General features: G+C 44.8%; 118 protein-coding genes and 2 tRNA genes (2 of these 120 only partly in view). 96 read left to right on the forward strand and 24 right to left on the reverse strand.

Going from position 1 to position 114,217, the window contains the following annotated elements:
* The 17 genes from EZE20_RS01495 to EZE20_RS01570 all read left to right on the forward strand — a co-directional run.
* Window positions 1–999 carry the 3' portion of an amidohydrolase family protein gene (locus EZE20_RS01495; protein ID WP_132113732.1) on the forward strand. It extends 615 nt beyond the left edge of the window, so the window shows 999 of its 1,614 coding nt (coding positions 616–1,614); its start codon lies off the left edge, out of view; the stop codon is at window positions 997–999.
* Between the two features lie 55 nt (window positions 1,000–1,054).
* On the forward strand, window positions 1,055–2,491 hold the full coding sequence (locus tag EZE20_RS01500; RefSeq protein WP_132113734.1) for an McrB family protein: 1,437 nt from the start codon (window positions 1,055–1,057) through the stop codon (window positions 2,489–2,491).
* Window positions 2,488–3,861 (forward strand): McrC family protein, encoded by a 1,374-nt coding sequence (locus EZE20_RS01505; protein WP_132113736.1) that lies wholly within the window; start codon window positions 2,488–2,490, stop codon window positions 3,859–3,861. The genes EZE20_RS01500 and EZE20_RS01505 overlap by 4 nt, the downstream gene beginning before the upstream one ends.
* A gap of 174 nt (window positions 3,862–4,035) precedes the next feature.
* Window positions 4,036–4,944: a DUF72 domain-containing protein gene (locus tag EZE20_RS01510; protein WP_132113738.1), complete on the forward strand. Its 909-nt coding sequence runs from the start codon at window positions 4,036–4,038 to the stop codon at window positions 4,942–4,944.
* A gap of 288 nt (window positions 4,945–5,232) precedes the next feature.
* Complete coding sequence (hisH, locus tag EZE20_RS01515; RefSeq protein ID WP_132113740.1) at window positions 5,233–5,820, forward strand: imidazole glycerol phosphate synthase subunit HisH; 588 nt, start codon at window positions 5,233–5,235, stop codon at window positions 5,818–5,820.
* Between the two features lie 4 nt (window positions 5,821–5,824).
* The gene (hisA, locus tag EZE20_RS01520; RefSeq protein ID WP_132113742.1) at window positions 5,825–6,544 is read left to right on the forward strand and encodes a 1-(5-phosphoribosyl)-5-[(5-phosphoribosylamino)methylideneamino]imidazole-4-carboxamide isomerase; all 720 of its coding nucleotides are present in this window, start codon (window positions 5,825–5,827) and stop codon (window positions 6,542–6,544) included.
* Window positions 6,544–7,332, forward strand: coding sequence for an imidazole glycerol phosphate synthase subunit HisF (gene hisF, locus EZE20_RS01525; protein WP_132113744.1), 789 nt, complete (start codon window positions 6,544–6,546; stop codon window positions 7,330–7,332). Before hisA ends, hisF begins: the two co-directional genes overlap by 1 nt.
* A gap of 252 nt (window positions 7,333–7,584) precedes the next feature.
* On the forward strand, window positions 7,585–8,184 hold the full coding sequence (gene hisIE, locus EZE20_RS01530; protein WP_132113746.1) for a bifunctional phosphoribosyl-AMP cyclohydrolase/phosphoribosyl-ATP diphosphatase HisIE: 600 nt from the start codon (window positions 7,585–7,587) through the stop codon (window positions 8,182–8,184).
* Between the two features lie 14 nt (window positions 8,185–8,198).
* The gene (locus EZE20_RS01535; RefSeq protein WP_132113748.1) at window positions 8,199–8,534 is read left to right on the forward strand and encodes a phage holin family protein; all 336 of its coding nucleotides are present in this window, start codon (window positions 8,199–8,201) and stop codon (window positions 8,532–8,534) included.
* Between the two features lie 75 nt (window positions 8,535–8,609).
* Window positions 8,610–8,957, forward strand: a complete 348-nt coding sequence (locus EZE20_RS01540) for a phage holin family protein (protein ID WP_132113750.1) — start codon at window positions 8,610–8,612, stop codon at window positions 8,955–8,957.
* A gap of 89 nt (window positions 8,958–9,046) precedes the next feature.
* Complete coding sequence (locus EZE20_RS01545; protein ID WP_132113752.1) at window positions 9,047–9,442, forward strand: hypothetical protein; 396 nt, start codon at window positions 9,047–9,049, stop codon at window positions 9,440–9,442.
* Window positions 9,423–10,199 carry a geranylgeranylglyceryl/heptaprenylglyceryl phosphate synthase gene (locus tag EZE20_RS01550; protein ID WP_132114179.1) on the forward strand — a complete coding sequence of 259 codons (777 nt, stop codon included), beginning with the start codon at window positions 9,423–9,425 and terminating at the stop codon, window positions 10,197–10,199. The genes EZE20_RS01545 and EZE20_RS01550 overlap by 20 nt, the downstream gene beginning before the upstream one ends.
* A 160-nt stretch (window positions 10,200–10,359) precedes the next feature.
* Window positions 10,360–10,536, forward strand: a complete 177-nt coding sequence (locus EZE20_RS23900) for a PG1828 family lipoprotein (protein ID WP_165933381.1) — start codon at window positions 10,360–10,362, stop codon at window positions 10,534–10,536.
* Window positions 10,537–10,607: 71 nt separating this feature from the next.
* Window positions 10,608–11,222, forward strand: coding sequence for a SprT-like domain-containing protein (locus EZE20_RS01555; protein ID WP_132113754.1), 615 nt, complete (start codon window positions 10,608–10,610; stop codon window positions 11,220–11,222).
* Window positions 11,194–14,610, forward strand: coding sequence for a type IX secretion system sortase PorU (porU, locus tag EZE20_RS01560; RefSeq protein WP_132113756.1), 3,417 nt, complete (start codon window positions 11,194–11,196; stop codon window positions 14,608–14,610). The genes EZE20_RS01555 and porU overlap by 29 nt, the downstream gene beginning before the upstream one ends.
* 106 nt (window positions 14,611–14,716) lie before the next feature.
* Entirely contained in the window at window positions 14,717–15,928 is a 1,212-nt protein-coding gene (gene porV / locus EZE20_RS01565; RefSeq protein ID WP_132113758.1) for a type IX secretion system outer membrane channel protein PorV, read from the forward strand.
* Between the two features lie 65 nt (window positions 15,929–15,993).
* Window positions 15,994–17,283 (forward strand): M16 family metallopeptidase, encoded by a 1,290-nt coding sequence (locus EZE20_RS01570; RefSeq protein ID WP_132113760.1) that lies wholly within the window; start codon window positions 15,994–15,996, stop codon window positions 17,281–17,283.
* Between the two features lie 74 nt (window positions 17,284–17,357).
* Here EZE20_RS01570 and EZE20_RS01575 read toward each other — a convergent pair whose 3' ends face one another.
* Window positions 17,358–18,077 carry an MIP/aquaporin family protein gene (locus tag EZE20_RS01575; protein ID WP_132113762.1) on the reverse strand — a complete coding sequence of 240 codons (720 nt, stop codon included), beginning with the start codon at window positions 18,075–18,077 and terminating at the stop codon, window positions 17,358–17,360.
* A gap of 160 nt (window positions 18,078–18,237) precedes the next feature.
* On the opposite strand from EZE20_RS01575, the gene purB reads away from it, so the two are divergent.
* A complete protein-coding gene (gene purB / locus EZE20_RS01580) occupies window positions 18,238–19,593 on the forward strand; it encodes an adenylosuccinate lyase (RefSeq protein WP_132113764.1) in 1,356 nt (451 codons plus the stop codon).
* 13 nt (window positions 19,594–19,606) lie between these two features.
* On the opposite strand, the gene proC is transcribed toward purB, so the two are convergent.
* The 3 genes from proC to gatB form a co-directional block, all read right to left on the reverse strand.
* Window positions 19,607–20,410: a pyrroline-5-carboxylate reductase gene (gene proC / locus EZE20_RS01585; RefSeq protein WP_132113766.1), complete on the reverse strand. Its 804-nt coding sequence runs from the start codon at window positions 20,408–20,410 to the stop codon at window positions 19,607–19,609.
* A gap of 119 nt (window positions 20,411–20,529) precedes the next feature.
* On the reverse strand, window positions 20,530–21,675 hold the full coding sequence (locus EZE20_RS01590) for a TlpA disulfide reductase family protein (protein ID WP_132113768.1): 1,146 nt from the start codon (window positions 21,673–21,675) through the stop codon (window positions 20,530–20,532).
* 33 nt (window positions 21,676–21,708) lie between these two features.
* Window positions 21,709–23,202, reverse strand: a complete 1,494-nt coding sequence (gene gatB / locus EZE20_RS01595; RefSeq protein WP_132113770.1) for an Asp-tRNA(Asn)/Glu-tRNA(Gln) amidotransferase subunit GatB — start codon at window positions 23,200–23,202, stop codon at window positions 21,709–21,711.
* A 179-nt stretch (window positions 23,203–23,381) separates the two neighbouring features.
* Here gatB and EZE20_RS01600 point away from each other — a divergent pair, with 179 nt between their 5' ends.
* From EZE20_RS01600 to EZE20_RS01620, 5 genes are all read left to right on the forward strand, one after another.
* Window positions 23,382–23,693, forward strand: a complete 312-nt coding sequence (locus EZE20_RS01600) for a DUF6922 domain-containing protein (RefSeq protein ID WP_132113772.1) — start codon at window positions 23,382–23,384, stop codon at window positions 23,691–23,693.
* 247 nt (window positions 23,694–23,940) lie between these two features.
* Window positions 23,941–24,795, forward strand: a complete 855-nt coding sequence (locus EZE20_RS01605; RefSeq protein ID WP_132113774.1) for an ABC transporter ATP-binding protein — start codon at window positions 23,941–23,943, stop codon at window positions 24,793–24,795.
* Window positions 24,796–24,804: 9 nt separating this feature from the next.
* Entirely contained in the window at window positions 24,805–25,602 is a 798-nt protein-coding gene (locus tag EZE20_RS01610) for a hypothetical protein (protein WP_132113776.1), read from the forward strand.
* Between the two features lie 12 nt (window positions 25,603–25,614).
* Entirely contained in the window at window positions 25,615–25,995 is a 381-nt protein-coding gene (locus EZE20_RS01615; RefSeq protein ID WP_132113778.1) for a GntR family transcriptional regulator, read from the forward strand.
* A 12-nt stretch (window positions 25,996–26,007) separates the two neighbouring features.
* The gene (locus EZE20_RS01620) at window positions 26,008–26,694 is read left to right on the forward strand and encodes a hypothetical protein (protein ID WP_132113780.1); all 687 of its coding nucleotides are present in this window, start codon (window positions 26,008–26,010) and stop codon (window positions 26,692–26,694) included.
* 90 nt (window positions 26,695–26,784) lie between these two features.
* Here the strand turns inward: EZE20_RS01620 and EZE20_RS01625 are convergent, their stop codons facing one another.
* From EZE20_RS01625 to EZE20_RS01635, 3 genes are read right to left on the reverse strand one after another with little or no spacing between them, the layout of a single operon-like run.
* The gene (locus tag EZE20_RS01625; RefSeq protein ID WP_132113782.1) at window positions 26,785–28,179 is read right to left on the reverse strand and encodes an NAD(P)(+) transhydrogenase (Re/Si-specific) subunit beta; all 1,395 of its coding nucleotides are present in this window, start codon (window positions 28,177–28,179) and stop codon (window positions 26,785–26,787) included.
* 38 nt (window positions 28,180–28,217) lie between these two features.
* Complete coding sequence (locus EZE20_RS01630; RefSeq protein WP_132113784.1) at window positions 28,218–28,499, reverse strand: NAD(P) transhydrogenase subunit alpha; 282 nt, start codon at window positions 28,497–28,499, stop codon at window positions 28,218–28,220.
* Window positions 28,500–28,545: 46 nt separating this feature from the next.
* Entirely contained in the window at window positions 28,546–29,685 is a 1,140-nt protein-coding gene (locus EZE20_RS01635) for a Re/Si-specific NAD(P)(+) transhydrogenase subunit alpha (protein ID WP_132113786.1), read from the reverse strand.
* A 267-nt stretch (window positions 29,686–29,952) separates the two neighbouring features.
* Here EZE20_RS01635 and EZE20_RS01640 point away from each other — a divergent pair, with 267 nt between their 5' ends.
* Together EZE20_RS01640 and EZE20_RS01645 are read left to right on the forward strand one after the other, a co-directional pair.
* A complete protein-coding gene (locus EZE20_RS01640; protein ID WP_132113788.1) occupies window positions 29,953–31,842 on the forward strand; it encodes a tetratricopeptide repeat protein in 1,890 nt (629 codons plus the stop codon).
* 69 nt (window positions 31,843–31,911) lie between these two features.
* Window positions 31,912–33,342, forward strand: a complete 1,431-nt coding sequence (locus EZE20_RS01645) for a phospholipase D-like domain-containing protein (protein WP_132113790.1) — start codon at window positions 31,912–31,914, stop codon at window positions 33,340–33,342.
* A gap of 19 nt (window positions 33,343–33,361) precedes the next feature.
* Here EZE20_RS01645 and EZE20_RS01650 read toward each other — a convergent pair whose 3' ends face one another.
* The 4 genes from EZE20_RS01650 to EZE20_RS01665 all read right to left on the reverse strand — a co-directional run bounded on the left by EZE20_RS01650 (window position 33,362) and on the right by EZE20_RS01665 (window position 37,608).
* A complete protein-coding gene (locus EZE20_RS01650) occupies window positions 33,362–34,213 on the reverse strand; it encodes a phytoene/squalene synthase family protein (protein WP_132113792.1) in 852 nt (283 codons plus the stop codon).
* A 105-nt stretch (window positions 34,214–34,318) separates the two neighbouring features.
* The gene (locus EZE20_RS01655) at window positions 34,319–35,803 is read right to left on the reverse strand and encodes a phytoene desaturase family protein (RefSeq protein WP_132113794.1); all 1,485 of its coding nucleotides are present in this window, start codon (window positions 35,801–35,803) and stop codon (window positions 34,319–34,321) included.
* A gap of 142 nt (window positions 35,804–35,945) precedes the next feature.
* The gene (locus tag EZE20_RS01660; protein ID WP_132113796.1) at window positions 35,946–36,458 is read right to left on the reverse strand and encodes an RNA polymerase sigma factor; all 513 of its coding nucleotides are present in this window, start codon (window positions 36,456–36,458) and stop codon (window positions 35,946–35,948) included.
* Window positions 36,459–36,741: 283 nt separating this feature from the next.
* A complete protein-coding gene (locus EZE20_RS01665) occupies window positions 36,742–37,608 on the reverse strand; it encodes an NAD-dependent epimerase/dehydratase family protein (protein ID WP_132113798.1) in 867 nt (288 codons plus the stop codon).
* A gap of 65 nt (window positions 37,609–37,673) precedes the next feature.
* Here EZE20_RS01665 and EZE20_RS01670 point away from each other — a divergent pair, with 65 nt between their 5' ends.
* The 3 genes from EZE20_RS01670 to EZE20_RS01680 are packed head-to-tail and all read left to right on the forward strand — an operon-like array spanning window position 37,674 to window position 42,423.
* Window positions 37,674–38,756 (forward strand): gliding motility protein GldB-related protein, encoded by a 1,083-nt coding sequence (locus EZE20_RS01670; RefSeq protein ID WP_132113800.1) that lies wholly within the window; start codon window positions 37,674–37,676, stop codon window positions 38,754–38,756.
* Between the two features lie 33 nt (window positions 38,757–38,789).
* Window positions 38,790–40,616: an ABC transporter ATP-binding protein gene (locus EZE20_RS01675; RefSeq protein ID WP_132113802.1), complete on the forward strand. Its 1,827-nt coding sequence runs from the start codon at window positions 38,790–38,792 to the stop codon at window positions 40,614–40,616.
* Window positions 40,594–42,423, forward strand: a complete 1,830-nt coding sequence (locus EZE20_RS01680; RefSeq protein WP_228713494.1) for a MutS-related protein — start codon at window positions 40,594–40,596, stop codon at window positions 42,421–42,423. Before EZE20_RS01675 ends, EZE20_RS01680 begins: the two co-directional genes overlap by 23 nt.
* A 90-nt stretch (window positions 42,424–42,513) precedes the next feature.
* On the opposite strand, the gene EZE20_RS01685 is transcribed toward EZE20_RS01680, so the two are convergent.
* The 3 genes from EZE20_RS01685 to EZE20_RS01695 form a co-directional block, all read right to left on the reverse strand.
* Window positions 42,514–42,882 carry an immunoglobulin domain-containing family protein gene (locus EZE20_RS01685; protein WP_132113804.1) on the reverse strand — a complete coding sequence of 123 codons (369 nt, stop codon included), beginning with the start codon at window positions 42,880–42,882 and terminating at the stop codon, window positions 42,514–42,516.
* Window positions 42,883–43,125: 243 nt separating this feature from the next.
* A complete protein-coding gene (locus tag EZE20_RS01690; protein WP_132113806.1) occupies window positions 43,126–43,428 on the reverse strand; it encodes a DUF3817 domain-containing protein in 303 nt (100 codons plus the stop codon).
* A gap of 187 nt (window positions 43,429–43,615) precedes the next feature.
* Window positions 43,616–44,578, reverse strand: coding sequence for a nucleoside hydrolase (locus tag EZE20_RS01695; RefSeq protein ID WP_132113808.1), 963 nt, complete (start codon window positions 44,576–44,578; stop codon window positions 43,616–43,618).
* A gap of 313 nt (window positions 44,579–44,891) precedes the next feature.
* On the opposite strand from EZE20_RS01695, the gene EZE20_RS01700 reads away from it, so the two are divergent.
* Entirely contained in the window at window positions 44,892–45,809 is a 918-nt protein-coding gene (locus EZE20_RS01700; protein ID WP_132113810.1) for a restriction endonuclease, read from the forward strand.
* Between the two features lie 257 nt (window positions 45,810–46,066).
* Here EZE20_RS01700 and EZE20_RS01705 read toward each other — a convergent pair whose 3' ends face one another.
* Window positions 46,067–46,495 (reverse strand): helix-turn-helix domain-containing protein, encoded by a 429-nt coding sequence (locus EZE20_RS01705; RefSeq protein ID WP_132113812.1) that lies wholly within the window; start codon window positions 46,493–46,495, stop codon window positions 46,067–46,069.
* A 591-nt stretch (window positions 46,496–47,086) separates the two neighbouring features.
* On the opposite strand from EZE20_RS01705, the gene EZE20_RS01710 reads away from it, so the two are divergent.
* Window positions 47,087–47,341 (forward strand): hypothetical protein, encoded by a 255-nt coding sequence (locus EZE20_RS01710; protein ID WP_132113814.1) that lies wholly within the window; start codon window positions 47,087–47,089, stop codon window positions 47,339–47,341.
* A gap of 91 nt (window positions 47,342–47,432) precedes the next feature.
* Window positions 47,433–47,969: a hypothetical protein gene (locus EZE20_RS01715; protein ID WP_132113816.1), complete on the forward strand. Its 537-nt coding sequence runs from the start codon at window positions 47,433–47,435 to the stop codon at window positions 47,967–47,969.
* Here EZE20_RS01715 and EZE20_RS01720 read toward each other — a convergent pair.
* Window positions 47,944–48,477, reverse strand: a complete 534-nt coding sequence (locus EZE20_RS01720; protein ID WP_132113818.1) for a hypothetical protein — start codon at window positions 48,475–48,477, stop codon at window positions 47,944–47,946. The two genes, EZE20_RS01715 and EZE20_RS01720, sit on opposite strands and share 26 nt — an antisense overlap.
* Window positions 48,478–48,668: 191 nt before the next feature.
* Between EZE20_RS01720 and EZE20_RS01725 the strand changes: the two genes are divergently transcribed.
* The 22 genes from EZE20_RS01725 to EZE20_RS01825 all read left to right on the forward strand — a co-directional run bounded on the left by EZE20_RS01725 (window position 48,669) and on the right by EZE20_RS01825 (window position 63,847).
* Window positions 48,669–48,989 carry a hypothetical protein gene (locus EZE20_RS01725; RefSeq protein WP_132113820.1) on the forward strand — a complete coding sequence of 107 codons (321 nt, stop codon included), beginning with the start codon at window positions 48,669–48,671 and terminating at the stop codon, window positions 48,987–48,989.
* Window positions 48,982–49,263 (forward strand): hypothetical protein, encoded by a 282-nt coding sequence (locus tag EZE20_RS01730; protein WP_132113822.1) that lies wholly within the window; start codon window positions 48,982–48,984, stop codon window positions 49,261–49,263. The genes EZE20_RS01725 and EZE20_RS01730 overlap by 8 nt, the downstream gene beginning before the upstream one ends.
* The gene (locus EZE20_RS23905; RefSeq protein WP_165933382.1) at window positions 49,238–49,402 is read left to right on the forward strand and encodes a hypothetical protein; all 165 of its coding nucleotides are present in this window, start codon (window positions 49,238–49,240) and stop codon (window positions 49,400–49,402) included. The genes EZE20_RS01730 and EZE20_RS23905 overlap by 26 nt, the downstream gene beginning before the upstream one ends.
* 304 nt (window positions 49,403–49,706) lie before the next feature.
* Window positions 49,707–51,170, forward strand: coding sequence for a hypothetical protein (locus EZE20_RS01735; RefSeq protein WP_132113824.1), 1,464 nt, complete (start codon window positions 49,707–49,709; stop codon window positions 51,168–51,170).
* A gap of 26 nt (window positions 51,171–51,196) precedes the next feature.
* On the forward strand, window positions 51,197–51,544 hold the full coding sequence (locus EZE20_RS01740) for a hypothetical protein (protein WP_132113826.1): 348 nt from the start codon (window positions 51,197–51,199) through the stop codon (window positions 51,542–51,544).
* A gap of 4 nt (window positions 51,545–51,548) precedes the next feature.
* Window positions 51,549–51,890: a hypothetical protein gene (locus EZE20_RS01745; protein WP_132113828.1), complete on the forward strand. Its 342-nt coding sequence runs from the start codon at window positions 51,549–51,551 to the stop codon at window positions 51,888–51,890.
* 138 nt (window positions 51,891–52,028) lie between these two features.
* Complete coding sequence (locus EZE20_RS01750) at window positions 52,029–52,592, forward strand: hypothetical protein (RefSeq protein ID WP_132113830.1); 564 nt, start codon at window positions 52,029–52,031, stop codon at window positions 52,590–52,592.
* A 47-nt stretch (window positions 52,593–52,639) separates the two neighbouring features.
* On the forward strand, window positions 52,640–54,424 hold the full coding sequence (locus EZE20_RS01755) for an NACHT domain-containing protein (RefSeq protein ID WP_132113832.1): 1,785 nt from the start codon (window positions 52,640–52,642) through the stop codon (window positions 54,422–54,424).
* A gap of 301 nt (window positions 54,425–54,725) precedes the next feature.
* A complete protein-coding gene (locus tag EZE20_RS01760; RefSeq protein ID WP_132113834.1) occupies window positions 54,726–55,214 on the forward strand; it encodes a hypothetical protein in 489 nt (162 codons plus the stop codon).
* 56 nt (window positions 55,215–55,270) lie between these two features.
* A complete protein-coding gene (locus tag EZE20_RS01765; protein ID WP_132113836.1) occupies window positions 55,271–55,834 on the forward strand; it encodes a hypothetical protein in 564 nt (187 codons plus the stop codon).
* Between the two features lie 11 nt (window positions 55,835–55,845).
* Window positions 55,846–57,414, forward strand: coding sequence for a hypothetical protein (locus EZE20_RS01770; RefSeq protein WP_132113838.1), 1,569 nt, complete (start codon window positions 55,846–55,848; stop codon window positions 57,412–57,414).
* A complete protein-coding gene (locus EZE20_RS01775) occupies window positions 57,414–57,830 on the forward strand; it encodes a hypothetical protein (RefSeq protein WP_132113840.1) in 417 nt (138 codons plus the stop codon). Before EZE20_RS01770 ends, EZE20_RS01775 begins: the two co-directional genes overlap by 1 nt.
* Complete coding sequence (locus tag EZE20_RS01780; RefSeq protein ID WP_132113843.1) at window positions 57,827–58,201, forward strand: DUF1353 domain-containing protein; 375 nt, start codon at window positions 57,827–57,829, stop codon at window positions 58,199–58,201. The genes EZE20_RS01775 and EZE20_RS01780 overlap by 4 nt, the downstream gene beginning before the upstream one ends.
* Before the next feature lie 278 nt (window positions 58,202–58,479).
* The gene (locus EZE20_RS01785) at window positions 58,480–59,358 is read left to right on the forward strand and encodes a S49 family peptidase (protein ID WP_132113845.1); all 879 of its coding nucleotides are present in this window, start codon (window positions 58,480–58,482) and stop codon (window positions 59,356–59,358) included.
* A gap of 28 nt (window positions 59,359–59,386) precedes the next feature.
* On the forward strand, window positions 59,387–59,863 hold the full coding sequence (locus tag EZE20_RS01790) for a hypothetical protein (RefSeq protein WP_132113847.1): 477 nt from the start codon (window positions 59,387–59,389) through the stop codon (window positions 59,861–59,863).
* 42 nt (window positions 59,864–59,905) lie between these two features.
* Entirely contained in the window at window positions 59,906–60,907 is a 1,002-nt protein-coding gene (locus tag EZE20_RS01795; RefSeq protein WP_132113849.1) for a hypothetical protein, read from the forward strand.
* Between the two features lie 51 nt (window positions 60,908–60,958).
* Window positions 60,959–61,534, forward strand: a complete 576-nt coding sequence (locus tag EZE20_RS01800; RefSeq protein WP_132113851.1) for a hypothetical protein — start codon at window positions 60,959–60,961, stop codon at window positions 61,532–61,534.
* 13 nt (window positions 61,535–61,547) lie between these two features.
* The gene (locus EZE20_RS01805) at window positions 61,548–61,745 is read left to right on the forward strand and encodes a hypothetical protein (RefSeq protein WP_132113853.1); all 198 of its coding nucleotides are present in this window, start codon (window positions 61,548–61,550) and stop codon (window positions 61,743–61,745) included.
* Entirely contained in the window at window positions 61,726–62,118 is a 393-nt protein-coding gene (locus EZE20_RS01810) for a hypothetical protein (RefSeq protein ID WP_132113855.1), read from the forward strand. The genes EZE20_RS01805 and EZE20_RS01810 overlap by 20 nt, the downstream gene beginning before the upstream one ends.
* A 245-nt stretch (window positions 62,119–62,363) precedes the next feature.
* A complete protein-coding gene (locus EZE20_RS01815; RefSeq protein WP_132113857.1) occupies window positions 62,364–62,591 on the forward strand; it encodes a hypothetical protein in 228 nt (75 codons plus the stop codon).
* Window positions 62,563–63,192, forward strand: a complete 630-nt coding sequence (locus EZE20_RS01820; RefSeq protein ID WP_132113859.1) for a hypothetical protein — start codon at window positions 62,563–62,565, stop codon at window positions 63,190–63,192. The genes EZE20_RS01815 and EZE20_RS01820 overlap by 29 nt, the downstream gene beginning before the upstream one ends.
* 34 nt (window positions 63,193–63,226) lie before the next feature.
* A complete protein-coding gene (locus tag EZE20_RS01825) occupies window positions 63,227–63,847 on the forward strand; it encodes a ParB N-terminal domain-containing protein (protein ID WP_132113861.1) in 621 nt (206 codons plus the stop codon).
* A gap of 4 nt (window positions 63,848–63,851) precedes the next feature.
* Here EZE20_RS01825 and EZE20_RS01830 read toward each other — a convergent pair whose 3' ends face one another.
* On the reverse strand, window positions 63,852–64,589 hold the full coding sequence (locus tag EZE20_RS01830; RefSeq protein WP_132113863.1) for a DUF4145 domain-containing protein: 738 nt from the start codon (window positions 64,587–64,589) through the stop codon (window positions 63,852–63,854).
* 13 nt (window positions 64,590–64,602) lie between these two features.
* On the opposite strand from EZE20_RS01830, the gene EZE20_RS01835 reads away from it, so the two are divergent.
* From EZE20_RS01835 to EZE20_RS01945, 25 genes are all read left to right on the forward strand, one after another.
* Complete coding sequence (locus EZE20_RS01835; RefSeq protein ID WP_132113865.1) at window positions 64,603–65,343, forward strand: GREB1-related protein; 741 nt, start codon at window positions 64,603–64,605, stop codon at window positions 65,341–65,343.
* 285 nt (window positions 65,344–65,628) lie between these two features.
* On the forward strand, window positions 65,629–66,063 hold the full coding sequence (locus EZE20_RS01840; protein WP_132113867.1) for a JAB domain-containing protein: 435 nt from the start codon (window positions 65,629–65,631) through the stop codon (window positions 66,061–66,063).
* Window positions 66,064–66,244: 181 nt separating this feature from the next.
* The gene (locus EZE20_RS01845) at window positions 66,245–66,661 is read left to right on the forward strand and encodes a hypothetical protein (protein ID WP_132113869.1); all 417 of its coding nucleotides are present in this window, start codon (window positions 66,245–66,247) and stop codon (window positions 66,659–66,661) included.
* Between the two features lie 190 nt (window positions 66,662–66,851).
* On the forward strand, window positions 66,852–67,694 hold the full coding sequence (locus EZE20_RS01850; RefSeq protein WP_228713495.1) for a hypothetical protein: 843 nt from the start codon (window positions 66,852–66,854) through the stop codon (window positions 67,692–67,694).
* Window positions 67,695–67,750: 56 nt separating this feature from the next.
* Window positions 67,751–68,551 (forward strand): N-6 DNA methylase, encoded by an 801-nt coding sequence (locus EZE20_RS01855; RefSeq protein ID WP_132113871.1) that lies wholly within the window; start codon window positions 67,751–67,753, stop codon window positions 68,549–68,551.
* A gap of 143 nt (window positions 68,552–68,694) precedes the next feature.
* A complete protein-coding gene (locus EZE20_RS23910) occupies window positions 68,695–68,871 on the forward strand; it encodes a hypothetical protein (protein ID WP_165933383.1) in 177 nt (58 codons plus the stop codon).
* Window positions 68,868–69,032 (forward strand): hypothetical protein, encoded by a 165-nt coding sequence (locus EZE20_RS23915; RefSeq protein ID WP_165933384.1) that lies wholly within the window; start codon window positions 68,868–68,870, stop codon window positions 69,030–69,032. The genes EZE20_RS23910 and EZE20_RS23915 overlap by 4 nt, the downstream gene beginning before the upstream one ends.
* Window positions 69,033–69,150: 118 nt before the next feature.
* A complete protein-coding gene (locus tag EZE20_RS01860) occupies window positions 69,151–69,720 on the forward strand; it encodes an AAA family ATPase (protein WP_132113873.1) in 570 nt (189 codons plus the stop codon).
* Between the two features lie 127 nt (window positions 69,721–69,847).
* Window positions 69,848–71,557: a hypothetical protein gene (locus EZE20_RS01865; protein WP_132113875.1), complete on the forward strand. Its 1,710-nt coding sequence runs from the start codon at window positions 69,848–69,850 to the stop codon at window positions 71,555–71,557.
* A gap of 70 nt (window positions 71,558–71,627) precedes the next feature.
* Window positions 71,628–72,170, forward strand: coding sequence for a hypothetical protein (locus EZE20_RS01870; protein WP_132113877.1), 543 nt, complete (start codon window positions 71,628–71,630; stop codon window positions 72,168–72,170).
* Window positions 72,148–73,737, forward strand: a complete 1,590-nt coding sequence (locus EZE20_RS01875; RefSeq protein WP_132113879.1) for a terminase large subunit domain-containing protein — start codon at window positions 72,148–72,150, stop codon at window positions 73,735–73,737. The genes EZE20_RS01870 and EZE20_RS01875 overlap by 23 nt, the downstream gene beginning before the upstream one ends.
* A 200-nt stretch (window positions 73,738–73,937) precedes the next feature.
* Window positions 73,938–74,246, forward strand: a complete 309-nt coding sequence (locus EZE20_RS01880) for a hypothetical protein (RefSeq protein WP_132113881.1) — start codon at window positions 73,938–73,940, stop codon at window positions 74,244–74,246.
* Window positions 74,246–75,625 (forward strand): hypothetical protein, encoded by a 1,380-nt coding sequence (locus tag EZE20_RS01885; RefSeq protein WP_132113882.1) that lies wholly within the window; start codon window positions 74,246–74,248, stop codon window positions 75,623–75,625. The genes EZE20_RS01880 and EZE20_RS01885 overlap by 1 nt, the downstream gene beginning before the upstream one ends.
* Window positions 75,603–76,595, forward strand: a complete 993-nt coding sequence (locus tag EZE20_RS01890) for a DUF6712 family protein (RefSeq protein ID WP_132113884.1) — start codon at window positions 75,603–75,605, stop codon at window positions 76,593–76,595. The genes EZE20_RS01885 and EZE20_RS01890 overlap by 23 nt, the downstream gene beginning before the upstream one ends.
* Before the next feature lies 1 nt (window position 76,596).
* Window positions 76,597–78,570, forward strand: a complete 1,974-nt coding sequence (locus tag EZE20_RS01895) for a DUF5977 domain-containing protein (protein WP_132113886.1) — start codon at window positions 76,597–76,599, stop codon at window positions 78,568–78,570.
* Entirely contained in the window at window positions 78,567–79,379 is an 813-nt protein-coding gene (locus EZE20_RS01900; protein ID WP_132113888.1) for a hypothetical protein, read from the forward strand. The genes EZE20_RS01895 and EZE20_RS01900 overlap by 4 nt, the downstream gene beginning before the upstream one ends.
* Window positions 79,372–79,896, forward strand: coding sequence for a hypothetical protein (locus tag EZE20_RS01905; protein WP_132113890.1), 525 nt, complete (start codon window positions 79,372–79,374; stop codon window positions 79,894–79,896). The genes EZE20_RS01900 and EZE20_RS01905 overlap by 8 nt, the downstream gene beginning before the upstream one ends.
* On the forward strand, window positions 79,896–80,519 hold the full coding sequence (locus EZE20_RS01910; RefSeq protein WP_132113892.1) for a hypothetical protein: 624 nt from the start codon (window positions 79,896–79,898) through the stop codon (window positions 80,517–80,519). Before EZE20_RS01905 ends, EZE20_RS01910 begins: the two co-directional genes overlap by 1 nt.
* 60 nt (window positions 80,520–80,579) lie before the next feature.
* Window positions 80,580–82,181 (forward strand): AAA family ATPase, encoded by a 1,602-nt coding sequence (locus EZE20_RS01915; protein ID WP_132113894.1) that lies wholly within the window; start codon window positions 80,580–80,582, stop codon window positions 82,179–82,181.
* Between the two features lie 104 nt (window positions 82,182–82,285).
* Window positions 82,286–86,239: a phage tail tape measure protein gene (locus EZE20_RS01920; protein ID WP_132113896.1), complete on the forward strand. Its 3,954-nt coding sequence runs from the start codon at window positions 82,286–82,288 to the stop codon at window positions 86,237–86,239.
* Complete coding sequence (locus EZE20_RS01925) at window positions 86,239–87,684, forward strand: hypothetical protein (protein ID WP_132113898.1); 1,446 nt, start codon at window positions 86,239–86,241, stop codon at window positions 87,682–87,684. Before EZE20_RS01920 ends, EZE20_RS01925 begins: the two co-directional genes overlap by 1 nt.
* Before the next feature lie 74 nt (window positions 87,685–87,758).
* Window positions 87,759–89,525, forward strand: coding sequence for a hypothetical protein (locus EZE20_RS01930; RefSeq protein WP_132113900.1), 1,767 nt, complete (start codon window positions 87,759–87,761; stop codon window positions 89,523–89,525).
* Window positions 89,526–89,529: 4 nt separating this feature from the next.
* Complete coding sequence (locus EZE20_RS01935) at window positions 89,530–89,955, forward strand: hypothetical protein (RefSeq protein ID WP_132113902.1); 426 nt, start codon at window positions 89,530–89,532, stop codon at window positions 89,953–89,955.
* Window positions 89,952–90,323: a hypothetical protein gene (locus EZE20_RS01940; RefSeq protein WP_132113904.1), complete on the forward strand. Its 372-nt coding sequence runs from the start codon at window positions 89,952–89,954 to the stop codon at window positions 90,321–90,323. The genes EZE20_RS01935 and EZE20_RS01940 overlap by 4 nt, the downstream gene beginning before the upstream one ends.
* A gap of 82 nt (window positions 90,324–90,405) precedes the next feature.
* Window positions 90,406–90,855, forward strand: coding sequence for a DUF5675 family protein (locus EZE20_RS01945; protein ID WP_132113906.1), 450 nt, complete (start codon window positions 90,406–90,408; stop codon window positions 90,853–90,855).
* Between the two features lie 72 nt (window positions 90,856–90,927).
* Here EZE20_RS01945 and EZE20_RS01950 read toward each other — a convergent pair whose 3' ends face one another.
* Both EZE20_RS01950 and EZE20_RS01955 read right to left on the reverse strand, forming a co-directional pair.
* Window positions 90,928–92,091 (reverse strand): phage integrase SAM-like domain-containing protein, encoded by a 1,164-nt coding sequence (locus tag EZE20_RS01950; RefSeq protein ID WP_132113908.1) that lies wholly within the window; start codon window positions 92,089–92,091, stop codon window positions 90,928–90,930.
* 272 nt (window positions 92,092–92,363) lie between these two features.
* Window positions 92,364–92,436: transfer RNA gene (locus EZE20_RS01955), tRNA-Phe, on the reverse strand.
* A 281-nt stretch (window positions 92,437–92,717) separates the two neighbouring features.
* Here EZE20_RS01955 and EZE20_RS01960 point away from each other — a divergent pair.
* The 3 genes from EZE20_RS01960 to EZE20_RS01970 all read left to right on the forward strand — a co-directional run bounded on the left by EZE20_RS01960 (window position 92,718) and on the right by EZE20_RS01970 (window position 95,276).
* Window positions 92,718–94,049 (forward strand): (Fe-S)-binding protein, encoded by a 1,332-nt coding sequence (locus tag EZE20_RS01960; RefSeq protein WP_132113910.1) that lies wholly within the window; start codon window positions 92,718–92,720, stop codon window positions 94,047–94,049.
* 39 nt (window positions 94,050–94,088) lie between these two features.
* Complete coding sequence (locus tag EZE20_RS01965) at window positions 94,089–94,406, forward strand: DUF3784 domain-containing protein (RefSeq protein WP_132113912.1); 318 nt, start codon at window positions 94,089–94,091, stop codon at window positions 94,404–94,406.
* Window positions 94,407–94,478: 72 nt separating this feature from the next.
* Window positions 94,479–95,276 (forward strand): (Fe-S)-binding protein, encoded by a 798-nt coding sequence (locus tag EZE20_RS01970; RefSeq protein ID WP_132113914.1) that lies wholly within the window; start codon window positions 94,479–94,481, stop codon window positions 95,274–95,276.
* On the opposite strand, the gene EZE20_RS01975 is transcribed toward EZE20_RS01970, so the two are convergent.
* Entirely contained in the window at window positions 95,271–95,780 is a 510-nt protein-coding gene (locus EZE20_RS01975; RefSeq protein WP_132113916.1) for a GNAT family N-acetyltransferase, read from the reverse strand. The two genes, EZE20_RS01970 and EZE20_RS01975, sit on opposite strands and share 6 nt — an antisense overlap.
* Window positions 95,781–95,932: 152 nt before the next feature.
* Here EZE20_RS01975 and EZE20_RS01980 point away from each other — a divergent pair, with 152 nt between their 5' ends.
* The 3 genes from EZE20_RS01980 (at window position 95,933) to EZE20_RS01990 (ending at window position 97,623) form a co-directional block, all read left to right on the forward strand.
* Window positions 95,933–96,430, forward strand: coding sequence for a hypothetical protein (locus tag EZE20_RS01980; protein WP_132113917.1), 498 nt, complete (start codon window positions 95,933–95,935; stop codon window positions 96,428–96,430).
* Between the two features lie 64 nt (window positions 96,431–96,494).
* Complete coding sequence (locus tag EZE20_RS01985) at window positions 96,495–96,980, forward strand: gliding motility lipoprotein GldH (RefSeq protein ID WP_132113919.1); 486 nt, start codon at window positions 96,495–96,497, stop codon at window positions 96,978–96,980.
* A 13-nt stretch (window positions 96,981–96,993) separates the two neighbouring features.
* Window positions 96,994–97,623 carry an LON peptidase substrate-binding domain-containing protein gene (locus EZE20_RS01990; RefSeq protein WP_132113921.1) on the forward strand — a complete coding sequence of 210 codons (630 nt, stop codon included), beginning with the start codon at window positions 96,994–96,996 and terminating at the stop codon, window positions 97,621–97,623.
* Here the strand turns inward: EZE20_RS01990 and EZE20_RS01995 are convergent.
* Entirely contained in the window at window positions 97,595–98,983 is a 1,389-nt protein-coding gene (locus EZE20_RS01995; protein ID WP_132113923.1) for an AI-2E family transporter, read from the reverse strand. The genes EZE20_RS01990 and EZE20_RS01995 overlap by 29 nt on opposite strands.
* Here EZE20_RS01995 and EZE20_RS02000 point away from each other — a divergent pair.
* Together EZE20_RS02000 and EZE20_RS02005 are read left to right on the forward strand one after the other, a co-directional pair.
* Entirely contained in the window at window positions 98,982–99,824 is an 843-nt protein-coding gene (locus EZE20_RS02000; protein ID WP_132113925.1) for a hypothetical protein, read from the forward strand. The genes EZE20_RS01995 and EZE20_RS02000 overlap by 2 nt on opposite strands.
* Window positions 99,825–99,918: 94 nt before the next feature.
* Window positions 99,919–100,626, forward strand: coding sequence for a response regulator transcription factor (locus tag EZE20_RS02005; protein WP_132113927.1), 708 nt, complete (start codon window positions 99,919–99,921; stop codon window positions 100,624–100,626).
* A gap of 14 nt (window positions 100,627–100,640) precedes the next feature.
* Here the strand turns inward: EZE20_RS02005 and EZE20_RS02010 are convergent, their stop codons facing one another.
* A complete protein-coding gene (locus EZE20_RS02010; protein ID WP_132113929.1) occupies window positions 100,641–101,321 on the reverse strand; it encodes a hypothetical protein in 681 nt (226 codons plus the stop codon).
* Window positions 101,322–101,457: 136 nt separating this feature from the next.
* Here EZE20_RS02010 and EZE20_RS02015 point away from each other — a divergent pair, with 136 nt between their 5' ends.
* Window positions 101,458–102,930 (forward strand): NADH-quinone oxidoreductase subunit N, encoded by a 1,473-nt coding sequence (locus tag EZE20_RS02015; RefSeq protein ID WP_228713496.1) that lies wholly within the window; start codon window positions 101,458–101,460, stop codon window positions 102,928–102,930.
* 30 nt (window positions 102,931–102,960) lie between these two features.
* Here EZE20_RS02015 and EZE20_RS02020 read toward each other — a convergent pair whose 3' ends face one another.
* A complete protein-coding gene (locus EZE20_RS02020) occupies window positions 102,961–103,857 on the reverse strand; it encodes a TraB/GumN family protein (protein ID WP_132113931.1) in 897 nt (298 codons plus the stop codon).
* A gap of 265 nt (window positions 103,858–104,122) precedes the next feature.
* Between EZE20_RS02020 and EZE20_RS02025 the strand changes: the two genes are divergently transcribed.
* Window positions 104,123–106,015, forward strand: a complete 1,893-nt coding sequence (locus EZE20_RS02025; RefSeq protein WP_132113933.1) for an amidophosphoribosyltransferase — start codon at window positions 104,123–104,125, stop codon at window positions 106,013–106,015.
* Between the two features lie 84 nt (window positions 106,016–106,099).
* Here EZE20_RS02025 and EZE20_RS02030 read toward each other — a convergent pair whose 3' ends face one another.
* Window positions 106,100–107,755, reverse strand: a complete 1,656-nt coding sequence (locus tag EZE20_RS02030; protein WP_132113935.1) for an OmpA family protein — start codon at window positions 107,753–107,755, stop codon at window positions 106,100–106,102.
* A gap of 160 nt (window positions 107,756–107,915) precedes the next feature.
* Between EZE20_RS02030 and ubiE the strand changes: the two genes are divergently transcribed.
* From ubiE to EZE20_RS02065, 8 genes are all read left to right on the forward strand, one after another.
* Window positions 107,916–108,638, forward strand: a complete 723-nt coding sequence (gene ubiE / locus EZE20_RS02035) for a bifunctional demethylmenaquinone methyltransferase/2-methoxy-6-polyprenyl-1,4-benzoquinol methylase UbiE (protein WP_132113937.1) — start codon at window positions 107,916–107,918, stop codon at window positions 108,636–108,638.
* The gene (gene porT, locus EZE20_RS02040; protein WP_132113939.1) at window positions 108,587–109,327 is read left to right on the forward strand and encodes a type IX secretion/gliding motility protein PorT/SprT; all 741 of its coding nucleotides are present in this window, start codon (window positions 108,587–108,589) and stop codon (window positions 109,325–109,327) included. Before ubiE ends, porT begins: the two co-directional genes overlap by 52 nt.
* Before the next feature lie 109 nt (window positions 109,328–109,436).
* A tRNA-Val gene (locus EZE20_RS02045) sits at window positions 109,437–109,511 on the forward strand.
* Between the two features lie 313 nt (window positions 109,512–109,824).
* Complete coding sequence (locus EZE20_RS02050; RefSeq protein ID WP_132113941.1) at window positions 109,825–111,615, forward strand: RNA-binding domain-containing protein; 1,791 nt, start codon at window positions 109,825–109,827, stop codon at window positions 111,613–111,615.
* A gap of 227 nt (window positions 111,616–111,842) precedes the next feature.
* Window positions 111,843–112,010, forward strand: coding sequence for a hypothetical protein (locus EZE20_RS23920; protein ID WP_165933385.1), 168 nt, complete (start codon window positions 111,843–111,845; stop codon window positions 112,008–112,010).
* A 239-nt stretch (window positions 112,011–112,249) separates the two neighbouring features.
* Entirely contained in the window at window positions 112,250–113,041 is a 792-nt protein-coding gene (locus tag EZE20_RS02055; protein ID WP_132113943.1) for a HipA family kinase, read from the forward strand.
* Between the two features lie 38 nt (window positions 113,042–113,079).
* Window positions 113,080–113,949 carry a hypothetical protein gene (locus EZE20_RS02060; protein ID WP_132113945.1) on the forward strand — a complete coding sequence of 290 codons (870 nt, stop codon included), beginning with the start codon at window positions 113,080–113,082 and terminating at the stop codon, window positions 113,947–113,949.
* Window positions 113,950–114,109: 160 nt separating this feature from the next.
* On the forward strand, window positions 114,110–114,217 hold the 5' portion of the coding sequence (locus EZE20_RS02065; RefSeq protein ID WP_132113947.1) for a class I SAM-dependent DNA methyltransferase. 2,589 nt of this gene lie beyond the right edge of the window; 108 of the gene's 2,697 nt are visible here — the first part of the coding sequence; its start codon is at window positions 114,110–114,112; its stop codon lies beyond the right edge, outside the window.

Genomic DNA, 114,217 nt, shown 5'->3' on the forward strand with positions numbered 1-114,217 from the left:
CCCGAAATCTTTAAAGCAGCTCTTGACGAAAACAAAAAGCTGGGCCTTCGTTCGGCTTGTCATCATGCGCAGCTGGAAGTCGCGCGCATGAACGTGCTGGCAACTGCCAAAGCCGGACTAACTACGATGGAACACTGGTATGGACTACCGGAAGCGATGTTTGAAAATAAAACCATTCAGAACTACCCGGCAGATTACAACTACAACAACGAACAAAACCGATTTGAAGAAGCAGGAAAGCTTTGGCAACAAGCCGCCAAGCCGGGCACCGAACGCTGGAATGAGGTCATGGATGAACTAATTGCCCTGGATTTTACGATTGACCCTACCTTCAATATCTACGAAGCCAACCGCGAGCTGATGCTCGCCCGCCGGGCCGAATGGCACGATGAGTACACGTTGCCTTCTCTTTGGCGTTTTTATGGACCAAGCCGTATTTCGCACGGATCATACTGGCACAATTGGGGCACCGAACAGGAAGTGGAATGGAAACGTAATTATCAGCTGTGGATGCAGTTTGTGAACGAATACAAAAACCGGGGCGGGCGCGTGACGGCTGGCTCAGACTCAGGTTTCATTTATCAGCTTTACGGCTTTGCCTACATTCGGGAGCTGGAATTATTGCGCGAAGCGGGCTTTCATCCGCTGGAAGTGATTCGGGCCGCCACGCTCAAAGGAGCCGAAGCCCTGGGAATGGCCGATCAGATTGGCTCCGTGGAGGTAGGCAAACTGGCTGATTTTGTAATTGTAGAAGAAAATCCGCTCGCTAACCTGAAAGTACTTTACGGAACCGGCGCGATTCATCTCAATGAAAACAATGAAGTTACCCGCATCGGCGGTGTGAAATATACGGTTAAAGACGGTATAATTTACGACGCAAAAAAACTTCTGGAAGACGTTCGCGCGATCGTAGCCAAAGCCAAAAAGGACGAAAATTTTGAAATTGTGCAGCCGGGTCTGCCGCAGCCCGCCGGAAAACTCGGATCAGGCAAGGAATAATTTTCCGGTATTGGCCCGTTGCCGAGCATTGTAAAACGACATTCAAACAAAGAATATGAGTATAGAAAACATTAGACTATTCATAAAGGAAAAAGCGGAACAATTCGGTGCCAAGACAGACAACGAATTCAATAAACCGTATGTTGACCGAAACAACACCGGACAGGAAGCACTTAAAGACAACGGAGCGTATTTTGGATTTATACATCCCGAGGAAGAAGCGTCTGGACCATTTCACGACTTTTCGTTGACAATTTTTCCAAACGACCAAAATAAATCTTGGTTAGTATGTCTTGGTATTGGCTCTAGTGGCTTCAAAAATGACTACGAACTTGCAACCTATCCAGGACTTAGAAGATTATTTTCAAAATTGACTGATGAAAGAGGATTTTGCAAATCTGACTTTTCAGACATCGAAACTAGTCTACCAAAATCAATCACTGGTAGCTTGGACTTACAGCACATAAAAAATACGATTAAAACTTACACCAAAGTTTTACCGACCTGCCAAATAGTTGAAGACCCAGAAAGCATAGAAGGAAAGCAACTTATTGCAGCTTTTGTCGCAGGTTATGCTAAGCTTAGAGATTGGCCTTCTAACAAAGAACATCGAAAAGCAGTTTCAGAAGCTTTAGGGCCATTTCTAGAGACAGAAACAATTGATGAAACAGAGGAATTAAAAAATCTTTTAAACGAAAGAAAGTACATCGTTCTGCAAGGCCCTCCTGGAACTGGAAAAACAAGGACTGCTAAAAGTGTTGCCGAAAAAATAGGTGCCAAAACCTTCTTCACTCAATTTCACGCAGAAACAAGTTTCTCCGATTTTATTTTTGGAATTCGACCTGACACAGAAAAGGAAGAACTGAAATACAAAGAAAATTTGGGCAGCTTTTCAAAGGCTTTAAAATATGCAATTGACCATAATAATGAAAAAGTTATCTTAATCATTGACGAAATAAACAGGGCCAATCTCTCCAATGTATTGGGCCCAATTTTTTATTTATTTGAACATAAGATGGACGTTTCGAATGTTGAGATTGAAATTGCTCCCAATTTCAAAGTAAAGCGATTACCCAAGAACTTTTCTGTAATTGCCACTATGAACACTGCCGACAGAAGTTTGGCCGTTGTTGACTTTGCACTAAGAAGACGTTTTGCATGGTATAATAAATCCCCTAAAATCATTGATGGACGAAGTAGAAAACTCGATAATATAACTGTCAATGAAATATCAGAACAGGAGTTTTTTTTCAAAGAAGATTTTGCTATTATGGAGGAAATTTTTAATTGGTATGCTTCAAGTACTGAATTAAATCTTCAGCCTGGTGAAGGTTACTTCATCGCTAAGTCAGAAGAGGAAATGAAAAATCGTATTCGTTATGAAATATTTCCTCTGATTAAAGAATACCTCCAAGAAGGAGTTTTACGAAATGCTAAAGAAGAGTTTAACAACTATTTCTCGAATAGAATAAACCTATCTCTTTTCGAATGACAAAGCCATTAGATGTTTTTTGCGAAATTCCTTGCCTAACTGAACAATCAAAACAGTTAGGTGGAGTTGCTTTGCAAAAAAAGTGGTTTAAGTCCGCAGATAAAAGAATTATCGGGCAATACCTACAGAAATTCATTGATTACAATTCTGAGCAATTTAAATTTCTTGGTGTTCAACCATATATAAAAGGCTCAGACCAAAGTACAGCACTAATATTCCGTTCATCTGGTTTCATTGGCTCTATTCCTTTGAGAGCTTCCGACACTGGAAAGCAAATTGGTGATTTTGTAGTTATGCCTAGGTTTACCGGGCGTGACAGATTTGAGGACTATATTGAAATTCTGAACCTACTAGGCACGGAAATCAGTCCAGAGGTAATTGATAGCTTACCACTTGCATCAGGCAAGAATTTTAGACCGCCGTTGTATTTGGAAGCAGTCAAATTTATTGCCTCACTTGAAAAACTGAGAATGAGACCTTGGAGAAAGTTTGACAATGTTGAAAAGGTATCAAGTCAGCCTACTGGTCAAATCAATTGGACAAAATATATTAACAATGAATACAAAGTAGAAAACAGATTAAAATTTCCGGCAAGAACAAATGTATTAAGTGAGTTTCATTCTGAATATTCAGAAATTAGATATGTCTTTGATATTTGTAAAAGTGAACTGCTTTCAGCAAACACACCACAGAGAATTAAGAATACTTTACGAACCAAATTGAGTTTCCTTGAAGAGCGTTTATATCATCATAAACCAAAAGCAATCTATAAAATCATAATTCGATTTTCCGATAGTCCAACTGTGAAAGCTTGTAAGGAACAAGCCAATAGGATTTTAAACTTTAACCTTGTAGATAGCACTGCTTGGCGGGTTGACTTTTCAGATGTATTTGAAAAATTCATTCAACATATTTTTAAAGAAGCTGCAAAAGAAACTGGCGGACGACTTTATTCAAATTTTAAGTTTCATTCTAGGACCTCGAAGCATTACTTATGGGAACTGAAACATATCGAACCGGACGCAATCTTTCAAAAAGAAAATGTTTTGGTATTTATTGACGCTAAATACAAATCTAATTTATACAACAAGTTTGACCAAAGTGAAGTACTGAAAGAAGATCATAGACACGACTTACATCAAATAATGGCCTACTCTTCATTCAGTATGACAGATTTTAAATATGGATTTCTGTGTTACCCATCAGACCAAATTGAAATAAAAAGTATTCAATATAAAAACGGTATAAACGAAACGACAAATACAATATTGATTTTAGGTGTCCCTTTAAGGAAAGGCAGCATTAACGAGACAAAAAGACTACTGACAAATGAACTTAACGAAATTGAAAGAAAAACAACGAACCGGTAACATCAGCTATACGCAAGCTGGGATTTCGTGCTTCGCAGGACAGGAAAGTTTTTCGTAGGAAGTTTAGTGGTTAAAATCCTTGCCTGCGTGTAACTGAAAATCTTTTATTTTACGAGCAGAAGTAGCAGCACTTCTGCTCGTTTGGCCTTTTAGAAAAACACCTAATATTTCTTTATGGATTTTGGTAAAGTAGACGACTTATCAACCATTGATTTTACCTTACCGGCGCCACATCCGTTAACTGCGCAGGTTCTGGCGAACTCGCCGAAGGTAGCTCAGCCGCAGATTTTTGTGGGCCCGCCGGTATGGTCCAACAAAGAGTGGGTCGGCAAGATATATCCGTCTACTGCTCGCGAAAAAGATTTTTTGTACCATTATTCCCGGCAGTTCAATACTATTGAGCTTAACGTTACGCACTACCAAATTCCTTCCGAAACTACAATTGCCCGCTGGCGCGAAAGCGTTCCCAATCATTTTCGGTTTTGTCCAAAATGGCCACAATCTATCAGCCACGAGGCGCAATTGGTAAATGTTATGTTGCCGTCTACTCAGTTTGTTGAGGCTGTACAGGGATTGGGACCTGCCCTGGGCACTACTTTTTTGCAGCTCGGGCCTTCGTTCGATACGTCCAAATGGGCGGCTTTGGAAAATTTCCTCAAAGTCATTCCCGAAGGATTTCCACTGGCGGTGGAGTTTCGACATCCGGGCTGGTTTGAGGATCAGGCTCAATGGCAAAAAACAATGGACTATTTTCGGCAGCACAACATCGGAACGGTCATGTCTGACGTAGCCGGCCGCCGTGATGTGCTGCACATGTGCTTACCTACGCCCACGCTCGTGCTGCGATTTGTTGGCAACGATCTTCACCCAACCGATTACAGCCGCACTGACGCCTGGATTGACCAACTAAAAAACTGGTTGAAAGACGGTTTACAGACTGCATATATATTCATTCACTGCGGTGAAAACACGCGCGCCCCGGAGCTAACCCGCTATTGGATAGAAGAATTAAATGCCAAAACAGGATTATCAGTAGAATCGCCAATCATTCGGCCACAGGTTGTTCAGGGGAGTCTTTTTTAATCTGAATTTTCTATTTTCCTTAGGAAACTTTACTTACCTTTGCGCCATGATCACAACAACTACATACCATCATCGTCCGCATGTTATCTTTGGATAGGGTTTGGGCACCTTGGTATTTAAATTGAATATGGTGTAATAAGGTTGAATACATAGTACCCCAGAAGCCCGATTCTTAACCGAGTCGGGCTTCGTTTTTAATGAGTTCAGCAAGCCGCACTACTCTTTTTTAAGCGGTATTTGTAAAATTTAACCCCCATTACTAGTGCCAATAGTGAAGAAAAAAACTCTATGAAAACTGTCATCATAAAATATAATGCAGGCAATGTGCAGTCGGTCATGTATGCACTTGACCGACTGGGCATTAGCTATCTTTATACCGACGAAGAGGAAGAAATTCGTTCCGCCGACAAAGTAATTTTTCCAGGTGTCGGCGAAGCTTCAACGGCTATGGCTTACCTCAAAAGCAAGAAACTGGATCAACTGATTCCTTCGCTCACCCAACCGGTGCTGGGCACCTGCGTAGGTATGCAGCTGATGTGTCGCTATTCGGAAGAGAACAACACAACCTGCATGGGTATTTTTGATGTGGATGTACAGCGCTTTCCGGTTGAGCCCGGCATGAAAGTACCCCACATGGGCTGGAATAATATCTTTGATTTCAAAGATCCTATTACTGCTCAGATTCCGACCAATGCGTACGTGTATTTCGTACACAGCTACGCAGCGCCGGTTTGCGCCCATACCATTGCTACCTGCGAGTATATTCAGCCATTTAGCGCAATGCTGCACAAGGACAACTTTTACGCGGCGCAGTTTCACTGCGAAATCAGTGGAAATATTGGTGAAAAAATCCTTCAAAATTTTCTGAACATGTAATCCTATGTACATCATCCCGGCTATTGATATTATCGAAGGAAAATGTGTTCGCCTGACACAGGGCGATTACGGCCAAAAAAAGATCTACAACGAAAAGCCGCTCGAAGTAGCGATGCAATTTGAAGATGCAGGACTCACACGCCTGCACCTTGTGGATTTGGATGGAGCCAAAGCACGGAAAATAATCAACTGGAAAGTGCTGGAAATCATTGCCTCCAAAACTCGCCTGCACGTCGATTTTGGCGGTGGCGTACAGTCCGAAGAAGACATTCGGGTGGCGTTTGAATGCGGTGCCAAACAGGTGACGGGCGGCAGCGTGGCCGTTAAGCAGCCCGCACTTTTTGAACAGTGGCTTACCGAATTTGGCAGCGAGAAGATCATTTTGGGCGCAGATGCCAAAAACGAAAAAATAGCCGTTAGCGGCTGGGAAGAAGGAACGGAGCTTTGGATTTATGATTTTTTAGAAAAATACGTAGAAAAAGGCGTCCGCTACGCTATCAGCACGGATGTTGCCAAAGACGGCTTGCTGCAGGGCCCTTCGTTTGATTTGTACCGTACGATGCAGCAAAAATGCCCCGATCTGCACATCATTGCGAGCGGCGGGGTGAGCAACATGAAGGATATTGAACAACTAGCCGAGATGAACCTGTACGGTGTCATTGTCGGAAAAGCTATATATGAAGGACGTGTAACGCTGAATGAATTACGTAAACTGAGCTACTGATGCTGACCAAACGCATTATTCCCTGCCTCGACGTCAAAGACGGACGTACCGTAAAAGGAGTCAATTTTGTTAATCTGCGTGACGCCGGAGATGCCGTAGAACTCGGTGCGCTCTACGCTGAACAGGGAGCCGACGAACTCGTTTTTCTGGATATTACCGCTACCGTGGAAGGCCGCAAAACATTTGCCGAGCTCGTCAAACGGGTGGCTCATACCATCAACATTCCGTTTACGGTAGGCGGCGGGATTTCGTCGATTGCGGATGTATCGACCCTGCTGCATGCCGGAGCCGACAAGGTATCCATTAATTCGTCTGCCGTACGTACGCCCGAACTGATTGATCAGCTGGCACTTGAATTTGGCAGTCAATGCATTGTGGTAGCTATTGACACCCGCTTCATTCCTTACATTGAAGACTTTCCCGAAGCAGGCGGAGACCACATCGTGCACACTCACGGAGGCCGCACCCCTACTGAGCTACGTACGCTGGCCTGGGCCAAAGAAGTGGAGAACCGCGGAGCTGGCGAGCTTTTGCTTACTTCCATGGATACGGACGGCACCAAAAACGGGTTTGCGCTCGAACTTACCGCTACGGTTTCGGGCAATGCCCGTATTCCGGTGATTGCCTCCGGAGGTGCGGGTACTATGCAGCATTTTCGGGATGTTTTCACTACCGGCAAGGCCGATGCTGGCCTGGCTGCCAGTATTTTCCACTTTCGTGAAATAGACATTCCCGATCTGAAAAGCTACTTACAGCGGCAGGGACTGCCGATGCGCATGACCATCTAGTTATTTTTATTACTGATAAGTAGCTGTTAGGAATTAGGTTTTTAGCCATTAGGAACTATGTTATTGTAAATCAACATTTTGTGATACGATTAAACATAATATAATTTTGCACAAATACTTAAGTATTTGTGCATATTTAGTTTTCATTAAATAGATAATCAAATAATGGCACAAATATTTGATTATCAGCACAATAAATCACTAACGGCTAATAACCTAAAAGCTAATAGCTACTTACATTCCTTTACCTGTATGAATATAGACTTCAATAAATCTCCCGACGGACTCATTCCGGTAGTCATTCAGGATAGTCAAACCAGCAAGGTGCTTATGCTTGGCTACATGAACGAAGAAGCGTTGGTCAAAACGCAAACCGAACAAAAAGTTACCTTTTTTAGCCGCAGCAAACAACGCCTGTGGACCAAAGGCGAAACCTCAGACAACTTTTTGTTTGTAGAGCAAATTCTGACGGACTGCGACGGAGACACGCTTTTGATCAAAGCCCGGCCCGCCGGCCCCACCTGCCACACGGGTGCCGATACTTGTTTTGAGGAAACAAACCGCGGTCAGGCTCAGTTTTTGAACTACCTTCAGCAGCAAATAATTCGTGATCGCAAGGCCAATCCTTCGGACACTTCTTACACAACTTCCCTCTTTAATAAAGGAGTAAATAAAATTGCGCAGAAGGTAGGCGAAGAAGCCGTGGAAGTAGTGATTGAGGCGAAAGATCAAAACCACGACCTTTTCAAAGGTGAAGTAGCCGACCTGCTGTTTCATTTACTGGTACTTCTTGAACACAAAAACATTGATTTAGACGAAGTAATTAGCGTACTTCGTAGCCGTCACCGTTAATTATTCAACTATCCATGAAACTATTAATACGATTAGTAATCAGCACTTTGGCCATTATCGTAGCCGCAAACCTACTCGATGGCGTGGTGGTTTCTGACCTTACCAGTGCTGTTGTCGCTGCCATTGTGCTGGGTTTGTTAAACACTTTTGTGAAGCCGGTTTTACAAATCCTGGCGCTTCCCATCACTATTCTTACCCTCGGCTTATTTTATTTAGTCATTAACGTACTCATCATCTACTTTGCCGCAAGCCTGGTTGATGGGTTTGAGGTAACTGGATTCATTACAGCTTTGCTATTCGGATTGATTGTTTCGATCATTTCCGGAATTTTAGGAATGTTTCTGGATTAAAAAAACCTTACCCAAAATCATCCTGCCGCCTCCTTGGGCTCGGCGGGATGTTACCCTCATTAAAATCTGATTGGCATGTTTCGACAAATCGAAGAAATCAGAGAAACTCTTTTTAAATATCTCGAAACCCGCATTGAGCTGTTTCAAATTGAGACCCGCGACCGCATTGAGCAACTGATTATCACCCTTTTATTTTTTTTGATCGGGGCTAGCTTCCTGATTGTGGTGTTGATTCTGAGCATTCTGCTGCTTGTGGCTTTGCTCAATCAATGGCTCGATAGCAGGTATGCAGGATATTTGATCATGATTGGTTTTTTTGCCGCCCTCGCTGGAATTTGGTTTGTCAAACGAACAGCTGTTCTGCTGTTTTTACGAAGAATCATTACAAAAGCAATGCAGGAAAAAGCCGGGACAGAGCTATAATTTAAGAGTTCAAAAGAAACGTTTAGGGGCAATTCATTACTTTTGACTAAATTTAACGATCTGTCCAACCCGGATTAATCCTTTGAAAAATGAGCTTATTGAGCAAACATACGCAGCCATTTTCGTCTGATACGCACCGACAAAAGGAAGAATTAAAAGCCGAAGTCGACGAATTTCGTCAGCGGCTGGACGCTCAGTGGGCCGATTTGCAGACCAATGCCCTGCACTATGGCAAACAGGCCCTGGTGATTGGAGGAGTCATTGCAAGTGTATATGTATTGCTGGAAGCCCTGCTTCCAAACGAAGAAGAAACCCAACCCATCCCTATGCCTGAGCGGCCTGCCCGTGTACAGAATCGGGATGAATTTCAGATTGGCAGTGCTCTGCGTAGCCTTGCCTGGACGCTCGCCGTTGGCTGGGCCCGTCAGCAACTATCTCATTATATTGAAGCAGAGAATAAACCGGATGCAGCAAGAGAATCATAAAATAGCGGATCTAATTCAGAAAAAACGTACGGAACGAAAAAAGTCGTTTGCCGTTCTGCTGGATCCAGATAAAATTGACCTTCCTTCTTTTCCCGAGTTTCTTGGTCAGGCGGTGGCTTGTGGAGTAGATTTCTTTTTTGTAGGAGGCAGCCTCGTGACCCGATATGCAATTGATGACATGGTGGCCGCCATTCATACGCATACGTCCATTCCAGCCATCCTGTTTCCTGGCAACAGCCTGCACATTGAACCTTCGGCAGATGCCATTTTATTGCTTTCTCTTATATCGGGCCGGAACCCTGAGCTGCTCATCGGGCAGCATGTGGTAGCCGCACCTTTGCTGCGCCAAAGTTCGCTTGAAATCCTGCCAACGGGCTATATGTTGGTAGAAAGCGGCAAACTTACCACGGTTTCCTACATGAGCAATACCATTCCAATGCCTTCCGACAAACCTGGTGTAGCTGCCTGTACGGCTATGGCAGGCGAAATGCTGGGCCTTCGCTACATGTATCTTGATGCAGGAAGTGGCGCCCAACAAGCTGTACCCGAAGCACTTATTGCCGCCGTAAGAAGCGCAACCAACACCCCTCTGATCGTCGGTGGTGGCATTAATACAGGTGAAAAAGCATACCTGGCACTCGAAGCCGGGGCCGACATTATTGTGGTAGGTAATGGAATAGAGCAAAATTCATATTTACTGCCCGAAATTGCTCAATGCGTAAAGGCATTTAATCAAAAAACGCTCAAAGCAATCTAAGTCATTCTTATTTGTAGACGCTTTCTATTGTACAAAAACAAGCCATTCCATTATTTTCTAAGGAAATTCTAAGTTCTTAGAAAAATACAATCACAATAGCTTTGTAATTCGATATTAAGTAGTAATTTTGTTGCAGAAACCTTAAAAACACCGAAAAAAAATGAAAAAAGTACTTGCATTCGCATTCGTAGCTGGTATGATCACTTTCGCATCTTGCACAAGCAAGCCTGCTGAAGAAGAAGCTACAACAGACACAACAATGACCATCGAAGCTGACACTACAATGGCAGTTGACACAATGGCAGTTGACACTACAATGGCAACAGACAGCTTGTAAGAAGCAGTCGTCATTGGCGAAATCAAAAGATAGTCCTATGAAAATAGGGCTATCTTTTTTTATTTAGGGGTATGAAAAACAGTACATCCCTGGCGCAATACCTTCCGGCAGCAGCTTTGCCTTATTGCCTTATGCTTTGGGAAAAACATGGCTTTGAGCTTCGGGTAGTTAAGCCCCGCCGCACCCGATTGGGTGATTTTACAAAAAAGCCAAATGAACGCCCACGCATTACCCTTAATGCAAACCTGAACCCCTATTCATTTCTACTCACGTACTTACATGAAGTGGCGCATCATGTGGTCTATTCTACATACAAAAAACGAGTAAATCCGCATGGCTCCGAATGGAAAAAGTGCTTTCATTTGTTGCTGCTTCCAGTACTGAACGAAGATTGTTTTCCTGCGGATGTACTGCCCGCCCTGATCCGGTACGCAGCCAATCCCAAAGCGTCTACCGGTGGAGATCCGAATTTGGTGCACGCACTGGCACGTTACGATCAGGCAGGATTGATTTGTAGTAATAAAAAAATCCTTTCACACCTTATTGAAGGAGTAAATTTCGTTTTCCAAAATAGAGAATTTATTCGCGGTCCCCTGCGACGAACCCGAGTGCTGTGTGTAGAAAAAACCTCCAACCGTCGCTATACAATTCCGGCCCATGCATTGGTGGAAGAATGTAATCCATAACCGGCTCCGGCCCGCTTTCTTTGCGCTCCTTTTCTTTTTTCAGGGAATTACGGGACTGCCCCTGCCGGCTTATGCCCAATCGCAACCTTCGGTATTGGCTACCGGCACCTGGTACAAAATAGCCATTCCAAATTCTGGAATTTATAGGTTAGATGCTCAATGGTTTAAAAAACAGGGACTTGATGTATCAGGACTGAACCCGAAAAGATTTCAGATTTACGGCAACGGTGGCAGCATGCTCCCACAAAGCAATCACGCGCTGCGCCCGCAGGACTTGCGTCAGAATGCTATTTTAGTCATCGGGCAGGAAGACAATCGCTTTGATGCCACGGATGCCGTCTTCTTTTATGCCGAAGGTCCGCACGTTGTTTCTTATGATTCGCTGACTCATTCTTTTACTCACGAAACAAACGCCTACTCCGACAGCAGCTACTACTATTTCACTATTGGTCAGGAGCCCGGCCTGCGCATCGCCACCCGCTCATCCCAACCAAACAACGCTTCACTTACCACGCAGTTTGATGACTATTGGTTTCAGGAAGATGAAACCGTCAATTTGCTGCAATCCGGGCGCGAATGGTGGGGAACTTATCTGGGGCTTTCCGGGCAGCATCGGATTCAGCTCGAACGCCCCGGCATTATTCCCGGCTCGGCAGCACAGCTGCGCGTGTCGGCTATTGCGTCCGCACAAGTACAAACATCCTTAACCTCCCGCGTGAACGGAACGGAACTCGGTCAACAGACCTTCGGAACCGTGAGCACCTATCGCTACGATTTACAGGCACAGCGAAGTAGCAAATCATATCCATTTACTATTCCTGGCGCAGCTCCTGCATCGCTCGATCTTCAATTTACCTTCACCAAAAATGGCCAGACAAATGCACAGGCCTACCTTGATTTTGTAGCCCTGCATCTCAAACGGGAACTGAGAAGGTATGCCGATCAGCAGCTATTTCGCTTCCTGCCCACCACAGATTCTTTGGTTACCTATGGTTTTCAAAATATTACGGAGAACTGGCAGGTATGGGATTTATCTGATCCGCTTCGGCCCGTCGGCGTGCAGCTTGACAAAAAACCGGATGCTTCGGCCACTTTTGGGGCATCTGATGGTGCAAACGCACGCTTGTACGTAGGGTTTTCTCCTGAACAATCGTGGGAACCCGTCTCCTGGCAAAAAGTTTTGAACCAAAACCTGCATCAGCTGGAAGTCCCGGAACTGCTGATTGTAACACCAGAAGCCTGGAAGCAGGAAGCAAACCGTCTGGCTGAATTTCGGCAGACAAACGACCTGCTGACCACCGCAGTCGTAACTACTGAACAAATTTTTAATGAATTTTCAGCGGGCAAGCCTGATCCAACGGCCATTCGGGATTTTGTGAAATGGTTGTACGATCAAAATCCAGCAACCTTTAACTATCTCTTGCTTTTTGGGGACGCTACCTATGACTATAAAAACCGTAGCGGCAGGCAGTCGGCTACCCAACAGCAGCAATGGGTACCTGTGTATCAAAGCAGGGAGTCGCTGCATCCGGTGTATACCTATTCGTCGGATGATTATTTTGGATTTTTAGAAAATCATGAAGGTGAATGGCTGGAATCAACCGCCGGCGATCATACGCTGGATATTGGTGTAGGAAGGCTGCCAGCCAAAACCAGGGAGGAAGCACGTAGGCTGGTTGACAAATTAATTCGGTATGGCTCAGCAGGAAAAGCGCTTGGAAAGTGGCGAAATACTATTCATTTTGTAGCAGATGACGGAGATAGCAACATCCATCAGCAACATGCAGACGCCCTTGCCAAACTCGCCGGGGAACAGTTTCTGACCCAACGTCTTTTTGTTGATGCTTTTTCAGGAATTTCGTCCGCCGAGGGAAATAAAAAACCAGAATTGAACAGAACGATCCGGCAAAAAATTAACGACGGAACTTTAATTCTAAATTATACCGGACACGGCGGGGTATCGGGCTGGGCTGAGGAACAGATCCTGACCCTGGAAGATATGCAAAACGTCCACGGACTGCACAACATGCCCCTGCTCCTGACGGCCACCTGCGAGTTTGGGCGCTACGACGACCCCTCTGTGGTGTCGGGCGCCGAATTAATGGTCCTAAGCCCGCGCGGGGCGGCTATTGGCGCTCTGACAACCACCCGCCCGGTATTTTCAAGTACAAATTTCTCCCTAAATGAAGCTTTTTATCAGGCTTTAAACCAACAAGGGCGAACTGCCCGGCTAGGCGATCTCATCAAAAGCACAAAGAATAATAGCCTGAGAGGCAGTCTCAATCGCAATTTTGCGCTCCTCGGTGATCCGTCCATGCGCCTCGCTCAGCCTGAGCACGAAATTTACTGGACTTCTGAACAGGATACGTTGCGCGCTTTGAAAAAAATAACGCTTCATGGTTCAATCCGAAGCCCGCAAGAAGACCATGCCGATGAAACTTTTGACGGAACTGCCTTTCTTTCAATTTATGACAAGCCCAAGGAATTCCGAACGCTGGGCCTTAACGGCCCTTCTGCCACTTATCGTGAACATCGAAACAAGCTTTTTGAAGGAAAAGTAAGTGTAAAAAAAGGCCAATTCAGCTGCACATTTATAGTGCCACGCAACATTGACTACCGGCTGGGCAAAGGCCGCGTCGACGTGTATGCTCTCCGGCAGGATAGTCTTGCGGATGCCGGGGGACAGCTATCGGTGTGGGTAGGTGGCGATTCCGACGCTCTCCCCGACCGTGAGGGGCCTTCCCTGCAAGCGTATATTAATGATCCTGATTTTCAAAATGGCCAGGCTGTTCCGTCAAGCTCCGTTTTGTGGATCAAGGCCTACGACCCTGGCGGAATAAGCGTCTCTTCGGCAGGACTGGAACAAAATCTGACCGCTACTCTGAACGACTCCGTAACTTTTCTGTTGAACGATTACTATCAGGCAGATTTGAATGATTATCAGCGTGGGACAATCCGGTTTCCACTCGATCAGCTTCTTCCGGGAAACTACGTCCTTCGAATAATTATTCGGGATATTTATACTAATCCCTCAGAACTAACGTTGCGCTTTAGTGTTGGTTTGCCTGAGGGTATTCGCCTGAGTAATACAACACTGTTTCCTAACCCATTTTATGATCGGCTTTCATTTTCACTGACCCATAATCGCCCACAGGAAGATGTAGAACTAGTTTTCCAAATACTAAGTTTATCCGGTCAAATTCTGCAAACATTCAAAAGATTATATTATACTAGCGATTCCGAAGTAAACGAAACGATTGAATTTTCTCCTGCCAACCCCTTACAAACCGCTCAGGCGCCAATATACTTGTACATGATTCAAATACGTTCTTTAAAAGATCATAGCACAGACCGAGGATCAGGGAAGCTAATTCATGCAGGCCGATAATCGTTATTTCACACAAATATTTTAATAATTCTAGTACTTTCGTTGTAAATTTGATCCCTACTGTCTGAGCCATCCCTGTCGCTCTTTACAGCCAAACCAAGGAAATATGAACCGTTTTTTCGCTAGTTTATCTTCTCTCTTAGTACTCTCAGGCGGTTTTTTGACTGCACATGGTCAGCTTGTCACTGGACAAGACACCACTAACCGTATCATTACCACACCCTTAGCCTTTTTAAATTTTGCCCCTGATGCCCGTAGCGCTGCTTTGGGCGATGCAGGAGTAGCGCTTAGTCCGGATGCAAATGCTACCTACTGGAACCCGGCCAAGCTACCTTACCTGGAAGATGATTATGGTGTCTCACTTTCGTACACGCCCTGGTTACGTAATTTGGTTGATGACATGTACCTTACGTACCTGACAGGATACAAAAAAGTGGCTAAGGGACAGGTTGTTGCATTGTCTGTAAATTATTTTGACCTGGGCGTTCTGGATTTTCGTAACAATCAGGGCGTGAATATCGGCACTTTCAATTCGCGGGAGTTTATGTTTGGTGCCACCTATGGTCGTCAGCTGGGCGAAAACTTTTCCGTAGGTCTGACCCTGAAATACATCAATTCTAATCTTGCCGGAAGCTCGATTATTAACAACGTCTCTATACGTCCGGCATCTACCGCAGCAGGTGATATCAGCGCATATTATAAAAAAGAGTTTACCAATGAAGAAACAGGCAGCAATCTCCTTTGGAGTTGGGGTTTAATGATTTCTAATTTGGGAGGCAAGGTGTCCTATGGAAGCGATGACCGGTATTTTATTCCTACCAATTTTAAACTTGGAACCGGAATTTCCTACACCGCTGATGGCCGCAACCGCTTCAATTTTGTGATTGATGCCAACAAACTCATGGTGCCAACACCACCAGTTTATACACTCCAAAACAATGAATTGGTTGTAACCCGTGGTGTTGATCCTCGCAACTTGTCGGCATTGAGTGGTATTTTCGGCTCCTTTGCGGATGCGCCCGATGGATTTAGTGAAGAGTTAAAGGAAATTATGATTTCTACGGGTGTAGAATATTGGTATAACGACGTATTCGCTGCTCGTTTTGGGTATTTCAGCGAAAGCCGCATGAAAGGCGATCGCAAATTCTTTACCATTGGTTTTGGCGCACGTTTTCAACAAAAATACGGAGTTGATTTTGCCTACCTGATGCCTCAACGGCAGGGAAGCCCACTGGCACAAACGCTGCGGATTTCTTTGTCAGCTAACTTGCAAAAGAAAGACCGTCGGGCACTTGACGAAGATGGCGAAATGAACTAAACATACAAATTCATGCTTTTCTGAATGACGTCCCTACGCAGGATGTCATTCTTTTTTTATACCCTATGCATTTAGATCGAACAATTGCCCCACCCTATCGGGTCATTCAGCGGATCAACCTTCCGCCTATCGAAACGTTTCCGTTAGCCAACGGCCTGCCTCTACACGTAATCAATATTGGGGAGCAGCCCGTGGTCAGGCTTGAATGTATATTTGAAGGTGGTGCCTGGCACGAATCTACACCCGGCGCCTCTTACTTTGCCATAAAAATGCTGTCGGAAGGCACACATGCGCACAGTTCTGCCCAAATCAGTGCTGCTTTTGACCGGATAGGCGCTTTTCTGGAACTAAGTCATTCTTTTGACCGGGCCAGCCTTGTCGTGTATTGCCTGACCCGCTTTTTGCCTGAGGTTCTGCCTTTGGTGCAGGAACTGATTCAGGAAGCGGCTTTTCCGGATAAAGAATGGGAAGATCTGCGCAATATAACGTTGCAAAATCATCGGGTCAATTGGGAAAAGAATGCCTTTCGGGCGACGTCTTTTTTTCGTAAAAATATCTTTGGTGAATCTCATCCCTATGGCCGAAGCCAAACGGAAGTTAGCATTACAAATCTGGAAAAAGCGAAAGCTATCCAGCATTACGATACATTTATTCGCCACAAACCCTACCGGATTGTTTTGGCAGGGAAGGTAGGAGAAGCCGAAATCGGCCACGTAAATGCTGTGCTTGGCAATTCAAATGATCTGATCACTCCCATTCAGCCATTATCAGCCCCCAATTCCCTGGTACCTGCCGACGAAGCAAAAAATCTGTTGATTGAACGTCCGGAAAGTATACAGTCATCGATTCGTTTTGGAAAGCGGCTGTTTACCCGAAATCATCCTGATTACTTCAAAATGTTGGTCACAAATGAAATACTCGGCGGGTATTTTGGCTCTCGTTTAATGAAAAATATTCGGGAAGAAAAAGGACTTACCTACGGCATTTCATCCAACATTACGACTTTTCGTAAGGAAGGTTATTTTATGATTGGTACGGATGTAAAAAAAGAATTTACCCAGCAAACCCTGGACGAAATCTATAAGGAAATCAACATCCTGCAAACGGAACCCGTACCCTCTGATGAACTGCAAACGGTCAAAAATTTTATGGCCGGTGAGTTTGCCGGATCACTCAATACAGCATTTGATGTTGCCGACCGACAGAAAATATTAATTATGGATGGCTTGCCTAGTGATTTTTTTGAGCAATATGTAGATCAAATCCATGCAACTACCGCCGACGATGTATTGCAAATTGCCCGGCAATACCTGGATCCTGAGTCAATGACCGAAATTGTGGTTGGAGGAAAATAGCTAAAAAATCAGGGGAGCGAAGTTGATTTCTCGTTCCCCTGCTTTATCCAAAACCACATCAGTTCTTCTTTTTATTACAAACCAAAAATTCCAAGGAAAATGGCTGCCAAAGCCGCTCCTAAAAATGGACCCACGATCGGAATCCAGCTATACCCCCAGTCTGACTCTCCTTTGCCTTCGATCGGCAGCAACGCATGGGCCAGCCGAGGACCCAAATCCCGCGCAGGGTTGATGGCATAGCCCGTTGTACCACCCAAAGACAACCCAATGCTCCAAACCAGCATACCGACCAGATAAGGCCCCAAACCAGTAGCAATTTGTTGTGTTTTTCCCAAAGCAACTACACCAACAATGAGCACTATTGTCCCCAAAATCTCGCTTATCAGGTTTGGAACAGTAGCACGAATGGCCGGGCCGGTAGCAAAGCAAGCCAGCTTGGCACCTGCGCTCGGGGTTGCTTTCCAGTGGGGTAAATAGGACAACCAAACCAGCGTAGCTCCAATAAACCCTCCAATGAGCTGGGCAGGAATGTAACTTGCCATTTTGGAGAAATCGCCTGTACTGACTGCAAAAGCTAACGTAACCGCAGGATTATTATGAGCGTCGGCACTACCGAACGCATTGGCCGTAAAAATTCCCATGACCACGGCCATTGCCCAGCCCGTAGCAATGACAATCCAGCCAGCATTATGGCCTTTGGTTTCATTCAGTACCACGTTTGCCACAACACCGTTACCCAACAATAGTAGCACGAGCGTTCCCATGAGCTCGCCAAGAAAAGGAGAAGTAGACATAAATCAGAAAAGGGTTAAGAATCTTATAAAATCGAAAATAAAGAAATTATTGTAATTAATCGTTGATAAATCCTACCTGAACATTTTCGTAACTATTACGAAGGCGTAAAGGGTTAATTCTCTTAACTTTGCGCCTCTTAAATCAACATACAGTTAAATTATGAATTTGAATCAGCTTACGGCAATCTCTCCGGTAGACGGCCGCTATCACAGGCAGGTAACCGAGTTGTCCTCGTACTTTTCGGAATATGCGCTCATTTATTACCGGGTGTTGGTCGAGGTAGAATATTTTATTGCCCTGTGTGAACTGCCGCTTCCTCAGCTAAACCATATTGACGAGACTTTTTACCCAAAGCTTCGGGATATATACAAAAACTTTTCGGAGGCTGATGCTCTTCAAATTAAGGAAATAGAGAAAGAGACGAACCATGATGTAAAGGCAGTTGAATATTTTTTAAAGGAAAAATTTGAAGCCCTCGGCCTCGAAAAATACCTGGAATTCATTCACTTTGGCCTTACTTCACAGGATATTAACAATACAGCAATTCCGCTTTCGCTAAAAGATGCCCTCGAACGACAGGTAAAGCCTCTCTTTCGGCAGGTACTTTTTGTACTAAAACGGATGTCAATCGAGTGGCGCAATGTACCAATGCTGGCTTTTACCCACGGGCAGCCTGCATCTCCTACACGGGTTGGGAAAGAGTTTCTGGTGTTCGTAGAAAGAATTGAGCGGCAGTTTGAGCTATTGGATCAAATTCCCTACTCAGCAAAATTTGGTGGTGCTACCGGAAACTTCAACGCTCACCACGTGGCTTATCCAAAAATTCAGTGGATGGAATTTGCCCATCATTTTGTAGAAAGCCTGGGACTGAAACGCAGCCGTCATACCACCCAAATTGAGCACTACGACAATCTTGCCGCCACTTTTGATGGACTGAAACGTCTGAATACTATTTTGCTGGACTTGAACCGGGATCTGTGGACGTATATTTCGATGCATTATTTTAAACAAAAAATCAAAGCAGGCGAAATTGGTTCTTCGGCGATGCCGCATAAAGTAAATCCAATTGACTTTGAAAACTCCGAGGGAAATTTGGGGATCGCCAATGCTCTTTTCGACCATTTTTCATCCAAACTACCCATTTCCCGGCTCCAACGCGACCTCACGGACTCTACCGTACTGCGCAACATTGGCGTTCCAATTGCGCATCAGGTCATTGCCCTGCACTCTCTGCTGAAAGGCCTGGGGAAACTGGAACTCAATGATCAGGCGATTCGGTCAGAACTGGAAGAAAACTGGGTGGTAGTATCCGAAGCGATTCAGACCATTTTACGCCGCGAAGGCTATCCAAAGCCCTACGAAGCCCTGAAAGAACTGACCCGTACCAACGAGCATATTACCCACGAAGCCATTTCACGATTTATAGAGACTCTGGATGTAGCCGAAAATATCCGGGAAGAGTTAAAGCGCATTACGCCATTCAACTATCTCGGAATTGTGGAAGAAACCCGCTAAGCGGAACGCTATTCTATCCGTTTGAAAGTTCCGTAGCTCTTTGTTGGGCGGCATGAATGCCTCGTATCAGCGAGTCGGCCGTGCCGCCTTCTTCAAATTGCCGCAAAGCTGCCTCGGTTGTTCCTCCTTTGGAAGCGACCGCTTTGATGAGTTCATCCAACGAACGGTCGGCAGTATTGATCAGGTGAAAAGAACCCAACATCGTTTGCTTGACAAGCAGCGAGGCAACCGATTCTTCAAAACCCATTTGCTTTCCGGCTTCAATCATCGCTTTTACGATGTAGAAAAAATAAGCGGGACCACTGCCACTAAGCGCCGTAACGGCATCAAGCTGCGCTTCATCTTCCAAAAACACCGACCGCCCCGTAGCGTTAATCAGGTTTTCAATCTTACGCAGCTGATTCATGTCTACTTCGGGAGAAGCCGCATAGGCCGTAATACCCATGCCGAGCATTGCGGGTGTATTGGGCATCGCCCTGATAACCTCCTGATGATTAAGTGTTTGTTGAATCAGGCTTATGGGAATACCCGCCATAATGGAAAATACTACCTGACCGGGCTTAATGACGCTCCGCAACGACTCCTGAACAAGCGAATAATCCTGAGGTTTTACGGAAAGAATCACAAGGTCATAGTCGGCAATTTGTGGGCCGATGATTCCGGTTAGGACGCCCGGCTGAAAGCCCCGGAGACTTTCCATGCGTTCAGGACTTTTTTCTACTAACAGAAAATCTTCTTTTTTGACCAGATCAAATTTCAGAAAGGCACGGGCAAAAGCCATACCCATATTTCCACAACCGATTATCGCAATTTTCATGAGCCAGAAGGTAGGTTTGAGGCAGTTTGAGACATAACTATTTGTTAAAACAGAACGCAAGTTACGAAGAAAGCCCGACGGTCGGTCGGGCTTTCTAAGGTTTATCACCACCTGCAAAACTACTTTTCTCCGTCTAATAGCTCAGCCAGTTTGTTTTCAAGTGATGGGCCGCGCAAATTTTTCGCGATTACTTTTCCGTCTTTATCCAACAAATAGGTAGCCGGAATGGCATTGACACCGTATAATTGGGCCACAGCTGAGCTCCAGTATTTGAGGTCGGAGCCGTGGGTCCAGGTCAGGCCGTCTTTTTTTATAGCGGCGGTCCAGGCGTTCATATCTTTGTCCAGCGAAACGCCGTAAATGGCAAATCCTTTGTCTTTATACTTTGCGTACATTTTTACCACGTTGGGGTTTTCCATGCGGCAAGGGCCACACCACGACGCCCAAAAATCGAGCAGAACGTATTTGCCACGCAACGACGAAAGACTCACCTGCTGACCTTCGGGGCTATTGAGTGTAAAATCCGGCGCTTCGTCGCCAACGGCCACTCCTTTGATCCGCTTAATGTAGCCAATATAGGCCTGTACAATTTTTGGGGAAGGATTTTCTTGGGCAAAGCGCTGCGCCACGGCTTCCATGTCGGCAAGGTCGCGCTGAGGATTAAGCAGATTATTGGCGGCAAAAATAGCCACGAGCGAAGTTCCCATTTCGGGAATCAGGTTTTTGATTTTTGTAACGTGCTCGGCTTCTGCCTGCTGAAAATTAGTCTGAATTTCCTGAATTTTCTTCGTGTCTTTTTTCTCGTTAGCCTTAGCGTATTCGTCATTCCATTTGTTCACTTTGGAAACCATCGCCTGATTCATATCGATCAGTTGGGCATAGTACTCCATATTTTTAGAGCCCTTGACCTCTGCTTTCCCGGCCACGCCTTTGGAGTCGGCCTCGTAGCCATCGGCCAGAACGGTCAGTTGCTCGCCGCCTTCAATGAGCAGGATTATTTTTTGGCGCTCAGCGATGTTGAGGATATAAAAATTGCCTCCATCTTTTTCAACACCTTTGATGGAAAAATTCCCGTTGGCATCCATCGTAGTGGAGTCCAGCGTAGTGGGCGGATTGGTTGAAAATTGCAGATAAATTTTTTCTCCTGCATTCCCATTTTTTACTTTACCCGAAACCGTAAACTCCTTTGCCACAGGAGTCTCCTGCGCCAATACCGACAGGCTAGTTGCCCACAGCATCAGGAAAAATGTCATCTTCTTTATCATATATCTAGTTTAAATTAAGCAGTCTCAACTTATTTATAGTTTTTCGGCCAGCAGCTGATTTATCAGTTTGGGGTCAGCCGTGCCTTTAGACTTCTTCATGACTTCTCCTACAAAAAGTCCCATCAGCCCTTTTTTTCCTTTTTTATAAGCCGTTACCTTATCCGGCATTGCATTTAGCACTTCATCTACCAACGTTTCCAGTTCGTTTGTATTGCGATTTTGCAACCAGTTATTGGTTTCGGCCAATTCGCGTGGCGAACGATCCGGGGCTTGTAAAAGAGCGGGGAAGGCTTTCTGTGTAGCCGTTGAGTGGCTAATGACCTCCGTTTCCACGAGTGTGATCAATTCCGCAAGCACCTGTGGAGTCAGGCTAAAATCGGCAATATCCGTACCACTTTCGTTCAGGTACGATTTGACGGGCCCCATCAACCAATTGGAAGCTGTTTTGTAAGCATTAGTATGGCTGCACAGATTCTCAAAATAGTGCGCCATTTCGCGGGTATCGGTCAGCTGTTGGGCATCGTAAGCAGGTATGCCGTAGTGCGACACAAATTTTTCACGAAGCTCGCGGGGCAAGGCCGGCATTCGGCTGCGTATTTCCTGAATGGTCGCTTCGGGCAGCACCACCGGGCACAGGTCCGGGTCTGGAAAGTAGCGGTAGTCATTCATGGTTTCTTTTACACGCATGCCATAGGTTTCGCCCGTTTCGGCATCAAACATACGGGTTTCCTGAAAAAGCGAATCGCCGTTTTCAAGCGTAGCCACTTGCCGCCGCCGCTCAAATTCTACGGCCCGCATAATGTTGCGAATCGAATTCATATTTTTGATCTCGACCTTCGTACCCAACTCGGATGCTCCGGCAAGGCGCACCGACACATTGACATCGCAGCGAAGCGAGCCTTCTTCCATGTTTCCATCACTTACGTCGAGGTAGCGGGCCAACCGGCGAATCTCGGTAACAAAAGCGCCTGTTTCTTCGGCTGAGCGCAGGTCAGGTTCGGTTACCATTTCGATCAGGGGCGTTCCGGCGCGATTGTAATCCAGCTGCGTTTCGGTTTGGTTGCCATCGTGAACAGATTTCCCTGCGTCTTCTTCGAGATGAATATGATGAAACCGAATCGTTTTCTCGGTCACTTCATGGTCTTTTCCTTTAACCGAAATAGTGACAGCCCCACCTACACAAATCGGTGCTTTATCCTGCGAAATCTGATACCCTTTGGGCAGATCGGGATAAAAATAATTTTTTCGGTCAAAAATCGTCCGTTCGCTGATGGTACATCCGCAGGCCAAACCCATCCGCACGGCGTATTCAACGGCTTTTTTATTCAACTTCGGGAGCGTACCGGGCAAAGCGAGGGTCAGCGGACTGATGTGCGTGTTGGGCTCGCCGCCAAAACGGTTGGTATCAGACGCAAAAAGCTTGGATTCCGTGAGGAGTTGGCAATGTACTTCCAGGCCGATGACGGTTTCGTAGCTGCCAAGAAGCTCGTCAGGGATGGTCGTTGGTGTAAGTTTTGTAGAAATCATAGAAGCAAAGGACAATATGTACAAAGATAGGCAGATAGGACAAAAAAGGGAAGGATTGGGGCGAATTGGCAGCAGGCCGGTATTTGTGCGGGTTGGCTTGACAACTTATGTTAGAAGTAGTACCTTGTCGGTAGCAGCTTTGTCAGAAGAAATCTGTAATCAATAAAATTACGTTTTTTATGCAACCAAAATCATCATCTGCCCGCCCTTCGATTTCGAAACTGGCGTTTTGGGATGTGCAATGGGAATCTATTGACTTTGAAGCGGATAGTTTGTTTGTCATAGGAAAAGTACTCAACTACGGCACCTGGGACGACATTGTTGCCATGCTTCGATACTATGGGCTGGAACGCGTTCGTGCGGAAGTTGTGCATGGAACGTACTACAAAAAAACTGCTTTATCATTTCTCTGCCTTCTTCTGGAATTGGAAGAACAGGACTTCGTAGTATATCAACAACGTCAGGCGCGCCGCCCTGCCTGGAACCACTAAGTTTTATGTTACATATCCAAACAGTACCCCCTGACACGTGGATACTATTGCAGCAATTAAGCGATATTCTGCACATACGCTGTGTTTCAACCCCTTATATTTCTACCCGATAAATAGCCAACTCCCCGATTTCCCCTTTCCATTCAGCAATCAACTTTTTCATTTTTTTCTTCAATCTCTTTTTTTGATAAAATAAATTTATAGTTTTGCAGTGTACTATTATACTAATACACTATAACTAAACTCTATGCTAACTCTCCAAGATGTATCTTTTGGCTATAACAAGCGCAGGCTGCTGTTTGACAGGCTGTCCATGCAGCTTGAACCGGGAAGTATTTATGGACTTCTGGGAAAAAACGGAGCGGGAAAGTCCAGCCTGATGCGCTGCATGGCCGGACTGCTTTTTCCGCTCAATGGAAACATTGACATCAACGGGCATGCGCCCAAAAATCGGGAACCGGCCTTTTTGCAGGACATTTTCTTTATTCCCGAAGAACCCTACCTGCCCAATTTGACAATTGACAAATTTGTAAAAACACGGGCACCCTTTTTCCCGCAATTCGATGATGCGTTGTTTCTACATTACCTTTCTGAGTGCGAGATTCCGACAGCAGGAAAGCTTAGTGAACTGTCGTTTGGCCAGAAGAAAAAGGTGCTTATTTCCTTTGCTTTGGCCACCAATGTGCGGATAGTTTTGATGGATGAGCCCACAAATGGCCTCGACATTCCATCCAAAAGTCAGTTTCGGCGTATGGTATCTCATGCCTTGCAGCCGGATCGCCTGATTCTGATTTCGACGCATCAGCTGCGGGATCTGGAAAATCTGATTGACTATGTTCTGATTCTTCATGAGCATAAAATGGTCATGCAGCACAGCTTGCAGGAAATTTCGGAGCGACTGCATTTTGGCGTTCGCCCTTCTCTTGACGAACACGTGTTGTACTCGGAGCCGTCCCTACAAGGCTACAAAACGGTACGTGTCAATCTACATCAGGAAGAAAGCCGCGTAGAATTTGAGGCGCTTTTTCAGGCCGTGGTGGCGCAGCCCGAACGCATTCAAACCTTATTCCAAAACCCCATGCTACAACCCGTTCAAAAATAAAAATCATCTATGAATCAGACATTTAACCTTCATCGTTTCGGGCTGATGGTTCGGCTTGAACTGGCTGAAAAAGGACAGAGTTATTTGCTGTCCATACTACCTATTTTGCTTTTTCTCTTTGCAATGATGGTACCTATCACCTTTTCCAAAGAGTATAACTCAAACTTAGAGGGACTGCATCCTGCAGCACTATTACTGTCAGTATTCCTGGGCGGAAGTTTTTATACGAGCCTGGCATTTAATCAATATGGGGCACCTGCAAATGCAATTTCTGAGGTAATGATTCCGGCTTCGCGCCTGGAAAAATTTTTCTGTGCATGGTTTCTAAATCTGCTATTCATTATACCATTATTCGGTCTATTTATACTTCTCTCCGACTGGACAACCAATTTTGCCAACCATAGGCTTTCTCAATTAGGTATTCGTGAGCAATACGTTATGCTTCCTGCTGAGATGCGTAACACATATTTTCTGTTTTATATAATTATCAATGGATTAGTTTTTCTGGGATCTATATATTTCAAAGAATCTGCTTACCTGAAAACTCTCGGACTCACGATTGCGCTTTTCATTGTTCTTCTGGTAGGAAATCAGTGGTTTGCCCGTTACCTCACCTCTTTTCCAAAAAATAGTCTTCACATATCTCCATTCGAACCGGGCTGGCAAATAGTTTTAGAAGAATCTTCTACATATCACAATATAATGCTTGCACCGGCAATGCAGACCTATGTAAATTTTCTGCCCTTTCTGGTCCTAGTAGCCTTGTGGTACATTACGTATATCCGCCTTACCGAAAGAGAAATTTAACCCCGTAGCCTCATGGAATTTAAAGATAAACAATCCATTTACCTCCAAATCGCTGACTATGTGTGTGAGCAAATTCTGCTTGGCCAATGGCCTCCGGGCGAGCGTATTCCGTCGGTGCGCGATTTGGCTGCTGCGCTGGAAGTAAACCCCAATACGGTCATGCGTACGTATGAATTTTTACAAAGTCAGGAAATTATTGCCAATAAGCGCGGCATTGGATATTCGGCTGCCGAAAATGCCCGTCAGCTTATTGTGGCCTTCCGGCGGGAGCGTTTTTTAGAAAATGAATTGCCTGAGTTTTTTAAAACGCTGTACTTACTGAACATCTCTATGGATGAGCTGCAAACGCGCTACGAACAATTTGTCGCCCTCGAATTTCCATCAACACCTTAACTCGTAACTCCCATGAAAACCAGCAACCTACTACTCCTGTCCCTGCTTGCCTTTGTCTTACTGTCAATGGTTGGGGCTAATCTTTCGTTGAAACAACAATTTGATGCCATCGATTGGAGCAATCCGTACCGAGGCTACACCCGTGATTCGCTTCGGGCATTTAAATATCTCAAAATAACGGGCATACCTTCCCGCTATGTAGCGATTGAGTCCGGCGAAACATTCGAGCTCTGGAAAGCCAATAAGGAGAACCAACAGTTTACGCTTGGCTGGGAACTGCATGGGGATACCTTGGTGGTAGTTCAAAAAGAAGAACCGTCGGATTTTAGTTATAATTCGGAAAGTATCTTTGAATGGTCGCCGGATGCCTATATTAAGGTCCCTGATATTCAAGGAATTTATTCAAGTTCACGCCTCAGGATAACAGCTTTAAAGGGACCTTCATTAGATGTTTTTCAAGAAGGAAACAAAATGCTTTTCAACCGAAATGCCCTGGATTCTTTGCGTATTTTGGGTACATCCAATAGCCTTCTGACAGTAGACAGTACCAATCAAATAGGCGTGGCTTCCATTCAAATGCGAAACACAAGCAGCCTGACTATTGGAAAAAATGCAGTAAAAACACTTCATTTACAGGCTGATAGCACTACACAAATTCGTGTACCTGGCTATTTACTCAGGAATAAAGTTAATCTGTAACTAAAAAGGCGTGCAACTTCGCAGCTGCACGCCTTCTATGTTTGAGTAAATGGTTTAGGGTTTTTAAAAGCTAAACCCAACTCCGTTTTTTTACATTTCCTTCAACTCTCCCACCATTTTGGTAAGTGTCGATTTGGCATCGCCAAACAGCATCAGACAGTTGGGGTAGCCAAAGAGTTCGTTTTCAATACCGGCGTACCCGGCTGCCATGGAGCGCTTGCTCACAATGACGGTACGGGCTTTGTCGGCGTTCAAAATCGGCATGCCATAAATCGGGCTCGCCGGGTTGGTACGCGCGGCGGGATTTACAACGTCGTTGGCACCGACCACGAGCACGACGTCGGTATTACTAAAATCATCGTTAATTTCTTCCATTTCGATGAGTTTATCATACGGCACATTCGACTCCGCCAAAAGCACATTCATGTGGCCGGGCATACGACCCGCTACCGGGTGAATGGCAAACCGAACGTTGATGCCTTTTTTCTCCAAAAGATCCATCATCTCGCGCACCACGTGCTGTGCCTGCGCCACGGCCATTCCGTAGCCGGGCACCACAATCACCGACGACGCAGAGTCAAAAATCATGGCGGCTTCTTCTACACCTACTTCTTTAATAACCATATCGCTCGCACTGCCGCCGGCCGCAGCCCCGCCCGAAGTAGCGCCAAAGCCACCCAACAATACGCTGATGAGCGAGCGGTTCATGGCTTTACACATAATTTGGGTCAGGATAATTCCCGAGGCACCCACGAGTGCTCCCGTGACGATCAGTACGCTGTTGTTGAGCACAAAACCCGTAGTACAGGCGGCCATTCCGGAGTAGGAATTGAGCAGCGAAATAACCACCGGCATGTCTGCGCCGCCGATGGGAATGACGACCAAAATCCCCAACACCAGCGAAATAACCCCCATCACGATCATCGCCGTGACGGAGCCCGTTTCGATGGCGACCAGTACACCGCAGGCAACAGCCGCAAGCAGCAGCACAAGGTTGAGCATATGCTGTCCTGAAAACACAATGGCATTTCCACTGACTTTCCCGCTGAGTTTTCCGTAGGCCGTCAATGAGCCGGTGAAGGTAATACCGCCAATAATCACCGACAATAGAATGCTGATGATGGTAATGAGGTCGGTGGAAAGGCTGGGTTGTTCTACGGCCCGGGTCCAGTAGTCAGAAAAGGCAACGAAGAGCGAAGCCGCTCCTCCAAATCCATTGAAAATAGCGACCATTTCGGGCATTTGGGTCATTTCTACCCTTCGTGCCCACACCAGGCCGATTGCCCCACCCAGCAGCATGCAGCTGAATGTTTCGATGGGTGTAAGCAACTGTGACTCTACCAAAGTGGCCAGTACAGCCAAAAGCATAGCTACGGCCGAGAGGATATTGCCCTGCCGGGCTTCCTGCGTGCGGTTCAGTTTTTTGATCCCGACAATAAACAGGATCGTAGCTACGAGATACGTAATTTGTATAAGAATATTCATGGAATGCTGTTAGAAGTTAAACCGTAACGAACGGATCATCATTTTTTCTTTTTGAACATTTGGAGCATCCGGTCGGTAACGGCGTAGCCTCCCACCACGTTGATAGTCGCCAAAATCAGGGCTACCATTCCCAGGTATTTGCTGATTTCGCCTTCGCGTACACACAAAATAGCCCCCACGATGGTAATACCCGAAATGGCATTGGAGCCCGACATCAGCGGCGTGTGCAGCGTTGGCGGTACCTTGGCAATGAGCTCAAAACCACAATAACTGGCCAATACCAGGATGTACAGCAGGAATATGAAATTTTCTAGTGACATAGTCTTTTGTTAAATAGTTGATTGGAAAACAGGTACCTGAGTTTTCTTACGATTTCGTTTTGGCCAAAATCTCTTTGGTAAAAGCATGCACCAACTCTCCCTGATGCGTAATCAGGCTTCCTTTGGTGATGTCCTCTTCCATTTCCCACTTCAAGCCATCTTTGGTAGCCAAATGAAGCAACAGGGTGGAGATATTTTTGGCGTATAACTCACTGGCGTTGATCGGCAGCAACGACGGAATATTTGGCTCTCCTATAATCGTGACGCCGTGCTTCACCACCGTTTTTCCAAACTCGCTCAGTTCGCAGTTTCCACCCGATTCTACTGCCATATCGACAATCACAGAGCCGGTTTTCATGGTTTTGACCATTTCTTCTGTAATCAAAACCGGTGCCTTGCGACCAATCACGAGCGCTGTGGTAATGGCAATATCTGCCTCTTTAATCCGCTCTTTGATCAGCTTTTGCTGTTTTTCCAGATAATCTGCCGATACTTCGCGGGCATACCCGCCTTCTACTGTTACTCCCTCGGCACCTTCCACGGTCAGGAAGCGGCCACCCAGCGACTCCACCTGTTCTTTGGTTTCGGGGCGCACATCGGTGGCTTCTACCACCGCACCCAGGCGCTTGGCCGTAGCAATTGCCTGCAAGCCAGCCACTCCTGCTCCAAACACAAGTACCCGCGAAGGTGTAATTGTACCTGCGGCGGTCATCATAAGCGGGAAGATTTTTCCCAGGGCATTGGCTCCCAGAAGCACTGCTTTGTAACCAGCAAGGTTGGCCTGCGAGCTGAGTGCATCCATTTTCTGCGCCCGCGAAATCCGCGGAACGGCATCCATCGAAAAAGCCGAGATTTTCTTTTGGTTCAGGGCCTCCACTACCGTCGGAATCGTGTAGGCATACAGGTACGACAACAGCACACTTCCTTCTTTCATTTGTGCTACGTCGCTTTCCGTAGGTGCATTGACTTTCAGGACAATGTCTGCCTCCGCGAAAGCCGCGGCTGCATCAGGGGCAATGCTGCCACCGGCCTGTACATAGGAAGCATCCGAAAAGTAGGATGCCTCACCGGCACCGGTTTCGATCACGCAGGAGAAACCAGCTTTTTGAAGAGATTTTACCACATCGGGTGTAAGAGCCACGCGCCTTTCCAAAGGCTTGGTCTCTTTGGGAACTGCAATTTTCAAGGGTACATGAGGTGATTTAGTGAACTATACGACTACATAACGGACGACAAAGGTAGGGCAAACAACCCTATTCGATCCATTATTTTTTTAGTATAGAGCAGTAAAGGACTGAAATATAATGATGTACCCTGCATTTAGGATTGTTGTAATGATTGATTCTACATGTAGTGGCTACTTTATTGAAACTGAAAAACTCTACTGTTAGAAAAGCCTTCCAAATTTCTTCCCAAACGCCTATATTTATGCAGCCACAAGATAAACAACTCTATGTCTACCTTAACAACTACCTCCACTTCGCATGTTATCAAAAATTTAGGCACTCAATTTAATATAGTTGAGAGACTTCTCAACCCTCAGCATAAGTTTTGGAAAGAACTTCTTGATAAACTTTACGCTGAACGTGACTGGGACGCCTTATACAAAGTAGCTAACAAATGTATAGTGGCCCTACCCAAGTGGGAAGAAGGCTATCTATATCGAGGTATAGCAACCGGCAATTTGAACAAAGAAAATTTACAAGAGATCTTATCGGACTCATCCAAAGCGATAGCAATAAATGCAAAGTTTGGTAGGGCGTTTGCTTTAAGAGGCGTAGTTAATGCGTTATTAAAGGATTACGACAAGGCCGTGTCCGATTGTGATTACGCAATCAAACTAGATCCAAATTCAGCATATGTTTTCCATTACAGAGGGAACGCCAGGAAGGCAATAAATGATGTCCAAGGTGCAATCAACGATTACGACGAGGCAATTCGGTTAGACTCAAAGTATGCCAATGCATACATTAATCGAGGGGTTGCTAAGGAAAAGCTAAATGACTTCGTGGGGGCAATCAAGGATTATGACGAGGCTATTCGATTAGATCCAAAATATGCAATTGCCTATAATAACCGAGGAAATGCAAAGAAGGCCCTAAAAGACCACGAAGGCGCAATCAAGGATTATGACGAGGCTATTCGATTAGATACAAAATATGCAGCAATTGCCTACAATAACCGAGGCAATGCAAAGAAGGCCCTAAAAGACCACGAAGGCGCAATCAAGGATTACGATGAGGCTATTCGATTAGATCCAAAGTACGCAAATGCCTATAATAACCGAGGAAATACCAGGAAAGCACTAAATGACTTCGAAAGTGCAATCAAGGATTACGATGAGGCTATTCGGTTAGATCCAAAGGAAGAAACCTACTTCAATAATCGAGGCAATGCCAGGAAAGAGTTAAAAGACTACGAAGGCGCAATCAGGGATTACGACGAGGCTATTCGGTTAGGGCCAAAAGAAAAAGTCTACTTCAATAATCGAGGCAATGTCAGGAATGAGTTAAAAAACTACGAAGGCGCAATCAAGGATTACGATGAAGTCATTCAGTTAGACCCGAAATACGCATACGCCTACAATAATCGGGGAAGGGCAAAGTACTACTTGAAACACTTTGAGGGGGCTATTCAAGATTTCGACATGGCCATTCAATTGGATCGCAATTATCCGAGTGCATACAATAGCCGAGGGGTTACAAAGAACGAGATAAAAGACTACAAAGGCGCAATCAATGATTACGACGAAGCCATTAGGTTAGACCCAAAGAATGTGCTTGCATACAACAATCGCGGCCACAGCAAAAATAATCTAAAAGACTTCAAAGGCGCAATCAGAGATTGCAACGAGGCCATTCGGTTAGATCCAAAATACGTGAATGCCTACAATAACCGAGGGAATGCCCGGAAAGAATTAAAGGACTACGAGGGGGCAATCAGGGATTACGATGATGCCATTCGATTAGATCCAAAGTGTGCAATTGCCTTCAGTAATCGAGGTAATACCCGGAAAGAATTAAAGGATTATGAGGGGGCAATCAGGGATTATTTGCAAGCAATTGAACTTTGTAGTAGTTATGAAAATAAATGGTTTCACGTGGCTTGGTGTTATGGAGAATTGAATCGTTCGCAACAGGCAATCGACTATTACTCCCGGTACCTTAAAAAGGATCCATACAGCACTTCTGCCTTGAATAATATCGCCGTACATTACGAAGACGTCGGTAACTTAGAAGATGCGTTTCTGCTTAGCAAAAAGGCATATGAACTTGATCCAGAAGATGAAATGTACGAACGAAACTACCAGCGAATAAAAGAAAAGTGGAAGCAAAGTGTCTAGTGCAAGGACGTTTTAGCTTTTTAAAAATAACCAAACTATCATTCCCATATTATCCAACCATGTAGACCCATGCCTTCACAAGCATATTTCGACAATATTCAAAGCCACATCAGCAAGCGACTCCACGTGGCCAAGCATTCTATCCGGGTAGTGGTAGCATGGTTTACCGATCCTGCCTTGTTCGATATTCTGCTAAGTAAACAAAAGCAGGGAGTACAGGTTGAAGTGCTGATGGCAAACCACCGCTTCAACCATGAGTCTCGCCTGGACTTTGAGGCACTGATTCAGCGAGGGGGCTTGGTACAGTTTGTGGGCGATGACGACGAAAGTTCGCCCCTGATGCACAACAAGTTCTGTATCGTTGACGAAAAAGTGTTGCTTTTTGGGTCCTATAACTGGACGCGCAAAGCACAAAGCAACCACGAAAGCATTACAATCATTGACGACGACCGCGCACTTGTTGTTGATTTTCTACAAGAATTTGCCTCCCTAAAATTGAAGCAAATGGGAGAAGGAACGGTTCAGGCTGATTGGGGAAAAATCGTAATCCGACTCGAAACGTTGCTAAACTTGATTCGGCTGGAAGACCAGGAAGATATAGATTATCAGGTTTTGAAAACCAAAGCACTCCTTCCTAAGGAGCAATTGCCCGACTCACTGATCGAGGTTTCGATATTATTAGATGAAGTAGAAAAGGGCCACTACGCCGAAGCCGTCAAGAAAATACAGGCGTTTCTGAACCGAATGAAACAGCTAGTGCTACAAAGCGATGTAGAAGTATCGGCATTGCAGCTGGAAATCAGGGCTTTGGAATGGCAGATAGCCACCTTAGAAGATGAGTTTACCGAACTGGAAAAATTAGTGTACCAATTCTCGGTAAAACATAGCACCGAGCTGGGCGAACTGATACTGATGATCTTGATTCTGAAAAGGCAGATTTCGGAAGCAGAAAAAGATCAGGAAGCCGCAAATGAAGCGGAGAGAGACTACTCACAATACAAGCAGGCCCACGATAGCACTAAAACGAAAGTCGTCAATCATTTGCGGCCTGACGAGGTCGTATTTATCAAGGATATTTACCGAAAGGCTTCAAAGCTGTGCCATCCTGATAAAGTAGGTGCAGATCCTGAACAAAAGAAGGTAGCGCACCAGGTTTTTATTGATTTAAAAGATGCGTACGAAGCCAATGATCTGAATAAAGTAGTAAAGATTTATCGTGATTTGCAACAGGGTATTTATCAGTTTGGTGGAATGATATTAACCCAAAAAAGTAAGCTTTTACAAAGGCGTACCGTCTTACTCGAAAAACGAGAAGCAATAGAAGTTGGTATTCAGGCCCTAAAAGAATCGGAAGAATACCAAAAGGTGGTGCAGGCCGGAGACTGGGACAACTACTTCGCAGACATCAGGAAACAGCTTCTTCAACAGAAAAAGGAATACGAACAGCAGTTGGCGATTTTATCGGCTGTTCAATTTCAGCAACAGTCTTTGGCCAACTAACCAGTTCACTGAAATCATCTCACCAAAAAGACGCCAACAACGCATTCATCCTGAATTTCACGTAAGTCTGAGCAAGCAGGGCGAGTTTGCGGCTATCGGGCACCCGAATGCGCTCATGCTGAATACGGGCCGCAGGCAGGCGTTTTATTTTATCAAATAACGTGCGGTAATATACATACGCCAGGTACACGCCCTGCCGGGCACCTTTGGGAAGTTGCAGAATTGCCTGATAGGCCGCGTCGAAGTCTTCCTGAATATCCTGTTCAATTGCTTTTTTAGAGGTAGGGTCAAATGCCTTAAAATCGACTCCGGGAAAATACACCCGGCCCCGATCCTGAAAATCACTTTTCAGATCACGCAAAAAGTTCACTTTCTGAAAGGCCGAACCCAGCCGCCGGGCTCCCTCGCGGAGGTGATCATATTGGGCTGTATTTCCTTCACAAAAAACCCGCAGGCACATCAGCCCTACCACTTCTGCCGAACCGTAGATATATTCTTCGTAGCAGTCGTTGGTGTAGGTTTGCTCGTACAGGTCCATTTCCATGCTATGCAGAAAAGCTTCAATCAACTCATGATCAATTCCGTATTGATTGACCACCAGCTGAAAGGAGTGCAAAACAGGATTCAGGCAAATTTTCTCCTCAATGGCCCGGAAAGTATCAGCCCGAAACCGTTCAAGCAGACTCTTCTTGTCAAAATCATGAAAGGTATCCACGATTTCGTCGGCATAGCGCACAAAACCATAGATGGCATAAATAGGCAAGTGGAACTTTCGATCAAGTGTACGGATACCCAGCGTAAAAGAAGTACTGTAGTGCTCCGTAATGATCTTACTGCATTGCAGCGTTGTCTGATTGAATAGTTCCAGCATTAGAATAAAATCGTTTTTTGTATTTCTCTGAAATAATATTTCAATATAACCGGATTTCCCAAATTTTGTTAAAACCAGCGTTTGTATGCTCTAAGGTACTGTTTTTTACAATGGAAATTCCTTAGCTACTTCTTCGGCCACTACCAGGCCGGAAATAAGCGACGGCGGCACGCCCGGACCGGGTACGGTCAATTGGCCGGTGTAGTACAAGTTCCCTACTTTTTTGTTTTTCAGGCCCGGTTTCAAAATCGCCGTTTGTTTCAGCGTATTAGCCAATCCATACGCATTTCCTTTAAAGGCGTTATAATCCTGAATAAAATCACGGTGGGCGTACGAACGCTTATACGTTACATGCGGGCGCACGGGCTCGCCTACGTAGGCTTCGAGACGCTCCATTACCAGGTTATAGTATTTTTCACGCACGGCTTCCGTGTCGTCCGTCAGGCCGGGCGCTACCGGAATCAGGACAAAGAGATTTTCGCAACCTTCGGGTGCAACCGTTGGGTCAGTTTTGGAAGGTGCTGATACATAAAATAACGGTTTGGAAGGCCACTTGGGGTTTTCGTAAATCTCGTCGGCATGAAGCGTAAAATCTTCATCAAAAAACAAATTGTGATGCAGCAACTTTGGCACACGCTTGTTGACCCCCAAATAGTACAGCAACGACGAGGGCGCCATTGTGCGGCTGTCCCAGTACTTTTTGTCATAGTTTTGATACGGCTCATCCAATAGCTGACTGTCTACGTGGTGGTAATCAGCACCGGCCACCACGACATCCGCCTCAAAAATCCCGGCGTCCGTTTCTATTCTACGCGCCAGCCCTTCTTTGACTTCAATATGCGTAACTTTTTGATTGTAAAGCATTTTTACACCTTTTTCCTCCGCCAACTTCACCATTCCCTTTACAAGTTCATGCATTCCACCCATCGGATACCAGGTTCCCATGGTCATTTCGGCATAGTTCATGAGGCTATACATAGCGGGTGTTTTTTCGGCAGTAGCCCCCAAAAACAAGATGGGAAACTCAATGAGTTGCAACAGACGCGGGTCCTTAAAGAACTTACGCACGTGAGACGAAAACGATTGAAAAACGTCCAGACGCGTTACGTCATAAAGCAGTTTCAGGCTCAAAAACTCAGAAACTTTCCGACTTGGCTTCCACACAAAATTATTAATTCCGACGTCGTATTTATAGGCAGCCTGCCGCAAAAACTCGTCGAGCCGTGCTGCGCTGCCGCTTTCCATAGATTCAAACAGGGCTCTCAACTGCTGCATGTCAGCGGGCAGGTCTACATCCTGCTGTGCATCAAAGATGACTTTATAGGACGGATCAAGCCGGATGAGTTTGTAATAATCAGCGGGAGTTTTGCCGTAGCGCGCAAAATAATTTTCAAAAATATCGGGCATCCAATACCAGCTTGGGCCCATATCAAACACATAGCCTTCTGCCGAAAAGACCCGCGCCCGACCGCCGGGCCCGCTGTTTTTTTCGAGAATAGTTACGTCATATCCTTTGTGAGCCAGCTGAGTAGCCGCTGAAAGCCCGGCAAAACCGGAACCAATTACAATAACTCTGGGGGAACTTTGCATAGAAAAATAAAGAGAATGCTGCTTTTGAGAACCGATATTAAACAAAAAAGTTAGACGGAAGCCCATCTAACTTTCTCAAACCTTCCTCTTTTTAACCAAAATCTTTCATTGATGCTCTATCTGAGCATGCACCTCCGCTGCTTTAATCCATGTGTGAGTACACACGCAGCATATCTTTAAGTTCTTTCCGGGCAATGTGAATCCTGTTTTTGACCGTTCCGATGGGGATATCAAGTTTGGCGGCAATTTCATGGTATTTGAATCCCCGAAAATGCATCATAAAGGGCACTTTGTACGCCTGATCCAGCGAATCAATCGCCTTTGTTATGTCTTCCATCGCAAAGGCGGTGTATCCTTCGTTGTAGGTACTGTTTTCGGATGAATTGAGGTAATGTAAATTATCAGTAGTATCAATGAATGTATTCTTCCGAATCATCCGCTGATAATTAGTGATGAACGTGTTCTTCATGATTGTGTACAACCATGCTTTCAGGTTTGTACCATCCGTATATTTGTCCCGATTTGTAAAAGCTTTTAGTAAAGTGTCCTGTAAAAGATCGTTTGCATCTTCTGAGTCACGAGTGAGACGCATAGCAAAGGGTTTCAGTGTTTTGGAAACCCGATTGAGGTTATATGTGAATTCAAGAGCGGTCATAGGAAACGTTGGTTTGTTGTGATGTTTTGTTGAACCAAAATAACTAAATCTTAAACAAACTTCCAAGGGGTTCTACAACTATTTATCAATTATTTTTCTGCTTTTTTAAATACTTTGCCTATTTTTAGTATTATTTCTTTAATTAATATGATTAAAATTAAATTAAACTACCAAAAAGCGTTCAACTGCTTAAACAAAATGAAATGGACTGGAAAATTGCGGGCATCCTTGTTTAGTGATGTTTAAACAAACTCAATTCAGCTTAAACAAGAACTGTGCCTGCTCAAGTAGTTTTGTCCGGAGCCTGATACAAAAAATGAAGTGGATCAGGAAAGCGAAAGGTATAGTGGAGATAATCGGTCAGTTTTTCTCCCGAAATAATTTTAAAAGATTCTGGTTCAATCGGTTCTGCAAAGGTTGGCGGCGTCCATCCAAAGGCCTGACACGACTGTACAAACACCTCCTGCCGCGATGGATGCTGAGGCGCAACCACATTGAAGGTATCAGCGGGCAATCCTTCAACAATCAATTGGGTGATAAGGCTCACGACATCATCCTGATGCACATAATTGACCGGCGTGCTACCGGTTGTCAGGTTTGTCTTGCCCTGCACATATTTTCCCGGAATGCGGTCATAGCCCATCAAACCTCCACAGCGCAGGATTGTCACCTGTTGTCCTTGCGCATGCCTTGCCCGCAGGATTTCTTCTGCTTCAAACATAAAAGAGGATGCCGCCTGCGCTTGTGTCGTTACATCCTGTTCAGTCAGAATCTGACTGGTTTCCGGATATACCGATGTTGAACTTATGTATAGTATTTCTTTGGGTTGAGTATTTGTATTTAACAATTCAACCAACTGTTGCATCTGCTGTGGATGAAACTCCCCTCCCTGCCGGGAACTGCGGGGCGGAATATCCACAACAAATACATCGGTACTCAGAAACTCTTTCCAGCCTTCACCCTCTGGTCCGGGGTTCAGACTCAGGCAATAAGCATCAATACCCAACTCCCGCAATGGCTGTACTTTTTCGGGAGTAGTGGTGCTCCCTTTTACGGTGCCAAATCCACTCGCTAATAAATGAACGGCAAGAGGCTTGCCGAGCCACCCACAACCTAAAATACTAATCCTCTTTTTGAACTCGTTTTGCATACTGGCTTTACTTCATGAAAAAAACAACGAATTCTTAAACTATACTTTACAACCCTGACCTCCAAATGAAAACTCGCTTTTGCAACTTTTTGCCTATTTTTGCATGTTTTGTCAACGTGTCTCCCGACTTTGAGCGAATGTATGTAAAGCCTTTATCTTTCTTTTTTGTACTACTCGTACTTATTTCCCTAAATGGTTGCTCTTTTTCTTCGGAGAAAACGCCTGACATTTCGGACATAGCGCTGGAAGTCAAGGTAGAATCTCTCGAAGATTCGCTATTTGGCTGTACATCAGAAGCGGAGGTGCGGGCATTTCTGAATAAGCACCCATTCCTGGGTCAGGTGTTTTTCTCAAACATCCCCAAAAATGACTCCCTTTTGGCCAATCTTCTGTATGAACATATACGTAATAATGCGCTTCAGGGATTCAAAAAAGAGATAGATTCTTTGTATAAAAATCGGGACGAGCTCATAAAAAAGCCTTTGGAAGAAGCATTTCGGTACGTTACCTATTATTATCCCGATTTTACCCCTCCACGCGTCGCCACAATCGTGACCGGATTTATGGGCAACGACCTGTACATATCTGACAGCCTGATTATTATCGGACTGGATTATTTTGGGGGACCACAGGCAACTTATCGGCCGGACGTGTACGATTACCAATTGAGACGCTACCAAAAAGAATATCTGATTCCTTCCATTCTATTTTTCATATCCGATCAATTTACAGGCAAAGATCCACAAGACGCCACCTTGCTGGCACAAATGGTTGACTACGGCAAAGCTTTTGAATTTGTCAAACATACACTTCCCAACACACCCGACAGCCTGATTCTTGGGTTTTCGCAGCGCGACCTGGACAAGGCTGACGTAAGCCAAACCCAACTGTGGGCCTACCTGATTGAAAATCGGCTGTTATACGAAAAAGCACCTTTACTAAAAGATAAGTACATCGGCGAGCGTCCGTTCACTCCTGAAATAGGTCCGGACGTTCCGGGTGGTATTGGCCGTTGGATCGGCTGGCGAATCGTGAATTTATACCTGAACGAACAGCCCGAAGTTACGCTTCCTGAGCTGATGAAAAACCCCAATGCCCGGCAGATTCTGGAACAATCTGGCTATAAAGGGCAGTTGGATGATGAATAGAACATAACCCTACACAGGATTTTACACAACAACATGGCAAAACGCAGATTTGGCAAAAACGACGACGACAGCACCGACACAGAGTCGCCTTTTGCCGTAAAAAAACTAAGCTGGAAAGGCTTAAAAAACACCTTAAAAATATTCCGGTATACGCTTCCTTATAAGAAGTACTTCATTGCAGGTTTTATATTCCTGATTCTTTCCACGGGCACTTCGCTTGCTTTCCCCAAACTTGTGGGCAGTATCATCGAAGTAATTGAAGGCAAGTCGAGCTACACCATCAACCAACTTACGCTGCTTCTCATCGCTATTTTGGTTTTTCAGGCCATCTTTTCCTTCTTTCGAATCTATCTGTTTTCGCGGGTGAGCGAATGGGCCATGGCCGATGTGCGCCGGGAGGTGTACAGCAAGATCATTACGCTACCGATTGGTTTTCTGGAACAGCGCCGCGTGGGCGAGCTTACGAGCCGCATTACGTCGGACGTAACCCAGCTTCAGGATGTGCTCTCGTTTACCATTGCGGAGTTCTTCCGGCAAATTGCCACGCTTGTGGTTGGCGTTGTGCTTATCTCGCTGACTTCCTGGAAACTTACCTTATTTATGCTGGCCACATTTCCGATTATGGTGGTGGCAGCCATGTTTTTTGGCAGGTACATTCGCCGACTTTCCAAGAAAGCACAGGATGAACTGGCTGCGGCCAATGTCATCGCAGAAGAAACCCTGCAATCGGTGAATGTTGTAAAGGCATTTACGAACGAGCAACTGGAAGTCAATCGCTATAAAAGTGCACTTGATAAAGTGGTTGACAATGCACTCAAAGCGGCTACTTTTCGCGGAGGTTTTGTGTCCTTCATCATCTTTGCTCTTTTTGGAGGCATCGTGGGTGTGATATGGTTTGGCGCTACGCTGGTACAATCGGGCGAAATGAGTATCGCCGATCTTTTCACTTTTGTGTTGTATACCACTTTCATTGGCGGGGCAATGGGCGGTTTGGGTGATATGTACGCTCAGATTAACAAAACGATTGGCGCTTCTGAACGCCTGCTCGAAATCATGAGCGAAACCTCAGAGGTAGATTTGAAAGCTCCCAGCACAGAAACGCACAACGTACAGGGTCAAATTACGTACGATTCCATCGAGTTTTCGTATCCTGCACGGGCAGATGTTAAAGTGTTAAAAGGCATTTCTTTTAAAATTGATGCCGGAGAAAAAATAGCACTTGTAGGATATAGCGGAGCGGGCAAATCGACCATTGTGCAGCTCTTGATGCGCTTTTACGATCCACAGGGCGGACAAATCCTGATTGATGGATTGCCGCTGTCGGCCTATTCGCTTACCAGCCTGCGTCGGATGATTGCCGTTGTGCCGCAGGAAGTAATGCTCTTTGGCGGAACAATCAGAGAAAATATTGAATACGGCAGGCCCGGCGCAACGGATGCCGAAATAGAAGAAGCTGCCCGCAAAGCCAACGCCCTGCAATTCATTGAGTCTTTTCCCGAAGGGCTTGCAACGGTAGTGGGTGAGCGAGGCATCAAGCTTTCGGGCGGACAACGCCAACGGGTGGCCATTGCCCGAGCCATTTTGAAAGATCCTAAAATATTGATTCTGGACGAAGCCACGAGCTCACTGGATGCCGAGTCGGAGCAGTTGGTGCAAGTAGCCCTGGATGAGCTGATGAAAAATCGTACGACGCTGGTCATTGCTCACCGACTGGCAACTATCCGTAAGGTTGATACTATTTATGTAATTCGGGAAGGACAAATTGTAGAATCAGGTTCGCACAACGAGCTGGCACTGATTGCCAATGGCCTTTATGCCAATTTAATTAAACTCCAATTTGAAACAGCTGAAACCCACTGATTCTGTGCTCAAAGAAACCTCTCCTGCTGATTTTTTTGCGGAGCAACTGCGTATTGCGACTGAGCAGGAACAACGCGCGCAAAGTCGTTTTAACGGATTAGCCATTGGGCGTTTGGCTATTTTTGGAGGTATTTTATTTTTTCTGTGGCTCTGGAATTCACAAGCCGAGCCGCTGTATGGCCTCGTAGCGCTGGGTTTGAGTGGTGCTTTTGTGGTTGTGATGAAATTTCAGCAAACCGCCCGCCGGCAACGCAACTTTTTACGAAATCTGCAAGCCATTAATACCGACGAACTAGGACGCCTGCGCTACCAATTCCAACGCCCCGAAACCGGTGAGGCCTTTGCGCAGCCCAACCATGTATACGCGGTTGATCTGGATATTTTTGGCAAGCATTCTTTGTTTAGCCTCATCAACCGAACCCGCACCGACGAAGGCAGTCGCCGCCTGGCGCATTGGCTTACTCAACACGCCGCACTCGACGAGATTCTATTGCGGCAGGAAGCCGTGGCTGAGCTGCAGGCAGACCCCACCTGGCGCCAACGCTGGGAAGCCACCGCTCTGCTGCATACACACGCTGCACAGCAGGTGGGCGCACTTCGGGAGTGGGCCAACGAGCGTATGGACACAACCCTCCAAAAATCGTTCCTGTGGCGGTGGTGGCCATTGCTAACCGCCCTGCTCGGTGGGCTGGCGTGGGCAAGCCTCCTGCCGGGCTGGCTGTTTTGGCTCAGTTTGCTCTGGCATCTGGTTCTAATCAGGCGTTTTCAGGAACCCATTCAAGCGTTAAGCTTACGTACAACCGATCTTGGTCATACGCTTATTGCCTATGCCGACCTGATTGAACTGGCCAATGAAGTACCGTTTCGGTCGCGTTGGTGGAAGCTCCGGCAAACACCTGCACAGCAGGCAGGACGGGCTATACGTCAACTGGGCGATTGGTTTGCTCGTCTGGACTACCGACTGCATCCGTTCTTTATGGTACTTATCGGCATTCCGTTTTTATGGGATCTTCATTGCCTGGCAGCTCTCGAATCCTGGAAAAAAGAACATGGCGCTGAGCTGGAATCCTGGCTCGACTCTCTCGCAGATTTTGAAGCCCTCAGTAGCCTGGCCGGATTTGCCTTTGCGCATCCGGACTATCCCATGCCGCAGGTTGCGTGGGAAGATGGCGTGCTTGTGGATGCACAGCAGCTGGGACATCCGCTTATTCCGGGAGATAAGCGCGTACCAAATGATTTTGTGCTTGCCGGAACTGGACACACGACATTGATTACCGGCTCCAATATGTCTGGAAAAAGTACTTTCCTGCGTACCGTCGGAATCAATCTGGTGCTGGCGCAGATGGGCTCGGTGGTATGTGCCCAAAAACTGACATGTTCGCCCGTGCAGGTATTTAGCAGCATGCGTACGCAGGATTCCCTGGAAGAAAGTACTTCGTCATTTTATGCAGAACTCAAACGCCTGCGACAGCTTCTTGAACTGTCGGCAGCAGCTACCTCTACGACTCCTATATTCTATTTATTAGATGAAATTTTGAAGGGAACCAACTCCGCTGATCGGCATCGGGGAGCCGAGGCACTGATCAAACAACTGCATCCGATGCAGGCCTCCGGTTTGGTTTCTACCCACGATCTGGAACTCGGAAACTGGGGAGCAGAGCAGGCTTTTGTTCGTAATTGCCATTTCAGGTCAGATGTGCAGGATGGCAAACTTCAATTTGATTATTCCCTGTACGAGGGCATTTGTCGAAGTTTTAATGCCAGCGAACTCATGCGGATGATGGGAATTGCCGTTCCTGAATCCTGAGAATTTCGTAGAAAACAGCATACGAAAAGCGCCCGATTATGTAATTGGAATCATAGCGGGCGCTTTTTTACTGGTAAAGTTTTTTGCATACTATACCAAAACTGAGTTTTGTGCTTTTTTTTCCAGCTTCTTTTTAGTTGCTTTCTGGTTCGCAATTTCCTGCAGCGTTGGCTTGGCTTTTACCTGCGTATACCATTTCAACATTTCTACAAGATAACGCTCGGGTGGCTCACCGTTGTCGTTGATTGCCTTTCGAACCATTACGTAGTGTGTAGCGCCGGCAAAATCCACTTTCAAACATTCAGGATCTTCATTGGGAGAAACAATCTCGAAGATGTACTGTGGATAATGGCCTTTGAGTACGAGTCCCGAATCTTTTTTTGCGAGAGGATCGGACAACAACATCCATCGTGAAAGCCCATTTCCAGGCTTCTTGATGATTACAGATTTCATTTCCATTGATACTAGGGTTAATTGATATAGAGAGGGTTTGTAATGTGCGTGCGTACTTTCAATTTTCAATGGCTAAAATTTCTGCATTATGCGTTTCCCCTCAATGTCTTTTGCTCCATAAATATGTAGTTTCCCAAATGCGTAAGAAAGTTACAGTTTTTTTATTATATTCTAAAAATAAAATCCAAAAAAATGATGTCTCTTTTGTAAACCAAAATACCATCGTGAAAAAAAACATGGAAATTATGGCTAAGTTGAAGCCTGAAAAAGGTGTTTATCTGCCCAAAATGTGCCAAATGGAATAATAGAAGCCAAAAATGCCAGAGCCATTCGCTTAAATTTCCAATTGTGCTCCAATCCTACCTGAATCACCAGAAAAATATATAAAACAAAGAGTACTCCGTGAGCCATCCCCACAACTTTGTTAGCCTCAGGATAATCGAAATAGTACTTTAAAGGCATGGTTATAAACAAGATAACTAAAAAAGATACCCCTTCGGCGAAGGCTAGGATGCGTAATCTTCCGAGGGAAGTCATGAGGAGTTTTTGCATTTGTTCAGGGTCATAAAGAATTCACCATAAAGTTACGAATAGTGTCTGCTACTTATATAAAATCAACCGAAAAAAGAATAGTTTTTCTTTATTTTACGACTATTCCTATATAACAAATAGAATAATAACCTCATTAAAAAAAGGCATTTTCTTCACTAATGAAACTTCCTGTGCAGGAATAAAAAAGCTAACGATTCATTAAATCTTCAATGATCCGTTCGAGTTTGGCGACGGGCATTTTTTGTACAAGGTAAAAATGCCCTTTCCCCGCTGAGTTCCAGGTATTGCTGCCATCGTCTTTACACACAAAGCGCCCTTCTACCAGATCAAAATACTTTTCGTGCCCTTTGATTGCCACAAGCACGGCAGTTTGATCCCAGCTCATGCGTCCGGCAACGTCCTGTTTGCTGAGCGGAATGCTGATAGCAAAGGCATCCTTTACGGGCGAATTGCGAATTGCCTCGTTCCGCATCAGCGGCAGACCGGTATGAATTGCTTCCCCGATCTCGAAACCGCTGAAAATGATGGGAGTATTCCAGCCTTCAAAAACGATTTTGGACGAAACCGGATCCCGGTCTACATTAAACTCTTTCCCGGAAGGAAAACGCCCGGCCATACTCACCAGTTTTTTTACCTTCTTTCGTATCAACTCCCGACCGCTCAGGTCAGAAAACTGATCCGGCCCCGAAAGCAGTAAGTCTGCCAGATTTGTCAAAAAACCAACCGTAACAATCGTCACGCTCTGATCGGGCTGCTGTGACAGCGTGCGGCGGTAGAGCGACAGGGCATCTTCGGCCTCAGCGTTGGAGCTCAGGCTGTGCGGATAGCGGGCAACGAGCAGCGAGTCCCATTTCTGCCACGCCTGAAGCCTGACGCCCCTCCCCCGCACCACGCCAATAGGGAGGTCCGGACGCTTGAAATAAGTATTCATCACGCTCAAAACCGCTGCAATATAAGGCGACTGATTGGAAGCAACCGTTGCCAAAATGCGTACCTGACCACTGTCGGCGAGTGAATGAAGCACGGACATTGCGCCTACATCGTCATAGTCCGGACCGATGTCCGTATCAAAAATCAGGTTAACTGCCCTCTCTTCATTGGCTGTCTGCGCATACACCGATACACAGCCACTGCCAGTACTCAGGGCCATGAAAAGGTACAGGGCGATTATTTTTAAAGTGAACTTCAAAGCGTACATACAAATGGTTTGATGACAAAAGATCCAACGGCCTCGGTTCGGGCTAAACCTATGGGATTTGTAGTAAAAGGCGGTTTGCCTCAAAGCATCCTCAAAATGATTTCAAAAGTGGGGATGTTTAGAGTTGCTGGGCTTTGGAAAGGCGGGGGGAGAAATTTAATCAGCTGTCCCGGCGTGGAATTTTGCGGTTATGGGTATATTTAGGTGGTTGAGGGGATTAGCGAAAAAACAAAATCAGGTAACGACCCTAAAATAACAAGCAACTATGATTCCAGATTACCAATCGTTAATGTTACCAATTTTAAAACTTGTTTCGAATGGACAAGAGCACAAGTACAGAGATTTAATTGAAAGATTAGCTATCGAATTTGAGGTAACGGATGAAGAAAGAAAAGAGCTGTTGGCCAGTGGAAATCAGGCGATATTTGATAATAGAGTCGGATGGGCAAAAACCTATCTAAAAAAAGCAGGATTACTTGATTCACCAAAGCGTGCAACCTTTATAATAACCACTAGTGGCAGGCAAACATTAGCTCAAAATCCTGATCGAATTGATGCAAAATATTTGAGGCAATTTCCTGCTTTTTTAGAATTTCAAAATGCATCACGGAACGATAATCAAACGGAGGAAGAAATAACAATTAATACAACAAGTGAACAGACTCCCGAAGAAAGCCTGGATATAGCCTATCAAAGAATAAGAAAATCATTAGCCGCTGAACTACTAAACAAGGTGCTCGAACTATCTCCTGCATTTTTTGAGCGGCTTGTGGTTGAACTTTTAGTAAAAATGGGGTATGGAGGTTCTATAAAAGATGCTGGAAAAGCAATGGGCAAAAGTGGTGATGAAGGAATTGACGGCACAATCAAGGAAGATAAATTAGGACTTGATATAATTTACATTCAAGCCAAACGCTGGAAGCCGGGAAATGTAGTTGGAAGACCTGAACTTCAAAAATTTGTTGGAGCACTTGCCGGACAGGGAGCGAAAAAGGGTATTTTCATTACTACCTCAAACTTCACTAAGGAAGCTTTGGAATACACACCAAGAAACGAAACAAAAATAGTACTCATACATGGCGAACATCTGGCTCAGTTAATGATCGATTATAGTCTTGGGTGCACAACACAGCAAACCTACGAACTTAAAAAAATTGATAGTGACTACTTTGGAGAAGAGTGATTTGTACGAGCGTCACACTACGTATAAAAAATAAAAGACAGGGTGTATTAAAAAAAAGATAAGCAGGTCAAACATCATCGAACGTCTTATCCGCATTTTTCAAAAACTGTCTCCCAAACATAAAAAAACCCGTAACTAATTAATAGTCACGGGTAATGTGGTGATGGACGAACTTCACTAACTCCTTGATTTAGACCGATTTGACCGCTTGGGCCAACAGGGTGCCACCGAACTTTCAACCGCAAGGGCAAAAAAAATTATCCATGCTGCTGTTGAGCAACAGGATAAAGCTGTATTACCTTGGTAGGATAAAGTTGGTCAACGTTGGCACCCTCAAGCTTTCCCAATAGATCCATCAGCTTTTCAATTTGCCTATCCTTTGTATCAAGCTGATTCAAGAGTCTATTAAATTGATCCTCTAATTTTATCAGATGCTCAAGTAGGTAATCTCTTTCAGTAATTTTCTCTGGTGCAGCTTTCATGTCTCCTTCGCCAGTAAGCAACCATCCAGTGTTTATCTCTGGGAAATTTTTTTGTATTCCAGTAAGTACCTTATGACCAGGATTATTCTGGTTATTTACAATACCATTTATTACTGTTGATGAAACCCCTATCTTATTTGCAAATGCATATTTAGATAAGCTCATGGATTCCAGCATTATTTTAAACCGCTCGCCTGTCGTCATATATTTTATTGTTTAGTTATTTTGTAAAATCTTTAACTATCTGATAGTTAAATAATTATCAGAATTTATTTCGTAGGCCCATGTAATAAGTAAATTTTATGAGTTGAAGAACTATGGGCTTATTACGCACTCCACATGTAACTCAATCTGTTATTCTATTCTGTTTTTCAATTGTCTTTTTGAAAAATGGTCCCCTTCCTAACTATCTGGTCTTGGTAACGCCATCTTCCTTATTTGTTCCAAGTCTCATTGATTGCCCATTACTAGAGGTATAATCTTCATAAGCTCCACATAAAGTTCTGGGATAGTTCTAACCTGCTTCTTTACTCTGCGCACTAAATCAGTAAATCAAAAAGAAATCTCACCAATCGGAGGAATAAAGGATTCTACACCTTAATAATATATATAAATATTTTCAATAAAAGATTCTGATTATCAGATAATTAGAAATTTATTATAAATATTTATGTCTAACATGTTGACATATATAGAAATATATATTTATACTTGCATAGAAATCTTGACACAATGATATAAATATTTGATAAATAATTCAAAGTTATTGTGCAAAAGGTTGCAACAACTAACACAATGGGAAAGGAAAATTTTAACCAGCTAGGCAGGCTTTTCTATCGACAACCCGGATCGAAGCAGCTTAAAATCAAGGAAGACTTAGTATTGTATAACCAGAAATGGGGACGCTTCAGGTATTGGTTTACGGTACCTGATGAAAGGCTGGTTGAAATTCCGACCATTTTAAAGACCATTGCCTGTAAGAATATGCCGCAGGCAGAAGAATTCTTTAAACTGAAGAACACGGCAATACCAACGCTTTTCTCTGATTAGGTATTCAAATGGCTTTGCCAACTACACACACAATTTGGGGTCTGCAGGAAGCAGGCCCCATTCCTAAACCTCAAACCTGTAATACGCATTTATGAAAAATTTAGAAAAGGAATTACAATCTCTTGAAAAAGTTTTGATAGGATACTTAGCAACTAATCTAGAGACCTGTCAAATAGCTTTACCCTCTCGCAGCAGCGCGCTTGAAAACAGAACCTCTCACACAGTACTAAATTCTTTGTTGGAAGATTTGAGTAATCTGGGTTTCGAGTATGTAAACTGGGAAGTGTTTAGTTACCGCTGTTCGATAAAAGAATTAGCCATTGATGACTGGCCAATGACAGAGGTACTTGGTCCACAACATGCAAAAGCCTCCCCGGTCGAAATCCGAAGTTTACTCCCCTTCTTATATGATCTGCAAAATCTACTAATAAAGCATGATTTGTTACAGCCTAGTTTAACTAGCTCCATGCTTTGGCATGATGAATTACTGCGGATTTTTAGTCTTCCATTGCACAGTATAGTTCCCAAAATTGAACTGGACTCCTTACATGTAACTGGCATATTGGATAAACTCTCAATTAGACCTGTAAGAATCAAGTATACTATTCCTCAGAAAGATTTTGGCTGATCAAGGCAATTGAGATTATTCGACTACCATCAATTCTAGGGGTAATCTTGAAATGATAGGAGGTGTTGGCAGCTAAGTAAATTGGCTCTTCTAAACGAAATGAACCTCCATCCTCCAAATCTTGCATCGGGCCTTTGATTCTAATTTTATGTATCCCTTTCGGTTGTGGCTTATGAGAATTAGTAAAAAAAGACGGGAATTGCTCCCGAAATAAAGGAGGCAGTTTAGGATGTACATGAAAGCCGAGGACTTCATTGCTTGGACCACGTTCAATAACTAAAAGATTCAAGGTTTCAAGGGATTTGAGACGATCCCAAATTTCCTCTCCATGTACAGACTTGAATGGGGTATCCTTAAAAATCTTTGGATAAATTCTCTGGGGCTCACTTCCAGATTCACAAATGACACACAGGTATTCAATATGTGGCAAAAGAGGTAGTGCTGTCCAACGCCTATTTTCAAAACCCTCGTCAAGTCTTGAATGGATTGGAAGATTTTTATCAGTCATCAATATGGTGTTTTTTACTCCAATAAAGCAACTAAAAAATGAGTGGATTCGCAACTAATCGCTTGACTTCCTTAATCGTCGATTCAATATGATTTACATAATTATTTATATCGGATTTTATACGATCATGCTTGCATGGGGCCGTCAACTGGCCAAAAACGTGAATTCCAAAAATCTAAATCCACGTGCTCATGAGTAAAGTCTATCGTTTCCAACGCATTGAACAGGCGTATTCACGTGCGCTGGCGAATCCGGATAATCAATCAATCCAAAGGGATTGTTTATCGTCGGTATTTCGGGATGCTCAGCTGGTGGGAATCACCTTGTCGGAGCTTGTATCTTTCTTCCAAAACAAAGAGGTCAGTCCACCTGCTGAGTCCTCTCACTTCATTGACTCTCCTATTTTCAAATGTCCCGTTTGTTCGCGTGGCTTCAAGACACAAGCCGCCCTGAGCGCTCATGGGCCTGCACGCTGTGCACAAAAGAAGAAGGGAGGTGTTAGCCATGCCTAGACAACGACTTTGGTTTGAATCTCGATACAGCTGGGGAACCCACATCTACGTGGAACTGATGGAGATAGAAGCTTCGGACGGAATGCCCCGACAGGAAACTCAGCTCTTAGCTTCGGTCTATCAGAACAAAAAAACTTTTGAAGCCGTAATCCGACGACCAGAAGATGATGAGTTCTTACCCGGCTTTTCGAGCCTGGAAGCAGCGCAGACTGCTGTTTGCAACATTCTGAGTAAAAATCCGCCAAATCATGCCACATACAGACAACTACTATGAAGCACGAAAGCAAAACAATCGGGCAAAGCAGAACATGGGCTTCCGCTTTGTGCAGGCAATTAGAGGACTTTTCCGGCTCAGAAGCATCAGCAAGGCTTTTCGTTTTTTGGGAATGGGCCGTACGGGAATCAAAAGATAAACCCATTTGGCAGGTTTACTCCCGCTGGGGATGCAGTAAAACCAGGCTCAAAGCAAAACGGGATGCAGCGTTGAGAGACTACCTAGAAAGAAAGTGAGAGATAGATAATGGGTTACTAATGAAGTCTGCCTGCTTACTCAGGCATGGAGAAAGCTGCTGGTGCCCTCGTGTTGGTGCGGGGCCGGGTTCGATTCCCGGAGTTTTCACAGGGTAGGGCTGAGATTCCTGCAAACCTTTGACTTCATGCCGGCTAACGACCGGCATGAGGGCTGGGTAAAGTATGTATAATTAAATCTGATCGACTTTGTTACCACGAATAGAAAATGGAGAAGCCTTCTCACGGTTTCTGACACTGTATCGACAGCACAATGCCAACTGTCCGACGTATACGCTCACACGTACACGGAAAACGGCTGATGGGCGTATCTACCATCAGGAAATTATGCGCAAATCCGGTACGATTACCGAGTCTGTCAAGACTACCTTTTACATGGTTTTAAGGCAGTATGTGGACTCCTATAATCGGATTGCATCTACCATGCCTGCGGGGATGTATACACAGGAAGATCCGCCAAGTATGCTAACAAATTGCGTGCGTATGGGTGAATTATGCGATTGCTCGGATCGGACAGTCAGAAATCATTTGAACAGACTGCGGAGCCTGGGGGTCGTAAGGACAAAGTTTCATGGATCAAAACATGATTTTGAGCTGTGGATAAGTAAGGAAATCTTATTTGGTGGCGAAGGTGAAGAAGCCGCCAAACCGCTCAAAAAAGTGCCCAATTCGCCGCTTCCAGAAGGGTTTTCTAAAATTTTTCCGCATAGTAATACCCACAGAGAATTTATCGAAAAAGAAAATGGGAATGCGGATTTTGTTAATTGTGGATACGGAGAGAACGATTACAGAGAGAGGGGTCGGGCAGAGACAGGAGATTCCCTCAATGAAATGCTGCCGAATGAGCCGACTGGGCAGGAACAGAGAAAAATGATTGGGGGGGCGGGCGGCGCAAAGATCGCCAAGCCAGCAATACCGCAGGTACGATTACCACAACTCCCAAAACAGTATCTCGAACTATTGATGGAGTTTTGGCTTTATGCCTGGCGGGTGATTTATCCCGGTCGGGATTTTAGCCGGGATGAGCAGGAAAAGGCACTTTTGGCCATTGCGGCTGGGGTTTATCGGCAATTTTCGGAAGAACGAACGCCAAGAGAATGGGTTGACTTTCAGACTCGGCAGCTGGAAAAGCTGGACAAAGCAGCCAAATATTACGACAATCACCCGGAAGCCTACCGACCAGATCCATTTGCAGTGCACGTGCCGGGTCGTGGATATTTTGATGCAGAAAATTTACAAGGGTTTACAGGATTAGAAGCCTGGATGAAGCGCGACGAAGTCAAAGGTGCTCACCGGAAACAAGCTTATGCAGAGACTCGGGAGAAAGTACAAAAACGAGCAGAAGCCTTGCTTCGTACAGCCAGACGCGATTTTGAGAAGCTTCGACTCGAAGTAAAACCTCGTAAAGAGGTGGCCCATATGAATCAGATTTCACTCTTTCAATATTACCGTACCTCTTTTGAAGGCCTAGGCAAAACTTGGACAGATAAATTTTGCAAGCAATACCTGGATCAGCAGGCTGCCGATTTTCAACCACCAAAGTATTACAAGTCTCGCAAAACCAGACGTCAGGCCGGAGAAATGACGCCGGAGGTGATCATTGAGGTAGAGAGCTGGATGCAAGAAGGCGAAGGCTGGTATTCAGAAATTTAATTTTCAACCATTTTACAAAACCCATCATGATTAGAGGAAGACAACAGTATGGCCAGAAACAACGTAAGCCACTGACCGATGAGAAACGCCAGCAAATGATAAATGAAAGCCGGGCCTGCATGGTAGTTCAGTTTCATAACAACCCGAAGCAAATGAAAATGTGGTCGAAGTGCAATCAGCGTAAGCACCGGAACATTGGGGATGCCATCAACTACCTGATGTGGCTGGTTAATGAATACAAAAATTGGAAGGGATGCGTATGCTCTGCGGCCATTTTTGATACCCGGGCTACCAAAAACACCGGAGCGGAGAACAAAATTTATCAATTTGAGCGTGGCCATTGGGTTCTGGAAAGCTCGAATATCAGCTGGTAAGGTCATGGAACCCATTAAAATTAAACTGACCTATTGGGAGCTAGTCCACCTTCGGGACTATCTTTTCCAGGCTTTTCAGATCGCTAGAAACCCACAAGCACGTGAGGAACTGATTGTGCTGGCAGAATTTCTACCCAAAGCTGAGCAACAGCTGATCACCGCTGGCAGACGCAGCCGCTCCAAGGCATACCTCTTTACTCTACCCCTTTCTGTCGCCCGAATTCTTCATCGGCGTTGGCAGCAGCAGCCGATCACAGCGGAAATGCAAATGATTCTGAATGCCCTTGATTATGAGTTGACTCGGTGTGGGATGAAATCTGCTACTGGTAGATTACAGCTTCTTTAAAGCTAAAAATAAAAATATTCGCTCTACTAAGAGTAGAAGGTTTGCGGTTTATGTATATTTAGAAAGTATACATGAAATATACCTTTCAATAGAGAATTCGGAAAATTTTTAGAATATATATCATAAATAGTTTAGCTTTTGGAAAAGTTACATATAGAATATCTAAAAACAGACTCGATAGAGGAAGAATTTGAAATTGAAAATTTTTGGATTAATATTAGAAAAGAAATTTACAGTATACATGAGGACGACTCTCTTGTATATTTTAATATTAGGAGGGGTCATGCATCTGCCTATTTAGGAGAATATGCAGGAATATTTTTTCAAGTGCTAATTACTATATTACCCCTATTAGAGCCGACATTATTTTTATGGAAAAAAATTAATGATCATATAAAAATCAAGAGAGAAGAAGGCAAGATAATCAGAGTACTAAATTTATCTCTTTTAGAAAATCTATGTAAATATGATTTAATCATTAATAAAAAAGTAAAGAATGCAGAATTGATAAAATCAGAAAAATTAATTGATAAAAATATAATTGGAGATGACTTAGATATAGATTTTCCATATGAAGAAACTCTTAACAAAGTAAATTGCGCTAAGATTGAATTTGAAAATAAAAAATACCAATTTTTATATATTATATCCTCTGATGGGGAAATTTCAAATTTTGAAAGAAAAAAAATCGATTTCCATTAAAGCAGTACAAGTACTAAATAAATATTTCCAGAAATTAAGAAAAAAAAATGACTAATCAATTAGAAGTAAGCAATCTCCTTAATCCCATCATTGAAACATACAAAGCAATTAGTGATGAAATGAAAGCCCTATTTGAGTTTGGGCTTGATGATTACCTTAATACACAAACCGAAAAATATTATTTTACATATACCTTCATTCATCGTGGCGAAAAAGTAAGGTTTAATGATATTTATTTTCCTGTGAAATCTAAGTACAAAAATCTTATAACTTCATTCGAAAATATTGAAAGTATATTCGAAGAATATAATAAAATCACGATTATTGGCTCGGCAGGAAGCGGAAAGACTACATTAGTAAGACATATTTTCCTTAACGCTTTAAAAACTTCTAAAAAAATACCAGTTTTAATCGAATTAAGGAATCTTAATGAATTTAATGGGCAATTTGAAGATTTACTTATAAATAAAATCCTCAAAACCAAAGTAATGCCTAGTAAACTAATATTTAATCGTGCCATTGAAAGTGGAAAATTCTTGTTTTTATTTGATGGTTATGATGAAATATATTCCGACAAAAAACAAGAAATAAATAGACAAATAGAACTGTTTGTGGATTCCTATCCTAAAAATTATTTCTTAATATCAACTAGACCAGGCAGTGGGATAGAAAATTTTCCGAGGTTTAATGATTTTAGGATGCAAAACTTGAATGATAAGGATGTTTCTGGATTTATAGAAAAAATTGTTGATAATAACGAGAGGAAACATCGTATAAGAAAAAATGCATTTGATCCTCAAAATAGTAATTATATACAATATTTACGAAATCCACTTCTTCTTTCAATGTTTATAATGGCATTTGAAAATCATCCAGAAATTCCAAATCGTAAAAGTTCATTTTACAGAAATGTATTCGACACTTTATATTCAAAGCATGATGGTATCACAAAAAATAGTTTTCCAAGGGAAAAAAAGACTAAACTACAAAGAGATGAATTTGAAGAAATTTTATCTATATTTTCATATTTAACACTGTATGAAGGAAAATATTCATTTACATTAGAATACCTGTCAGATTTAATTTTAAAAATACAAAAAATAACAGACCTTTCTTTTACAGTAGAAAATTTGATTTACGATCTACATACTTCCATTTCAATATTGATTTTGGATGGATTTGAATATTATTTTCCACATAAATCCATCCAAGAATACTTTGCTGCATTGTTTATTAGTAAACTACAAATAAATAAAAAACAAAAAGCTTATGATAATCTATCAAAAGCTTTAGAATATTCTAGTAACGATTTTAGTTTTAATTTTTGGAGCTTATGTAAAGAACTAGATGAAACAACATTCATTTCTTATTATTTGACACCTAAGTTAAATGATATTTATCTTAAGTTGGAAGGGAAAATAGGAAAAGAACTTTTAGAAGCATATTTTAATATAATAGGACCATCATTAATGATTGTAAGTCCTGATAATAAACATATCTCAGAATTTAAAATATATAGATTTGCGTCATTTAACAATTCAATTCTTGAATTTTGTAAAGCTTACAACTATGATGAAATTTGGTCTTTTCCAACAATTGCAAATATTAATGAAGAGTTACTCAATATTCAGAAAAAAAGAAAATTCACTAATTCAGGAACGGAAGATTTTGGCGAATTTATGTACGATAAAGAAGTAATTGATCTCTTTATTAAACATGGGTTTAATGAAAAAGTTGAAAAAATAAAAAATCAAATTATCGAAATAATTAATAAATGGGAGGCAGATGTAAATAGGAAAAATAGTTTTATTGATATACTACTTGATGAGTAATAGATATTTTTGAAAATTATGTGAATCAATTGAATATTAATTTCAATTCCCCTAGTAAAATTAAAACGATAGACATGATTATAACTAAACTTATACTAAAATAGCAAATTTTCAAATAATCAACTCTCCGAAATCCCACCCCAACACCTTTCCCCAAATCTTCGTATTTTTAACATAAAGAAAATTCCCCGTGTGGGCGACACGGGGAATTGATGTCTTCAACCGATCAGGCGATGACATGGAATTAGGAATTGGCACCTCTAATATAACGTAAGTCACACAATTTTCCTGTTTTCGCCGCATGAAATTGCTTATTCCCGTAGAACCCCATGTATTTGAGTTTTTGACCTCGCCCGAGCTTCACGGGCCGCCGCCTTTGTCTGTCCGGAAAGATAGCATGATCGGGCTGCTGATCATTATGCTTGCCAGCAAAGGACCCACCGAACTAAGTAAGTTTTACGAAGATCGGCTAGATCCTCGCGAAATCGAAAATCCTAAGTGGCTAGAAGTGGTAACTGAGTTCCCACTTCGGGAGGAGTTTGTAATGGAAGACAATCTGCTCTATGTTGGCAATGCCCTGTCGATGTTGTTTGATACCAACGCTCTGTTTTTTACGATGGGCTACATGCGCCGAAACGGAAGTGAGCGTGGCGGCTTCTTTGAATTTTACCGCCGCTTTGCCATGCAGGACGACCCTGACAAGCAGGAAGCGCTGCGAGCGATGAGCAAACGGTTTCGTGCGAAAACTCGCAATCTGCCAACACAAAAAGCGTCCCAATTTAGCCAATAATCGTCCAGAGCCACTGAAAGAGTGTCCCAAAAACTTACTTTTTGTCCCATTTTGAAATGATCATCCAACAAGCAAATTTAGGGGGGTATTCTGCCCCAAATGTGGGGTATATACGACAACTTTTTTTACTGGATATAGAGGAATGCGTATCCGTTCTTGATCCAATCAGAAACCAATTTGCCGGAAGTACGCCGGGGATCATTCCAATTGGCGGAATTACGGTGATCCTGGGAGCGATACTACATCGGATGGCTTTCCCTCCAAAAGGCTGCACGATGTCTATCAACTATGCAGGATTAGCGTGTAGCTATGCTCTATCCTATGACTTACCAGGAACAGACGTCAGCCTGATGAATTTTTATAGTACTGCTAAAAATCGGCAGTACTTGTGCCTGATTGAAGATAACAACGGTCGCTGCTACCTGATCGGGAATGAAGAGCGAGGTTTACGACTGAGCCTGGCACAAAGCATAAGTGCAGCAGCAAATTCAAACCTGAGTCTGAGCGGACAGCTCAATGTTCCGCCGTTTCAACTCTTGCTGACCAATGGTCTCGTCCTTGCGGATGTATTTCCGGAAAGCGAATTTTCGATTGGATTCAGTTTAGACTTTAACGCATAACACCGATATAGATGCCTTATTTCAGCAATCTCCAACAATATATAGATAGTATCACGGCCAGGCTCACGAAGCCTAAACGTGGTGTGGGTGGTTCGGAGGGTGTAGTGGCAGCTGACATGCTTGATGCCCTTTCTGACGTCGGAAAATGGGCGGATGACATTCGGGTACATGCCAACGGTTTGTTGGCAGATTATCCCAACCGGTTCAGCAGTTTGCAGACCACCATCTATATTAACCCATTAACGGGTAATGATGCAAACCCCGGAACTTCCGGCTCCCCCATTGCTTCCCTGCATAGATTGGCGGCAATCGTATCCGACAAATTCAATTTGGTCATTGTACAAATCCAGGGCGGAGTAATCGAAGTAACCCAGGACGTGATGATCAATGTACCGTTCATTGCTTTTGCATTCAATGCCGGTACTGGACTGTATTTCCGGAAGAAAACGTTTGGATCTGGACCCACTGCCTATGAACAGCCCTATAAACTGAGTCTATTCTGTCTGAATGCCATGTTTACACCTAACTCCGGCGTTCCGACCCTTCAAACTGAAAACTGTAATCCGGTAGGTGGTGCCAACCTCACTTCCTATATGTTGGCTCAGGGAACAATCAATTTGGTGCAACGCGGTGCCCAGGCATGGATGAGTTATACCAAACAGAATATTTCCATTCGGGGGTTGAATCTGCTTGTTGGAAACAATACCATTATGTTCTCAGGAACAAATTCGGGCAGTGTAATTTACAATCCGCTGGGCGGAGACTCGAACTATACCCGGAACAGTGGTACTGTTACACTTGGAGAAAATGCTTTTGAACAGGTTAATTTTCTGGACAAAGCTGTCTTCACACTCAATGGTCGGATAGTGATCTGTAAGCAGTCGATGAATGACATTGAGATCACCTTTCCTATTACCTTTCCGGGTGATGGTTCAAATGCTAAGGTGGCTTATGTTGAGTTCCTGCCAGGTATGGGCATTTATTGCGATCTGGAAATGACGGTAGGATCTGGCTTTGGCGTTGGCTGGGTCATGCAGAAAATGGTTACGAAGCATTTTTCATTTTACTCAGCAGCGGTTGGTAGTCAGTCGAGTATAAGACAGACTAAAGTAGTGGCATACAGAAATACCGGAGGAGCGAGCAGCTTTACAGCCATTATTGGTGCAGCAACTCCGGGGGCAGCCGTTGAGAATGTAAAAATCCCTATTCAACGCCCAGCTAATATTTATACCAATCACTTTTGGGTGACACTAAAATTTACTGGAAACTCAATTAGTTCAGCAGTTTCAATTGCTCGGAACATTGTCAATTTCCTGAAAATTAATGATCCGGTAAACGACACCTCTCCGCAGTATGAGAATGTGGACAGCACGCCGCAGACGCTGATGTTGAAAGCGGGAGATACTTACACGATCAACCGTCCCTTTCCCTTCTATTATACGATTTTGCATAAAGATGCGGCTTGTACGGTAGGAAGCACAACGCTTTCAACCTCGGTGATCAATGCCGCCAATACGAGTTTCAGCCTGCCTTTAACTGGATCAGGCTTTTGTACCATCCAAATAACTCCCTGGACGTAATGAAAATTTCAAATCACCCTGACGCTCCTTCGGTTGAGCGCTTTGTAGAAATATTGGCGCGGGTAGACATGCCTACTGAACGCCGGGGCTCGTATACTTTGCGCATTTCGCACGTGAAAAATGGAGCGCCCTGGTACGGCATTGAGTCGCCGACGATCAACCGCACGGTTGAAACGAGTGATGATAAGTTGGTCGATTCGTTAACAGGTGCTCGCGTTTATCCAGATCCTGAAGGAGCCACTCCCGAAGGAGCCGTTGGCGAATACTCATTTTTGGCAGCGTTTGTCCCCAGAAATCCTGAATCGGGTGAAGCCCTGGCTCTTCCGTTGGGTCAGGTACATCAGATCCTGGATGAATTTCTGATTCAACGCATGGATGAAAGTGGGGTGTTTGACGATTTTAGAAGCCTGGTATGACAAAGTATCCTGACATCCGACTCCGGAAATGCGTAGAGCCCCAGGCAAAGATTGACTGGTTTGAAATTGCGGAAGATTGTGACTGTGGAAAGATGATCATTTCTGCCGGCTACAAAACCGACTTCGCTTCGGTTCCGCGGATTTTGTGGAGCCTGTTCCCACCGCATGGCCGGTGGACGAATGCCGCCATTAAGCATGATTGGTGGTATGACAAAAAGGTAATGGAAAATGAGCTAGGACCGCAAGAAGCCAGGTACTGGGCCGATCATGACTTTTTGTTTGATATGCTTCGGGAGGGCGTACCCAAGTGGCAAGCCTACCTGTTTTACGGTATTGTGCGTCTTTTTGGTCAAAAATGGTGGGTAAATTGATTTAGATTTTTTTTAAATTAGCACTTTAATGGTGTGGATATATGTCATTACAGCCCGGCTGCCTTTGCGGCCGGGCTGATTTGTTTTTATATAAGTATTGTAACAATCAAATCTTTACATACATTACACCCATCATTACTACACACACATCATTTCTATAATTTAGAGGAGGGATATTACCTGTCAGACTGGTTGCTTTGCAGCTTGGCTGACTTTTTTTTGTCCTACCCTATTGCCAGCCACTCCCCTATGTTCGCATCGTACAATTCTGTTTTTCGATGCTTCACCGATTCCTATCCGGCCATTGGGCCATTGAACCTCGCCTTCATGACCGCCTGGCTCCACTCATCCTGAGTGGCCGGGTGGACATCAATTCTGCTAAGCTTGCCCGAGAGCGCCGCTCGCCCCGATTTGAAACGGTCGTATTGGATACTCCAAACAAGAATGCCGTCGGCAGTGGATCTGCCTATAAATACCTACCAAAGATGGGGACGAAGGAAGGAATTGTACCGATTATTCCCATCATTGGTACCATGAGCCGGTATGGTGACCTGTGCAGCTATGGCACTGAAGACATTTCTCAGTGGATTTTGGAAGCAGAGAATGATCGCTCCGTCGTAGGAATGGTTCTGGAAATCGACAGTGGTGGCGGTGAAGTCAACGGCACCGAACTATTAGCAGAAGTTGTGCGGCAATGCTCCAAACCCGTAGTGGCTTATGTGACAGGAATGGCCGCAAGTGCTGCCTACTGGGTGGCAAGTGCGACCCGCTGGATTGTGATGGAAAGTGCCACTGCCTCGGAGGTCGGCTCTATCGGAGTTTTGAGTGTCCACGTGGACATGACAAAAGCCCTGGAAAAACAGGGAATGCAGGTCACCATCATCCGTGCCGAAGGCTCCGAAAACAAGGCTCTTTACAACTCCGTCGAACCAATTGATGAAAAGCTCGTGGCCTCTCTACGAGCTGAAATGAAGCCTATCCGGGAAGCTTTTGAAGCTTCCGTCCGCTCTGGACGCCCCAACATCAGCGAGAAAGTTTTTGAAAGCAAAGGAGGGATGTATCCTGCTTCCAAGGCCATACGCCTGGGCATGGCTGATGAAATTGGCTTTATGGGAAATGCGGTCGCAAAGGTGGTAAAACTGCAGCGGCCTGATTGATCAGTATTCACTTAATATTTTCATACACATGGATTTACAAAGAAAAACCCTTGGACAGCTGATGAGCTCTGTGTTTGGCTCAGGCAAAAGTACGGGTGCGGATACGACCGCAGATGTCACAACTGAGCAAACCGAGCAGGAAGATGACACAGATGAAGACGAGTCGGAAGAAGAAGTTGCTTCCCAGGAAGGCTCCCAAAAACAGGCCAAGTCTACCAAGAAAACAGCTACAAAGGATGCCGATACTGCTGGTACCGTAACCCTGAGTCTGGACGATTACAATACGCTAAAAGCTCAGGCTGATCAGGCGCAGGCATTGAAGGCGGGTCAGGCCGATTTGAAGAAAAAAGCCGATGCCTGGGATGCCCATCAGAAGGCCATCAATGCCGCAAATCCTGCGGAAGATTCAACAAATGAAACCAAAGCTGCGGACTCGGAAGAGAATGCCGAAGCCAAAGAATTGAAACGCTTGCAGGCCCGCTATCCCGGTCTTTTCAAGGAATAACGGCCTAAGAAAAATTGTATCATCTTTTAATTTTTTTGCAACATGAGTAATGTAGTAGATGTTTCGGCCCTGCGGACCGAATTGACCAAAGACACCAAAGACTTTGGCAAGATCTTCGGCTTGAAGCTGGCCGATGGATGGGCAGCCAAAGCCGACTTTGTGCGCCTGGGCATAAACGAGGAAGTCTCGCTGGTACGGGATGAGCTGGGCAATCTGACCCAACCCGGACGCACGGGCTCCACGAATTTTACCAATACGTTTCTCAAACAAAAGGAACGGATCGGCAAACTCAAACCTGCCAAAGTAGACCTGAAACTAACCGAAGACGAGCTTTACAAACTTCGGCTCAGCTACCTGGGAAGACGCGAACCCGGCAACCCACGCGACATCAACAGCCTACCCGGGAGAACATACCTGATGAATCGGGTAATGGCCGGTATTGGCAAGGAGATTAACCGCGCTATTTTTAAGGGCGTGGAAAACCGCACGACCGGTGTTCAAGGAGGAATCAACTTGTTTGATGGGCTTGATTTTAAACTGACCGCAGGCTATACCACTGTGGCCTTGGGTGGAGTAGAAGATATTCCTGCAGGTAATAAGGTGGCCTCTCCGGCGGCCTCGGTAACGGAAGCGAACATTCTGGGTGAGCTCAAAAAAATGGTTTCTCTGATTTACGAATCGGAAGATCTGATTGAGTATAAGGATGAAGATGCCTCGTTACTCATTCCGCCAATTTGGTACCAGTTTATGGTCAACGCCCTGGACAGCGCCCTAAGTAACGGCAGTCAGGTGGTTAGCAAGAAAGGCGATAATTATGTATTTAACCTGCTGCCTAACACCGTGATCAAACCACGCACCTACATGATTGGGGTGGACAATATGGTATGGACACTGAACGGAAACCTGTTCTGGCTGCATCAGGATGTAGACGTTGATATTCCCCGAATCAAATTCCAGGAGCAAGATCGCGATCTGAAAATCTTAATTGATTTTGAGCTCAATGTTGACTACGCCGATGGTCGGGTGATCGTGCTTTATAAGTAAGTTTTTAACCCTGGGGCAGATGCTGATCAGCCCCAATTTTCAATTCATTGTATGGCTGGTAAATTCAAAAATCTAAGTTATATCGCTCGGGGCAACAGTAACCTGGGCGGGATTGCCCGTATGGTGGCCTTTGCCGAAAGTGATTTCGAGGGAGGTACCGGATGGCCCAAACGGGCAGATCTGGGCGAAACGGGCGAAGTGACCGTGGCTCCTCCTCTGAAAGATGCCGTAATTGGAGCTGAGCTCAGCTTTGATCATGGCAGCTGCCGGGTCAAAAGCAGCAAAAAAGGAGCCCTGGGCTATCAAAACCATGACCACGAAGTGGAAGCCAAGTTTGCCGGAGTATCCCCAGCGCAAATGCCGGCCGTGGAAGCGTTCTTTAACGAGGGCGGAGTGATTGTGGCCTACTACAAAAATGGCAACCGGCGGGTTTTTGGCGCAAGTTGGAACCCACTCGTAATAGAGGAATCGGACGATTCAGGAGCAAAAGGAGGAGATCCAAACGCCATTAGCTTCAAGGGTAAAGCTACGGATCTGGATTTCCACGCTCCGTTTTTGGCTAGTTCTGTGACCCTACCTACGGATGCTATGGCAGTGAAGGCAATGCCCTTTACGGTAGGTGCTTAATTGAGTAGCCACGATGCGAAAGAAAAAAGAATGGCGAGTACTGCCCTCATATGAGGGTAAAGTCTCGCTGGAACAACAAGGAACCGGCGTGGTACTCTCCAATGCCTTGTCTCAGGAGCAGCTGGCCGAACTGGCTAAGCTTCCCCTGGCGGCTGGATTTTTGGAGCGTATCACCGTAACCCCTACAAACGATGTCAAAGACGAAAATTAAATCTGCCCTTAGTTCTTTGGAAAAGGCAGCAGCTGATGCATTTAAGGTGCTGAACAATGTGGCCGAGCAAACCTATTCAGGTAGTCCGGCAGAAGCCAATCCTTTACGTTTCTCTTATGAGATTAGTCAACGGCTCAATAAAGAGCTGGAACAGATTGAAGCCAGGACAGCCTTTGATGGGATGAGTGAAGAAGAAATTGCGGAGAAAAAAGCAGCGGATCTGGCCGCTATTCGACAGGAGCAGGCGCAGGCCGCCGCCGAAAAGCTCAAATCACTCAAACCAAAAGCAGAAGAGCCGGAGCCGGAAAGTGAGGAAGATCCGGAGGATTCGGAAACAGAAACGGATGATCCTGGATCAGATCCGGAAGTCTAAAAAGGTAGCAGAGAAACGAATAGCCTAACCGCCCGGTTGGGCTATTTTTTTGTCCATTGGATGCGAAGGCCGATTGGCTATATTTGTGATGCTAAAAGTTAAGTCTTATTGGAATACAGGAGCGGGCGTGCTGGAATTAGGGCATGGCCGGTAAGCGTGCGGTTGAAAGTACCGCATGGCTCTTGTATTCCATTTTTTGGAGACTTGACTTTTAGCAGCGACTTACCGGCTTTTTTCTCTTCCCCATGCTGCCTGCTCCCAATGGTTTCCTGGATCTGCGTACGTACCTGCATCAGCGCAAAATAGATGCAGCCTGGATCAGAACCGTTCTGGATAAATACCTCAAAGAATATGCGAACCAACAGACCGATTGTGATCTGGATCTGGATCACCAGGTATGGGAATACCGCCGGGTGATTGTGGATTTCAAACAATTGATTGAAGATGACAACCAACCAGATCAGGCAGACTGAGGCAGCCATTAAACTCCTGGAATTGCAGGTTAAAGCCGGTCGGGCCAGAGTAGAGCAGCTGGAGCCGCTCCAAAAGCAGCTTTCTGAGCTGAAAAAAGCTGATAAGCAGCTAACTCCTCCACCCCCGCCCAAAGCAGCTACACCTACAAAAACAGCCAAAAAACCTAACGCCTACGCTGAAAAGCAGGCAGAGCTAAGCAAGCAAGCCAACGAGCTGCGAAAGGAGCAGGCCAAGTTGAGCAATCTGCTGCACAAGGTGCCTCCTCATCAGGACTGCCCGGAGCTGACCCAGCGGATTGTGGATCTGCAAGTTCAGATTGAAGACCTATGGGATGAAAAGAAGTTTATAGAACGCAATGGACTCGAACCAGCTGGAGAGTTTAGAGCGCTGCCCGAAAAGAAAGCCCGGCCCCTTGATGATGTACAACATAAGGCCGTACTGACCGTCGAGCTGCAACGACTCCGGGAAAAGCGCTCCAAGCTGACTCGAAAGCTCGAAAACCCGAAGGCAGCTGACAGCAAGAAAGCTGAATGGAGCACCGAGCTGGCCAAGATTTCCAGCCAAATTGAGCAGGCCACCGCTGAGCGATATGTGCTTTAATGAAGATTGAATATTTATTAATTACCTATTAGCCATGATTAACGAATTATTTAAAACCGAGCGGGTAGCCATCAGCTCGCTGGTACCCCACGTAAAAAATCCCCGAAAAATTAAGGCCTCCGAAAAGCAAAAGCTTTGGGAGAGAATCCAAAAGTATGGGATGATTGGTATCCCGGTAAGGGACGCAGATAACACGCTGCTGAGCGGTAATCAGCGATGTGAAATTTTGGCATCGCAAGGGCTGGGCGATTATATGATTGATGTTCGTTCTGCAGTCAGGAAGTTAACGGAGGAAGAGCTGCGCGAGGTGATGATGATTGAGAACAGCCATGCAGGAGAATTTGACATGGAAATCCTGAAGGCGGAGTTTGAGCAGTACGTGGATCTGGATAGTTTTGGTTTGAGCCTGGAAGAGCTGGCACAAGAACTGACCGAAGCTGGCTCCGAGCTGGCTCAGCCGGAAGCAGAGCTGCCGATTGTGGCGAAGTTTAGCGAAAAGTATGACTCCATCGTAATCATTTGCAAGAACGAAATCGATATGAATCATTTGTCGGAAAAGCTAGGCTTGGACCGTACACAATGCTACAAAAGCAGCAAGGTTGGAACTACGCACGTATTGGATGCAAAGCAGGTGATTGAAATACTGTCTAGATAAAAATTTATCTGGGATCCTTCATATCGTTGATATAATCCTTAATTGATTCAACACGCTCAATGGTTTGAATAGTAAGTAAAATAACTTTCTTCAAATCATTAATATCCTTACCAATCCATTTCTTAAGATAATGTACTTCGTCATTTCCCAACCAGGACGCTCTCTTAGAAATATTGAGGAGTTCCTCATCAAAAGATAAATAATTATTGATTACAGTTCCTAAAGCAGTGGAAGCAATCGTTTCTGCTTTTTCAGAATTTAAATGCATTGCATATTCTTTGACCAAGAATTCAATGGCTTTGCGATATCCCATACCAGCGATTTGACCAAGAGAGTTACTTTCTGCTGTAAAGGCCTCTTTGTAAATATCAATGAATGACTTATAAAATGGTCTTTTTTTAATCATTTTTTCATAATACTCAATTTCATCAGGATATTCTTCATATTCACTATAATAATATACCCCACTAGTACTATAAAAATATTTTACGGGTCCAATTTTTCCCGACGAAGAAATTTCGATTTTGTATTCTGCTAGAAAAGAAGCTTTGCAGTTTTTCTGAGTACAAATGACAAATAATACTAATGGATTTTCAGCATTCATTTCAAGTATGCTATTAGGGCATATGTATCCAAACAAGAATTTTGGAACCATATTCGTTTGGCAATGTGGACATTCCAGTGCGTCCTCAGTAAAATATACATTGTCCAAATTTGGCACTTTTGAATAATTTTCCATCATACTTCATTTATTTATGAAAGATATAAAGATAGTAATTCCCAGCCACAAGCGCTGGAATCGGGTAAGAACTACCAGCGCTGTGTATGGTGCTGCCTTGTGCGTTGAAGAAAGTCAAGCAGATATGTACCGGAAGTGCAATCCCGGCATTGAGATCATTACCCATCCGGATACTGTCATAGGGCTGACCCGCAAGCGGGAATGGATGATCAGGAATTTGGGGGATGTCTTTATGCTGGATGATGATATTGATCATTTGAGCCGTATCTACACTGAAAAAGGTGAAGACTCGGTGGTTGATCCGGACGTGGCGCATGATCTAATCCAGATGACCGCGCACGCAGCACGGCAGGCCGGAGCGTTTTTGTTTGGGTTTAGCTCTTCTCCCACACCAATTTCTTACAATAGTCTCAACCCTGTTCAACTCAGCGGGTACGTCACCGGCTGCGCCCACGGCGTATTAGCCGAATCGAAGCTCTGGTATAATGGCGATATTCATTGCAACGAGGATTACTGGATTTCTCTCTTAAATGCGCACCATCACCGGCTGATCTGGAAAGATACTCGCTTCTATTGGGCACAAAAAGATACCTTTACGAATCGCGGTGGGCTGGCTGAATTCCGGAATGTGGAAAATGAGGAGAAAGATTTCCTACTGCTTCGAAAGGTGTTCGGAAATGTGGTGGAGTTGCGTAAGTCTACGGGAAAGAGTAATTTAAGGCACCCGTTTCAGAAAAGTTTGAGATTGCCATATTGAAGAAATAAAGAAATTGTTTGTAAACCTGGTCTGATGTGATGTGATGCAGTCCCCAACTAAATGTTGGGGACTTTTTTATAGAACCCCACATTTCCCGCTACTTTCTTGTCTATACTACCTACCATGTAGCGCAATTCTCACGGGCGTTTTTCAACTAAAAAACTCATCAAAAAACTTCATTTTTCACCAAAAATAATGGGGCTGTGGTGTTGTATTTCCGTTCTGTCGGGAGATATTTATATCAGTTAAGCAATTCATTTTTAACTACTTAAATATCTAAGCCTTATGCAATTAATGGAAATTAAAGTCTCCTATCAAGCCCCGCCACCACAAGACCGGATTAAGGTGGAATGTAGTAAAGATGCGGCCAGATTCCTCAAATCTATCTGGTCAGATCAAATTGAATACCAGGAAGAAATGTACGTGGTTCTTCTTAATCGGGCAAATGAAATTATTGGGTACAAAAAACTATCGTCCGGCGGGATGTCAGGCTGTTTGATAGACATGAAGATTCTATTTGGTATTGCTGTGCAATGTGCCGCCTGTGGGATTATCCTGGCTCACAACCATCCGTCAGGGAATTTAGCGCCCAGTGAAGCGGATATCAGACTTACCAAACAGGTAAAGGAAGCATCAAAACTCTTGGATATCTGTCTACTGGATCACCAAATTATTACCGTGGGCGGGTACAACTCTATGGCTGATTGCGGCTACATCTAAAACTTACTTTTTCACTCATTTCAAGGCTCCATTTCAAGCGAAACGGAGCTTTTTTTATGCGTTTTTCTGGCTAAAAAAATCTTTAATTTTTTTCAAAAAAAATGGGACTGCGGTGTTGTTTATCCGTTTTGACGGGAGATATTTATATCAGTTAAGTAACTCACAATCAAACAAATAAACTATGAAAACCCTATCATTTGGAAGATTTGCCAGCCCCCGGGCCATTGAATTTATTAAGCAAATAAGAGCAGAAGTTTGCGCGCATGCAAAGGTTAATAACAACGACAAAACAGACAGTCGATCCTTGGTTTACCTGGGACGAAACAAGGTACTTGCCATGTATATGAGGGACTTTTCAATGTCTCGCGAATTCGGGCAGGAGCCTTTTCCCAGAGTGTATGCTACCGCGGCAATTGAACGAGCAGCTTTAAGAATACTTGAGAAGGAAGCCCCGGCCATTCCGGAGGAAGTTCGTAAGGAAATTGCAGCCAAATTTATGGATAAAAATTACCACGATTACACATGGTTCCGTACACGGTATGGGGAGTGCGTCTATTTCACGATAGAGATTTCTTTGAAGGCCATACTTGCCAAATGATTTACACTAATCAATCCTTTCATGGCTCCGTTTCAAGCGAAACGGAGCTTTTTTTATGCGTTTTTCAGGCCAAAAAAAACATTAATTTTTTTCAAAAAAAATGGGACTGCGGTGTTGTTTATCCGTTTTGACGGGAGATATTTATATCAGTTAAGTAACTCATAATCAAACATTTAAACAATCAAAAAACATGGAAAATGTACACGTAAGTGCCGCCGCAGTAGTAGTAAAATCAACCAACCGCAAGCGCCGGATCATTGAACCAACACCAACGAAAAAGAAGGTTGTAAAAACCAAGAAAGAAAAGAAGGTGGAAGAGAAACCAGTCGAAGTAAAGGAGGTTGTTCCAGTTGCAATTAAGACACCAGCTCGCAGAAATATGGATCGATTTCTGGAAGCCACTGGCAAAACCGAAAAAGACTATTTCAACTGGGCTACTGAGGTTGGACGCCGGATGCACATCAACAAACTGGATGCCCTGGTATGTGCCAAACTGGAACTTTATACTGTGGCTCACTTGGCGAACCGCGCCACTGAAATTCCGGAAGGTATGCCCGAAGCTGAAATGGATGAATACCTGGCCATTCACAGCGAAAATCCTTATGAGCTTGCAGGTCTTTGGCTAAGAGCAAAAGCCAACGCAGAAAATTGGGTAAGTAAGGAATCAGTCATGAATGAATGGTTAACAGGTATCCGTAAAGAAGACTTCGAGCGCTGGGGGGATAAAAACCACGTGGGAGACATCAGCAAAAAATGGTGGACTAAAGACGCTATTTCCTTAGATGTGAAATTGGAGGAAATCAACAGCATGAGCCTGCTAAACCAGCCGCTGGCCTTTGAAGATGCCATTGACTTCATCAAAGCCAACAAACCCGGATCATACATTAACCCCGCTCAGCTGCTGATCAAGCACATTGAGGAGCGCTTCAAAACCGTGACCACGTTCCGGATCAAGGACTACTACGTGGACCATTTGATGAAAATGTGCCACGTGGTACCGGCAAATGAAGAGCTAGTAGATCTGCCATTCTGACGACTGAGAGCCCCGAGAGATCGGGGCTTTTTTGTTTGACTTTAACCTTAGAAACTATGGGATATATGATGGACGCTCCCAGGAGCGTGGACCCGATGATAAAAATACTGCGGGATATGGGGCACTACCGATTCGACCCCGCTGAAGTGTTCAGAGACTGGATTGATTTTTCAGTTGGCTGCTTTTTGGTAGAAGGTGATCCTGCACTTGCTAAAAAACTACAAGAAAAGTACGGCAAAGAGTACTCAAAAATGAATGAGCTGATGTTGGCCTGGATGCAAATAATGGATAAGCAGATTTCGGATAGTTCGAAGAGCTGGTTTGACGCACTGGGGACGATTTATGAATACCTGGCTAGTCAAAAGCAGCGCAGTTGGATGGGGCAATTTTTTACACCTCCCGATCTTTGTGACCTGATGACTCAGTTGAGCGCTGATACGGATATTCAGCCGGTTGGAAAGCGGGTGAATGATCCTGCCTCCGGCAGTGGGCGACTTCTTCTTTCATTCAATGCCTACAATCCTGGGAACTTCCTTTTTGCAGAAGATCTGGACGCAGTTTGTGCTAAAATGTCAGCGCTAAACATGGCTATACATGGCTGCCAAGGGCAAGTGTGCTGCATGAACACCCTTACCATGGAGAATTGGCAATTTGGCTTCCAGATCAACTATTTCCACCGTTTGGGATGGCCTCCCATTCCTCACCTACAACCCATCACCAAAGAGCAAAGCGAAACTTTGCAATCCTGGGAAATCAAGAAGAAACAATTGCAGTCCCAGCCCGCTGCGCCTACACCCAAACCAGTTGCCAAGCCTATAAAAACAGAGGTTCAAGCGGGGCAACTGACCCTGTTTTGACACTAAATAGCCCTCCGAATTAGAGGGCTATTTTTTTCATAAAACGCTGAAAATAAACGGATTGACGCTTTTTTATTCCATTCTGTCGGGAGATATTTATATCAGTTAAGTAACTCATTATTAACCACTTAAACGCTAAGGAAATGCGGAAAATTAAAGAACAGTGGCGCGCGAGACTACGGATTATCATGCAAAAAGCCTGGGGACTCTTTCGCCACGGCATCGTGAGCTTTTCGCTCAGTCTGCGGCTGTCCTGGTCGATTGCCAAAGGCCAAACCAATGAATTTGATTTATTAAGAAAACTAACCAAAAGGAAATGAAAAAGAAGGATTTCAAAAAGCTGACACCTGTGGAGCAGGCAGCACTCCGGGAATTAATTGCGAATCAGCCAAATGCCTTGGGCGGTATACGAAGAGAGCAAAAGAAAGGATACAGCGATCTGCCGCTATTCTTCCGGGATGATCAGACCAAGTTGTTTTGAAACGGAGCAGCCCGACTAAAAGTCGGGCTCTCCAACGAGTTTAAGTTTGCACTTAAACATCTAAGCGCAGCAAAGTTAAAAAAGTAAATATTGAACACGAAATTTTTGGAATAGACGAATGGGAAAGTATGATATAACCACGCAAAATGGATACGATTTTTTTGAAGTCAGCTCGGCCATGCAGAAATGCATCCGCAGGGGTATGGAGGAAGAAGCTTTGTATTGGGCGGTCGAGCTGTATAACAGCGGCTACGGGGAGTATGTATGGAAAAGGCTGCGTATCATGAGCAGCGAAGATATTGGCCTGGCGAACCGCACCATCAGCTCGGAAATATGGGCGCTTTACAGCATGTATAAAGAACAGGCTAAGAAAAAGGAAGATAAGAACGAGCCGCAGCGGCTTTTCCTGACGCACGCCATTTTCATTTTAAGCCGATCGCGCAAGAGTCGGCTAATTGATTGGGCACTCCTGTGGGCCTGGCTAACTCACAAGTTCAGGAAATTACCAATCCCTGATTTTGCTTATGACAAGCATAATGAGCGAGGACGCCAATTGAAACGTGGATGGGGTCATTTCTTCCGGGAAGGCACCAAACTGGAAGATCCTGCGGATGTATGGAAGGAGGAAGACTACCGAAAGCGGGCGATGAAGGCAATTGATGATCCAGAAGGGATGGGGTTGTTTTGAAACAATAACTATGGTAGAAAAGCATTAGCTCAATTTACAGGAAAAATTTCTATCTTGACTGTAAATTGAGCTATGAGCAATACTTTCCTACATTTATAGTTTTATCCAACTTTAACCTAAACATTAAATGATCAAAATTCCGGTTACAATAAAGAAAAAACCATTAGGTAATTTTAGAGTCAATAGAGAAATTTATAGTCAACTAAAAAAGGGGCTCTTGGATTATGAAAATACTTCTAGTACAATAAGTATTCTTATCAGAAATAAAATTGAAAATTCATATGATATATCTAGGGCGATAAAGGAAACTTATTATAAAATTAAAGGGCACTATCCAAGTGTTGATAACTTTAAAATAAAAATTCACTTACAAGTTGCATCAAGCTTTGATATATTAAATATTGATAACGTATTTCCTCAAGAAGTGTTTTTTGATAAATGCACAGGTAAACAATTAAATGTTAAGACGGACTCTTTTACATATTTCTCTCAAGAATTAGAAAACCCAATTAATTTGCATTTATTTCAATGCAATATTGAGAATATTAATATTGAATCTAAACTCAATATATTAAATATAAATGATTTAAAGGATTGTAACAAATTCATATTTTTATCAAAAAATTCTACACCAATCAAAATGAAATTTTGTGTCATCAGTGGCAATTTTAATGAAATAGAAATCAACCAAATATTCTCTGAATCTATTTCATTAAAAATCAATAAAGACAATAATGATTTAAAAAAAGAATCAGTCTTAAAAATAGAAAAATCAAATTTAGAAAATCTAATCTTAGAAAGTGAGGTAAACTTATCTATTGAATTAAACAAAAATGACATTAAGAAAATAGACTTCTCATCGCTACATCAAGCTAAAGAAATTAATTTTAAAGAAAATAACATAAACACACTAAAAATAATAATACCAAAATTAGGGATAGACAAAGTTTCATTGGAAGAAAATATTGATTTAAAACATATTACTATTCGTGGATTAAAATCTGATAGAAAAGATTACAACTTAAATACTTTATCAATTAATAATTGCTCATTTTCAAGTGATTTCATTGGCAGTTTTTCAGATTTAAAAGTAAAAAGAATATCATTAAATCATTTGATAAATAGAGGAGAAATTAATTTTACTAATATTGAAATTGAAGAACTATTTGAAATTAAAAACTCAATTATAGGAAAATCAATATTCTTAAATTCAAACACAGGTAAAAAGTTAGAATTATTAGATTCAAATATTGAAGACATTAAGTTATTTTCAACCGATTTATCAGAAGATATTTCTTTTAATAAAAATGAAGACTTAAAAAAAATTAAAGATGGATATAGACAATTAAAAATTATATTTGACAAAAGCTCTAACAATGAAAAAGCAATATTCTTTAGGCATAAAGAGCTAAAAACTTATTACTTAACTTTAAGTTTTTTTAAAAGACGACAAGTATTGGAAAAAATAACTCTATTATTTAATAGATATTCAAATAAGCATACACTGAACTGGGGGTATCCAATTTTTTGGATATTTATTGTAGGAACGATTACCTTTTTTTCATTTCTATTCTCATTAAATGCTTTTGAGTTTTATGAGGGCAAGGTATTTATAGTTGATTCTAGAATATATTCCTCTTACTTTGACTGGTTTATACCTAGTTACCTCTATCCAACAAAGGCCAAGTTTAATCTTTTATTGGATTGTTTCAATTACAGTGATTTCTCAGCTTTACCTTTTGCAAGTAAAGCCATCACCATTATTAATGATACACTTCTTATGCCATATCTTATTTATCAATTCATAGCTGCTTTCAGGAGACACGGCTCTAAATGAGTTAATACCCGTCCAATTAAAAGAGTAAGTCACGCCGCAGATTGCAGCGTGACTTACTCTTTTTTATCGAATGGACAGACTAGAAATATCACCATCCAGCGAGCTTAAACCCGAAAAGGGCACCCACCGGATGGATAAATTCAAAGATCATCTAATTGCTAAAACTCCATTAGGCCCCAGAGATCAGGACTACTTTGAAAAAATGAAGAAAGCCTGGTCCTGGGCTACCAAGATGTTTTCACCGCAAAAGGTGGTGGAAATGCTGCATACTGAATACGGACACGAGAAAACTCACGCCTACCAGATCCTGCGGGATAGCTACGCCCTTTGGGGAGATGCGTATGAATTAGACAAACGAGGTGCGGCCAAGGTTCTGGTCGAGTCCGCCTACGTGGCTTTACAAATCGCTGTTCGGGAGAAAAATGGCGAGCTGATCCTGAAAGCCGTTAAGGAGCTGCGCGAATTACAGCAAATTGACAAGGTAGAATCTGCCATTCCACCCGAAGCAGCCATGCCTGCCGGTACGCGGGTTTATGTCTTTAATGCTCCAGTAAATGTTGGTGAGCAGCAGGCAGGAAAGGAGGTGGAAGATGGCTCATTCAGCTTCGAATAAAGAAATCCGTTTGCAGGTTAATCAGGCTCAGGGCCGTTTTCTTTATGCCCTGATGGAAAACACCGCTGACTTTGTGGGCAAAGATGGCAAAGCCTACCAAACCGGTTTTCGAGCTACTTTTAACGGCGGTCGCGGATCTGGGAAAACCAACACGCTCATGCGGCTGCTTTGCGAGGTAGCCTTTGCCCTTCCTCGCTCCAAAGTCGGCCTCGCTTCCATGACCTTCCGCCATGTACAGGACGTGGTGCTTTCCCAAAGCCGCAAGGTTTTTGAAGAATACGGACTCTTTGAATATGACCCTAAAGTCCGTCCCTGGGGACATTACACCATCAACCGCCGCCCGCCGGAAACCTGGTGGAATCCTTACGAAGGAATCAATACCTACGAAAACTGTATTTGCTTCAAAAATGGCTGTACCATAGTATTTCTTTCCGCAGACCGACCTGATACCGCGCGTGGTCTGAACCTGGACGTGTTGTTAATGGATGAGAGTTTTAAACTCAAAGAGGACTTTTACAATACGGTACTACGTAAAACGGTACGGGCTAACAAGTACCTCTATGCTGATCCACGCCCGCACCGCAAGGGTTTTAACCATCCCCTACACTGGCTAATTGCTGATTTTACGTCCGCAGCCTGGACGCCTGAACAACAATGGATTTACCGCACAGAAGAACTCATGAAAAAAGATCCCCAGCGGTATTACTTTCAGGAGGCTACTGCCTACGATAATCTTGACAATTTACCAGGTAATTTTATTGAGACTGAACGGGAAAGCTGTGCGGACGAGCTAACGTTTGAAGTAGAGATCCTAAACCGTCGTGTCGTACGGCTCAGTAATGCTTATTACGCTGCTCTGAGTACCAATCGACACACTTACAATCAAATGTATGACTACCAGTTTGATGATCAGAAGCGCCTGTACATTCATAAAAGGGTAGATTACGACCCTTCCAAGCCCCTTGAAATCAGCTGCGATTTTAACGCACGTTTCACTTGTATGCTCGTCGCTCAGGAGTTTCCTTCCGAACTACGATTCATCGACAACATCTTTGTTAAGCGCGCTGATACAACATTGGTAGAAGAACTGGCTAATCAATTCTGTCTTAAATACAGTGCCCACAAAAAAAAGGTCTTGTATCTGTATGGTGATAGTTCCGGTAAAAAGGGAGATCCTGGCCGCGTTACTACCCACTACCAACAACTCATAGCCGTACTACGTAAAAAAGGGTGGTCTGTCAAAGACTGTGTACAGAATTCCTATCCTCCTTACAAAATACGTTACCGGGTAGTGAATACTATCTTATCTGAATCAAGACCATCTATTCCTCGTATCCGTATCAACGAGTTAGAGTGCAAGTCACTACTCATAAGCCTCCAGCATGCACCAATCATTAGTGACAACTTCGAAAAGGACAAACGATCAGAATTGGACGAAAAACTTGATCAGCAATACGCAACACACTTGTCTGATGCTTTTGATTATATCGTCTTCAAGAAATTTGCTCGAATTGTCCCGTTAACTGGCTCAGGGCGAGGGCCGGTTCGTGTCTCGTCAGCAGCCTAGCATATATTCAAAAATCCGTTTTGGCAATTGCCAATCCGATATAGGGCGGGCAACCCCTTGATAGAGTAGCGGAATAAAAAGGTTGTTTTTCGGGCCTAACTCGCAGATTATCAAAGAAAAGACATTTTCAAACACCGGAATGATGTAAACCGGTAAAAAGCGTCCTACCCAAATCAAGTTAGAACCCTGAATATTGATCCATGCAAACGATTTATGTCAAAGATGTCAGGCGTCAGATTGACCTGTTGACTCGGATGGGTGATCAAACTTTTTCCATCACCTACCGCAAAAAGGACGGGACTTTTGGCGAAAAGAAAAATTGCCGTAACCGCTCCGGCAGTGTACCCAATCAACCCAAAGCTGACCTTTTGAGCGTAAAAAAAGAAACTCGGCGGGCAGGGTACCTGCGTTTTGAGTTCCGGGATCAAGGAGGTCGGTGGCTAAAACGGGAAATCCTTTTTTGCTTGCTGGTAACATTTAATGGACACCTAATAGACCATAGTTTCTAATGTCGATAACCAAATTAAAAGGCGGTAGGCGAAAGATTGCCTTCGCCGCTCCAGTTAAATCCGCTGATACTGGCCAACGGGATACGACCGGCGTAAAACCAAGTACTGAAAGAAGCGTCAATGTAAATAAGAAAAGCTACATCTATTACCCGTGGGGAGATAACAACCTGCTTCCAAATGATCGGGTAAAGCTGCTTCGGAGTAATGGCGATGCACAAAACCTGGTTCAGGCCCGGATCGATTTTTTGTACGGCGGCGGGTTTGGATTCTTCAAACACGTGAAGCGCAACGGGATTTTACACCGTGAGCCATTTACGAACAGCGCCATTGAAGAATACGAGGATGCCTATGGCCTTCCGGATCTGGGTGAAGTGGTAGATCAAATCAATACTGCTTTGGTAGAAACGGGCAATGCATTTGTCCGCAGACAATTGGTGGATGGACTGCCTATCTATTCTGTAAAGGATTCTTTGGTGGTACGGGCAACAATGGCTGACCCAATCGTAAAGGCATATCTGCTTTGTTCTGACTGGACGAATCAGGAAACAATAGAGAAAGGCTGTTCAATCCTACCGGTCTATGATCCTACAAACGAACTGCTCGAGGAATCGCTGATTCACCTTAAACCATATCAAAGTGGGCAGCCGTATTACGGTTATGCTCAATACTGGGGCGATCAGTCGGTACACTGGATTGAAGTAATGAATTACATCGCCCAGTCTATGATCGGTACGGTAAAGCACAATAAAAATTTGGCGCACATTTGCCGGATTGCCTCCCGTTACTTTGATGAAATGGCTGCAAGCGTACCCGAAGACGAGAACTCAGACGAGCCAGTCGATTTTGAAAAACAGAAAGACAAAGTCCGCGATCAGTTTTACAAGAGCGTGGAAGAAATGTTCTCAGAGAAAAATGATACTGGCCCCCGCATCATTTACGATGAATGCGATTTGGCACCTGATGGAAAACTATCCGGATTTATTCAGTTTGAAGAAATCAAACGGTCTTTGAATGCGAAAGAATTGCACGAAGCCTATCAGATTGCCCTATTGGCATTTGCGAATGCATCCCGAATCCTTCCTGGATTGGCCGGCGTGAGCGATGGAAAGATGCTTGGTGGATCTGGATCAGAGCTGAAAGTATCGGCAAATTTTCAACAGCATTTCCGAACTGCTCGAGAGCGGAAGTTAACCTGTTCAATCTTCAATACGGACGTCAAGAAAGCGCTCAAACTTCCTCGTGACGTTTACGCAGGGTTTCACGATATTTTGTTGGTATCGGATGATAAGAACCCTGCCGGAAAAGAAACCAAAACCACGTCAGCTCCCAACTCAGCTGACCCAAAAGACCCAAAGGATGATACTGAGAGGAGTAAATGATATAATTGCCTACCTGGGGCGGGCCGTAATGGCGGCTACCTCAGATGATTTTTTGGCTCCCTACATTCAGCTGGCGCAGGATGGCGAATTAACTCGTGCCCTGGACAGTGCATTTGTGTCAGAACTTGACACCCAGGTTGAGCAGAATAATCTAAGCCCGGAGAATCAGGCTCTTTTGCCTTATGTTAAGAAAGTGCTGGCCTGGTTTGCCTATCAACACTATTTGCCCTTTTCCATCGGGAATGACGGCGACAACGGCTTGCAGGAAGTGGGTACCGAATCAACGAGCCCTGTCCGGATCGGCGTACTGGACAAGCGGATCAGAGAAACCGAGCGAAATGCTGTGGAAAGTCTGGAAGCCTTGTTACAGTACATGGAAAGTAAACCCGTAACCGACTATCCGACCTACCATAACTCTCCAACCGGGAAAAGAACCCGTACGCTTTTTTTAAGCTCGGCCACCACCATGAGTGAGTTTCTGCCGGTGATAGAACGAAATCACCGCTTATTCATCAATCTGCGCCCCTACATTGTGTTGGCCGAGCAAGATTACATTCTTCCTCGCCTGGGACAAGCTCAGTTTGATGCGCTCAAAACGACCTTGCTAAACGGTACAACCTCTGATCCACAAAAACTATTGCTCCAAAAAATTGGCCGAGCTCTGGCCCATACCGCTTATTGGATGGCCTTGCCAAACCTGCAATTCGTGGTCCTCCCATCAGGCAATATTCGCGTTCTTTCTGACTTTGACGGTATTTACAATCGTAAGAATGCCCCTTCCGAAACCATCACATATCTGGTCGAACAGGAGAAAACCATGTCGAAAAAGCACCTGAATGCGCTGAGTACATTTCTAAGGAAGAATGCAGAAGATTACCCGCTTTATGCGGCCAGTACTGCTGCCGGGCAGGAACCAACAAACCGCCTTCCAGACAACTCCAAGTATTCCAAAGTATTTAGAATGAAGTAATATGGACTACCTAGCAAATATTACGCATCAGAAACTGGTACTGACCCGAAATCCGGTGGTGGTGTCTGTCGATCCGGTAGTTTTGCCAGAAGGGCAAAGCCGGATCGATCTTCGCTATTTCTGTGAAGTGATGGTTCAAAAGGGTTTTCAGGGAAGTAGTTTCGAGCTGCTTTCCCGGCACGAAGCCAGTGAGCAGCCGCCGACCGCAGGCAGTACTACATCTGCCGGTGCGTACTTTGAGATTCATACCCGGCTGGACGATCTGCTATCGACCGAACCGCCGGAGTTTGGATCGAACAAGGTGCAGGTATGCGCCAACCTGACCCGGCAGTACTACACCCGGATTGAACGCTACGACGGGGATACCTTGCTGGATAGCGAGCAGCAAACGAGCTGCTGGGCGATCAAAGCGGGAGTGGCTGAACGGGATTATGATACGTACCACGATCTGTTTTTTACGCGGCACATTGGGGACGGTCGCCGTTTTTTGACCTGGCAACCTGACAATAAACTTGTGCGGGTGGATCAGCCGGAATGGCTGTATTTCATCACCAACTTTGACCCTACTCCTTCGGAGCTTCGGGTGCGGGTGCGCTGCCTGTATGATGATAACAGCCGTGAAACCTATACAGCTGGTACGATCAGTAATGTAAGCTTCATGACGGTGTATGCCTTACCTGTCTCTATGGAAGCTTTGGGGCTGCTTAACCGCCCCAAAACGGTAATCCGGTATGAGGTATGGCTGAGCAATGAGGCTCAGGAAGTGGTGTCAGAAACTCGCTCGTATCAGGTTTGGAATGAGCATTTTGAAACGGTAAAGTACTTGCTGTATCAAAACGGGCTTGGCGGATATGATACGCTGGCTTTTGTAGGAAATCTGGTTGAAAGTGTAAAAGTGAGCCGGTCATTGGTAAGCCGTTTTGTGGGCTATGATTACCTGCCCACTGTTGCCGAAGATCTTATAAATGAGGTGACCGGCGAACGGCAGCTGTCGCTGACGCTGGGTGGCCGCATTAGCGAAAGGCAGCGAAGCTATCTGCAGGATCTGCTGTTTTCGCAGGAGTTTTACCTGGCCGATGGAGAATGGATTCCGCTCATGCCGCTATTTGATGGGTATGTTACTGAGAATGTGGACGAGTGGCCAATTGACCGCACATTGACTTTCCGGTATGCCAATGCTCAAAGCCGGTACAGCTCTCTGCCCCGAATTGCAAAAGAGAGCCGCCCAACGAGCTGGCGGGAATGGACTACTTCGTGTGAGATCGGTGCCAATGGCCTGAGAACCGGACGCCGAATCGTGAATGAATTGGTAAAATACTACCTGGACAGTGGAGAAAATGTGCGTCCGCTAATCACCAAAGCCAATACTCCCAACACGGAAGGGTACATTTCGCCCTGGCTAACGGAGGACTGCGCGGCCACAACAACACCATACCTGAGCACATCCGTAGAGATTTCGTCAACGCTCAAACGCACAGGCTGCGGACCAGGTACCATTGGCTCTGTATGGACGATCACCCTACCGGCCGGAGCGTACGGATCGGAGCTCAGCCAGGCTGATGCAGATGCCAAAGCATTGGCAGCCGCTCAGGCTTTGGACACTCAGGCAGCAGCCAATAGTAATGGCTCGTGTGTCCCAACAACCCCGATACCACTGGCGCTTCAAAATACGACCACCGATGTGCCTGGGGTTTTTGACCCAGTAATAGCCTTGCTAGTTAATGACGTGGAAGTCGTGCCGAATACGGATGTTGAAAGTAGTGTGCGCTATGCCGATAATGGTCTGGCAGCTGGCACCTATAATATTGACGTCCGGATTAGCTACGGCGGCTCTCCATTTCAGGAATTCAGGTTGTCTATTCCTTCTAAAAATTTAACATCAGCCATTTTGTCCGGTAATCAGACCTACCGATTTGCTAACGTGGTGGTAAACTGGGGGGATGCCGAATTACTTGTAAAAGCCTTACCACTATGATCATTATTAGATACCGAAACAAAACCTGCATTGTGCCGGAAGGTTGGCACGAGTGCAGCTCGGAGCACTGGGGAAGCCTGATAGCATTTAGCCGGCTACAACCCGATGAACGGACTCCGGAAATTGTTGAGCTGGCCGCACAATATTGGTTGATGCTCACCCCTCAGGAATGGAGTAGCTGGCTACTGGATGCCTGTCAGTGGGAAGCTATGCAATCTTTATTTGCCTGGGTATTCTCACCGCCTACTACCCGCCCCTTTGAGAGCTTTGTGCATGAGGGTATCAGCTACCATGTTTTTGAAGAAAACTTTACGGATACCAAGGCTCTGGAACTGAGCGTAGCCCTGATGGAATACATGGCACTGGTAGATCCGCACGAACCAGACCTGAGCGCCTATGAGCGAATCCTGGCCACACTTTGTCGCCCAACCCGCCGAGATCTGATTGACTTTCAGCAATCGGATGATTGGGACGGTGACGTACGGGAGCCATATAATGAAGCTCGCACTGCCGATCGGGGAAACAAGCTGACGAGCCTACCGGAAACCATCAAGCTGGCGCTCTTTGATTATTTTGAACGTAGTATTCTTGAATTTCTGAAAAATTACGAGAGGATCTTTGGCGGCTCAGCCACCGAGGAGCCCCGCTACCCGGACGGACGTGGATGGATAATGCTGCTAAAAAACGTAGCCAAGGAATCTCACTTTGGCGATTTTGATAGGGTTTGCCGCCAACCTGCACACTTGGTTTGGGCAGCAATGTTAGATGATGTTTTGAACACCGAAGAAACCCAAAACGCCAATGAATAACCCCTTGCATATCATAGATCTGCTAACGCTCAACGCTTTTTTTGAAGCCGCTGCTGCCAAAATTGATGGCCTGGATGCATACCATTTTGTGAGCTCAGGCGAAGATGGCGCTCAGGAGATTCAACATCTTTTTGAAAAAAGTATCACACCCGGACAAAGGGTGCTGATTGCTCAAATTGCCGAAACGCCCCTGACTGACAATGCTACCGGCCTTACTCGTGCCACGTTTGCCTGCTCAGTGATGGTTCTGCAAAAAATGGCAGGTATTGGCCTTACGGCACTTACCAAACTGGAAGCTCGAAACTCCACATGGAAACAGATCCTCCGAATGATTGGCTTTGTGCGTACCTGTGCCGAGTATACCGCCGCAACGGCTACCGACAATGACGAAGTAGAATTCAGAATTTACCAGGATCGGCTACTACCCATTGGTCGTATAGCCAATGCCCAGGTACAAGGCTGGCTGATTGAAATGGATGTTACCATTCCTGTAAACGCTTATTTGTTTTCTGAGTGATGGATGTTCAGGACGAAATAAACAAACGCTTTGAAAGCGAAGTGGTAGAAGTATGCGATCGGATTTTTACCGAAGGCATCCGCCAAATGCGCTATGCAATGGAAAATGCTGGCCTGGTGCTGACCGAAGAACTAAAACGCTCGCTTTACTCCGAAAGAACTTTTGTGAGTGGGCAGCTGGAAGCTCAGTTTCGGATGGGAATGCGCGGCTATGGGCGCTTCAAAGACATGAAAAAAATTAGCTATGCCAATTTCCCAAACGTTGATAGCCTTGTAGAATTCATCGAACAAATTGGGATAGAAAAATTCATCAACAATGACACTGTCACGATTAGTGGCAAAGCTATGACACTATTTGTGCCAGGATATTATATCAACTCTCGCCGCCGGGTAGCGATCACCACAGAGCGAGCCACCACCCGATTAGCCTACGCGCTGGGCCGGAGCATGCAAGACCGAAACACCCTCAAACGCTCCAAAAACCCCTTTTACAACATCAACAAAGGTGATATTTACAATAATATCAGCCAGTATCTCATGCAAAAACTCCCTTCCGACATGATGCAGGCATTGAAAGAGTACTACGAAAGGCCGTTTTATGAGAAAGATCAGTGGTGGGGATAGGGTATTTTTAAAGTGCATTTGGCTTTTACACTACTCTAAGTACTTAAACCATAAATTCATATGAAGATAAAGAGAATTTCAATAAAAGGTTTCAAAAGATTTACTGATCTTACAGTGGATCAATTACCTGAAACCACTAAATTAGTTTTATTAGTTGGTCCAAATGGTAGTGGGAAAACATCTCTATTTGAAGCTTTTTCTTTATGGTATAAATTAAACGGTTATGGTAATACAGGAGATATAAAATATTATTTTAAAAAAGATGTAAATAACAGCACTAATTGGTCTGGTCTTGTAGATATCGAGTTTCATCAACCACAAATTATAGACCATATTAATTTAAAAGGTAAGTTTTATTTTAGAACTGCCTATAGGAACGAACCAGATTTTAGTATTGATCATTTAATGGCTCAAAATGACCCAACAGACACTTTAAAATTAGGGACATTAATGCAAAATGATTTAACTGTTTCTGAAAATTATCAAAGATTAGTGGCTTCTTCATTAAGCGAATTATATAATACAAGTAATAATGAAAAAACAGTTGAAAATTTAAGAAATGAATTAACTGGAAGAATTAAAAACTCATTGGCTAATATATTTGATGATTTAAGTTTTACTTCAATAGGAAATCCTCTTACAAATGGAAGTTTCTTTTTTACAAAAGGAACGTCAAAAGATTTTCATTATAAAAATTTATCTGCTGGTGAAAAGTCTGTTTTCGATTTGATATTGGATATAATAATTAAATCAAATTATTATAAAGAAAGCGTATTTTTTATAGATGAGCCTGAAGCTCACATGCATACTAGATTACAAGCTAAACTTTTAAAGGAATTGTTTAATTTAATACCACAAAGTTCCCAACTTTGGATTAGTACCCATTCAATTGGCATGCTAAAGCAAGCTGAAGAATTGGAATTAAGTAATCCTGGAAGTGTCGTTTTTTTGGATTTTGATAACCGTGACTTTGACCTTACTGAGAATATTCAGCCAACTAAAATTGATAAAACAATCTGGAATAAATTTTTTGATTTAGCAATTGCCGATTTTTCACAGTTAATTGCCCCAGAGATAATTGTTTTTTGCGAAGGTAACTCTCAGGGTAGAAAATATAAAGATTTTGATGCTCAAATATATGGAAGGATATTTGAATCAGTTTATTACAATACAAAATTTGTTTCAATTGGATCAAGCTCAGAATTAGAGAATATTGAAAATCAATCAATTAATGTTGTTTCAAATATTCTTAAATCTTCTAATATTATTAAATTTGTTGATAGAGACGATAAAAGTCAACAAGAAATCTCTGAGTGCCTTCTCAAAAACATAAAGACCTCGAAAAGGAGACATATTGAAAGCTACTTATTAGATGATGAAATTATAAAAAAACTATGTATATCTGTTAATAAGACTGAATTATTCGAAGAATGTATTCAAATAAAAATAGATGCCATAAATAACAGTATAGCAAGGGGAAATCCGGCAGATGATATAAAATCCGCAAGTGGTTCAATTTTTACGGAGTTAAAGAAAAAATTATCACTAACTCAATGTGGAAATAATAAATGTGCTTTTCTTAGAGATACATTAGCACCTTTGGTAACAGAAGACACTACGGTCTATAAGGAATTAGAAATTGAAATTTTTTCAGATATTTAACCATTTATATTTATAAGTGTTAAAACAATTAAATGTATAAAACTCGTCCTATCGCAATAAAAAGGTACGCTGCATCTTCGTAGCGTACCTTTTTCTGTGTTAGGATGCAACTCGTCGAAAACTCAATCTGGAACCTGGATATCAATGGTAAACCAGCCCTAAATGCTCTGGGCGAATTGGAGCAGAAGCTACTGGAAACCAAAAAAGCTCAGGAAGACCTCAAACGCGGCACCAAAGAATGGGCCGAATCTCAAAAAGAAATCAAGGCTCTTGAAGCCGAAATCAAGAAAGTCCGTGAAACGATGGGCCTGGCAGGTATGACTGTCAAGCAGTTGGAAGGCTATGCCAAGCAACTTGGCAAGGAAATTAAGGATTTGACGCCGGGTACGGACGATTATATCAAAAAGACCGAGGAGCTGAAACAGGTCAATACCCGACTATCATCTGTTAGGAAAGATGTACGGGCGGTTGCGGAAGAAGCCGATAATTCAAAGGGTACCTGGGGCAGGATGAAGGACTGGATCATGGGTGCCTTTGTGGTGACGGCCATTGTAGAAGCGGGCCGGATGATCGGGCAGTTTGTTGGCGATTCGATTGAACACTTCAAAAAGTTTCAGAGTGCTTCGGCTGAACTTTCAGCAAATACAAAAATTACCGGCAATGAACTGAAATACCTCGAAGAACAGGCTAAAAAGCTGGGCCCGCAAATGGGCAAGACCGGTGATGAAATGTTGGCGGCCTATCAGCTGATGGGTTCGGCGAAATCTGACCTTACGGAAAATGCAGAATCGCTGGCAGCTGTAACCAGGGAAGCGATCATTTTGAGTCAGGCAGGTAAGATTGAGCTCGCACCAGCTACCGAGCTAATGGCTGGGGCACTCAACCAGTTTAATGCACCGGCGTCGGATGCTGGCCGCTTCATCAATGCCATTGCGGCTGGGGCGCAGGTCGGATCAGCTGAGATTTCAGACATGACCAGTGCGCTTAAAGCTTCTGGTACCGTTGCAAATGCGGCAAATGTGAGCTTCGAGCAAACGAATGGTGCGCTTCAATCGCTTTCGACGATCAACATAAAGGGCGAACAGGCGGGAACAATGTTCCGGAACACCTTGATCAAGCTGATGTCTTCGGCGGATGATTTGAACCCACAGATTGTGGGGCTTGATAAATCACTGGAAAATCTTTCAGCTCGAAAAATGAGCACTGCGGAGCTGGCCAAGATGTTTGGTACGGAAAACGTGGTCGCCGCCCAACATCTGATGAATCACCGGGATCAGGTAGCCGAATTTACCGAAGCTTTAACCGGTACGGACGAAGCGTACAAAATGGCGGCGATCAATAACGAAACGCTGGAAGCCCGACAGAAACAGTCGGAAGCTACTACTGCCAATTTGGGCGTTGCCCTGGGCGAAAAGCTAAATCCCTTCATCATTAAGGCCTATGATGCTTTTGGCGTTTTTCAGGAGGTGATGGGGAATGTAATTGACAGCTCTACCCCGCTCTTTGATAGCTTCATGATGCTTTGGGACGTACTGAGCAATCTGTTTGGCAGTGTTGGGAAAGTGATTTCTGCCTTCTTTGGCCTGGACGAAAAGACCAATGGTACCAAGGTGGTGATGCAAACCCTGAGTGTGATTTTCGGGATTGTGGCCGCAGCTGCTGCCGGGTTGGTGCTGGTACTGCAGACGATCATCGACGGCCTGTTGTTTCTGGATGGGAAGATCACCTTTGAACAACTCAAAACCAATGCTGTCAATAGCTTTAATACGATTAAGGCCGGATTAAAATCTACGTTTGTTGATCAGTTTAAGGAAATTGAAGCGCCGGCCGTAGCTGCTCAGGCCGACCTGACCAAGAAGCAAGGTGACGCCCGGGCCGAAGAAGAAAAAAAGACGATTGATAAGATTGTCAATACGGAAACCGCCACTCATGCCCAGGGACTGACCAAAAAGGAAGAAGCCGCTCAAAAGCACCGGGACTCGGAGCAGGCAAAAGCCAAGGCCAAAGCAGAAAAAGAAGAAGCCGACCGGGTAAAAGCCAATGAAACCGCAAACAAGGCCATTGAAAAAATGGCGATTGACGCCATTACGGACGATACCGCCCGTAAGAAAAAGCTGCTGGAATATGAGCTAAATGAAAAGCTGGCCAACAACGCCAAGTCCAAGGCGGATGATCTGACGAAGGTCAACTACGAGATTGCTCTGCGGGCAAAGTTTAAGGCTGATACTGAAAAACTTGAAGCCGATGCCCGTGCCAAAGCGCTGGCCGAAGAAACCAAAAAGCTGAATGCCATCAGCAGACTGGAAGAGCAGCTGCGGACTGAGCGACTGAATCAGGAATATGCTACGACAAAATCAATTTTGGAGCATGCACTTACCAACGAGCGGCTGACGATCCAACAACGCCAACGGCTGAAACTAGACCTGATAGAGCTGGAACGCCAAAACGAGCTACGCAAGATTGAGGACATTGCCCGCGCCGAACGAGCTAAGGCCGTGGAAACGAGTAATCAGCTGATTAAACTGGCCGGGGACGACGCGGACAAGAAGAAGCAAATCCTAAGCGAGCTCGATACTACCATCCGGGGCATTGATGCGAAGCTGATTGCGGATAAGAATGCTGCCAATGCCAAGCATAATGCTGAAACGCGCGATACTGAGCGAAAGAGCCTGGAAGAAAGGAAAGCGAATCAGGAAAGCTTTTTTAGCATGCTGAAAGGTTTGTTGAAAGGTGATTTTGATGCTTTCAATGATTTTCTGAATAAGAAACTCCAAAACGAGAAGGCGATGCAGGATGAGCGCCTTCAAGGCTGGACGGGCAAAACAATGGAAATTCTCAATATTGTGAAGGGGGGACTGGAAGTGTTAAGTGCAGCGAATGAGCTGTATTTGACGATGCAGATTAACCGAAACAATAGGGAAAGGGACGATAAAATCAAGAAGCTTCAACAGCAATATCAGAAGGGCCTGATTGATAAGGTGACCTATGAAACGGGGCTTGCCAATATCAACGAACAAGCCGATGAAAAAGAAAAGCAGCTAAAACTGAAAGCCTGGCGGCGTGACCAGGCCGGACAGATAGCAATGGCGGTGATCAATGGGGCAGCGGCCGCATTGAAATCACTGGCGACCATGGGTTGGCCACTCGGACTTGTAGGGGTGGCGGCCGCAGCAGCTACGACGGTAGCTCAAATTGCGATGATCAAACGACAACAACCGCCAACCTTTGCGCAAGGTGGCAAGATCCGGAATGGCGGAGTACCGGAAGGTCCTGCCCACGGCAGTAGCTACGGGCAATCGGGCATTGCCCTGATACGTCGAGACACCGGTGACGAAGTGGGCGAAATGGAAGGCGGAGAGCCTATATTGATCCTGAGCCGCAATACTTACAAGAACAATGGAAAGGTGATTGACAAACTGCTGAACTCATCGCTACATAGAAATGGTGCACCGGTGTTTGCCGAAAAAGGTGCCTTGTTTGGCTCGGATGGTGGAGATTATCGGGATTTTCTGGAACCCATGAAAGCCGGGCAGATGTACCTGTTTGGCTCCAAAAAGCGCAAAGAATACGACAAAAAGATGAAGGAACAGTATGACGCAGACATGGCCGCCAAGGCTGAAATGGAATCATACATGAACTATGATTATGGCGATTATGGAGCTGATGACTACGGAGCCGGAAGTGATTATGGCGATGGAAGTGGGTTTGATTCCGGAGTAGATTTTGGCGATGGGGGTGATTACAGCGAAGGATTTAACGGAAACGAGTACCAGGACGTGGGCGATGCGGATGCTACCGTTGGGGCTACCAACGCGCAGATCCAGGCGAGCCAGAACATGATGGCCGCAATTGCCCGAAACACTGCCCAAACTGTAAAAGTGGTAACCGAGCTGGCCGATGCCACCAAAGGTATGTCTGGTAAAATTGATCAGCTTATTGGAGCTGCTAACCGTACGGCTGACAATGCCGGAGCAGCTGCTGCTGCCTCCAACCGGGCAGCCGAAGCCTCGAACCGAGCCGCTGACGTAACGAGTATGGCTATTAAAAATGATTTGTAATGAAACGAATGATTGATATAAGGCTTGATGGCACCCCGCTGCACCTGGCTCCCGGCACTGCCTTTACGCTGGAACGCTACAACCCGATCTTTGCTTTTGGCAGCGTGCAAGGCTCTAAGGTCTACCGATTTACAGTACCCTACTCGCCGGTAAACAACCGGTTGTTTCAGTATGCAGCAGACCCGGCAGCCGTATGGGAGCCGAAGAACTACCGTACCGAACAGTATGCGGATGGGGAGCTGATTGAGCGGGGCTTTACAACCCTGGAAGGTGTAAAGCCTGATGGATATGAGCTGAGTTTTGGCAGTAATCTGGGTGATTTCTTTGGTGATCTGCGGGACGTGCCGCTTAATCAGATTGAGTTTGGCAATGAGGTTCTCCCGGCTGATCATGCGGATATTGTTCCGGAGAAAATCGTGGCCGGCCAAACGGTTTATACTTTACCTACGATTTTGAACAATCAATTTTATGGGACTAACACAGTTGCTGGTTTTTCGGGAAAAGTGAACGAATACCTTGCCGGTACCGGCTACGTGGCCGGAGCGCCGAAGGTACCGATGTTCAATCTACACTGGGTGCTACGCAGATTAGGCGAGCTGTGTGGCTTTACATTAAGCGGTGAGTTTATGCAAGATCCGGACGCGCAGCGCCTGATCATCTACAACACTTTTGCGCTCGATGGAGCCACGACCCTGGACTATCGTAACCACCTGCCCGCCGAGCTGAGCCCGCGGACATTGATGCTGGCACTGACGCTCCCGCCCTTTGGCCTGAGTGTGTTTTTTGATGTGCAGCGCCGGGCCGTGATGTTAAGCTATACTGAACAAAAGCTGGCCACGCCAACCAGGCTGGATCTAACGCCTTATACTTTACCAAGTCTGTATCCGGGAAATATGACCGACCGACGTCTGGAATTGGATTGGGAGCTGGATGGGGATGATGGCCTGATGAAAACGATACCGCCTGCGGTGGCAAAATATACCGGACCGGAGTATCTTGAAACTACCTTGTTGACATTAAAAGGGAAGTTTAGCACGCTGATCATGGATGAAGCAACCGGACTTCCGAAGGCCGAGCAACAGGGCATAACGCCCTTGACCGGACAAATGGACAAAAAGTTTAGGCCCAGATTCTTATTTTGGGAAGGCGTGATTGAAGATGTGCCCAGGGCGTCAAGCAGCTACGGAACCACAAGCCTAAGCTTTGTGGGCTCCAACAATCTAAGGGATAAGTATTGGAAGCGATTTGAGGAATTTCGGCTCCGGACTTTTCCGGCGCAGATCCAGGTAGCAATGACTGCGAGCCAACTGGCTCAGCTGGATTTTCACCGCCGCGCAGGTGAAGATGTGGCCGTCCACGTTCGGGGGCTTGACTACTATGTGGCAGCTGTAAAAGCCAGATTGCCGCTCGGTGGATACAGCACCCTGGACGTTTGGCGTAGGTAAATTACCGTCCTAGTATAACCCTCCAAATGAGGAGAGATTTGGCTCAAAGCATACCAAACAAATCTTTTCTTCTTATGAAAAAGCTCTTTTCTATCGGTCTGTTGCTAGTGCTTTGGACCAGTCAAATTCAGGCTCAGCAACGTCTCTCATTAACCATTCCTGGTTCAGGAACCGTGGCCACACAGGAATGGGTACGTGCCGTTCTGGATTCAGCCCTGGGTACCCAACCACCCATTGTTCCGGTAACGCCCCCGGTGGTGATCAGCCCCACTCCCTGCGAGGCTGGGCCGGAGATACGAAGTATAACCAATATCACGACTTCGGAAGCCCGAGTGCAGTTCCACGGTAAGAATGTGTTTGGTCTGGATTTCCAAATCAGTAAGGCTGGTCAGGTGGTCCGCTCTGGACAGATCAAACCAACATCAAGCGTGATCAGAGTGCAGTACTCCAATTTGGAGCCAGGAATTTATCAGTTAAAATTAGCGGGTAATACTTGCACGGGTTCTGATCAGAAGGAGTTTGTCATTCCGGGAAATGAAAGCGGAGTACTAATTCCGGATAGAACTGATCCAGGTACAGCTACCTACGAGCTCTTTATGAATCTGACTGGATTTGGTTACGAACCTGGTTCCCAAAACGGTCTTCATCATGACTGGCCTGAAAGAATTGAAGCTTTTCGCTATGACTGGGGATACGGCATTACAGGTATTCGGCTCAATATTCGTTGGAACGAATGGGAGCCAACCCAGGGCAATTTTACCCGACAGGGCTTGCAGAAGGTGATTGCATACTGCCGCGCGCGCGGGTTAAAACTATCCATTTTGTTCTGGCCTTGGCGCAAACAAGGTGACGGATTTATTCCGGAGGGCCACTACGTGACAGGACATCGAGGGAAGCAGCACGAAATCGAAACGGATAAGCGGATGGGCTCACTTGCTTCTGAGCTGATGAATGCCAAATTATACACTGCTATCCGAGAGCTGTCCGCAGAGCTGAGCAGCTATGAGGGTGCCTATTACCTAAGCCTTGGAACGGCAAGTGCCGAAGAATTTACCAACCCAGTTGTTGGTGAAGGATATGGCGGAGCTAAGGAAATCACTGGTTTTGAACCTGTATTTCAGGAAGGATTCCGAAAATTCAGACTGGCTAAAAACCTTCCCTACGAACGACCGTACATTGTTGAATGGGAAAATGGTGCTGCACTTGATATGAGTACAAATTTGGGAAAGGACTTTGCCCGTTTTATTTCCCTAACGCTCACTGGCTATTTTGAGAACTTCACAAAAGCAGTAAAGGAAGGCTCCGGAGGAAAAGTCCTTTCTGTGTATTCCTATCCAGACGCCGGATCACCCCAAAACGCTTGGTACCTGCACGCAAATTTTGCAAGCCAGGCAGCGGGAGCGGATGGCTTGTTTGGAACTGATGGAAATGACCGTTGGGATAACTCCCGCAAACTGCTCGTAAATGCAGTGAATTTGGGCATGGGAAAGATAAGTATGAACGAATATGACCCCTTTGATTTGTCAAGTGATGGGTATTGCACCGGGATAAACCTTGGCCAGCTTGAACGTGAGTTTGAAAAAAGTTATGCGGCCGGCGTGCAGGTGATCCACCTAAGTATGTCCTACTGCCCAGCTGAAATTCGGGGAATGGAGCCGCACTTGCGCTACCTAACAAAGTATATCGGCAAACCCTATGTTCGCCCTGATCGACCAGTTACCGAAGTTTCCATTACCCCCGCCTACTGGCAGGGGAAGGAAATTTTTGCGCCAGCCTGGACAGGAAGTAATTATCTGAAACCAGTCGATGATGAATTTTGGGGCGACTCCCGCAGAGACTAAGCCTATGAAACTGATTCGATTTTTGTTTTTGCTGGGATTATTTAGCCTGTTAACTGATTGCCGAACCATCCATCGACTTACCAGCAGGTCAGACAGTTCGCACTATCGCTCTTCTGATATGGGGGAGCAATGGCAACGGGAGATAATACGAGAGTATTTACCTGGTCAGGTACGATATGATACCATTTTTCGCCGTGACACCCTACCCGTCCCCTACGTGATCCGGGTTCCTGAGCCTTACCCCGTCCGGGAAATCGTACGTGAGTCGGGTACCCGGCAGCAAAGCGCTCAGGAAGAAACGCAAGTACAAACACTCACCTCTGAAAAAGATAAACATACGCCACTGATGATTCAGGCCATGATGCTCTTATGCGGATTATCGGTTTTCGCAGCAATTTTTTTGGCAGCTATAACTCTACTACGAAAATGAAACACTTGATTTTGGCTCAGGCAGTCGAGCAGAAGGTACTGACCGAAGGCTTTAACCTTGCCCGCGATGTAACACCCGCCTCAATGGCCGGCTACGCGTTTGCCGTCATTGTGCTAGTAGTGGGGTTATACGTTTTTTACAAGCTCTATTCCAAAGAAAAAGACTACAATAAAGAGGTCACCAAAGCAATGGGCGATTTTAGCCAGAAGTCCATTGAAGTACTCGTAGCCGTAAAAGGTCGCCTGGATGATCAGCAGCGAATGGGCGATAACATCACAGAAATCCGCCATCAAGTTGATGGTCTCGGAGCTAAGTTTGATGAGCTTAACCGTAAGCTGGATCGGGGAACCAAAACCGTACTTGGCTAATGGAATGGCTACCCATTTTCATTTTAGCCTTGCATGGAACGCTGGGCTATTTTTTGTTTCAGGCATTAAAGGAAAGAAAAGAATGGAAATCTTAGTAAACCGTTTTGGTTTCAAATCGAACAGTACCCTCAGTCAGTTTTTTGTAAATGGTAGCGCACGGGAATACATCCTGGAAGATAAAGACCGTGGCCTACGAAGTGATATGACTCTGGATGAAATCCAAAAGATCAAGGTATGGGGACAAACGGCTATCCCGACCGGTCGCTACCGGGTTACGATGCGTTACTCACCAAAATTTAAGCGGTGGCTCCCTTACCTCAATAATGTTCCTGGGTTTGAGTATATCATGATTCATCCCGGGAATTTTATCAAAGACACCCTTGGCTGCCTGCTCCCTGGGCAATCTTATTCCGTATTTAAAAATGAGTACCTGGTAAATAATAGCCGGAAGGTGGCTAATCCGCTGATCCGAGAGATCAATGATGCGTTGGAGCGTGGGGAAGAAGTTTGGTGTGAAATTTCACAAGCTTGATTTCGAAAAAGCCCGTAGGTGAAAAATACCAAATCGGGCTTTTTTACATTAATTCTACTAGTACATATTGAATTACATTTCCTCTAATTCTAACCTAATCAACCGCTCATCTTCACGAGCATAGGCATCCAGGCTGCGATCTGTCCGGAGTCCAAGAATCACCTTAACAGCTCCACGACGCCAGCCGAGTGTATTAAGCAGATAACTGCTAAATGTTTTCCGACCGGTCTTAACGCTGATTTGGGACGCCAGCGGTTCCGGGAATTTCAACTCCATTGCTACGAGCTTCAGGTAATCATTCATCTTGACATTGCTGGTAAAAGGCAACTTATGCCAACCTCCATACTTTTCCACTATTTCTACTACCTCTGGAAATATTGGAACACGTGCCATGATACCGGTTTTTATCCGTCGCCATTGAATCCACTCCCGACCTTGCTCGTCAATATGAACAGCTTTCTCAAAATTTCGGGCAAGTGCTCTGAGATCTTCATAGTGAAACCCGGTACGGCAGTAAACAATAAACACATCTGCCGTCCGCTGAAGTCTGGGATTCTGGAAACGATGGGCCCTAAGTTTCTCAAATTGCTCTTGGGTTAAAAATATAGGATCAGCCACTTCTTCCATTTTTACTTTAAATCCTTCCAAAGGATTGTTTGGGCTCAGACCGTGTAATTTGGCAAAGATGCAGACTTGCTTTACTACACTCAAATGTTTACGCTTAGTGCTTTCAGCATATTTTTTTTTATGAGTCAGGAAATTTCGGTAAGCCAAAAATTTGGGTAAATCGAATTCTGATACCAACACTTTTGTTTGCCGGACATTACCAAGATGCTCCAACAATGCAGCCTGAATACCTCGATAGGATTTAAGTGTATTGGGCTTTACTCCGGAGTCGACAATGAACCGCTCGAAAGCATCTGCTAAGGTGGCAATTTCATCCGACTCGGCTAGATATAACCTCTTGATTGTATCTGCCGTAAAAGGCTGACGTTTTTGACAGAGTGTATTAAAAATTGTCAGTAACTCGTTTTCAATGTTTGAAAGGAGTTGATTGTAGGCAGTACCATTCCCGGAGGTAGGTTTGAAGCGGTTTCGGCCAGGATCAAATTCATCCCATAACGCACTGATTCCCACTGATCCAAGATCAGCGCGATCACCGGAAACGGTAATCCGGCAATAAATGTTTGTGTAACCTTTACGTTTGGAGCGATGTCTCCAAAACAAAATGTCCATTCTTTTTTTTCATTATTAGAACAAGTTTGGTTTGAGCCCGCCCTTGTTCAAATGTTTGTACCAACATAGTTATTTTTAACTATATGAAATTTTGTCACCCTGACAAACTTACATTGTGCAATTTTGATGTAGGGTGCCACCGCAGAGTATACCAGGGTGCCACCTCTGGTGCCACCGCAGTGTAAGGAATTGAGATTTCGGTTTTTGAAAGGCTTAAAAAGCAGAAAGCCAACGTAGTATATACGTTGGCTTCAAAGCAAATCGGTCAGAAGTGGTGATGGACGGAATCGAACCGCCGACACAAGGATTTTCAGTCCTTTGCTCTACCGACTGAGCTACATCACCGGATCAGTTGGCCCCTTTTGGGACTGCAAAAATAGAAGGCTGTTTTGGGTTTCCAAAACTTTTTGACAAAATCTTTTAAAAACTTCGCATTTACCCGCTCAATCCCCCTCCTGAATCCCTCAGGCCTGATTTTTTTCTGAACATTTTTACAAATAATCTTACCTTACTACCTTGTGTCCCTGCCTTTTTTTTAGATATTTGCATAGTATGCATGCATACTATTTGTCGGGCTGAATTTTCAGCCCGCAGACAAACTAAACTCGTAGCAAAAGGAAATCTCTATGGAAATCATTCAACAGCTGGCTTTTATCGCCACTTTCGCCGCTCTCCTTTGGCTGGTATCCCGCCGCATAGGCATTATCAAAAAGACAATTCAACAGGGCCGGGCCGAAGATCGGACCGATCAGCCTTCCAAACGGTGGCTGATGATGCTGCGCGTGGCGTTTGGTCAGAAAAAAATGTTTGATCGCCCGCTCGTAGGCATCATGCACTTCGTAATTTATGCGGGTTTTCTGCTGATTAATCTGGAAGTTCTCGAAATAGTGCTGGATGGTCTGCTGGGGCAACATCGGTTGTTTGCGCCTTTTCTGGGCGGTTTTTATACATTTCTTATTAGTTTCTTTGAATTTCTGGCCATCAGCGTACTATTGGTTTGCGTGGTGTTTCTGCTGCGCCGCAACGTCACGAAGGTCGAACGACTACAACCGTCGCGCCACCGGGAGATGAACGGCTGGCCCGAATTAGATGCCAATTTGATCCTGATCTTCGAAATTGTCCTGATGTCGGCGATTCTGACGATGAACGCTGCCGATTTGGTGTTGCAGGATATGGGAAGTGCGCATTACACCCAAACCGGAAATTTTGCGTTCAGCCAATGGCTTACGCCGCTGTTTACCGGGTGGAGCGAAACGAGCCTGATTGCCCTGGAACGCACCGCATGGTGGCTGCACATTCTGGGCATTTTTGGATTTGCCCTGTACGTCACCTACTCCAAGCACCTGCACATTGCGCTGGCGTTTCCCAATACCTATTTCGCCCGGTTGATTCCGAAAGGCGAAATGCATAACATGCCCGAAATTACGAAGGAGGTAAAAATCATGCTCGGCATGGAGCAGCCTGATGCGACCGAAGCGCCTGCCGAAATCGGACGTTTTGGGGCACGCGATGTCATGGATCTGAGCTGGAAAAATCTGATGGACGCCTACTCCTGCACCGAATGCGGACGATGCACGGCGGCTTGTCCTGCGAATATGACGGGTAAAAAATTATCGCCTCGAAAGATCATGATGGACACCCGCGACCGGCTCGAAGAGACCGGGCGAAACATGCAGGCCAATGGAGGGACGTTTGTAGAAGATGGAAAAGCACTGCTCGGCGACTATATCCTGGAAGAGGAGATTCTGGCCTGCACAACCTGCAACGCCTGCGTACAGGAATGCCCCATTCTGATCAATCCGCTGGATATTATTTTGCAGCTTCGCCGCTATCAGATCATGGACGAAGCCAAAGCGCCCGGTTCGTGGAATGCCATGTTCGGGAATCTGGAAACCAATCAGGCACCCTGGAAATTCTCCCCCGGAGACCGGTTCAACTGGGCCGAAAGTTTGAAATAAACACAGCTAAACCCGTTGAATTGCTAAACAGAAACAACAATGGAAATTATTCTCATTCTTGGATGTGTAGCCATTTTAGTAGCAGGTTTGGGGATTTATATCTGGAAGAAAGAAGCGACGAATCTGCTTTCTAATTTCCCGAAAGACCCCTCCAAAATCCGCGATCGAAAAGGCCTGGCTCGCTGGGCCGGACAATTTCTGCTCGTGCTATCGATACTCCTGTTTTTGGAAGGTGTAGCCATTTATACCTACGACAACACGCCCTACGAATGGCTGCCAATTGCAGTTTTTATTCCATTGACCAGTCTGCTTACCATTGGCTTTCTGGTGGGAGGCCAACGCTTCATTCAGGATTAATCCTTTGGTTATTAACACATTATTTTATATTCTAATTTTATTTTTTGTAAAAAAACGACATCTCCTATTCTCATGACAGAGCAATCATACAAGGTTCCTACAATGGCCGAAATGGCCGCCGGGGGCGAGTCGCCCGAAATACTTTTTTGGGTCGGTTGCGCCGGTTCGTTCGACGATCGCTACAAGAAAGTGACGATTGCCTTTGTTAAGATTTTGAATAAACTCGGCATCAAATTCGCCGTTCTGGGTACCGAAGAAGGCTGTTCGGGCGATCCAGCGCGTCGGGCGGGCAATGAATTTCTGTTTCAGATGCAGGCAATGGCCAATATTCAGGTACTTGATATGTACGGGGTAAAAAAAATCGTGACCGCCTGTCCGCACTGCTTCAATACCCTCAAAAACGAGTATCCCGAGCTGGGCGGCACGTATGAGGTCATCCATCATTCGGAGTTTTTGCAGCAACTCATCAACGAAGGTCGTTTGGCCGTAGCTGGTGGAGGTACGTTTAAAGGCCGCAAAATTACCTTCCACGACTCCTGCTACCTGGGCCGGGCCAATGACATTTACGAAGCTCCACGGGCAGTACTGGAAGCTTTGGATGCCGACCTGATCGAAATGAAACGGAGCAAAGCCAAAGGACTGTGCTGCGGTGCGGGCGGCGGACAGATGTTCAAAGAGCCGGAATCGGGCAAAAAGGATGTGAACATTGAGCGCATCGAAGAAGCACTGCATACAGGCGCTGATACGATTGCGGTGGCCTGTCCTTTTTGTATGGTGATGATGACGGACGGAGTAAAAAACAAAGAAAAGGAAGACTCCGTTCGGGTCTTTGACCTTGCCGAACTGATCGCTCAGGCGGACGGACTATAAAATTTTACGCATCAGATCGTCGGTTTGGCGGTCGTTTCCGAGCATAAAATCAGCGGTTCCTATTTTTTCAAATCCTTCTTTTTGATAAAACCGGACAGCCCGTGGATTCTGCGGCCATACACCCAGCCAAACTTCCTGAAAGCCCTCCTGCCGCATCCACTGCTGGCAGTGGTGCATCAGCTGCCTGGCAAGGCCTTGTCCCTGAAAAGGAGTATCGATATAAAAACGGGCCATTTCGACCCCGGATAAAGTTCCACCTGGCGAGGGGCTATTGAGAATCAGCTTGGTATAACCTGCCAGAACATCATCGTTCATGGCCAGCCAATACCGTATATTTCCCTGATGAAATTCCTGGACAAAATTTTCTTCTGAAAAGGCTTCTGCACAGTAGAGCGCCATGTTTTCGTCCGTATTTAAAGGTGCGTAGGTTTGCTTAAAAAGGCGCTCACTAAATGCCCGAAGCGTGGAAAGATGGGATATTGTGGCCAATTGAAAAGAAAACATTCGGTCGAAGCGTTAGTAGATTGAATTTTATTTCTCGTAAAAAAACACCTGTGCAACTCAGCAGCAAAGCTGGCGAGCTTTAAAAATACGAACCACCCACCAAAGTTCCGTGTTTTGGTACATACAAGTTAATTAACAAACCGATTCTGGCTATGTATATTCCTTTTGACAAAATTGATTTTAACGCTCGTGTGTGGATTTATCAGGCAAACCGCTCCCTTAGTGAGCAGGAAGTAAGCCTCATTACCGAAACTCTTTCGGCGGCACTCGACGGCTGGGAAGCCCACAACAAACCGCTGCTCTCGTCTGGAAAAGTGTTCCATAATCGCTTTGTTGTCATTGCCGTTGACGAATCGCGCGAACAACCCAGCGGCTGCGCTATTGATAAATCGGTCCATTGGCTGCAGGAAATTGGCCAGCAACTATCTATCGACTTTTTTGACCGCTCGGTGGTCTATTTGACTGAAAATAATATACTGAACAGTCTACCCGTCAGCGAAGTAAAGCAGGCCATTGCTGACGAAGCTATTACTCCGGGAACGCTGGTTTTTGACAATTTGGTGGCAACCAAAGCCCAGTGGATGAAGCGCTGGAAGGTTCCGGCTGGCCAAACCTGGATGAAACGGTTTTTTAAGGAGCAGGTCTTCTGAGAGTTTTTTTTTTTGAAAGGCCGGGTGACTGCCGTAATTTTACCTCCTATTTACTACGCAATACATGAACATTTTTCGTTTGGCAGCCCTCACGTCCGTGCTGTGTTTTTGCCTGAGTTGTGATTCTACTACCCTCTACAAAGCGTATGAGGATATTGACGAAGGGCAATGGTTTCTTGACAAAAAGTATACGTTTTCATTTGAAGTAAACGACACCACGCAGCAGTACAATCTCTACTATCTGATCCGAAACGGGCAGCAGTACCCTTACTATAACTTGTACATAAACCGCGAGATGACCGGACCTGATGGTCCGTGGATGACCCCACGGCTGGACGAAGTGTACCTTTCGGATGAAAAAACCGGAAAGCCTTTGGGAAGTGGTTTGGGTGATCTGTTTGACCACAAAATTATCTTTATGCGCAAGTACCAATTTCCTAAAACCGGAACCTATACCCTGACTTTTTCGCAGGCGATGCGGCAAAATCCGCTGCCGTTTGTGCTGGGAATTGGGCTAAGCGTTGAAAAAGTCGAATCTGAACAGCCCTAAATTGTTTTAAAGAATGTCTGCTTTTTTACCTCTATTTCCACTCAATCTGGTCGTTTTTCCAGGCGAAAAACTCAATTTACACATTTTTGAAGACCGCTATCGACAGCTGATTAGTGAATGTCTCGAAACCGGAAAGTCGTTTGGAATCCCGATTTATCTGGACAACAAGCTGACCGAACTCGGAACCGAAGTAAAGGTGGTAGCCCTGCACAAACGCTACGACGATGGCCGTATGGACATATCAAGCCAAGGGATTCGGGTTTTTAAAATTGATTCTTTCGTAAATCCGGTTAGTGATAAGCTCTATGCGGGAGGCGAGGTTTCGTTTCTGACCGAAGACACGGACGTTCAACTGCCTTCGCCCCGCTTGCTGGAACTTCTCCAAACCCTGCATACTTTACTGGATACACCCGTTGAGTACGACAAAACAAAAGCTCCCTTTTCGTTTCAGGTGGCGCACAAGGTAGGGCTTTCGTTATCCGACGAATACAGGCTGCTAGCCTTACCCAAAGAAAGTTTACGGCAAATGTATTTAGTTGAACATCTTCAAAAAATTATCCCGGTTGTTTCGGAAGTTGAGCGGACCAAAGCCCGCATCCGAATGAACGGCCACTTTAAGAATCTTGATCCGCTGGACTTTTAGGAGCATCAGCCCCACCGGTGTTCGGTTTTTTGCGACGACGCGACGGACGGCGACGTTTTTTTACTTCGCCCGATTCGGTGGTCGCTTCGCTGACGACTACCACTTTCTTTACCTCTGTCGCAGGTTCCGGACGCGTATAAGATTTAAGTGTATTAGCAGCTTCCCGTAGTTCTTCTGACTTCTTATTCACAGGCCGGGCATTGGGTTTGCGCCTTTGGCCGGGCCGTTCCTGAATCCGCTCCCTCACCTGCTTTTTTTCCATTGCTTTTTCTTCTGCCACTTCCTGACCCGGTTCTCCCAGCAAATATCCGTAGGGTTCGAGCGATGGGCTGGCATCCAGAATTACTTTAAGAATTGCCGTCAGGGGCAAGGCCAGGATTAGTCCCGGCAAACCCCACAATTGCCCGCCCAGCAACAACATCACAATGGCTGCGAGCGGATTGATACTCACCTTTGAGCCTACAATATTGGGGGTTATAAAATTTCCTTCCAGAAACTGCACAAAGCTCATGACCCCAATTACTCCCAATGCATACCAGGGCGAATCTTCGGTAATAATGCTCATCAAGGCCGGAAAAATAGACCCGATCAAAATTCCGATGTAGGGAATCAAAATCAAAAAGGCGGCCAGAAACCCAAAGAAAACTGCATAGTCAATCCCTAAGATAAGTAATCCAATCGTGTTGAGCACGCCCACAATCCCTATCACCAGCAGCAAGCCCGCCAGGTAACTCCTGATAACGCTGTAAATTTTACTCAAAATACTATCCAGCGCCTGATTGGGAACCTGGAAGAAAGCTTTATGAACAAATCGCCTGAAAAAGTCGCGGTAAAGAAGTATAAAGAATACGTAAAGAGGTACTAATGTGGCAGTTGTAAGTGTACCGGTTGTAGCTACCAAAGTACCTAGCAACATGGCACGGCTGTCGCTGAGAGCCGTAATGAGGTATTTTTTGGCTTCACTTACCTGTTGAGTTCGGCTTACATTCAGGTATTGTTCGCCCATCGAGAGCAGTTGTTCGAGCAGCGCTTCGGCCTTTTCAGTAATCCGGGGAAGCTCGTCGGCAAAGCTCGCAACCTGAACCGTTACCAAATAGATCAAAACTACAATTACAACTATAAACAGCAGTATGCTGAGCGTAATTGCCAGAATACGGGGAAATTTCCATCGCTCCATTCGTACACACACGGGGTGTAACAAAATAGAAATCAGGGCCGAAAATGCCAGCGGAATCAGTGTTTCCCGCAGTGCGTGTAATATATATACCCCGGCAATCAGCGAGATCATCACAGCCGCCGATTTCAGGTATACAGGCGTTTGATTACCTTTGTTTTGTACAGACCCCGAAGAGACATTCATGGTAAAGTTGGTTTATGTTTGGTTTGCGTTAAAGGTTGCGCTTTGCAGTTGCCAGTCCGACAAGCGTGAGAATGGTTTTCAAAAGGCCCGTTCTGACTACAAAGTTAGTAAAATAGGCACGCTTCCACAGGTTGCGAATGAAAGTTCGGGACTTGCCTGGAATGAAAGAAACAAAACATTCTGGACACATAATGACAGCGGCGGAAAACCTGAACTCTATGAAATTGATTATCAGGGCAATTTGCGTTCTACCTGGGTGATACCATCTGCCCAAAATGTGGATTGGGAAGATTTGGCCCAGGCACCTGATGGAACCGTTTACATTGGCGACATCGGGAACAATGCCAACAAACGCAAAGATCTTGCCATTTATATAGCCCGGCCCGGAGAGCCTGTCACCTCAAAAATCACGTTCGATTATCCAGATCAAAAAGCTTTCCCACCAGCCCCGGACGAGCTTAATTTTGATTGTGAGGCCTTTTTTTACCAAAAGAACAACCTCTTTCTCTTTTCCAAAAATCGCAGTAAAACAAACCCGTACGTTAAGTTATATCAACTCCCGGCCCGGCCCGGCCACCACAGCGCTATGCTTCTCGATAGCATCTCAATCAATAGTCAGGTAACATCCGCTGATATAAATCCATCGGGTACCCGCTTTGCGCTACTGACGTATGGCAAGATTCTCATCTTTGATATAACCGATGGAGTCATTAACTTTAAAAAACCAACCGACTGCATTAAAGTCGCCAAAAAACAAATGGAAGCGATTTTGTTTGTAAACGAGCAGGACTTATTGATGACAAATGAGCAGCAACAACTATTCCTGATTACTCACCGGTGATATTAAATTTATGTTATGATTAGCTTTTCGTAGATAATCCAACTAGCACATCTGCTAATTTCGAGCCGGAAAACAACACCACAAATACGCAAACATGAGCGCCGCAAAAGCAACCCAGGTAATTCAGAAAATACTCGTGGTTGACGATGATCCCGATATTGTTGAATTGCTGGAATATAACCTTCAAAAAGAAGGCTACGAAGTAAAAACCGCTTCAAACGGAAGAAAAGGCATTGAAACTGCCAAAACCTTTATTCCTGATTTGATTTTGCTGGACATTATGATGCCTCAGCTCGACGGCATCGAAACTGCCCGGATTTTGAAACAGGATGCCGAGCTTCGCGATACGTACATTCTTTTTCTGACGGCCCGCTCCGAGGAATATTCCGAGATTGCTGCCTTTGAAATAGGCGCCGATGACTACATTACCAAGCCCATTAAACCCAGAGCCCTGATGAGCCGGATCAACGCTCTGTTCAGGCGCGAGGCCCAAAAATCGGATCCGGGCGAAGAACTCTCGATTGCCGGTCTTTCCATCAATCGCAAGAATTATTCGGTTACGCAGGATCAAAAATCCATTATTCTACCCAAAAAAGAGTTTGAATTGCTATTCTTCCTGGCTCAAAGTCCCAATAAGGTTTTTAACCGCGAAGAACTTCTTCAAAAAATCTGGGGCGCTGATATTTATGTTCTCGAAAGAACTGTGGATGTTCACATTCGCAAACTACGCGAAAAACTTGGCGACGGGTTTATCAAAACCCTGAAAGGCGTGGGCTATATGTTTACCGATCAGCCTGACTAAATCAAGTTTATGAGCTAGGATTTGCTTTTCCTGCCCGCTTTATAGGCATCGTATTCTTCCAGCAATTTCACAATATCGTCCTCGGTTTTGAAATTGAGTTGCTGTTCTTTGATGGCAAATTCCATTAGATTTTTCTCATCACTCAGAATTTTCAGCAATCCTTTCTTATCGTTGCGCTTCATGGGGTGCATCGTGCCGTTTTTGAGAACAAACATTTCTTCGGCAAGATCAAACCGCTGCGTAGTGGTGGCCGAATTGTAGGCACGCTCTTCCCGTTTTTTTGTGGAATATCGCTTCAAGAGCTTGGTATTTCCATCATAAAGTACTCTGTAAAAGTTTTTGTCAGTATGGTTTCCAACTGCCGGATAGCCTTTTTTGAAGGAGTAAAGACTCGTTCCGGTCGGAATAGAAAACTCCGTGATTTCGGGCCCGAGCCGATACAGTTTTCCTTCTTTTTCATATTCCACTTCGTCTGTATAGGCATCGTACCGAATCTTTATTCCATCGTGTACTTTTCCCTTAACATCCTTCACAAGGCCCGAGTACCACGTATCAAACAGATAAGGCGATCCTTCCACGTTGGTATATTCCATTTCGTTGATAACCCGGCCGTTGACATCGTACATAAACTGCGCCTGAGCCGCGGGGGCAAGTAGCCACAAAAGGGCCGGTACAAGGATTAATAGCTTTTTCATGAATTCAAATGGTTCAAGTGTATGGGTTTAACCTTCTTTCAAATCTAATGTAGCCGATGGGAGATTACTACGAATGTCTCAGAATAATTCGTGAAGCCTACCATCTTTGTGTACTTTTGTCAAAAAAATTGTTCCATTGATTTTGTCTCTGAACGACCAACTCTCCCTTATTGGCCAAAGCATCTCAGGAATTGTCCCTGAATTGTTCCTGACACTGTTTTTTTTATTATTTCTGGTAGCCGAGTTGCTGTTTACACGCTTCGGCAGTCAGGCCACGATGCGTCGGTGGTTATTTATTCTGGCCCTCTCGGGTGCAGGTATTTTTCTGCTTCTCGTGTTGGGGCAGTGGAATGCACCCCCTGCTTTTCGCTTTGAAAAATTATTATTTTTAGATCAAAAAGCCGTTTTCTTTAAACTCCTGATTGCCGTTTCGTGGCTCTTTGCCCTGATGCACATCCGGTTGGTACGGTATCATTTCCCTGCCGAACTCAACAGCCTGCTCATCGCCGCTGTGTTGGGCATGTCGCTACTGAGTATGGCCACACATTGGCTTACCATTTATCTGGCCCTTGAACTAATCTCGCTGAGTTCGTACCTGCTGGTGGCGATTTCTCCCTATAAAAAAGCGGCTGAGGGTGGATTAAAATACCTGCTCTTTGGCGCCATCAGCTCGGCTGTCATGCTTTATGGTATTTCGTTGATCTATGGCCTCACGGCCACCCTTGAACTAACCGCTCCCGGCCTTGCCGAAGCGTTGGCGGCTAATTCGCCGCTCGTGCTCCATGTAGCGATGCTCATGACCCTTGGCGGACTCCTTTTTAAGCTCTCACTTGCGCCTTTCCACGTGTGGACGCCGGACGTGTACGAGGCCGCTCCTACGCCCCTTGTTTCTTTTTTATCGGTTGCGCCCAAAGTCGCCGTACTGCTTGCGCTCATGCGGGTAGTTTCGGCATGGCCCGCAGAGTTGCTCCAACTTCTGGGCGGAGTGGCCCTACTGAGCATTACGCTGGGTAATGTAAGTGCCCTTTGGCAGCAAAACGCCCGACGACTGCTCGCTTATTCGTCTATTGCTCAGGCAGGATATCTGCTCGTTGGCCTGGTGGCATTTAATCAATTGGGGTTTGAAAGTGCTACATTTTACGTAGCTGTTTACCTGCTATTAAATATGAGCGCTTTTTTGCTGATAGATTTCATCCTGCCCCGCACCGAAACCACCCTTTCTGATTTTGAAGGGTTAGGGCGCAAGCATATTTTTATGTCGGTTATTCTGACGGTCGTTTTGGTTGCGCTGGCCGGGCTCCCCCCCACCGCCGGATTTATGGCCAAATGGCTGATTTTTTCTGCCCTTTGGGAAGCGTACGAGATTCAGGGACAACCGTGGATGCTTTGGTTGCTGGTCGGTGGTATACTGAATGCTGCTATTGCGCTCGTGTACTATTTGCGGATTCCGTATTTGCTTTTTTTCAAAAAACAAACAGTATCCGCCGCTACGACTACTTACGGCATTGGGGCCAAAGTGATTGCCGGATTGGTACTGATCGCTATTTTGGGACTTTTTTTCAAACCCGAATACCTCATGCAATGGATCAGCGCGCTGAGTAGTATGTAGACTGACGCAGCGCCCTGAAACTTTATGCGATTACCTGGCAGAGCGGTTTTGAATGGGCGTTACCAAATAGCCTTTTGCGCGCAGCAATTCCAACAGGCCTTCTTTCCCTCCTAAATGGGCTGCACCTACTGCAATAAACGTCGGCTTGTCGGCTATTTGCTTCTCAATCAGCGGGATCCAGCGCCGGTTGCGGCCATAGAGCAGTGTTTCCTGATGATCTTTTAGTTCAAATTCGCTTTCAAACGTCATTTCGTGCAGCTTCTCTACGTCCTGTTGCTTATATACAGACACCATTTCAGCAAATTCCTGTCGGGCTTTGGGCAGGCTATCGAGTAATGTAAGCAGCATAGCGGCCTGTTTTGGGTAGGGAATAGAGTCGAAAACGCTCATTTGCTCCTGCACGGTTTCCAGCCCAAGTACCTCGATCTGCTGCTGTTTGGCCAGATTCATGAGCGAAAGTTCGTAGGATTGTGGTTGACAAGCTAATACCCGGTTGAGCAGCACACTTACTAATACAAACGGCTTGGCCTGCCCAAACATGGCAATGTTTAATCCCACTGAATCCTTGAAAAATCGCTCCATGCGTTCATATTCCTGGCTGCTGACGAGTTCTTTAAGCTGCACACCGTCGCGCATGATCATGTTTTGGGCCATGCTCATCATCAAGTTGGGCTCGTCCATATCCAGTTCCAGAGTCAACTGCTCCGATTGCTTTATACAGGCTTTCAGGGAATCACTTACCGAAAAATCGGCTGGACAAATGAGGTGAATCGTCCCGAACAAAAATGAGGGCTTTGCGTTTTGAGGGCTTTCAATTTTCCAGAGAAGCGACGATTCCAAAGCCTCCTGACCCCAGGCAGAAGTAAAATGACCTCCCTGAGAGAGAAGTACCAGCAGCAGTAGTCGAAAAAAAGACGTGGATTTCATAACGGTATAATTTTTGATAATTTCATTAGCAGGGAAGTATTTCTAATTCCTGTTATTTATAACCCGGAATTTTTAAAAAAAATACATGAACTACCGTTATTTAAATCAACGATAAACATATTTTCTCATCGGGACAATTCGTACTTTTGTACTTTCACTACCGAACTAAACCTAAGTCGAAAGAGTTTACAAATTGACGACCTCACACTACAAATTTTGCAACAGGCTGATTTTCAATTTCATACTATAACACTTTCAACTCATCATGAGCGACGCCATTAAGCATGAGTGCGGGATCGCGCTCATCCGTCTGCGCAAGCCTTATCAACATTACATTGATAAGTACGAAACACCCTTATATGCTGTTCACAAGCTGTCAGTGATGATGCAAAAACAGGTAAACAGGGGGCAGGACGGAGCCGGAGTAGCCAACATCAAAATTGAGGTACCTCCCGGTAAGCGTTACATTAGCCGATACCGATCCGTTGAACCACAGCCGGTAGCGGATATTTTCCAGAAAATTCACAAGAAATTCAGGAAAGGCTTAAAAGATCATAAAGAAAAGACTTTTGACGCCAAGTGGTTACAAGAAAACCTCGCTTTTACCGGAGAACTTTGGCTGGGACACCTGCGCTACGGCACCCACGGTTCCAACGAAGTTGAAAACTGCCACCCGATGCTCCGGCAAAGCAACTGGCGCAGCCGAAATCTGGTTATGGCCGGTAACTTCAACATGACCAACGTGGATGAGCTCTTTGGAAAGCTGGTTTCGCTGGGGCAGCACCCGAAAGAAAAAGTGGATACCGTGACCGTAATGGAGAAAATCGGTCATTTTCTGGATGAAGAAAATCAGCGGGTATTCGAGCGATTCAAAGGCATTTGGGAAAATCCCACGCTATCCGATATTATTGAAGAAAACATAGATTTACAGCGGGTTCTCGAACGTTCATGCCGCGACTTTGACGGAGGCTACGCCATGTGCGGCCTAACCGGACACGGTGCGGCATTTGTTATGCGCGACCCGGCGGGCATTCGCCCGGCCTACTACTATGCTGACGACGAGGTGGTGGTGGTCGCTTCTGAAAAACAAGCGATTAAGGCTGCCTTTGACGTGGAGTATCAGCAAATTCAGGAAATCACTCCGGGGAGTGCGCTGATTATCAATAAGGAAGGCGAATATAGCGAAATGTCAATTTTGCCTCAGCTTCCTAAGCGTTCGTGCAGTTTTGAGCGGATTTATTTTTCACGAGGAACTGATCCTGACATTTATAATGAGCGCAAGCAACTGGGTAAGTTGCTGATTCCCCAAATTCTTGAGGAAATTGATTACGATCTGGAAAACACAATTTTTTCCTACATCCCCAATACCGCCGAAACTTCATTTTTTGGCATGATTGAAGGACTGGAAGAATACCTTTCCAAAAAGCGTAAGCGCGCCATCATGGAAGGAATTCTGTTTGAAGAAGAACTTGATCGGGTGCTTTCCTTTCGCCCCCGAATTGAAAAACTAGTTACCAAGGACGTTAAATCACGAACGTTTATCACCGCAGACAATCTCCGCGACGACATGGTGTCCAGCGTGTATGACACTACGTTTGAGGTGGTTCGGAAGGGAATTGATACCGTGGTGGTAATCGATGATTCTATTGTGCGCGGAACCACGCTGGAAAAAAGCATTCTTAAAATGCTGGACGGTCTGGGGCCCAAGAAAATTGTGATTGTATCTTCTGCTCCTCAAATTCGTTTTCCGGATTGTTACGGCATTGATATGTCCAAAATGAAGGATTTCGTAGCTTTTCGGGCTATGCTGAAACTTCTGGAGGAACGAGGGCTGGACTACAAGCGAGAAGAAGTATACACACAATGTGTAGGAACGCTGGCTTCAAAAAATGCCTATAACACAAATTACGTAAAGGCACTGTATGAGCACTTTACGGATGAGGAGGTCTCAGCCAAGATTGCCGATATAATTCGTCCCGACGATCTGAAAGCAGACGTGTCAGTTATTTTCCAGACGGTTGACAACCTGCACGTTGCCTGCCCAAATCACATTGGCGACTGGTATTTTACAGGAAATTATCCTACCCGTGGTGGTAATAAAGTGGTAAACAAGGCCTACGTCAATTTTCACGAAGGTAAACTCGTACGAGCGTATTGATCTAGCCTGTTTTTTATATTGAAAAAGGCTGGGAGCTTATGTAGCTTCCAGCCTTTTTTAGTAGACAAAACTACTTTCAGCTGATCAATTCGTCAGTCTAATCACTACCCGGCGGTTCCTTGCCCGGCCTTCGGGAAGTACATTATCGGCTACGGGGCGGGTATCGCCATAGCCAACGGCCTGCATTCGGTCTTCCTCAATTCCTTTTTCCAGTAAATAACGCCGCACCGCCTGCGCCCGATTTTCAGACAAAGCCTGATTTGCCGCTGCATTTCCGGTGTTATCGGTATGCCCTTCCACCACAAACCGACTTTGCGCATAGCTATTCAATACCTCCACGAGCTGATCCAAAATCCCGAACGACTGACGGTCAATAATGGCTGTTCCGGTAGCAAAACGGACAGGAACCTGCAATAATGAATCAATTTTCTGCTGCACGCGCTGACTTGCGGAAACCACAGGTACCGGGCAACCATTTCGGGAGGCAGGCCCGGCTTCGGTTGGGCATTGGTCAATTCCATCGTGTAGTCCGTCTCCGTCGGTATCCGGACAACCGCCGTTTTCGTACGTTCCGGGCTTATCGGGACACAAATCACTTGGGTCAGGAATATTGTCCCCGTCGGTATCCGGACAGCCCCCAAAACGCACGAGTCCTTTTACATCAGGACAGGCGTCATAATCATCCCTAACGCCATCGCCGTCGCGGTCGGGGCAGCCATTGAGCGTACCGGCCACATCGGGACAGTCGTCCAGCCGATCTACTACGCCATCACCGTCGCGGTCGGGACAGCCACGGGTTCCGGCAGGTCCGGCAACATCCGGGCACCGATCCACATAATCTGGGATGCCGTCGCCATCAGAATCAGGGCAGCCAAAAAAACGAGCACTGCCCGGCACATCGGGGCACCGGTCACGGTCGTCAGGAATACCGTCTTTATCGGTATCACGAGGCTTAACGCTGATGCGGTGAGTCAGGGCTACCGATAAAAAGCTAAACATATCGTTGGGCGTGTCGCTGTACGACTGAGCCTCTTCGGGGCTAATCAATCGTCGGCCCGAGGTGGCATCCAGCTTATCATTTCTGGCAAAGTAAAACCGATAATCGAGCCCAACCTGCCAGGAGGGCGAAATGTGATAGTTGAAGGTAAGCCCCAGCGGAATTGTCCGTTCGCGGGTTTTTTTTACGCCGATTCGTCCTCTTGGATTGCCCCACCGCAGAAAAAGCGGAGTCCGACCACTGACGTCACTGTTGGTAAAACGGACTAGTTGCCCGGTGGTCAGGTCGTAAGCGTCGGCAGTGAAATACATCATCCCCAAGCCTCCGTATAGCCCCACGTGGAGTTTGTTATCATCGTATCGACTAAACTGCTCGGTCAGGTCCCATCGGGCAAGGAGCTCAATGGAATTATATTCATTAATAAAATAGGAGTTAAAAAATTCAATTTTTTCACCACCGATTTTCCCGGCTGAAAAATCGAGACTCATGGAAAAGGCAGGGTTCACATGCTGAGTCAGGCTGATGCCCCCCATAAATTGCATATCCTGCGTGTTCAGTTCTCCAAAAAACTGCGTAAGTCCGCCCCGAACCGTTACAGAATAGGGTGTCAGCACGCGTCGTGTTAAGGATTTGACTACCAGCGAATCCGTCGACTGCACGCTGATTCGTCCCTGTGCCTGCGCAACGAGCGAGGCGGTCAGTAAAATTAAGATGAGTATATACGAACGGATCATCATAAGCATACGAGTTGGTAGAATTAACAAAGATAAAAATCTATGCATCAACCTTCGTACCATAGCGCAATTAAATCAGTAGGTTAGCTGAACTTTCCCCGGATGCGGTAGTTTACCAAAGGGGATAATCCCTACTTTTGTTACTTAATTTACGAATAGACAGAGCCAAATGAGTGTTGTTCCCTATAAAGACAAAGAAGGCAGCAAGCGCGAGCAGGTTGCCGAAATGTTTGATACCATTTCTCCAAAATATGATTTTCTGAATCATCTGCTCAGCGGTGGTATTGATATTTACTGGCGCAAAAGAGCGATTAAACTCCTGCGAAAAGAGCAGCCCAAAATCATTTTGGATATCGCCACAGGTACGGGCGATTTTGCCATTGAAGCCCTTGCTCTGAAACCCGAAAAAATTGTTGGCGTGGATATTTCGGAAGGTATGCTAGAGGTAGGACGTCAGAAAATCCAAAAAATCGGGAAGCAACACATCATCGAACTCCGCAGCGGCGACTCGGAAAGTTTGCCCTTTGCAGACAATTATTTCGACGCCGTAATCGTTTCGTTTGGAGTACGTAACTTCGAGAACCTGCTGGCAGGTCTTACGGACATGCAGCGCGTGATGCGTCCCGGAGGTACGTGCGTGGTGGTTGAGTTCTCAAAACCAAAATCGTTTCCTTTCAAGCAGGTTTATAACTTTTACTTTAAGCATATTTTACCGCTTATTGGTAAAATGGTTTCAAAAGACACCTCAGCGTATACCTACCTACCGGAGTCTGTTCAGGCATTTCCGGATGGGGATGACTTCCTGAGTATTTACCAAAAAGCCGGTTTTATAAACACTAAATGCATACCACTTACGTTCGGCATCTGTTCCATTTACGTTGGCCGCAAATAGCGGCTACGTTTTTCATTTGTTTTCTGGCGGCACAATCTGTGCAGGCGCAGGGCACGGGCTATGTCAGGCGGCATCTCGAATTTTATGACGACAAGCCCATTCACTACGGGTTTTTGTTCGCTTTGCCCGTCACCCGCTTCAACCTTCGTCACAGCGATACCTTTCTGGAATCGGACTCGGCCTATTCCATTCAGTCGCCTGCACAGGGAGCCTTTCGTATGGGATTTACGGTTAATGCTTTTCTGACGGATCATTTCGATCTGCGGTCTACTCCATCGGTTTCTTTGTACGAGCGGCAGGTCAAATACCGCTATCCGGGAGGCACCGAGCGCATCGAGCGACGTGAGTCAACCTGGGTGGAGATTCCGCTGCTGCTTAAATACAAATCGGTGCGCCGCATCAATACCCGCATGTATCTGCTGGCAGGCGTAACGCTCGCGATCGAAACCAACGTGAAGCGCAGCCGCGGGAATGTAAGCGCAAACAATCGGCTTGATACCAAAACTTCTGATTTTACGCTGGATTATGGCGTTGGCTTTGAGCAGTTTTTCCAGTATTTCAAATTTGCTCCCGAGCTTCGTTTTTCGCACGGCCTCACCAACCTTTTGCAACCCGCCAACAACTCCGTGAGCGTGGGCCTCGACCGCCTGACGACACACACGGTCACGCTCTACTTAAATTTTGAATAAAGCCCTTCTGATAGTCAGAGGCTTACAATTTTATTGAAAAATATTTCAAAAAAGAGTTGGAAACCTAAAAACACTCCTGCATATTTGCATTCCTAAACGGAAACGAAAGGGGCTCTTAGCTCAGCTGGTTCAGAGCACCTGCCTTACAAGCAGGGGGTCGGGGGTTCGAATCCCTCAGGGCCCACATTGAAAATGCGGTATCGCCGCTCCGAAAGCACTTAGCATTAATTTGTTAGGTGCTTTTTTCTTTTGGTGCAATATAAAGCGCAAACATATCCAGCTTATAGGCTAAAACAGCGCTGTTACGAAAAAGCTTCTTGGGATAGTTTTTCTGCTATGGTTGCGTCAGCTTTGTTACCCTGATCAATTAAGATGTTGACGAAGTAGAGCTTCATAAACAAAATCTTGCTAATTTACAGCTACAGAAAAAAGGACTAATGAAGAAATTATTGACGGTTGAGGTGAGAGTTAAGGTCGATAACGTATAATTTATAGTCATGACATTAGCAGAGTTAAAACAACTAAAAGAAAGCGAGAACAAAGTCGAGTTCAAAGAATCTAAGGGAGGAAACTATAGTGTCAAGGGGGGCACAAAAGTTGATCCAAAGGATAGGCGTAAATGCATAATCGGGTATGTAGTTGCTTTCGCGAACGAGGGAGGTGGATACCTTGTTTTTGGTGTTCATGATATGCATCCGCATAAAATTGTAGGCACTAATCAGTCGTTGGGTGCAGTTGGCAAGCTTGAGCAGGATATTTACCGCGAAAAGCAAATCCGAGTTGATATTTCAGAACTCTACGAAGACGATAAAAGAGTTTTGGTTATCAAAGTCCCTGCACGACCCGCGGGTAAAGTTTATAAGTTCGAAGATGTTCCCTTGATGCGTGTAGGAGAGGAATTGCTGCCTATGCCTGATGAGCATTATTTGAAAATCATCCAGGAGCAAGAGCCGGACTTTTCAGAAACTATGTGCGAAGCTTTGAACCTTAGTGATTTGAATGAAGAGGCCATACAGAAGATGAAAGAAGCATATGCTGAAAAACAAAGAAATCCTTTATTTCTTACACAATCTAACGAGCAATGCCTTATTGATCTCCATTTGATAAAAGGTACTAAAGTAACCTATGCAGCTCTCATACTTTTGGGAAAAGAGGAGGTAATTCGTCGCTTGCTTCCCCAGGCTGCCATTTTCTTGGAGTACCGGAAAGATATCGGTCAAATAACATTTGATGATCGCAAACTTTTTTACCAACCCTATTTTCTCGCCATCGAAAAACTGTGGGATGCCATCAATTTAAGAAATGGCAACGTGCCGGTACAGCAAGGACCCTATATTTTTGATATCCCATTCTTTAACAATGAGGTTATTAGAGAGGCCGTCAATAATGCCGTTGCTCATCGTGATTATCGTCGGTCCAGCGAAGTGGTAATAAAGCAGTTTACACAGGCATTGCACCTAATTAGTCCAGGAGGGTTTCCGATAGGTGTAACTATTGACAACCTTTTGACAGTAAGTAGTACTCCCCGCAACAGGCTTTTAGCAGAAGTGTTAGCAAAAACAGGAATAGTGGAACGTTCGGGGCAAGGTATTGATAAAATATTTTATCAAAGTGTTGCTGAGGCAAAAGGCTTACCGGATTACTCCAATACGGATGATTTTCAGGTCGAACTCAGGTTATCGGCGATTGTAAAGGATAAGGCTTTTGCATTGTTCATTAAGCAACTGCAAAAAGATAGACAAGATGATAAAAAATTAAGTGTCAAAGAAATCTTAGTGCTCGAAGCGGTAAGAGAAGGCAAGACAAAAACGGAATTAGATAGAAATATAGTAGAAAAGCTTGTAATAGAGGGTTTACTAGAAAAGCAGGGTAAGACATCCAATCAAACAATTTGCCTTTCCAGGGCCTATTACGCCTTTACCAACAAAGAAGTTGATTATACGAAAAATATACCGGTTGATGAAAGCTATGTAATGATGAAGATAAACCAGTACCTAGCTGCATGGAAGAAAGCTAAGATGGGAAAATTTGTTGAATTATTTGATGGTCACTTAACAAGAGACCAAGTAAAAAGCCTTATATACAAACTTTCGGATCCTAAAACTGGGTTTTTAGAATTTACGGGTACGGGTTCTGGAAGAGAATACTTTATCAGCAAAAAGGCGGTTTCAGGAGGGAAACTGATAGAAAGAGCTATCAGATTAGGATTGGAAGTGATGGAGAAGTCTGGCGAGATAAAAGTAGAATCCACAAAAAAAACACAAGATTTACACAAAAAAGAGGACTAACACCAATCCTAACCAACCAAAAACACCTGATAATCAATTAGTTATATCACAATTAAAGTCCACAAGTTTTCCACAAATTTTCAAAATTAAGACATGAAATACTGTGCTTTATAGCAAATAGCTTTGGCCGCCCTTGTTCTTTGTGCCGTATTCTCTACTACCATCTATGGCTTCAAAGCCAGAAGCCGTTAATAGTCCGAAAAATGTATGACAAAAGCCACTTTTGTTTGGCAAGTGCAACCAAGCATCCCCTACACTTGCAGGCCGGGAAACCTCAACTCTCCCAACAGGATTGTTCGGCGGTGGTTTGTGCCCGGAAAGTAGTGGGACGCCTGCTTACTTCGGATAATAACCTTAGAAAATTTGCTGTTTCCAAAAATCCAGACAGCGTCTGAATAATGAGAAATAAGTCAGATACTGTCTACCCAATTGAGCTGGAGACATTATACTGAAATCCTAAAATCTGATAACCGATTGAAAATCAGGAACTAAATCCAAAAATTGTGGGAAGTGTATTGTTCCTAATAAGCTTACTATACGAACAAGGAATCATTTATCTTCAATAGTATATGGGCTTAAAGGATTTCTTATAGTTTATTAATTCTTAACCCTCTTTAACTCGCTCAATACGCACTTGCAATCCCACCACTCCATAGAGGCAATCGAAAAGGTCTTTCAAACTCAGGAACGTCCAGTTCTGGTCAGTTGCGAAGATTATAGGGACTATGTTTGCAAGTATAGATACACTGACAGGCAATTTAAAGAACTGATAGCATGGGCATTCTTAAATCAATGGGGTCTATCGGTACCTGAGGCAGCCTTAATAAGTGTCAAACGAGATCATGTTTCTGATGTAGCCTTGAAAGAGGGCGCTAGATATAATTATTTTGAAAGGCCAATATTCGGATCATTGTATCTTCCTTCTGCTAACGAAATAAATAATTTGACATATGCCCAGCCTGACAACAGGATAGATTTATTAAAAATTGCACTATTTGATTTATGGCTGGCAAATGAAGATCGAAATCATAATAACTATAATCTGCTCCTGGTATCCCAATCGAACGGGAAGAAGATGATCCACCCAATCGACCATGGATTATGTTTCAATTCCACTAGTATTGGAGTGGGGAGCCTATCAGTACTGACAGAGGATGAAAGCCTTTTATCATCTAATTACTGTAAAACATTGTATGCCAACAGTAACGTAGTTGCTAGAGATTGTGAGACAGTTCTGGATTCATTTCGTAAAAATGTTCGACTTTGTAAAAAAACTTTACCAGAAATCCTGAACTTTGTGCCCCCTCCTTGGCGTATAGACTCACAGGAAGTACAGAGTTGGATGGATGAAAATCTTTTTAGTGAAAAATGGTTGAGTTCAACACAGAACACCTTCAGGCAATACGTACAACTTTACCTGCATTAGCAGCGTTCATATACAAATAGTACAACTGAATATTCATTATGTCAAGTTTTTACAGCATCGTATACGTAAACATTCGCCCTGCGCTGGGCGAGAGGGTAAGTATTGCCTTGTTGTTACGCGACGAACAGAACCTACTATTTCATCAGGCTCCTGAAAAGTTAGAAGCCCTGAAGACTATTCTGCCCAGTGAAGCTTATAACCTGGCTCGTACACTGATCAAAAACTTAGATAGTCTGCTTTCCGATTCAGGCATTGAGGATACGCGTTCTGAGTATCAGATTAATTTAGGATCTGATAAACAAGCTTTTACAGAAAAGAGCTATCTATCGTACCTATCGGCCTATGGTAATAATTTATTGACCTTTTCAGAGCCCCGGACAATTGATATACCTACGACGCAGGAGACCTTTACCCGGTTATTCCAAAAGTATGTGCATACCGGATGGGAATCTTCACAACGCCAATCAACGCGTACGAGTCTTGTAAAGTATGTTCGGGAAATGCTTTACCCAAAAGTAAAGGATCGGGTTAACCTGGATGCTGTTATAACGACGGAAATGGTCCCTGGATTGGTAGCCCCGACAAAAGTGAACCTTGCAGGCAGGAATGAGGTGAATATGATTGGGCAAATAGTTGATTTTGAGAAAAAAAAACCCGGTTCACTCGCAGACGATATCAATCGCGTTCTGGCGCTTGTGCGGGCCTTTGAGGAAAAGAATGATAAGGGCAAGTATTTTATTATCGGGAGAGAGCCAAAGAAAGAGCTTTCTGAGCAGCATGCTATATGGGAAAACGTTCGTGACCTCCCAACTCTTGACTTTGTGGCAGATACTGAAACAGATCGGATTGGTGAATACATCGAAGAACACAACGTTCAACCTCTGATTCCGGTTTCTTTCGAATCCTAAGAATCGGAAAAGTATTAATCACGCCAATCCTGAGCGCCGTAGAAGCAAAGTCAGCCGTTGGGTACTTTTTGGAATGATGTCCCCAAAAACCCAGGCAACCACACACATTCAGATTTTTTTCTTAACATTGAGGTACAAAACCTTCTCCCTTTTGTCCACAATGAACAGTACCCAAATCGAAAGCAACGTTCAGCAGCTTATCCGCGCACATCAGCCCGATACCTTTATTTATGACCTACTCCTGGCCTACGGGCAACCAAAGGCCTCC

This window comes from Arundinibacter roseus (assembly GCF_004348825.1).
Lineage (GTDB): Bacteria > Bacteroidota > Bacteroidia > Cytophagales > Spirosomataceae > Arundinibacter > Arundinibacter roseus.

What these genes read in the sequence shown, in the direction of transcription:
- EZE20_RS01625 (WP_132113782.1), bottom strand. Translation starts at nt 28,179, where the DNA reads ATGAATATTCTTATACAAATTACGTATCTCGTAGCTACGATCCTGTTT.
- EZE20_RS01545 (WP_132113752.1), top strand. Translation starts at nt 9,047, where the DNA reads ATGAGCTTATTGAGCAAACATACGCAGCCATTTTCGTCTGATACGCAC.
- EZE20_RS01900 (WP_132113888.1), top strand. Translation starts at nt 78,567, where the DNA reads ATGATCATTATTAGATACCGAAACAAAACCTGCATTGTGCCGGAAGGT.
- EZE20_RS01535 (WP_132113748.1), top strand. Translation starts at nt 8,199, where the DNA reads ATGAAACTATTAATACGATTAGTAATCAGCACTTTGGCCATTATCGTA.
- EZE20_RS23900 (WP_165933381.1), top strand. Translation starts at nt 10,360, where the DNA reads ATGAAAAAAGTACTTGCATTCGCATTCGTAGCTGGTATGATCACTTTC.
- EZE20_RS01990 (WP_132113921.1), top strand. Translation starts at nt 96,994, where the DNA reads ATGTCTGCTTTTTTACCTCTATTTCCACTCAATCTGGTCGTTTTTCCA.
- EZE20_RS01980 (WP_132113917.1), top strand. Translation starts at nt 95,933, where the DNA reads ATGTATATTCCTTTTGACAAAATTGATTTTAACGCTCGTGTGTGGATT.
- EZE20_RS01905 (WP_132113890.1), top strand. Translation starts at nt 79,372, where the DNA reads ATGAATAACCCCTTGCATATCATAGATCTGCTAACGCTCAACGCTTTT.
- gatB (WP_132113770.1), bottom strand. Translation starts at nt 23,202, where the DNA reads ATGATTTCTACAAAACTTACACCAACGACCATCCCTGACGAGCTTCTT.
- EZE20_RS01950 (WP_132113908.1), bottom strand. Translation starts at nt 92,091, where the DNA reads ATGGACATTTTGTTTTGGAGACATCGCTCCAAACGTAAAGGTTACACA.
- EZE20_RS01690 (WP_132113806.1), bottom strand. Translation starts at nt 43,428, where the DNA reads ATGCAAAAACTCCTCATGACTTCCCTCGGAAGATTACGCATCCTAGCC.
- EZE20_RS01670 (WP_132113800.1), top strand. Translation starts at nt 37,674, where the DNA reads ATGAAAACTCGCTTTTGCAACTTTTTGCCTATTTTTGCATGTTTTGTC.
- EZE20_RS01865 (WP_132113875.1), top strand. Translation starts at nt 69,848, where the DNA reads ATGATCAAAATTCCGGTTACAATAAAGAAAAAACCATTAGGTAATTTT.
- EZE20_RS01765 (WP_132113836.1), top strand. Translation starts at nt 55,271, where the DNA reads ATGATCATCCAACAAGCAAATTTAGGGGGGTATTCTGCCCCAAATGTG.
- EZE20_RS01830 (WP_132113863.1), bottom strand. Translation starts at nt 64,589, where the DNA reads ATGATGGAAAATTATTCAAAAGTGCCAAATTTGGACAATGTATATTTT.
- hisIE (WP_132113746.1), top strand. Translation starts at nt 7,585, where the DNA reads ATGAATATAGACTTCAATAAATCTCCCGACGGACTCATTCCGGTAGTC.
- EZE20_RS01740 (WP_132113826.1), top strand. Translation starts at nt 51,197, where the DNA reads ATGATTAGAGGAAGACAACAGTATGGCCAGAAACAACGTAAGCCACTG.
- EZE20_RS01505 (WP_132113736.1), top strand. Translation starts at nt 2,488, where the DNA reads ATGACAAAGCCATTAGATGTTTTTTGCGAAATTCCTTGCCTAACTGAA.
- porU (WP_132113756.1), top strand. Translation starts at nt 11,194, where the DNA reads ATGCATTGGTGGAAGAATGTAATCCATAACCGGCTCCGGCCCGCTTTC.
- EZE20_RS01665 (WP_132113798.1), bottom strand. Translation starts at nt 37,608, where the DNA reads ATGCAAAACGAGTTCAAAAAGAGGATTAGTATTTTAGGTTGTGGGTGG.
- porT (WP_132113939.1), top strand. Translation starts at nt 108,587, where the DNA reads ATGCATACCACTTACGTTCGGCATCTGTTCCATTTACGTTGGCCGCAA.
- EZE20_RS01630 (WP_132113784.1), bottom strand. Translation starts at nt 28,499, where the DNA reads ATGTCACTAGAAAATTTCATATTCCTGCTGTACATCCTGGTATTGGCC.
- EZE20_RS01605 (WP_132113774.1), top strand. Translation starts at nt 23,941, where the DNA reads ATGCTAACTCTCCAAGATGTATCTTTTGGCTATAACAAGCGCAGGCTG.
- EZE20_RS01810 (WP_132113855.1), top strand. Translation starts at nt 61,726, where the DNA reads ATGTCAAAGACGAAAATTAAATCTGCCCTTAGTTCTTTGGAAAAGGCA.
- EZE20_RS01725 (WP_132113820.1), top strand. Translation starts at nt 48,669, where the DNA reads ATGAGTAAAGTCTATCGTTTCCAACGCATTGAACAGGCGTATTCACGT.
- EZE20_RS02060 (WP_132113945.1), top strand. Translation starts at nt 113,080, where the DNA reads ATGTCAAGTTTTTACAGCATCGTATACGTAAACATTCGCCCTGCGCTG.
- EZE20_RS01655 (WP_132113794.1), bottom strand. Translation starts at nt 35,803, where the DNA reads ATGCAAAGTTCCCCCAGAGTTATTGTAATTGGTTCCGGTTTTGCCGGG.
- EZE20_RS01650 (WP_132113792.1), bottom strand. Translation starts at nt 34,213, where the DNA reads ATGCTGGAACTATTCAATCAGACAACGCTGCAATGCAGTAAGATCATT.
- EZE20_RS01885 (WP_132113882.1), top strand. Translation starts at nt 74,246, where the DNA reads ATGTCGATAACCAAATTAAAAGGCGGTAGGCGAAAGATTGCCTTCGCC.
- EZE20_RS01785 (WP_132113845.1), top strand. Translation starts at nt 58,480, where the DNA reads ATGCTTCACCGATTCCTATCCGGCCATTGGGCCATTGAACCTCGCCTT.
- EZE20_RS01820 (WP_132113859.1), top strand. Translation starts at nt 62,563, where the DNA reads ATGACAACCAACCAGATCAGGCAGACTGAGGCAGCCATTAAACTCCTG.
- EZE20_RS01590 (WP_132113768.1), bottom strand. Translation starts at nt 21,675, where the DNA reads ATGATAAAGAAGATGACATTTTTCCTGATGCTGTGGGCAACTAGCCTG.
- EZE20_RS01800 (WP_132113851.1), top strand. Translation starts at nt 60,959, where the DNA reads ATGGCTGGTAAATTCAAAAATCTAAGTTATATCGCTCGGGGCAACAGT.
- EZE20_RS01745 (WP_132113828.1), top strand. Translation starts at nt 51,549, where the DNA reads ATGGAACCCATTAAAATTAAACTGACCTATTGGGAGCTAGTCCACCTT.
- EZE20_RS01925 (WP_132113898.1), top strand. Translation starts at nt 86,239, where the DNA reads ATGAAACGAATGATTGATATAAGGCTTGATGGCACCCCGCTGCACCTG.
- EZE20_RS01915 (WP_132113894.1), top strand. Translation starts at nt 80,580, where the DNA reads ATGAAGATAAAGAGAATTTCAATAAAAGGTTTCAAAAGATTTACTGAT.
- EZE20_RS01615 (WP_132113778.1), top strand. Translation starts at nt 25,615, where the DNA reads ATGGAATTTAAAGATAAACAATCCATTTACCTCCAAATCGCTGACTAT.
- EZE20_RS01855 (WP_132113871.1), top strand. Translation starts at nt 67,751, where the DNA reads ATGGGATATATGATGGACGCTCCCAGGAGCGTGGACCCGATGATAAAA.
- EZE20_RS01945 (WP_132113906.1), top strand. Translation starts at nt 90,406, where the DNA reads ATGGAAATCTTAGTAAACCGTTTTGGTTTCAAATCGAACAGTACCCTC.
- EZE20_RS01910 (WP_132113892.1), top strand. Translation starts at nt 79,896, where the DNA reads ATGGATGTTCAGGACGAAATAAACAAACGCTTTGAAAGCGAAGTGGTA.
- EZE20_RS01875 (WP_132113879.1), top strand. Translation starts at nt 72,148, where the DNA reads ATGGCTCATTCAGCTTCGAATAAAGAAATCCGTTTGCAGGTTAATCAG.
- EZE20_RS01720 (WP_132113818.1), bottom strand. Translation starts at nt 48,477, where the DNA reads ATGACTGATAAAAATCTTCCAATCCATTCAAGACTTGACGAGGGTTTT.
- EZE20_RS01840 (WP_132113867.1), top strand. Translation starts at nt 65,629, where the DNA reads ATGCAATTAATGGAAATTAAAGTCTCCTATCAAGCCCCGCCACCACAA.
- EZE20_RS01775 (WP_132113840.1), top strand. Translation starts at nt 57,414, where the DNA reads ATGAAAATTTCAAATCACCCTGACGCTCCTTCGGTTGAGCGCTTTGTA.
- EZE20_RS23905 (WP_165933382.1), top strand. Translation starts at nt 49,238, where the DNA reads ATGCCACATACAGACAACTACTATGAAGCACGAAAGCAAAACAATCGG.
- EZE20_RS01570 (WP_132113760.1), top strand. Translation starts at nt 15,994, where the DNA reads ATGCATTTAGATCGAACAATTGCCCCACCCTATCGGGTCATTCAGCGG.
- EZE20_RS01550 (WP_132114179.1), top strand. Translation starts at nt 9,423, where the DNA reads ATGCAGCAAGAGAATCATAAAATAGCGGATCTAATTCAGAAAAAACGT.
- EZE20_RS02025 (WP_132113933.1), top strand. Translation starts at nt 104,123, where the DNA reads ATGAGCGACGCCATTAAGCATGAGTGCGGGATCGCGCTCATCCGTCTG.
- EZE20_RS01685 (WP_132113804.1), bottom strand. Translation starts at nt 42,882, where the DNA reads ATGGAAATGAAATCTGTAATCATCAAGAAGCCTGGAAATGGGCTTTCA.
- EZE20_RS01795 (WP_132113849.1), top strand. Translation starts at nt 59,906, where the DNA reads ATGAGTAATGTAGTAGATGTTTCGGCCCTGCGGACCGAATTGACCAAA.
- EZE20_RS01710 (WP_132113814.1), top strand. Translation starts at nt 47,087, where the DNA reads ATGGGAAAGGAAAATTTTAACCAGCTAGGCAGGCTTTTCTATCGACAA.
- EZE20_RS01850 (WP_228713495.1), top strand. Translation starts at nt 66,852, where the DNA reads ATGGAAAATGTACACGTAAGTGCCGCCGCAGTAGTAGTAAAATCAACC.
- EZE20_RS23910 (WP_165933383.1), top strand. Translation starts at nt 68,695, where the DNA reads ATGCGGAAAATTAAAGAACAGTGGCGCGCGAGACTACGGATTATCATG.
- EZE20_RS01695 (WP_132113808.1), bottom strand. Translation starts at nt 44,578, where the DNA reads ATGGCCCTGAGTACTGGCAGTGGCTGTGTATCGGTGTATGCGCAGACA.
- EZE20_RS02030 (WP_132113935.1), bottom strand. Translation starts at nt 107,755, where the DNA reads ATGCTTATGATGATCCGTTCGTATATACTCATCTTAATTTTACTGACC.
- EZE20_RS01755 (WP_132113832.1), top strand. Translation starts at nt 52,640, where the DNA reads ATGACTAATCAATTAGAAGTAAGCAATCTCCTTAATCCCATCATTGAA.
- EZE20_RS01920 (WP_132113896.1), top strand. Translation starts at nt 82,286, where the DNA reads ATGCAACTCGTCGAAAACTCAATCTGGAACCTGGATATCAATGGTAAA.
- EZE20_RS02050 (WP_132113941.1), top strand. Translation starts at nt 109,825, where the DNA reads ATGACATTAGCAGAGTTAAAACAACTAAAAGAAAGCGAGAACAAAGTC.
- EZE20_RS01575 (WP_132113762.1), bottom strand. Translation starts at nt 18,077, where the DNA reads ATGTCTACTTCTCCTTTTCTTGGCGAGCTCATGGGAACGCTCGTGCTA.
- EZE20_RS23915 (WP_165933384.1), top strand. Translation starts at nt 68,868, where the DNA reads ATGAAAAAGAAGGATTTCAAAAAGCTGACACCTGTGGAGCAGGCAGCA.
- ubiE (WP_132113937.1), top strand. Translation starts at nt 107,916, where the DNA reads ATGAGTGTTGTTCCCTATAAAGACAAAGAAGGCAGCAAGCGCGAGCAG.
- EZE20_RS01730 (WP_132113822.1), top strand. Translation starts at nt 48,982, where the DNA reads ATGCCTAGACAACGACTTTGGTTTGAATCTCGATACAGCTGGGGAACC.
- EZE20_RS01935 (WP_132113902.1), top strand. Translation starts at nt 89,530, where the DNA reads ATGAAACTGATTCGATTTTTGTTTTTGCTGGGATTATTTAGCCTGTTA.
- EZE20_RS01890 (WP_132113884.1), top strand. Translation starts at nt 75,603, where the DNA reads ATGATACTGAGAGGAGTAAATGATATAATTGCCTACCTGGGGCGGGCC.
- EZE20_RS02020 (WP_132113931.1), bottom strand. Translation starts at nt 103,857, where the DNA reads ATGAAATCCACGTCTTTTTTTCGACTACTGCTGCTGGTACTTCTCTCT.
- EZE20_RS01675 (WP_132113802.1), top strand. Translation starts at nt 38,790, where the DNA reads ATGGCAAAACGCAGATTTGGCAAAAACGACGACGACAGCACCGACACA.
- EZE20_RS01860 (WP_132113873.1), top strand. Translation starts at nt 69,151, where the DNA reads ATGGGAAAGTATGATATAACCACGCAAAATGGATACGATTTTTTTGAA.
- EZE20_RS01645 (WP_132113790.1), top strand. Translation starts at nt 31,912, where the DNA reads ATGCCTTCACAAGCATATTTCGACAATATTCAAAGCCACATCAGCAAG.
- EZE20_RS01500 (WP_132113734.1), top strand. Translation starts at nt 1,055, where the DNA reads ATGAGTATAGAAAACATTAGACTATTCATAAAGGAAAAAGCGGAACAA.
- EZE20_RS01660 (WP_132113796.1), bottom strand. Translation starts at nt 36,458, where the DNA reads ATGACCGCTCTTGAATTCACATATAACCTCAATCGGGTTTCCAAAACA.
- EZE20_RS01985 (WP_132113919.1), top strand. Translation starts at nt 96,495, where the DNA reads ATGAACATTTTTCGTTTGGCAGCCCTCACGTCCGTGCTGTGTTTTTGC.
- EZE20_RS01705 (WP_132113812.1), bottom strand. Translation starts at nt 46,495, where the DNA reads ATGACGACAGGCGAGCGGTTTAAAATAATGCTGGAATCCATGAGCTTA.
- EZE20_RS01780 (WP_132113843.1), top strand. Translation starts at nt 57,827, where the DNA reads ATGACAAAGTATCCTGACATCCGACTCCGGAAATGCGTAGAGCCCCAG.
- EZE20_RS01620 (WP_132113780.1), top strand. Translation starts at nt 26,008, where the DNA reads ATGAAAACCAGCAACCTACTACTCCTGTCCCTGCTTGCCTTTGTCTTA.
- EZE20_RS01870 (WP_132113877.1), top strand. Translation starts at nt 71,628, where the DNA reads ATGGACAGACTAGAAATATCACCATCCAGCGAGCTTAAACCCGAAAAG.
- hisF (WP_132113744.1), top strand. Translation starts at nt 6,544, where the DNA reads ATGCTGACCAAACGCATTATTCCCTGCCTCGACGTCAAAGACGGACGT.
- EZE20_RS01835 (WP_132113865.1), top strand. Translation starts at nt 64,603, where the DNA reads ATGAAAGATATAAAGATAGTAATTCCCAGCCACAAGCGCTGGAATCGG.
- hisH (WP_132113740.1), top strand. Translation starts at nt 5,233, where the DNA reads ATGAAAACTGTCATCATAAAATATAATGCAGGCAATGTGCAGTCGGTC.
- EZE20_RS01825 (WP_132113861.1), top strand. Translation starts at nt 63,227, where the DNA reads ATGATTAACGAATTATTTAAAACCGAGCGGGTAGCCATCAGCTCGCTG.
- EZE20_RS01600 (WP_132113772.1), top strand. Translation starts at nt 23,382, where the DNA reads ATGCAACCAAAATCATCATCTGCCCGCCCTTCGATTTCGAAACTGGCG.
- EZE20_RS01640 (WP_132113788.1), top strand. Translation starts at nt 29,953, where the DNA reads ATGTCTACCTTAACAACTACCTCCACTTCGCATGTTATCAAAAATTTA.
- EZE20_RS02000 (WP_132113925.1), top strand. Translation starts at nt 98,982, where the DNA reads ATGGTAAAGTTGGTTTATGTTTGGTTTGCGTTAAAGGTTGCGCTTTGC.
- EZE20_RS01555 (WP_132113754.1), top strand. Translation starts at nt 10,608, where the DNA reads ATGAAAAACAGTACATCCCTGGCGCAATACCTTCCGGCAGCAGCTTTG.
- EZE20_RS01760 (WP_132113834.1), top strand. Translation starts at nt 54,726, where the DNA reads ATGAAATTGCTTATTCCCGTAGAACCCCATGTATTTGAGTTTTTGACC.
- EZE20_RS01930 (WP_132113900.1), top strand. Translation starts at nt 87,759, where the DNA reads ATGAAAAAGCTCTTTTCTATCGGTCTGTTGCTAGTGCTTTGGACCAGT.
- EZE20_RS01540 (WP_132113750.1), top strand. Translation starts at nt 8,610, where the DNA reads ATGTTTCGACAAATCGAAGAAATCAGAGAAACTCTTTTTAAATATCTC.
- EZE20_RS01845 (WP_132113869.1), top strand. Translation starts at nt 66,245, where the DNA reads ATGAAAACCCTATCATTTGGAAGATTTGCCAGCCCCCGGGCCATTGAA.
- EZE20_RS01805 (WP_132113853.1), top strand. Translation starts at nt 61,548, where the DNA reads ATGCGAAAGAAAAAAGAATGGCGAGTACTGCCCTCATATGAGGGTAAA.
- EZE20_RS02010 (WP_132113929.1), bottom strand. Translation starts at nt 101,321, where the DNA reads ATGAAAAAGCTATTAATCCTTGTACCGGCCCTTTTGTGGCTACTTGCC.
- EZE20_RS01715 (WP_132113816.1), top strand. Translation starts at nt 47,433, where the DNA reads ATGAAAAATTTAGAAAAGGAATTACAATCTCTTGAAAAAGTTTTGATA.
- EZE20_RS01965 (WP_132113912.1), top strand. Translation starts at nt 94,089, where the DNA reads ATGGAAATTATTCTCATTCTTGGATGTGTAGCCATTTTAGTAGCAGGT.
- proC (WP_132113766.1), bottom strand. Translation starts at nt 20,410, where the DNA reads ATGAAAATTGCGATAATCGGTTGTGGAAATATGGGTATGGCTTTTGCC.
- EZE20_RS01995 (WP_132113923.1), bottom strand. Translation starts at nt 98,983, where the DNA reads ATGAATGTCTCTTCGGGGTCTGTACAAAACAAAGGTAATCAAACGCCT.
- EZE20_RS01970 (WP_132113914.1), top strand. Translation starts at nt 94,479, where the DNA reads ATGACAGAGCAATCATACAAGGTTCCTACAATGGCCGAAATGGCCGCC.
- EZE20_RS01880 (WP_132113881.1), top strand. Translation starts at nt 73,938, where the DNA reads ATGCAAACGATTTATGTCAAAGATGTCAGGCGTCAGATTGACCTGTTG.
- EZE20_RS01960 (WP_132113910.1), top strand. Translation starts at nt 92,718, where the DNA reads ATGGAAATCATTCAACAGCTGGCTTTTATCGCCACTTTCGCCGCTCTC.
- EZE20_RS01770 (WP_132113838.1), top strand. Translation starts at nt 55,846, where the DNA reads ATGCCTTATTTCAGCAATCTCCAACAATATATAGATAGTATCACGGCC.
- EZE20_RS01610 (WP_132113776.1), top strand. Translation starts at nt 24,805, where the DNA reads ATGAATCAGACATTTAACCTTCATCGTTTCGGGCTGATGGTTCGGCTT.
- EZE20_RS01790 (WP_132113847.1), top strand. Translation starts at nt 59,387, where the DNA reads ATGGATTTACAAAGAAAAACCCTTGGACAGCTGATGAGCTCTGTGTTT.
- purB (WP_132113764.1), top strand. Translation starts at nt 18,238, where the DNA reads ATGAATTTGAATCAGCTTACGGCAATCTCTCCGGTAGACGGCCGCTAT.
- EZE20_RS01895 (WP_132113886.1), top strand. Translation starts at nt 76,597, where the DNA reads ATGGACTACCTAGCAAATATTACGCATCAGAAACTGGTACTGACCCGA.
- EZE20_RS01975 (WP_132113916.1), bottom strand. Translation starts at nt 95,780, where the DNA reads ATGTTTTCTTTTCAATTGGCCACAATATCCCATCTTTCCACGCTTCGG.
- EZE20_RS01700 (WP_132113810.1), top strand. Translation starts at nt 44,892, where the DNA reads ATGATTCCAGATTACCAATCGTTAATGTTACCAATTTTAAAACTTGTT.
- EZE20_RS02005 (WP_132113927.1), top strand. Translation starts at nt 99,919, where the DNA reads ATGAGCGCCGCAAAAGCAACCCAGGTAATTCAGAAAATACTCGTGGTT.
- porV (WP_132113758.1), top strand. Translation starts at nt 14,717, where the DNA reads ATGAACCGTTTTTTCGCTAGTTTATCTTCTCTCTTAGTACTCTCAGGC.
- EZE20_RS01510 (WP_132113738.1), top strand. Translation starts at nt 4,036, where the DNA reads ATGGATTTTGGTAAAGTAGACGACTTATCAACCATTGATTTTACCTTA.
- EZE20_RS01940 (WP_132113904.1), top strand. Translation starts at nt 89,952, where the DNA reads ATGAAACACTTGATTTTGGCTCAGGCAGTCGAGCAGAAGGTACTGACC.
- hisA (WP_132113742.1), top strand. Translation starts at nt 5,825, where the DNA reads ATGTACATCATCCCGGCTATTGATATTATCGAAGGAAAATGTGTTCGC.
- EZE20_RS01815 (WP_132113857.1), top strand. Translation starts at nt 62,364, where the DNA reads ATGCTGCCTGCTCCCAATGGTTTCCTGGATCTGCGTACGTACCTGCAT.